The following is a 113,315-nucleotide window of genomic DNA, read 5'->3' as shown; positions in this document are numbered from 1 at the left end:
GTTCTGCCTGTTCGACGGGGGCGGAGCCCTATACGATGGCGATGGTGTTGGCCGAATTCGCCGAAAGCCGCAGCGACGTCTCCTACAACGTGCTTGCCACCGACCTTTCCACAGACGTGCTGCAGACGGCGCGCCGAGGCATTTATCCGGAGGATTTGATCGCGCCAGTGCCGCGCGACCTGCAGCGCAAATACGTGCTGACAGCTAAGCAGCCGAACCGGCGGGAGGTGCGCATCACGCCGAAACTGCGCAGCAGGGTGGGTTTTGCCCGCATGAACCTGATGGACGAGAAATACCCGATCGGCGAAGCGATGAACATTATCTTCTGCCGCAACGTGTTAATCTATTTCGACAAGCAGACTCAGGCCGGCGTGCTCAACCGGCTCTGCAACTGCTTGGCGAAGGGCGGCTACATGTTCATCGGTCATTCCGAATCGATCACCGGCTTCGACCTGCCGTTGAAGCAGGTCTCGAACACGGTATTTCAGCGTATCTAGAGGCTTCATGGCTAAGAAAATCCGCGTACTGATTATCGACGATTCCGCCAGTATCCGCCAGACGCTGGCGCATGTGCTGGAGCAGGATCCCGATATCGAGATCATGGCGGTGGCATCCGACCCGTTCATGGCGGCGCGGAAGCTGCAGGAGGAGATCCCCGATGTCATCACGCTCGATGTGGAGATGCCGCGCATGGACGGCATCACTTTCCTGCGCAAGCTGATGGCGCAGCGGCCGATCCCGGTGGTGATGTGCTCGTCGCTGACGGAAGCGGGCTCGGAAACGCTGATCCAGGCGCTGGAGGCCGGTGCCGTCGACGTCATTCTGAAATCGAAGATCGGTGCCGCCGACGGCCTCGCTGATGATGCCATGCGTATTCGCGAAGTCGTCAAGAGTGCTTCGCATGCGCGGCTTTCCAACGTGCGGAGGGCCGCCGGAACCATCCGTTCGGCTGCCGCGGAGGGGCCGGCCAAGAAGCTGACGGCTGATGTGATGCTGCCGCCGCCGACGGGGCGGGCCATGGCGAAGACGACGGAAATGGTGGTCTGCGTCGGCGCCTCCACCGGCGGCACCGAAGCGCTGCGCGAATTCCTGGAGGAACTGCCGGCCAATGCGCCCGGCATGGTAATCGTCCAGCATATGCCGGAGAAATTTACCGCGGCCTTCGCCAAACGGCTGAACGGTCTCTGCGAAGTCGAGGTCAAGGAAGCCGTCGATGGCGATCCGGTGCTGCGCGGCCATGTGCTGATTGCGCCAGGCGACAAGCACATGCTGCTCGAACGCCAGGGTGCGCGTTATTATGTGAGCGTGAAGACCGGGCCGCTGGTGTCGCGGCACCGGCCTTCCGTCGATGTGCTCTTTCGTTCGGCAGCGCGCTCGGCCGGCTCGAACGCCATGGGGATCATCATGACCGGCATGGGCGACGATGGTGCGCGCGGCATGCTGGAAATGCATCAGGCCGGCGCCTACACGGTGGCCCAGGATGAGGCGAGCTCCGTTGTTTTCGGCATGCCGAAGGAGGCGATTGCCAAGGGTGGCGTTGACCGTATCCTGCCGCTCGATCAGATCGCCCGCGAAGTGTTGATGACGCAGCAGAAGTTCTGAGATCGGTTTCGACAGAACGAGGAGAATCCGGCGATATCGCGATACCGCCGGATTTTGTGTGTTTTATCCGGGATTAGGCGAGATAGCCGCCGTCGATCGTCAGGCTCGCGCCTGTGACGAAGCCAGCTTCGGCACTCGCGAGATAGGCGGCCAGACCGGCGATCTCGCGGTCTTCGCCCAGTCGGCCGAGGGCCATCAGTGGCTTGAGGCGCTCGTGATCGTCTTTGTGAGGGTTCATATCGGTTGCGGTCGGGCCGGGCTGGATATTGTTGACAGTGATGCCGCGCGAGCCCAGATCGCGGGCAAGGCCGCGGGTCATCGAGGCGATCGCGCCCTTTGTCATGCTGTAGACCGACGATGTGGGAAAGCCGCTGCGATCGGCGGTGACGCTGCCAATGGTGATGACGCGACCGCCGTCCTTCATGTGCTTGGCCGCTGCCTGGATGCCGACGAAAGCCGCGCGGACATTAACCGCGAACATGCGATCGAAATCGTCGATCGAATATTGGTCCAACGAGTTGAGGATGAGAATGCCGGCATTGCTGACGAAAATGTCGAGCCCGCCAAAATGCTCGGCCGTCAGCGTGACTGCGTCCTGCACGGCTTTCGCATCGGCACTGTCGGCGCGGATCGAGAGCGCTCTGTGGCCGGCAGCCTCCAGTTCGGCGACGATCGCCTTCGCCTTGTGCTCGGAACTCGAATAGGTGAAGGCGACGGCAGCGCCATCAGCGGCGAGCCTTCGGACGATGGCCGCACCGATGCCGCGTGCGCCACCGGTGACGAGGGCGACCTTGGTCGAAAGAGATTGAGACATGTGGTTTCCTTTTTTTCGGATCGATCAGTCTAGAATTGCCGATGGAAAATCATCTCCATGCTTACCTTCGGTCAGCGGAGGCTTCTGATTGCCATGCGTGCGATACCGCGAAGCGTCTCCGGCGGGGCGCCGTTTCGGGCGCTGACTTTCATGCCCGACAGAGCAGCGCCGAGAAATGGAATGGCATCGGCGATATCGATATCGGTCGCGAGTTCTCCGGCCCCTCGAGCCTCGCCGAGAAGGCTCTCGATCGCCGAGTGAAGCGCGCGGCCGGCGCTGTCGGTAAGAGCCGCGACCTCGGCATCGGTGCGGCCGAATTCGCAGATGGCGCTAACCCCGAGGCACCCGCGCCGCGCCTCGGCTGCGGGACGCGAGGCGAAGGCGACAAGTGCGCCTTCCAGTGCTTCGATCGGTCGGCCGTTGCGGTGAAGATCGGCCATGATCTTGCCGATGCTTTCGGTATTGTAGCGCTTCAGTGCTTCCAGATAGAGTCCGCGTTTATCGCCGAAGGTATCGTACATGCTTTGTCGGCTGATATTCATCGCCGTCAGCAGGTCCGCGGTTGAGGTGCCTTCATAGCCGTGCTCGGAAAATACGCTGATGGCGGCTTGAAGGGCGATGTCGCGATCGAATTCCTTGTGTCGTGCCATGTCAAAGCTTCTATCGATATTGGACTTATCTGTCCAGAATAAAATTAATGGTGTTTGGCGCTGCAGGGCAGCCATGCGCGCCTCCTCTTGAAATTTCCCTGATTTTGTGGTCTTGAGGCCGCCAATCTTTGCAGCGCTGCCTGTCATGCAAGTTCAGGGACACTTCCCGCCCCTGGCAGCGCGCACCCCGTATCAGTCCCAAGGAAATGCGCCGATGGCCCGTTCAGCTCTTCTCAATGTCATGGTTCAGGCTGCCCTCAAGGCAGGAAAATCACTGGGGCGTGATTTTGGCGAAGTGCAGAACCTGCAGGTTTCGGTGAAGGGACCGGGCGACTTTGTTTCCACCGCCGACCGCAAGGCCGAAAAGATCGTCAGGGAAGAGTTGCTCAAGGCGCGTCCGACCTATGGTTTCCTCGGCGAGGAAAGCGAAGAGATCAAGGGCACGGATGGCGCGCATCGCTGGATCGTCGACCCGCTCGACGGGACGACCAACTTCCTGCACGGCATCCCGGCCTTCGCTGTTTCGATTGCGCTCGAACGCAACGGCGAGATCGTTGCCGCTGTCGTCTTCAATCCGGCAACCGACGAGCTCTACACCGCCGAGCGCGGCGGCGGCGCCTTCCTCAACGACCGGCGCCTGCGTGTCGCCGCGCGCCGCGCGCTGTCGGATTGCGTCATCGGTTGCGGCGTGCCGGCGCTGGGCAAGCGCAATCACGGCAAGTTTCTGGTCGAGCTTCGCCACGTGATGGGCGAAGTGGCGGGCATCCGCCGTTTGGGATCGCCGACGCTCGACCTTGCCTATGTCGCCGCTGGGCGTTTTGACGGTTTCTGGGAAGCGGAGCTTGCGCCCTGGGACATGGCGGCCGGCATCCTGCTCATCCGCGAAGCCGGCGGATTTGCCACCGATTGGGACGGCGGAACGGCCATGCTGGAGAGCGGCGCGATCATCGCCGGCAACGAAGCCATCCACAAGGCGTTGATCGAAGTCGTCAGGCGGCCAATTCCTGCCAAGTAAGCGAACGAAAATCCGGCTGTTGTAAAGTCAGGGTTTTCGCCTCGGCATACTTCAATTCGGCACAATGTTGCTCTAGGCTCCGCCAGCAATGACTCCGGAGGCAGCGGACCCTATGGAAAATGTGAATGTGGCGGAGATCGGCTCCACCGAAAAGACGGCAGGCGGTTATGCCTACAGGCTTTCGAGCCCGATGCCCTTCCTCTGGACGATGCTGCTTTTCCTCGTCATCGTCGGCTTTATCGCCGCCATCCTCTTCCGCCAGACGCAGACCGCCTTCATGCATAATCCGGGCCTCAACGGCCTGATCGTCGGCGTTCTCGGGGTCGGAATCATTCTTGTTTTCAACCATGTACTGGCGCTTCGCCCCGAAGTGCGCTGGTTCAACTCGTTTCGTGCAGCGGGCAGCGCCGACAAGGTCAACCGCAATCCGCGGCTGCTTGCGCCGATGCGGGCGCTGATCGGCAGCCGCAAGACCGCAGTGGCGCTGTCGACGACGGCGCTGCGCTCGATCCTCGATTCGATCGCCACCCGCCTCGACGAATCGCGCGATGTCTCGCGCTACTTGATCGGCCTGCTTGTCTTCCTCGGCCTGCTCGGCACCTTCTGGGGCCTCATCGGCACGATCGGTTCGATCAGCATCGTCATTCAGTCGCTCGACGCCGGCTCGAACGGCACGGGGGACGTGCTCTCGGCGCTGAAGGAAGGGCTTTCCACGCCGCTTTCGGGCATGGGCCAGGCCTTCTCGTCCTCACTGCTCGGCCTCTCCGGCTCGCTCATCCTCGGCTTTCTCGACCTGCAGGCCGGCCGCGCGCAGAACCGCTTCTACATGGAGCTGGAAAACTGGCTCTCCTCGGTCACCGATGTCGGTTCCGATCTGGCACCCGCCCTCGAGGCCGTTTCCGGCGCTTCCTCCGAGGACATGCGCGCTCTCTCCGATTATCTGCGTAAGGTCTCCGAAGAGGGCGGGGCCGGCAGCCAGCGTTCCGTCGCTGCCATGGCGAGCCTTGCCGAAGGCATTCAGGGTCTCGTCAAGAACATGCGTAACGAGCAGCAAATGCTGCGCGACTGGATCGAGGCACAGCAGGACGAGGCGAAGGCGATGCGCCGCACGCTCGACCGACTGGCCGAACGCATCGGCGTGCAGGAGCGCGCAGGCGACCGGGGCGAGCGGGTGCGCGACCGCGCCACCCAGGCAGAAAAGAGCGAGGGCAAATAAGCCATGGCTCTTGCCCGCAACCGGCGCCGTGAACGCACGGTGGATTACTGGCCGGGCTTCGTCGACGCGTTGTCGACGCTGCTCATCTCAATCATGTTCCTATTGACGGTGTTCGTCGTCGGACAGTTCATCCTCAGCCGCGAGATCACCGGACGTGATGAGGCGCTCAATCGCCTCAACAGTCAGATCAACGAGCTGACGCAGCTTCTCGCGCTCGAAAAGGGCAGCAACCAGGACCTCCTGGATTCGGTCGCCAATCTGCAGGCCTCGCTTGCCAGTGCCGAGGGCGATCGTTCGCGGCTACAGGCATTGCTGAGTGCCGGGTCGGGGGGGCAGGATGCGGCGCAGAAGCGGATCGGCTCGATGACCCAGGAGCTCGACGAGCAGAAGCAGGTGAGCGAGCGGGCGCTGAGCCAGGTCGAACTGCTGAACCAGCAGATCTCAGCGCTTCGCAGCCAGATCGCCGCCGTCGAAGCAGCCCTCCAGGCGTCGGAGGATAAAGACCGGGTCTCGCAGACCAAGATCGCCGATCTCGGCAGCCGCCTCAATGTTGCGCTTGCCGCGCGCGTGCAGGAACTGAACCGCTACCGTTCCGACTTCTTCGGCCGCCTGCGCGAGATCCTTTCCGACCGTGAGAATATCCGCATCGTCGGCGACCGCTTTGTCTTCCAGTCGGAAGTGCTGTTTCCCTCGGGCGGCGCCGATCTCAACCCGGAGGGGCAGACCGAGATGGCAAAGCTTGCCGCCGCCCTTCTCGATGTCGCCAAGGAAATTCCGCCGGAGATCAACTGGGTGCTGCGCGTCGACGGCCATACCGATAATGTGCCGCTTGGCGGAACAGGCCGCTATCGCGACAATTGGGAACTCTCTTCGGCCCGCGCGATTTCGGTCGTGAAGTTCCTGATCGCGCAGGGCGTGCCGGCCGACCGGCTGGTTGCTGCCGGCTTCGGCGAGTTCCAACCGATCGCGCCAGGCGAAACACCGGATGCGCGCGCCACCAACCGCCGCATCGAGCTGAAGCTGACCGAGAAATAATCAGCCTGAGATTGATTGCCGCGCCTCCTTCAGCCGGTCGGCGAGAAAATCGCGCACTGCGGGGCTGTCGCTGAGGCCGATCGCCGCCATATAGGCGTCCGCTGCGGCGGCATTGTCGCCGGTCTGTGCCAGAAGAAAGGCCCGCACGGCCCAATAGGGCTGGTATGCCGCAACGTCGCGCGGGTCGAACTTGTCGAGCTGTTCCAGGCCGGCGGCGGCGTTCGAGGCCCTGCCGATCACCGCAGCCTGGCTGACGCGTGCGCCGAGCGTCGGTTTCATCATCACCAGCGCCGCGTAGAGTGTCGTCAGCGCCTGCCAGTCGGTCGTCCCCGAAAGCCGGCGCGCCGCATGTGCGGACTGGATCGCCGCCTGGCACTGAAAGGGGCCGAACCGGTCGAAACCTCCGGCCTTGCGCAGCAGGGTATCCGCCTCGGCTATCATGATCGCGTTCCACGCAACGGTATCCTGCTCGTCGAGCGGCACATATCGGCCATTGCTGTCGCGCCGGGCGTTGTGGCGGGCCTCGCAGTGAAGCATCAGCGACAGAAGGCCGATCGCCTCCGGTTCGTCCGGCAGCATCGCCAGAAGTGCGCGGCCGAGCGAGATCGCTTCACCGGCAAGCGAATGGTGTCCTTCTATGCCGTCGAGACCGTCCCATCCGAGACCGTAGGCGGCGTAGATTGCCGACAGCACGGTGGCGAGCCGCCCTGCCAGGGCCGGGCGGGGCGGGATGGCGAAGGGAATGCCGGCATCGCGGATCTTCACCTTGGCCCGCACCAGCCGCTGGCTCATCGCCTCCGGCGAAACGACGAAGGCCCGTGCAATGGTTCTCGCCTCGATGCCGAGAACGGTCTGCAGCATCAGCGCCGTATGCACGGAACTGTCGATGGCGGGATGGGTGCAGGCAAACAGCAGCTTCAGTCGCTCATCGGGGAAGACGGCGTGGCCGGCTTCGTTCATGCGTTCCTCCGCCTCCTCGAAGGCGACCGATATCGTCGTTTGCGCATTGGTCTCGACGATGCGATGGCGGGCGGCCTGCATGAGGTTGCGGCGTGCAGCCACCAGCAGCCAGGCTTCCGGGTTGCCGGGCACGCCGCGCTCCGGCCAGACACGAAGGGCCGAAGCCAGCGCTTCCGACAGTGCGTCTTCCGCCGCCGGCACGTCGCGCGAGCGGGCGGCAAGGAAGGCGATGAGCTTGCCGTAGGACTGTCGCGCTACCTTTTCGGCAGCGCGGGCGGCATCGGGCGGCATTGCCGCCTCACATCTGCAGGCGCGGGCGCACCTCGACCGACCCCTTGTCGGAGATAGGCACGCGGGTCGCCCATTCGAGTGCGGTGTCGATGTCGGGAACATCGATCAGATAAAAGCCGCCAAGTTGTTCCTTGCCTTCTGGATAGGGGCCGTCCTGAACGTCGTGCTCATCGCCTTTGCGCCGCACGACCGTGCCGGTCTCCGGGGCCGTCAGCCCGGCGCCACCGGTCATGATCCCCGCCTGGGCGAGCGCCTTGCTGTAGGCGACCCAGCCGTCGCGATAGGCGGGATCGCTGCGGTTGGCGAAATCCTCGGCGGCTTCGCGAATGATAAGAGCATATTGCATGGAAAACTCCTGATCTTGTTGTGGCGTTGATCCGGACATCCGATATCGGGAATATCCCGACAGCCGTGACTCCCGGCGGAGCGGTTCAGCCGTTCCGAGACAATGAGGCGCGGCCGCCGGCCATTTCGACATGGCTTTCAAAAAATATGCGAAAAATAAATGTCGCCGAAAATGACAAGCAACCAGGCCGGGCGGGCTCAAGGGTACCGGCGCTGCTCAGGGCGCGCGGAAGGGCAGGGACGGCATTTAAGCCGCCGCTGCCGATCTGATCAGGATTCAGCCTTCGTCTGATCGACGACGTCGGCAGTAGGCGTGTTCTTCTTGATGGATTCGATGGCACTCATGGCGGACGCCTTCGCCTTGTAGCCCTCGGACGAGAACATGGCTTCCCCGTTCGATGCCTTGAAGCGGAAGCGGAACTCGCCTGATTTATCCTTATAAACTTCGAATTTATACATGGATGTCTCCCGAAACGCTGAATTGCAACCATCAGCGTCAATGAGGCTAGATCAAAATGGCGAGCTTTTCCACTACCTTAATTAGAATTGGCTGCTTAGAGCATGATGCCGAAAAGTGTGCGCGGTTTTCGGACGACATCATGCTCTAATCTTTGCTGTAGAACAGGATTCAGATTTTAGGCCAACGGGCCTAAAATCATCCTGTTCTAGCGTCCAATTGCCACGATTTCCATCGGACGCAAGCGAAAGCGTCTGCGCCGCCGTCACTCCATCTGGATGTTCGCGCCCTTGACTACCGGTCCCCATTTGGCAAGCTCGGCCTTCACATGGGCGGCGAGTTCCTCCGGCGTCGAGCCGACGATGGTGGCGCTGAATTCCTTCATCCGTTCGGCAACGGCGGGGTCTTTCAGCGCCTTGTTGGCCGAGGCATTGAGGCGCATCACGACCTCGTTCGGCGTCATGGCTGGGGCGAAAAGCGCATTCCAGGTATAGGTCTCGTAACCTGCTATGCCTGACTCGGCGATCGTCGGCACATCGGGGAAGGAGGGCGCGCGCTCGGCCGTGGTCACTGCCAGCGCCCGCAAAGTGCCGGCCTTGATGTGGCTCGACGAAGAGGGCAGGTTGTCGAACATGATCGGCACCTGATTGCCGATGACGTCGTTCAATGCCGGGCCGGCGCCCTTATAGGGAATGTGCTGCATGCTGACGCCAGCCATGGCTTTGAAGAGTTCGCCGGAAAGATGCAGCGGCGTGCCGTTGCCCGACGAAGCATAGCTGTATTTGTCGGGCTCGGCCTTCAGCAACGCGATCAGCTCCGGCACGGTCTTGGCCGGCAATTCCGGATTGACGACCAGCACGTTCGGCACGACGACAAGCAGTGAGACCGGCGCGAAGTCCTTCTCGGGATCATAGGGGGTCGACTTGAGGATCAGCGGATTGAGCGCGTGGGTCGCGACAGTGCCCATCAGAATGGTATAGCCGTCAGGTTCGGCGCGGGCGACGTTATCGGCGCCGAGATTGCCGCCTGCGCCGGCGACGTTTTGGACGATCACCTGCTGGCCGAGATCCTCCGACATCTTCTGCGCGACGATGCGGGCAACGACATCGGTCGAGCCGCCGGCCGCGAAGGGCACGACCATGGTGATCGCGCGATCGGGAAAATCGGCAGCAATGGCAGGCGCGCCGAAGACACAGGCCGCAAGCACGCCGAAACCGAGCGCAAGGCCCGCACGTCGCGTCATATCGAAAGGCGCCATTCCTATCTCCTCCCCAAATTTCGATAGCGATATTCCCCAACCCGGGGCATGGAGAGGGTAGGGCAGGAGACTCGAATGACAACCGCAGGAAGGTGCGGAGGAAGTCAGACTTTAGTCGCTGTCGGCGGAGATAGGGGATGACGGCCTATTTCGTGGCAGCGAGCACATCCTCGTTGGCGGCGTCGAATTGCAGCCGCGCCAGCCGCGCATAGATGCCGCCTTGGCGGATCAGGCTCTGGTGGGTGCCCTCCTCGACGATGCGGCCCTGATCCATGACGAGGATGCGGTCGGCCTTCAACACGGTTGCCAGGCGATGGGCGATGACGAGCGTCGTGCGGCCGTCCACCAGGCCATCGAGCGCCTTTTGCACCAGCGTCTCGCTTTCGGCGTCAAGTGCTGAGGTCGCCTCGTCGAGCAGCAGCACCGGCGCGTTCTTCAGGATGGCGCGAGCGATGGCGATGCGCTGGCGTTGGCCGCCGGAGAGCGTAATGCCACGTTCACCGACTTCGGTCTGGTAACCCTGATCCAGCCGCGCGATGAATTCATCGGCCTGGGCCGCAAGGGCTGCGGCGCGGATCTCGTCAGGCGAGGCTCCGGGACGGCCGAAGGCGATGTTGTCCTGGATCGAGGCGGCAAAGATGGTGACATCCTGCGGCACGATGGCAAGGCGCTGGCGCAGCTCGTCCGGCGTTGTCAGCTGAGCGTCGACACCATCGATTTTCACGCTGCCCCGCTGCGGGTCGTAGAAGCGAAGCAGCAGCGAGAAGACGGTGCTCTTGCCGGCACCGGAAGGGCCGACGATGGCGACCGTCTCGCCCGGCGCAATAGCGAAGCTCAACCCATGCAGCGCCGATTTTCCGGGGCGCGAGGGATAGGCAAAGTGTACATCGGCAAATTCGACGCGGCCACGGCCGGGCGAAGGAAGAGCCTGCGGGCTGGCGGGGGCGGCGATCGGCGAGACTTCGTCGAGAAGCTCGGTCAGCCGGTCGGCAGCACCGGCTGCCTGCGAAAGTTCGCCCCAAACCTCCGACAGCGCACCGAGCGAGCCGGCGGAGATGACGGCATAGAGCAGGAACTGGCCGAGCGTGCCGGCCGAAAGCGTGCCGGCGAGTACGCTGTGGGCGCCGACCCAGAGCACGGCGACGACGCTGCCGAAGATCAGCGTGATGGCGATCCCGGTCAGCAGGGCGCGCGAGCGGATGGCGGCGCGGGCCGCTTCATAGGCGGATTCGACGGCGGTGCCGTAGCGCGTCGCTGCGGCATCCTCGCCGTTGAAGGCCTGGACAGTGCGGGTCGCGGCGATCGTCTCGTTGGCGAAGGCGGAGGCGCCGGCGAGCGTATCCTGGGCGGCGCGTGAGCGCTTGCGCACCGAGCGGCCGAAGGCGACGAGCGGGAAGACGATCAGCGGGATCGCCCCGATGACAAGGCTGGAAAGTTTCGGCGAGGTGACGATCATCATGCCCATCGCGCCGAGACAGAGGATAAGGTTTCTGAGCGCCACCGAGGCTGTGGCGCCGACGGCGGATTTGATCTGCGTCGTATCGGCGGTCAGGCGCGAAACGATCTCGCCGGATTGGTTGACGTCGAAGAAGGAGGGCGACAGCCTCGTCACATGGGAAAAGACATCGCGGCGAAGATCGGCGACAATGCGCTCACCGATGGTGATGACGAAATAATAGCGCAACGCGCTTGCGACCGCGAGCACGACAGCCATGATCATCAGCATGGCGAAGTAGCTGTTGATGAAGCGGCCGTCGGACTGGGTGAAGCCGTGGTCGATCATGCGACGCACGGCGAGGGGCAGCGCCAGCGAGGTGATGGCGGCAAGCGCCAAGGACATCAATGCGCCCGCCACTAGGCCGCGATAGCGCATGACGTAGGGCGTCAGCCTGCCGAGCGGCCGTAGCGACCGCCTCTTGTTTTCCTCAGCCCGTGCCTGCTCTGCCAACTCGTCTCCGATCGCCCGCAGGACCCGCTCAATGCGGCCTGTTGGCTCTTGTTATCTAGACGTCCTTCATGTATAGGCACCGCATCCTAATGGGAAGCCGTAGCCATCATGACTGCGGCTTCATTTATTCAATCGGTTCGTTGGCCGCAACTGCATGCGGCAAATTGAACTCCGGTAGCGCAGGAAGATTGTTATGAAGGCAGGCATCCATCCCGAATATCACATGATCAAGGTGGTCATGACCGATGGCACCGAATACGAAACCCGCTCGACCTGGGGTTCGGAGGGTGCTGTCATGAACCTCGAAATCGATTCCAAGTCGCATCCGGCCTGGACCGGCGGCAACCAGCAGCTCATGGACCGCGGTGGCCGCGTCTCCAAGTTCAACAAGCGTTTCGGCGGCCTCGGCCTCTAAAGCGCGCTTCTCGCGCTTTAGCTCTTGTTTTTGCGCATGTCGTTGCCGCAAAACCGCTGCACATTTTTGTGCGACATGCTTTAGTCGCTTCTGCTCGACGGAATTGAAGAGAGCCCGGTTTTGCCGGGCTTTTTTGCGTTCTCGATGTTCGGAGATACGTGAGTTAGCAAACAAATAAAAACCGGCCGCGTCAGACGCGGCCGGTTTCAAATCGGATTCTCTCAGATACGGTCAGTTGTTGCCGAAGGCGGTCTGCAGCAGGGAAAGCTGGGCCTGGACGCTGTTCTGATTGTCGTGAACGATCACAGCTTCGGACGGGCGATAGATCTCGCGGTCGAGCAAAGCGATGCGGTTCTGCAGACGCAGCGAGCGCTCGACGAGGTCGCGGAAGGATTCCGGCAGGTCGCCCCAGCCCGGCGCGGCGCGGTCGACGTTGAAGCCGTCGAGACGAACCTTGTTCTTCTCGGCCAGCACCTGGTCGCGAGACATTTCGCCATTGTTGACGGCGCGCTGCAACAGCAGCCATGAGGCCATCTGCATGAGGCGGGTGGTGAGACGCATCGATTCTGCGGCGTAGAGGACCGAAGCCATCCGCGGCAGAACCTTGGAAGCGGCGCGGCCCTGGCCATCCAGATAGGCGGCAGTCTCTTCGACCAGCGACATGCCTTCCGCATAAAGTGCCTTGAACTGCGAGGATGCAGCGGCGCGACCTGCAAAACTGATCGTGTTCAATCCAACTTCCGACATCGCAATAGTCCCTGTTGCACGCAGCTACATATATTCAGGTAACGCGGGCACCGACGGAAAAGTTTCCGAGCCCGGTCTTTATGACTTTAAGATGGTATCATTAGCCCAAATGCGCAAGCCGTTTCTTAAGAAAGGGTTAATCTCCACAGTTTCGTGGAGAAGCGCTGGCCAGAGGAAAAAGAAGAGCCGCAAAAGCGGCTCTCAAGGTAAAACAGGGAGAAAAATCAGACCAATTCACCGCTTGGAAAACTGTCTGAGATCCAGAAAAAATCCGGATGAGTACAGTAATACCTTATAAAGCTTAATAATTTATTAACATTGTGCCGAAGTAAGACTTGAGGCGAACTGGTTTATCCGCCTACAGCCTTGATTTTAGGGTTTTTATCGGACTATGAGCGGAAGAAGTTTTCCGCTGCCTGCCGCCCGGAAGCCTTGCGGGCCGCTTCGGCCTCGAGACGGGCGATCTCCGCCTTCAGCAAATCCACTCGCGCGTTCAGTTCGTCCACCGAAAGCATAGAAAGATCGGCGCCGATCTCGTGGGCGGTCTTCTTCTGCGGCCGGTCGTCATCGATGAAGCTCATGGGTTCTCCTCCGTTGCTGCCTGGAGCATCCTACCGAAAGTTACGGAATCGGAATTTAGGCCGATCCGGCCTGAATTCATCCTCAACTTTGTTTTTATGCATGTCGCCATGCCGGAACCGCAGCACCCTTCCGAACGACCTGCATTAGCCGAACTTTACAGCGGGATCACCGCTTTCTGGAGACTTCCCGGTTTCAGGCGGTTTGCCAGTGCCGCGATCGGCCAGCGACATGCTTTGCGGCGTCAGCATCGGCGAGGTGCCGGTCGGGATCGTCGTATAGGCGTCACGATCGCTGGCCGGGACGGCGGCGCGGATGCGGCTCCTGATGATCGCGTAAACGGTGATCAGCACGTGGGCGATGGCGGTGACGAGGAAAAGCGCATGCGGCGTGATCACCGACATGACGGGACCGCCGATCGTCGGGCCGATCATCGTGCCGATGCCGTAGAGCAGCAACAGGCCGCCGGAGACCTTGACGAAATCCTCCGATGCCGCGAAGTCGTTCGCGTGGGCGACGGCGATCGGATAGAGCGTATTGGCCACCGCGCCGTAGAGGACCACGAGCCCAATCAGCAAGGCGGGTGACGTTGGGTGGAGCAAAAAGATCAGCAAGCCGGCGAGGGCGGCGACCCCGGACATGGCAGCGAGCACATAGCGCCGGTCGATGCGATCGGAGAGCCGGCCGGCCGGTAGCTGCATCACGGCGCCGGCGAAGATCGTGGAGCTCATCATGATGGCGATGCTGGTGTCGGAGAGCCCGGCGCCTGCGCCGAAGACGGCGCCGAGCGTACCGTAGGCGCCGTTGGCGATGCCGACGAGCAGAATGCCGAGGCAGGAGACCGGCGAATTGCGATAGAGTGCCGGCAGGTCGAGGCGCACCGCCTTCAGCGGCTGCGGCGAAGCGGCGGTCGAAAGCGTCGTCGGCAGCATGGCGATGCAATAGAAGATGCCGCAGATCATGAACAGCACCGGCGTGCGCACGTCCTCGAGCGGGATCATCATCTGGCCGCCGACAACGCCGAGCAGCGTGATGCCGATATAGAGCGAGAAGATCGCGCCGCGGCTCTCATTGCTGGCACGCTCGTTCAGCCAGCTTTCGATGATCATCGAGGTGCCGGCGGTGGAGAAGCCGGTAACGGCGCGCAGGACCACCCACCAGACCGGATGGATGATGATGCCGCTGACCAGGGCGATGATGGCGATGATCGAGATGAAGCCGGAGAAGGCGCGCACATGGCCGACGCGGCGCACCAGTTTCGGCGCCACCAGGCAGCCGATAACGAAGCCTCCGGCCCATGAGGTGCCGAGCAGGCCAAGTGTCGTGGTGGCGTAGCCTTCGAGATTGCCGCGCACGGGAAGCAGGATGCCCTGCAGGCCGTTGCCCATGAAAAGGAAGAGCGTGCCAAAAAGCAGCGCGGCGACGGACAGAAGGTTTCTCTTCATTTCCCCAGACTCGGTCTCAGTGATTTTGAAATAGACATAAGGCAGGACCTGCGTCAGCCAGCCTCAAGATGATTGATTGTGCCCCGGAATGTCTTTACGGCGTGTGGAGATCCTGTGTTCGCGCGGAAAAATGTCCGTCCTGTGACATTCCGAAAAATGGAAAAAATAAAGCATGACAAAGCTGATAGCCTTGCTGCTCATCCTTGCCATGGCGATACAGGTGATCAAGCCGCTCGGGTTTCCCGGCCTCAGGCGGCGGATGGATTTCTGGAAGATCGCGTTGATCGCTTTCGGGATCTGGGCGCTGGACCTGCTGTTGCGCGATTTCCTGATGTAGGCCTGTCGTCGGCCTGCGATCGTCAGTCCTGCAGGATGATCTCCCCGCGCATGACGGGAACACAGCTGCCCGAGATGACGACATCGGTGACGGTGCCCCCGGATTTCACGACATCGAGGGCGATGACGCTGCGCCGGCCCATTTCGACGCCCTGTTCGACGGTGATGCGGACGTTCATATCGGCCTCCGACGCAAGCGAGGCGAGATAGGCGCCGAGTGCGGCCGAAGCGCTGCCGGTTGCCGGGTCTTCGGGCACATTGTCGAGCGGTGCGAACATGCGGGCGCGGATAGTCCACGGATCGTCGGGTGCGCGAACATAAAGGAACAGCGAGAAGTCATGGCCGCTCGTCGTCTGGCGGCCGGCAGCCGCCTGGAAACCGGCAAGGTTCGGACGGGCCGCGGCCAGCGCTTCGAGCCCGCTCAGCTCTGCGACGGCGAAGTTCAGCCCGACGGACGCAAAGACCGGGGCATGGACGGTGCTGACGATCACGCCCGGCTCGAGGGTGACGCAGCGGGCGATGGTTTCTTCGGCAATGGTCTCGCCGGTCACCAACGGCTGCGGCGCGCGGATGGCGGTGGCCTCGAGCCGTCCGTTGTTGCGTTTCAGGCTGACTTCGACGATGCCGGCCTTTTCCTCGAAGCGCAGCTTCTCGCCGACCGGCTTGCCGAAGATCTCCGTCCGCTGGCCGAGCACATAAGCGGTGCCGACATTCGGATGGCCGGCGAAAGGAATTTCCATCGTCGGGGTGAAGATGCGTACACGGGCGGAATTCTCAGGGTCTTCAGGCGGCAGGACGAAGGTGACTTCGGAATAGTTGAACTCGGTGGCGATCTTCTGCATCGCCGCGTCGGTCAGGCCGCGCGCATCGGAGATCACGGCAAGCGGATTGCCCTCGAAGCGGGTAGAGGTGAAGACATCGACGGTGACGTAGGAGAGGGTGTCCATGGGGGCTCCTGTTGCAGTTGCCGCTATGGATAAGCACGATTTTCCGGCGAGGCGAGCCGGTTTCTTGTCGCCGTGACAATGCAAGAAGGGGCGGCAACATGGTGTTGCCGCCCCTTCTTTATCGGAGTTAAGGCTGCTGAAAAAATCAAGCCGCCTTTTCGAGGTCTTTCTTCCAGCTGCCCTTGGCCGCGAGGCTGTTCATCTCGGCGCGGTGAGTGAATTCGCGCTGGCCGGCGGCGACGTTCTCAGGCTTGCCGTTCCAGGCCTTGAGGGCGCTGTCCTGCAGGGCGCGGCCGTAGGAGAAGGTGACGAGCCAAGGCAGGTCGGCGCTGGAATTGATGGCGGAAAGATGCGCCGTCGCTTCTTCGGTCGTCTGGCCTCCCGACAGGAAGGCGATGCCAGGGACGGCGGGCGGAACAGTCGCCTTCAGAACCTTGACCGTGCGCTCGGCAACTTCCGCGACCGAGGCCTTGCGGGCGTTCTTGCCATCGATGACCATATTTGGCTTCAGGATCATGCCTTCGAGGTTGACGCGGGCATCGGCCAGTTCCTCAAAAACGATGCGCAGCGTCGATTCGGTGACTTCGGAGCAGCGGTCGATCGTATGGTCGCCCGGTTTGCCGTCCATCAGGCATTCCGGCTCGACGATCGGAACAATCCCGGCCTCCTGGCAGAGTGCGGCATAACGAGCAAGCGCCTGAGCGTTGGCGCGGACGGAACCGCGGGTCGGCAATGTCGACGAGATGGCGATGACACCGCGCCACTTGGCGAAGCGGGCGCCGGCTTCATAATAGCGGGCAAGGCGTTCGCCGAGGCCATCGAGGCCTTCGGTGATGGTTTCCGCAGGATATTTCGCCATCGGCTTGGCGCCGGTGTCGACCTTGATGCCGGGAATGGAACCTGCAGCGCGAATGATGTCGACGAAAGGCGTGCCGTCCGCGGCCTTCTGGGAAAGGGTCTCTTCGAAGAGAATGACGCCGGAGATATATTTCTTCATCGCATCGTCGGAGCGGAAGAGCATCTCCCGATAGTCACGACGGCTGGTTTCGGTCGATTCCAGGTTGATCGTGTCGAAACGCTTCTTGATGGTGGAGGTCGATTCATCTGCCGCAAGCAGTCCCCGGCCGCCTGCAACCATCTGCACTGCAATGTCTTCCAGTCGTTCGCTCATCTCGTTCTCTCCACAGCATTAAACATCGGCAATTTCAGAATATAGGACGGCGATAACAGAAGTTGATAGAGAGGAAAATGGAAGGCTAAGTCATTGAAACGATTGAAATCAATTCAATCGTTTGAAAATCTGGGTTTTTTTCCATCGGCTGAGCAAAAGACCGCGGAGAGCGCTCTCGCCGCCGCGGTCTATCCACATGTAAAACCAGTCGAATCGGCTTGCGGCTATCTGGCGGCGTTGAGGACGGCGACGCCTGGAAGCTCCTTGCCTTCCATCCATTCGAGGAAAGCGCCGCCGGCGGTGGAGACATAGGTGAATGCGTCGGCAACGCCGGCATGGTTCAGCGCCGAAACCGTGTCGCCGCCGCCGGCAACGGAGGTGAGCTTGCCGGCTGCCGTGCGCTCCGCGGCGTATTTCGCGGCAGCGACCGTGGCGGCATCGAAGGGCTCGATCTCGAAGGCGCCAAGCGGGCCGTTCCAGACGAGAGTCGAAGCGCGCTCGATCCAGGCATTGATGGCTTCGACGGATTTCGGCCCGACATCGAGCACCATGGCATCGGCGGGAATGGCGTTGATATCGACGGTCTCATTGGCGGCACCCGCCTTGAACTCGCGGGCAATCACGCCGTCTTCCGGCAGGATGATGGCGCAGCCTGATGTCGCGGCCTCGATCATGATCTGCTTGGCGGTTTCGGCGAGATCATGCTCGCAGAGCGACTTGCCGACATTGGTGCCGCGCGCGGCGATGAAGGTATTGGCCATGCCACCGCCGATGACGAGCGCATCGACCTTCTTCACGAGGTTCATCAAGAGATCGATCTTGGTCGAGACCTTGGCGCCGCCGACGATCGCGACGACAGGGCGGGCGGGATCACCCAGACCCTTTTCCAGCGCCACCAGTTCGGCCTGCATGGTGCGGCCGGCATAGGCCGGCAGGTGGTGCGCAAGGCCCTCGGTCGAGGCATGGGCGCGATGGGCGGCGGAGAAGGCGTCGTTGACATAGATGTCGCCGTTGGCAGCAAGCGACTTGGTGAAGTCGGGGTCGTTCTTTTCTTCGCCCTTGTGGAAGCGGGTGTTTTCCAGAAGCAGGATATCGCCGTCATTCATCGCCGCGACGGCGGAGGCGGCGGCCTCGCCGATGCAATCGGACGCCGTCAGCACGGCATGATCGAGTACTTCCTCGACCGAAGGGGCGATCAGCGACAGCGACAGATCAGGCGAAGGGCCGTCCTTCGGTCGCCCGAAATGGGCAAGCAGGATCACCTTGGCGCCCTTCTCGGACAGTTCGAGGATCGTCGGCGCCACACGCTCGATGCGCGTCGTATCGGTGACCTTGCCGTCCTTGACCGGGACATTGAGGTCGACGCGGACGAGAACGCGCTTGCCGCGGATGTCGGAAAGATCGTCGAGGGTCTTGAAAGAAGGCATGGGGAAATCCAGTCTTGGTTGGCGGAAGTTGCGGCGACCATAGCAAGGATCATTTGAGACGCAAGGCGTTCAACGGCCGTTTTCGCGTGTGCCTTCGTCACGTCCGGACGGTGCTTTCGCCGCGGTTTCGGAGGCTGCGGTTTCGCGGCTTCGGCGCCCTTTGAGCCGGTCGCGGATGCGCTGGATAATGTCCTTGAGATTAAGGAAGATCGGCAGCGTGATCGCCGGCTCGACCGCTTCCAGCGACATTCCGACGGAGCTGACGTGATCGCGCTCGTCGAGATCGCGGACGATGAGAATGATCGAGCCGAGACGAACGCGGTCGGCATAGTCGGCCTTGCCGCCGAGGCGCTGCCGCATCAATTCGGCGATCGTCAGGCCCTTTTCGGATTCGTTGAGCAAGCCGGGGCCATAGGCGGCGTCGAGATCGGCGGCCGGGCGGGCAGGTGAGAGCGCGAAGGCTCCGAAAAAATCGGCATCGTCCTCATCCACCGGCGCACGGCTGGCGAAGAGCCGGTCGAGCAGGCGGGAGTAGCTCGGGACGATGAAGAGGTAGACGAGATCGTTCTCGCGCAGCCGGCCGGCATATTGGTAGCGCATCGACTTGCCGTCGCGGATGACAAGCGAAGGCGTCGCCCAACGCGGGATGCGCTCGCCGCGCAGCACTGGACTATCCTTGATGACGCGGTAGGAGAGCAGTTCGTGGTTGGCAGCACCCGGTAGGTCGACCTCGACCTTGTCGACGGCACCGATACGCGGCGGAATGATCAGGCCGAGCTTCTTGGCGACGGGCTTGATCGTCCAGCCCTGGAGGAGCAGCGAGACCAGCACGATGATGAAGGCCGTGTTGAAATAGATCTGGCCGTTCTCAAGCCCGCCGAGGATTGGCATGATGGCAAGCAGAATGGAGACGGCGCCGCGCAGGCCGACCCAGGCAACGAAGCCGATTTCCTGCTGCGTGTAATCAAACGGGAGCAGCGACAGCCAGACCGCCAACGGCCGGGCGACAAAGATCAGGAAGAGGGCAAGCAGAATGGCGGGCACAATGATGACCGGGAATTGCGACGGCGTCGCAAGCAGGCCGAGCACCAGGAACATGATGATCTGCGCCAGCCACGTCATGCCGTCCTGGAAGCGTTTGATGGTGCCGATCGCCCGCATCTTGCGGTTTCCGGCGTAAATCCCGGCAACATAGACGGCGAGGAAGCCGCTGCCGCCGACCGCGCCGGTGAAGGAGAAGACGAGAAGGGCGAGCGCCAGCACGAAGATCGGCGTCAGGCCGCGATCGGTGTCCAGCTTACTGACGACCAGCACGATCATCATGCCGCCGAGCAGGCCGAGGATGACGCCGAGGCCCATCTGCTGGACGAACATAGCGAGCATGCCGATATTGATGCCGGCCGAACGCTCGCCGCTCGCCAGCACCTCGACGAGGGCGATGGTGAGGAAGATCGCCATCGGGTCGTTTGTGCCGGATTCGACCTCCAGCGTCGAGCGCACCTTGTCGCGGATATTGATGCCGCCGATGCGTAGCAGGAAGAAGACGGCGGCGGCATCCGTCGATGCGACGATCGAGCCGAGCAGCAGGCCTTCCAGCCAGGTGAAGTTCAAAAGCCACATGGCGGCGAAGGCAAAGAGCGAGGCGGTAATCAGCACGCCGACCGAGGCGAGTGCCAGAGAGGGAACGGCCGCCAGCCGGAAGGCATGCATCGGGGTGCCGAAGCCGGAATCAAACAGGATGACGGCCAGTGCGATGGAGCCGAGAATATAGGCGAGGTAGTTGTTACTGAACTCGATGCCGAGCCCGTCGACGCCGGCGGCAAGGCCGATCATGAGGAAAAGCAGCAGCAGGGGAGCGCCGAAGCGGAAGGCAAGCAGGCTCGAAAAAGCGGCAAGAAGCACGAGCGCCGTCGAGACCAGCACCACGATATAAAACGCTTCCATGCCCACCCCTTTCCATCGACTGCTTGACGAATACAGCCGCCCCGGCCGATCCGCCTTACTCCAACCCCTCCTGACGCGCGGCGGTCCACCAGTAAACGGCAAAACGTCAGAGAAGGGTAGGCCTTGCGGCTTAACCTCGTCGCGACGCTGCATCATGCTGCTGAACGGCTGCCGGACGGCCAACCGACACGGAATGCTACGGGAGAAATTGTCTATAAGGAATGTATAGGAAAATCAGGCGAGAGCAGGGCAAAAGAGACAGGCAGGGATTTTTCCTGCCGGTCGGCCGCTGCTCTGCGATCACAACACTGCCTGAAATATGACGATGGCGAGAAACGTGAGGCCAATGAACGCGGCAACCGAGAGGACCAGACGGTTAGCCTTTGCCAGCACGGCAGGTCTGACGTCCCTCTTGGGGTGAAACCGCTGCCGCCGCTTGAGGGTGGTGGGGGACGAGCGTTTTTGTGCCTCTGCCATTTATCGCCTCCACTTGGATCATTTCAGCCATTGTGCAGCGCCGTGCATATCCTCAATCTATCACGCTTGGTCGGCGGATTACCAATCCGTCATCGCGAGCGGCAACGCCACACCGAAGCTGTCGCTTCGGTGTAGCTGTCGAAGCCGGAGTCAGTCGTCGGTGTCCCCGCCCTCGTCGGTCAGATCCGCGACCGGCACGAGGAAAACGACGAACTCGTCCTCGATGGTTCTTTCGGGGTCGTCGTCGAATTCATAGGCGTGCTCGACTTCGCTGGCCTCCTCGGCGGTTGCCTTGCGCAGGCTGAGCACCGCTTTACGGTCCCACAGGGGTTTGCCCTCCGACTCCAGGATGGTCAGGTCGTCGCGAAAGTCTTCCGCCTCGAAGAAATGCGTCGCATCCTCGCTATTTTCGGAGCGAAAGCTGGCAACGGCGCGGCCGGCGATTTCTACGGTAAAATAATCCATCCATCTCTCTCATATTGGCGACAGCGCTGCCGCACGGTATTGGCGTTCCGCGCCTAGCCGGTGGCCGATGCGGCGCGAGGAACTGGGCATTGTGGAATGTCCAGGTGAACTATCCTAACAGATCTCATCCCGGCCATGGACGAAAAGATATTAGTGCAGGGTAGACTGGTTTCGTTTGCGACATGGCAACAAAAAACGGCCCGGTTTCCCGGGCCGCTTGTCTGTTGATGCTTTAACAGCGCTCAGATGAGCTTGGCGAAAGCGACGGCCGTGTCGGACATGCGGCTGGAGAAGCCCCACTCGTTGTCGTACCAGGACAGGACGCGCACGAAGTTGCCTTCCATGACCTTGGTCTGATCGGTTGCGAAGATCGAGGAGTGGCTGTCGTGGTTGAAGTCACGGGAGACCAGCGGTTCGTCCGTGTAGCCGAGGACGCCCTTCAGCTTGCCGTTTGCGGCAGCCATGATGGCCTCGTTGATTTCGCCAACGCTGGTGGCCTTCTTGGCGACGAACTTGAAGTCGACGACGGAAACGTTCGGGGTCGGAACGCGGATCGAGGTGCCGTCGAGCTTGCCCTTCAGATGCGGCAGAACGAGGCCGACTGCCTTGGCGGCGCCGGTCGAGGTCGGGATCATCGAAAGAGCGGCGGCGCGGGCGCGATACAGGTCCTTGTGCATCGTGTCGAGCGTCGGCTGGTCGCCGGTGTAGGAGTGGATCGTCGTCATGAAGCCGTGGTCGATGCCGACGGCGTCGTCGAGGATCTTCACAACCGGCACCAGGCAGTTTGTCGTGCAGGACGCGTTGGAGATGACCATGTGCTCCTTGGTGAGCTGGTCATGATTGACGCCGAAGACGACAGTCAAATCGGCACCGTCTGCAGGTGCCGAAACGATGACGCGCTTGGCGCCGGCCGTCAGGTGGGCGGCAGCCTTGTCACGGGAGGTGAAGATGCCGGTGCATTCCATCGCGATGTCGACGCCGAGTTCGCGGTGCGGAAGCGTCGCCGGATCCTTGATGGCGGTGACCTTGATCGGCTTGCCGTTGCCGACGATGATCGAGTCACCCTCGACTTTCACGGTGGCCGGGAAGCGGCCGTGGATCGAGTCGTAGCGCAACAGGTGGGCATTGGTTTCGACGGGGCCGAGGTCGTTGATGGCGACGACTTCGATGTCGGTACGGCCGGATTCGACGATGGCGCGAAGGACGTTGCGGCCAATGCGGCCGAAGCCGTTGATGGCAACCTTGACTGTCATGTTCATTCACTCCCGATAGAGTAGGGCCCGATACAGCCGGGCCTGGAATTGAGGAGATGGAGAGCGCCTCAAGGCGCCCTCATTAAAGCTTTGCTTCCGCGGCCGCAACGACGGCGTCGGTGGTGATGCCGAAATGCTTGTAAACGTCCTTCACCGGGCCGGAAGCGCCGAAGCCCTTCATGCCGACGAACGTGCCTTCCGGTCCGATAAAGGCGTCCCAGCCTTCGCGGACGGCGGCTTCGACGGCAATCTTGACCGGCGAGTTGCCGAGGATTTCCTTGCGATAGGCGTCCGGCTGCTCGAAGAACAGTTCCGTGCAGGGAACCGATACGACGCGCACGGTGACACCCTTGGCTTCAAGGGCTGCGCGGGCGGCGACGGCGATTTCGACTTCCGAACCGGAGGCGAAGATCGTCACCTTGGCGTCGGTATTGCCGGCCAGCGTATAAGCGCCCTGTTCGCAGAGGTTCTTTTCGCTGTATTCGGTGCGGGACGCAGTGAGGTTCTGGCGCGTCAGAGCAAGGCCCGAAGGACGGTTGTGCGTCTTGATGGCGATCTGCCAGCATTCCGCCGTTTCCGTGGCGTCGGCCGGACGGAAGATCATCAGGTTCGGGATGGCGCGCAGACCGGCGAGCTGTTCGACCGGCTGGTGCGTCGGGCCGTCTTCGCCGACACCGATCGAGTCATGCGTCAGCACATGGATGACACGGATGCCCATCAGCGAAGCAAGGCGGATCGGCGGGCGGCAATAATCCGAGAAGATCAGGAAGCCGCCGCTATACGGGATCAGTCCGCCGTGCAGTGCAATGCCGTTCATCGCAGAGGCCATGCCGTGCTCGCGGATGCCCCAATGCATGTAACGGCCGGCGAAATCCGTCGGCGTGATCGAGTGCATCTGGCTGGTTTTGGTGTTGTTCGACGGCGTCAGGTCGGCGGAACCGCCGAGCGTTTCCGGCAGGAAGCCGTTGATGACCTCGAGCGCGTCCTCCGAAGCCTTGCGGGTGGCGACCGTCGGCTTGGTCTCGGCGAGCTTCTTCTTGAAGGCGCTGATTGCGGCATCGAAGCCTTCCGGCAGCTCGCCTGCCATACGGCGGGTGAATTCGGCCTTGGCCGGAGCCTTGGCCAGACCCTGTTCCCACGCGTTGACGAGATCGACGGAGCGGGCGCCGGCTGCACGCCAGGTGTCCAAGACGTCCGACGGGATGACGAAGGGCTCAGATTCCCAGTTCAGCGCCTTGCGCGTGGCGGCGATTTCCTCGGCGCCGAGCGGGTTGCCGTGGACCTTATGGGTGCCCTGCTTGTTCGGCGCGCCGAAGCCGATGATCGTCTTGCAGGCGATGAAGGTCGGGCGGTCGGACTTGTGAGCAGCTTCGATCGCTTCGGCGATAGCGGCCTGATCGTGACCGTCGATCTCGATCGTGTTCCAATGAACGGCCTTGAAACGGGCGATCTGATCGGTGGAATCAGAGAGAGATACGGCGCCGTCGATGGTGATCGAGTTGTTGTCCCAGAACAGAACGAGCTTGTTGAGTTTCAGGTGGCCGGCGAGGGCGATTGCTTCGTGGCTGATGCCCTCCATCAGGCAGCCGTCGCCGCAGATCGCATAGGTATAGTGATCCTGAAGATCGGCGCCGAATTCCTCGCGCAGCTTGCGTTCGGCAATTGCCATGCCGACGGAATTGGCAATACCCTGACCGAGCGGACCGGTCGTCGTTTCGATGCCGGTGGCGTGACCGTATTCCGGATGACCGGCAGTCTTCGAGCCGAGCTGACGGAACTGCTTCAGATCTTCGATCGTCATGTCAGGATAGCCGGTCAGATACAGCAGCGAATAGAGCAGCATCGAGCCATGGCCGGCCGAGAGTACGAAGCGGTCGCGGTTCGGCCAGTGCGGCTTCTTCGGATCGAACTTCAGATATTTGGTGAACAGGACCGTTGCCACATCAGCCATGCCCATCGGCATGCCGGGGTGGCCGGAGTTCGCCTTTTCAACGGCGTCCATGGCGAGAAAACGGATTGCATTCGCCATCCGGTCGTGTTGTTCGGGAGAGGTCATGGCTTTTCCGCAAGTTCCGGGTGTCGGGGGATGGCCTCGAGCCTCCAAGACCATCGAGTGAAAGCGGCAGAGACATAGCAGTTGGGGCGGGCAAGTCAATAAATGGCAAGCCAAATCCGGGCAGGCGATGGCGATTTTTGACATTTGATCGCGCGATTGTACAAATGACAAATCGCCTATCGTCGGCATGTGTAAAACGCTCATCCACAGGATAGGCCGGTAGGCAAGTGACAGGATTTATTGACGGGCCGTCGGCGAGCTGCATATCCTTTTCAAATCGCAGGATCGGCGCGGCGTGCCGATTCGCGGATCCTGCGCGGGAATCGGGAAGACATGATGCCCACAGGCAAAACCATGGAAGCAGCGCTCAACGAATTGAGACAGGCAATTTCGGGCCTCGAAAATGCCGTCGACATGCGCGTCGAGCGGCAGCGCGAGCAGGGCGAGATCGAGGGCGAGGTGCGGCGCGTGCATGCCGACCGTTCGCGGCTGGCGCAGGAGCTCGACCAGGCCGAATTCCGCGCCAACCGGCTTGAGGAAGTCAATCGCGAGGTATCGCGGCGGCTGGTGACGGCCATGGAAACGATCCGCGCGGTTCTGGATCGCTAGAACAGGATGATTTTAGGCCAGGTTGGCCCAAAATCTGAATCCTGTTCTCATTTGAGCGTTAAGCATGATGTCGTCCGAAAACCGTTCACACCTTTCGGCATCATGCTCTCGTAGAAAGAGTTTGGCATGGCGCAGGTGACGGTAACGATCGACGGCAAGGCCTATCGCATGGCCTGCGAGGAAGGGCAGGAGGATCACCTGACCGATCTCGCGACCAGTTTCGACCGCTATGTTGGCCATCTCAAAGGGCAGTTCGGGGAAATCGGCGATCTCAGGATCACCGTCATGGCCGGTATCATGATCATGGACGAGATTTCCGAGTTGACGCGCCGCGTCGCCGGGCTCGAATCCGAGCTCGAGTCGCTGCGCGGTAACCGCGACACGGTGCTTGCGGCCACTGCCCGCACCGAAGAAAATCTCGCGGCGGCACTCAGTGAGGTTTCAAGCCGTATTCGCGGCATCACCGACAAGCTGAACGGCCGGTCTGCACCCGAACTCAATTGATCTCAATTAAATAGCGACGACGTGCCGCCGCCACTGGCGCGCTGGCGCAAACGACCTTATATACCGCATTGCGGTCTGCGCCTCTCGACAGGAACCACAATCCCTGGGGCCATACTCGATCCAAAGGGAGCTGTCCCTGGCCAGGCCCGTGGGCCTGGACACACGGCGCCCACCTACGTTTGTAGGCACCCAGGATCGTAAACATCCATCGGTTGTCGTGGATCGCACCTTTCCTTTCCATCCCGAGGGACGGACCGGGCGAACGCGGTTTAAGCGTCCGCCGGGTTCAGCGCGTCCGCTATTTTTTCAGGCCTGGAAGGGTGACCTGGAAGACCTGGAACAGCGTGTCGACATCCGCGCCGCCGTCCGCTTTGTAGGCCGCACCAACCTGGAAACCATCCTGTGTCAAGAAGTCGTTGTCATTGGCGAGGAACAGGAAGTAGTCGTCCGGCAGGTTCGGGTCGAGAACGCTTGCAAGACCCATGGCTTCCCATTTTTCCGACAGATCGTTCTTGTCGTTCGGCGCGCCGTTGTGCAGGCCGAAGCGAGCAAGGTCGGCCTTGTCGTTGATGTCGATGAAGGGCGTCAGCGTCGCTGGCGTCAGCGAGGGATCGACGACGCCCTTCGGCGCGATCGGCTTGTCGGCATCGAAATCGCTGCCGGCGATATCGGTCGCATCGGAGAGGTCGACGATGTTGATCTTGCGGTAGAGCGAGGTGTCGCCCTTCAAGCCCTGGCCGTTACCGCTGTCGCGGGCGAGCATCAGGAAGGTCTTGTCGGAAAGGGCGACGATTTCGCTCTCTGCAGCGATCACCGTCTTGTCCTTGGCATCCTTGAAGACCGGCAGCGGCACGACATATTCGTGGACCAGCTTCAGGTGATCGGGATCGGCGGCGTCATAGATCATGGCGCGGGTATTCTGACGGGTCGAGCTTGAATCGCCGCCGTCCTGGCGGGCCGCCGACTGCAGCACCGATATGATGAACTTGCCGTCCGGCGTCATCGCCATGCCTTCGAGACCCTGGTTGTTCTGGCGTCCGGTCTCCGGATCCTTCGGATCAGGAGCGGAGGCGCCGGGGCCGGGATTGTTGGAGGCGAAGCTCAGCGCGCCCTTGCGCATCGGCAAAAGCGCATTCGGCGGCTGGGTCGCCGAGAGCAGGTGGCCGTCGGCTGCGAAGCGGTAGATATACGGGCCGTATTCGTCGCTGACGAACATGGTGCCGTCGGCCATGCGGATGATGGCTTCATTGTCGAGCGCGATCTTGCCGTTTGCAGCCTGCGGCAGCGGCGGAAAATTGCCGGCAGCGGCGCGCACGCCGGATTCCGGGTCGAGACCGGTCATGTCAGCGCCCTTGTCATCGAAAAAGAGCGTCGAATCGACCAGCTTTGCGTCGACGCCGGACTGCTCCTTGCCGGCTTCGGGTGCCGCACCCGGAGCGGTCGGCGTCAGGCCGATTGCGATGGTGTTAAGGCGCGGGCGATAGTCGACTGTGCCGGAGACATTGTAACCCCGGTCGGGCAGCAGGTAGAGCGTGCCCTTGTAGCCGGTGCCGTCGCGGCTCCAGGCGGCGGGATCGATCGCCATGCCGGAGCCGGAACCGAAGGTCTCGCCGAATTTGTCGCGCTGATTGGCCGGGATGCGGCCGATGCCGACCAGGCCTTTGTTGATGAAGGTGATGCCGCCGGCGGTGGCGGAATTCTCGGCCATTGCGACGGCCGGAATGGCGGCGGATGCGGCAAGAACCACGGCCAAAAGCCGCAATGCACATGATCTGACGTTCTTCATGAAAATACCCCTCGGTCAAAAGCGCTCTCGAAACGGCTTTCGCCGACAGGCCGGTCTATGACGGGATCATGATATCTGGATGACGCTTTGCAGCGAAAAGGCCATGCCGAGAGAATGTCGGGCTTCTGCGTGTCCGCATTCCAGCTTGCTGCCTACCCGGCCGGATAAGGCCCTTCGGCAAAGGCTTCGTCGTGGTAGAATTTCGAGCCGACGTCCAGCGCCAAGGGGCTGCGCCATTCCCTGTTGTCGCGCAGGCAATCGAGTACTCGCTGGAAATCATATCGGGGCTGCCAGCCGAGTTCCCGCCTTGCGCGGTCGTTGACATAGACACGGTCGAGCGTCGGGGACATCGTCCACCCGCGTGATGCATAGAGGGCGCCTGCACCCGGGAACAGCCGTTCGACGACAAGAGACGCCTCGTGCCGGATCGCGGCAAGATCGGTCTCCGAAAACGGCGTCGTCGCGGAGACGATGTAGCGGCCGAAGCCGATTGCCGGCGCCTTATCGAGCGCCAGCAGATGGGCGCCGACCACATCGGCGATATCGACGCGGCGGTGAAGAAGTTCGTTGGCTTGGGCATTCTCTGCCGAATGGCCGCCGCGAATGGGAGGATCGTCGTCGATTTCGGGAAAGAAGCGCGATGTCCTGAGAATGACGACCGGCAGGCCGGAGTTGCGGGCGAAGAGTTCGCATAGGCCTTCGGCGGCTAGCTTGGTGACGCCGTAGATGTTTTTTGCGACTGCAAGCAAGTCCTCGGTCACCCATACCGCCGGTTCCCCCACAGCCGGCGTCAATGCCGCACCGAAGGTGCTGGTGGTGCTGGTGAAGACGAAGCTGGCAACACCCGCGGCGACCGACTCTTCGAGCAGGTTCAGCGTGCCGGCGACATTGGTGTCGAGGAAATCCCGATTGCCGCGGGTCGCGACATGCGGCTTATGCAGCGTCGCGGCATGGATGACTTGGCTGATGCCCGACATCGCCTGCCGGATGAAGGCCCCGTCACCGATCGAACCGACCATATCGGTGAAGGCCGAGGGTTTTATATCGATGCCGCGTGTCGACCGGTCTTGCGCTCGCAGACTGCGCATCAGCGCCTCGCCGAGGTGCCCGGCACTTCCCGTCACCAGTATCGTCATCGCATCCTCTCCTTCGGCGGCGGAGGCTATAAAGGCTGACGGTTGCGGACAACGCATAAATTGTGCATGAGCATGGAGGAAAGCTGCAGGCCCAACTGATGCTTGTGATGAGGCGGCCGGGGAGCAAGCGGTTCGACCGCCCGATCATTGGCCTTCGAGATCGTTTTTCAACTGGTCGAGGATCGATAGAGCGTGGCCGGCATAGGCGCTGATCCAGCGGTCATGAATGTGCTTGATCGGCAGGCTGTTGAGGTGGTTCCAACGTTCGCGGCCCTCCTTCCTGGCGATGACCAGATCGGCTTCCTCCAGCACTTTCAGATGCTGCATCACCGTGCAGCGGTCCATCTGCGGAAACATCTCGCAGAGCGTCCCTGTGGTGCGGGGGGCATCCTTCAGCAGGTCGAGGATTTCGCGGCGGCGATGATGCGCCAGGGCCTTGAAAACGGGGTCATCGGTCGATTCGCTTGACATGTTATGTTTTTATAACATAATGGACCCGAGTTCAATGGAATACAAAAGCAATGGAGAAGAGGAGAAGTGCCATGTCTCTCGGAATCCGTGTTTCCGGCCGCATCGGCCGTCCCGTCGCGGAGGTATTCGACGCCGTCGTCAACCCGAAAAAGCTCAGCAGCTATTTCACCACGATCGGCGGGGCGAGCGCGCCGCTCGCGAAAGGTACGATCGTGACCTGGTGGAAGGACGCCCAAGTCGAGGTCGTCGAACTCGTTCCGGAAAGCCGCATCGTGCTCCGCTGGGATGGCGGCACCGGCGACGACAAGACGACCTATAAGACGTCGGTGGAGATGAATTTCAAGCCGCTGGAGGATGGCGGCACCTTGGTGGCCATCGCCGAGACCGGCTGGCGCGAGGACGATGCCGGCCGGCGCGGCACCTATCTCAATTGCGAGGGCTGGACGCAGATGCTCTGCTGTATGAAGGCTTTCGTCGAATATGGCATCAATCTGCGCGAGGGCATGTTCCTCAGCGAAATGAAAGGAGAGCCGGCCAGCGCGCCGGATGTCTGACGAACCTCAAGGAGATCAGCGGCGCAATCGTCCCATTCGCCAATAAGAGCGAGACTTCGCTTGCCTGTCACACTGCGGGTGCTAATTTCCGGATTCGATACATCAGTTTGATTTCCAGGAGATTCATTATGCAGCTTGGCATGGTTGGTTTGGGCCGCATGGGCAATTACATGGTCCAGCGGTTGATGCGGGGCGGTCACGAATGCGTCGTCTACGACGCCAGGCCGGAAAGCGTGGCCGAACTCGCGGGCCTCGGTGCAACCGGCAGTGCTTCGCTCGAAGAGTTCGTCTCGAAGCTCACCCATCCCAGGGCGATCTGGCTGATGCTGCCGGCGGCGATCGTCGACAAGGTGCTGGCGAGCCTGGTGCCGCTGCTTGAGAACGGCGATATCGTCATCGACGGTGGCAACTCCTATTACCACGACGATATCCGCCGCGGCGCCGAACTCATCACCAAGGGCATCCATTATGTCGATGTCGGCACCAGCGGCGGCGTCTTCGGCCTGGAGCGCGGTTATTGCCTAATGATCGGCGGCGAAAAGGGCACCGTCCAGCATCTCTCCCCAATCTTCGCGACGCTGGCGCCCGGCGCCGGCACGACGGAAGCCTCGCCGAACCGCACCACCGAAGCGGCTGCGGCCAGCACCGCGGAACAGGGCTACCTGCATTGCGGCCCGCATGGCGCCGGCCATTTCGTCAAGATGGTGCATAATGGCATCGAATACGGCCTGATGGCCGCCTATGCCGAGGGAATCAACATCCTGAAACACGCCAATATCGGCGCCGCCTCGCATGAGGCCGACGCGGAAACCGCGCCGCTCGCCCATCCCGAACATTTCCAATATGACTTCAATCTGCAGGACGTCGCCGAAGTCTGGCGTCGCGGCAGCGTCATCACCTCCTGGCTGCTCGATCTGACGGCCGATGCGCTGCATGCCGATCCGGCGCTGTCGAAATATGCCGGCCGCGTCTCCGACAGCGGCGAAGGCCGCTGGACGATCATGGCGGCAATCGACGAAAGTGTGCCGACCCCGGTGCTGAGTGCCGCGCTCTACGGCCGCTTCTCCTCACGCGACAACGACGAATTCGCCAACAAGGTGCTGTCGGCAATGCGGGCGGGCTTCGGCGGCCACGTGGAAAAGCCGGCTCCGAAATCCTGAAGGCCAGAGGCTTTCGGCGCCTTCAGGACAAGGAGGCGCCCTAGCCATCGGTATGGGGTTCCTACCGCTTGCTGGCGGCGGCGGTCGCGAGTATCCATTGCCGAAAGGGAAATGTCGGGCTGCTTCGTCCAAGCGGCCGGCACTCCATTGGAGGCGGTCATGGCGCGTGGCAGGGCAGTGGGCTTGAAGGCCGCCTTATCGGGTGTGCTGGTTTTCATTGCGCTTTTGGGGGCGGTTTCACCGGGCTTTGCCCAGACACCACCCACTCAAGCGCCAGTCGCGACGACCCCGCCGGCCCAGGTGCGTGAGATGATGCAACTCATGCAGACGCCCGAGGTCAAGCAGTGGATGTCGACGCAGATGGCGGCGACGCCGGCGGGAAACGCGGCGACTGAAGACCAGATGTCAGTCCTTTCGGGCCTGCTGCAGCATGCCCGCCGGCACGTCTCTATGGTCTCCGATGCTGCGATGACGCTGCCCCTTCAGATCGGCAATGCGTCCTCGCTGTTTTTCGGTGAGATCGCCGCCAATGGCTGGCCCCGCATGGTGGCGCAGTTTCTGGCTATCTTCCTGCTCGGCGCGATTGTCGAGAGCATTGCCCGTTATGCCTTCCGCCGCCGCCGTCGTCGCCTGGCCGAGATGGCCGGCATGCATTTGGCGCCGCGGGTCATCCCGGCGCTGATCTTCGCGGCGGCAACCATGCTTGCGCTTCTCAGCCTCAGCTGGCCACCTCTCAGCCAGAGCATCGCGATCGTCTGCGTCGTCGCGCTCATCGTGCAACGCTTTACGATCTGCCTCGGCGGCGTGCTGGTCGATCTCATCGGGCTGGCGCGGGACGAAGAAGAACGGCAGGGCGTCACCGCCCCGACCATGCCGGGGCGTATCGTGGCGCTCTTCTGGTACCGCCGTTGCGCGACCTTCGTCATCTATTTTATGCTTGGCTGGGCGGCGATCCAGTCGATGGAGCCGCTCGGCTATTCTCCGAGCGCGCGGCTTCTTGTCGGCTACGTCCTCGGTATCGGCCTGCTGTTGATTGCGATCGAAGCAGTCTGGTCGCGGCCGTACAAGGACGAGAAGCGCGGTCACGGGACCTCCTGGGCGCTCACCGTCTATTTCCTGTTGCTCTGGAGCCTCTGGGTCGCAGGCTTCAACTGGCTGCTCTGGCTCGGCATCTATGTGCTGCTGCTGCCGCGCGTGCTTGCCGTCTCGACGCTTGCGGTAAAATCGCTGCAGCAGACCGAAGCAAGCTTCCTCGCCACGCGCCGCATTGCCGCCGTGCTGCTCGACCGTGGTGTGCGGGCGTTGATCATTGGCGTTGCCGCCATCTGGCTCGGGCATATGCTCGGCGTCGGTGCCGATACGATGGCCGCCGGCGACACCATGGTCGACAAGATCGCGCGCGGCGTCATCGGCGGCATCGTCATCCTGCTTGCCGCCGATCTGCTCTGGCATGTCATCAAAGCCTATATCGACGGCAAGCTGCTCGATTCATCCGTGGATGGCGGGGCCACGGACGAGGAGAAGGCCAAACGTGCACGGATACAGACGCTGCTGCCGATCTTCCGCAATATCCTTGCCGTCGTCATCGCCGTCATCGCCGCTTTGATGGTGCTCTCCGGCCTCGGCATCGAGATCGGGCCGCTGATTGCCGGCGCCGGCGTCGTCGGCGTCGCGGTCGGCTTCGGTGCGCAGACGATCGTCAAGGACGTCATCAGCGGCATGTTTTATCTCTGGGACGATGCCTTCCGTATCGGCGAATATATCGAAAGCGGCAGCCACAAGGGCGTGGTCGAGGCTTTCAGCCTGCGCTCGGTGAAGCTCAGACATCATCGCGGGCCGCTGACGACGGTGCCGTTCGGCGAACTCGGCGCGGTGAAGAACCTCAACCGCGACTGGACGATCGACAAGATCAGCCTCAACGTCAAATACGACACCGATCTCGTCAAGGCGAAGAAGGTGATCAAGCAGATCGGCCAGACGCTGCTCGAAAATCCGGAATTCGGCCCTCATATCATCGAGACGCTGAAGATGAAGGGTGTCGAGCAGTTCGGCGAATTCGCGATCGAAATCCGGCTGTCGATGATGACGAAACCCGGCGAGCAATTCGTCATCCGCCGCAATGCGCTGGCAATGATCCGCAATGCCTTCAAGGAAAACGGCATCGAATTCGCCGTGCCGACGGTGCAGGTGGCGGGTGATCGCGATGCGGAGGTCGATGCTGCCGTCGCCCGCTACGCCGCCCATGCGCGGGCGAATGGCGAGCCGGCGGCATAACCGCCTCACATCGCACCGGCCGCAGTAATCAGTAGACCGCCGATGATCGCCATGTTGGTTTTCCAGGTGTTGATCGCGCTTTCGCGGGCCGTTCCCTGCATATCCCAGAAATTCAGCAGCATGATCGTGGCGGCAAGAGTGAAGAGGATGAGACCGAATGCCGCTGCCGTGACGAAGAGGCCCAACATCAGCAGCATGCCGGCAACGATCTGGAACATGCTGCCCGAGAGCAGAACCCATTTCGCAAAAGGGACGCCGCGGGCCTCGATCGCGTCGGTCAGCGGCACGATGACGAAAAAATGATGAATGCCGCCAGCGACATAGAGTCCGCCCAGCAACAGACGGCCGAGGACGATCATCATCAGCGCCGGGCCATCCTGCATATCGAGCTTTTCTCCCGCATCTCAAATCTCCGGCAAGGGTCAAGCTCGTCCGAAACTTACGAAAATGCAATGTGCCGTTACGCTCGCCTGCGCAAATTCGCCCCAATTGAGAGTGATGGAGGCCAAGGCGGCGGGGCTGGGGTAGCGGCGGCATGGCTTCATGGAGCTTATATGCCTGTCGTGTTACGTCTTTCAAAAATGATTCCCGCCGAGCTGGCAATTGCAGCAGGATAAGAGATGTCGGGTCACGACAATTTGAAAGAGATGGAAGACGCGGACGGATTTTCTTTTCGCGGATTGTTCAGGCGTTACAGAACACCGCTGACGGCAGCGGCGACACTCGTGGTCTTCTGCCTCGTCGGTTATGCGATCATGCAGCTCACCAACGAGGTGCGCTATGACGACGTTGTCGATGCGCTGGCGGCGACCAGACCGAGCGCTATCCTGCTTGCGTTGTTCTTCACCGCTCTAAGCTTCCTCTCGCTGATCTTCTACGATCTCAACGCGATAGAATATATCGGCAAAAAGCTGCCGTTCCCGCATGTGGCGCTGACGGCGTTCAGTGCCTATGCCGTCGGCAATACCGCCGGCTTCGGCGCACTTTCCGGCGGTGCGATCCGCTATCGCGCCTATACGCGGCTCGGGCTTTCTCCCGAAGATATCGGCCGCATCATCGCCTTCGTCACGCTCTCCTTCGGTCTCGGGCTTGCCGGCGTCGGGGCGATCGCCCTCATCATCATCGCCGATGAGATCGGTCCGCTCATCGGTGTCAGCCCCTTCCTGCTGCGGTTGGCCGCCGGTTCGATCGTCGCCATTCTGGGCGCGGTGATGATCATCGGCCGTGACGGGCGCGTGCTCGACCTCGGCCCCGTGGCAATCCGCCTGCCGGATTCGCGCACCTGGTCGCGGCAGTTCCTGGTCACCGCCTTCGATATCGCCGCTTCGGCGTCGGTGCTCTACGTGCTGCTGCCGCAGACGGCAATCGGCTGGCCCGTCTTCCTTGCCGTCTATGCGATCGCCGTCGGTCTCGGGGTGCTCAGCCACGTTCCGGCCGGGCTCGGCGTGTTCGAGACCGTGATCATCGCGTCTCTCGGCAGCGCGGTGAACATCGATGCCGTGCTCGGATCGCTGGTGCTCTACCGGCTGGTGTACCATGTGCTGCCGCTGCTGATCGCCGTGCTCGCGGTCTCGGCGACGGAGCTGCGCCGTTTCGTCGACCATCCGGCCGCCTCCAGCGTGCGCCGCATCGGCGGAAGGCTGATGCCACAGCTGCTGTCGGCTCTCGCCCTGCTGCTCGGCGTCATGCTGATCTTTTCGAGCGTCACGCCGACGCCGGACCAGAACCTCGAATTCCTTTCCAACTATCTGCCGCTGCCGATGGTAGAAGGGGCGCATTTCCTTTCCAGCCTTCTGGGGCTCGCGCTCGTCGTCGCTGCTCGCGGCCTCGGCCAGCGGCTCGACGGCGCCTGGTGGGTCGCGGTGTTCTCCGCGCTTGCCGCATTGACCTTGTCGCTGCTGAAGGCGATCGCGCTGGTCGAAGCCGCGTTTCTCGCCTTTCTCATCTTCGGGCTGTTCGTCAGCCGGCGGCTTTTTACCCGCCATGCCTCGCTGCTCAACCAGGCGCTGACGGCGTCCTGGCTGATGGCGATTGCCGTCATTGTCGTCGGCGCCGTGGTCATTCTGCTCTTCGTCTATCGCGATGTCGAATACAGCAACCAGCTCTGGTGGCAGTTCGAATTCACCGCCGAAGCGCCGCGGGGCTTACGCGCCGTGCTCGGCATTACCATCATCTCGTCGGCGATCGCCGTCTTCAGCCTGCTTCGGCCGGCGACCTTCCGGCCGGAACCGGCGACGGAGGAGGCGCTGGTGCGTGCCGTCGAGATTGTCGGCAAGCAGGGCAATGCCGACGCCAATCTGGTGCGCATGGGCGATAAGAGCATCATGTTCTCGGAAAAGGGTGACGCCTTCATCATGTATGGCCGGCAGGGCCGGTCCTGGATTGCGCTGTTCGACCCGGTCGGCGAACATCGCGCCGTGCAGGAACTCGTCTGGCGTTTCGTCGAAGCGGCGCGCGCCGCTGGCTGCCGGGCCGTGTTCTATCAGATTTCGCCGTCACTGCTTTCTCATTGCGCCGATGCCGGTCTTCGTGCCTTCAAGCTCGGCGAACTGGCAGTGACCGATCTGAGGGCCTTCGAGATGAAGGGCGGCAAATGGGCGAATCTGCGCCAGACGGCAAGCCGCGCCCAGCGCGACGGGCTGGAATTTGCCGTCGTCGTCCCTGAGGATGTGCCCTCGGTCATCGATGAACTCTCCGCCGTTTCCACCGCCTGGCTCGAGCATCACAACGCCAAGGAAAAGGGTTTTTCGCTTGGCGCCTTCGATCCTGACTACGTCTCCTCCCAGCCGGTCGGCATCCTGAAAAAGGACGGCAGGATCGTCGCTTTCGCCAATATCCTCGTCACGGAATCCAGGCAGGAAGGCACGATCGATCTCATGCGCTTCTCGCCGGATGCGCCGAAGGGCTCGATGGACTTTCTCTTCGTGCAGATCATGGAATATCTGCGCGGCGAGGGTTTCACCCACTTCAATCTTGGCATGGCGCCTCTCTCCGGCATGTCGAAACGCGAGGCGGCGCCCGTCTGGGACCGCATCGGCAGCACCGTCTTCGAACACGGCGAGCGCTTCTACAACTTCAAAGGCCTTCGGGCATTCAAATCAAAGTTTCATCCGCACTGGCAACCGCGCTATCTTGCGGTATCCGGAGGGGGCAATCCGATGATCGCGTTGATGGACGCGACATTTCTGATCGGGGGCGGATTGAAAGGGGTAGTGAGAAAATGATCAGGACATTCCTTCTTGCCGCAGCATGCGCCTGCATGCTCGCGGCCGCGCCGGCTGATGCTGCCGAGGAGACCACGCAGAGCTTTGAAACCGGGCTCATCCCGTCGCCGCACATCTTCCTCCCGGAAGGGGAGGTAAAGGGCACGGTGATGCTGATTTCGGATGCCGCCGGCTGGGGCGACTATGAGAAAGCGGAGGCCGACAGGCTGGTCGCCGAAGGCGCCGTCGTCATCGGCGTCGACTTTCCCTCCTATATCCAGGCGCTCAACCAATATGACGTCAGCCTCAACGACGGCTGCGTCTACATGGTTTCGGACATCGAATCTCTGAGCCAGCAGGTCCAGCGCGCGACCGGCAACAATGCCTATCACCTGCCAATCGTCGCCGGCATCGGCGAGGGCGGGGCCTTGGCGCTGGCGATCGCCGCGCAGACGCCGGATGCGACGATCGGCCAGACACTTGCCGTCGATCCGGTCGCCGGCATTCCGCTTACCAAGGAACTTTGCACACCGGCTCCCAAGCAGGTCGTCGGCCAGCGCACCATGTATGGCCTCAGCGTCGGTGCCCTGCCGGATCCGATCGTCACCGTCTTCACGCCCAATGCCGACAAGGATGGCAAGGCGCATGCCGAAGCGTTGAAGAAGCTCCATGCCGCGATCGAGATCCGCGATTCCACCGACGATGCACAGACAGTGTTTGCCGATACGCTCGACGATCTCGTCACCGCTTCCGGTGCCTTCGGTAATCCGCTCGGCCTGCCGCTGGCGGTCCTTGAGGCGACGCCCGCCCTCGATACGATGGCAGTGATCTATTCTGGCGACGGCGGCTGGCGCGACATCGACAAGGAGGTCGGCGGCACGCTGCAGAAGGAAGGCATTCCGGTCGTCGGCATCGATTCGCTTCACTATTTCTGGTCGGAACGCAAGCCGGATGAGACCGCCGCCGATCTTTCGAAGATCATCGATTTCTACCGCAAGCAGTGGAAGGTGAAGCATGTGCTGCTCGTTGGATATTCCTTCGGCGCCGATGTCGTGCCGGCGACCTACCAGCTTCTCAAACCCGCCGAAAAATCGGCGGTGGCGCAATTATCGCTGCTGTCGCTCTCGCACCAGGTCGACTACGTCATCTCCGTTCTCGGCTGGCTCGGCCAGAAAACGGACGGTGCCGGAGGCGATCCCATCAGCGATCTGAAGAACGTCGATCCAAAGCTCGTGCAATGCATCTATGGCAAGGACGACGATGACGATGTCGCCTGTCCGGCATTGAAGGATAGCGGCGCCGAGGTCATCGAACTGCCCGGCGACCACCATTTCGACGAGAATTACGACCTTCTTACCAAGACGATCATCGACGGTCTGAAAAGACGCCTGCAGGATTAACGCATCAGCTTCGCTTCGGTCCAGCCGAGTTCGGCGAGTTCGAGCCCGCGAAACCGGGCATCGTCGGCGACGATGAATTCGTCGAGCTGTGGCGGAGCAACGCTGGTGCCGGAGAGCATCGCATGCACCTGTCCGCGATGATGCGTCTGGTGCTGGAAGAGGTGAGCGAGCACGTCTTCCATCCGCTCTTCCTGGATGCGGGCGCCGCGATGGAGGCTGATGGTCGAGGTGAGCCTCTCCGGCGTCAGAGCCTCGCAAAGTGCGGTGAGGCGCTGATCAACCTTGGCCTGCGCTTCGGTCAATGACGAAACGTCGCCGAAGGGTTCGTCGATCTCGAAGGCCTGGTAGCCGAGCGTGCCGCCTTCCAAGCCATCGACATAGAACCAGTCGACCGTGATATTGTGGTTCAAGGTTTCCCTGATCGAGGGGAAGAAGCTCGTGCGCGGCGCTTCGAATTCGCCGGGTTTCAGCGCCGCGCAGGCTTGAAGCAGACGGTGGTTGGCAAGGGCGTTGTTGTAGCCAAGTTTGCGGAATGCCCTGACGGGATCGAAGGTCGGCATCGGCAGCTTTCCTCTTCAAGCGCTTCTGGAACGGGATGATTTTAGGCCCGGTCGGCCATATGCTCTAGAACGGTTGCCTCAGTCTCAGTCATCGAGATTGCCGTCGCGCCAGACGAGATGACGGGGTGCTAGGGGCAGGTTCTCGATTTCATTGGCGATGAAATAGGGCGGAATGTCGAGCGCGGTCAGGGCCGTGCGCGTTGCCGCCACCCATTTGAATTCGAGATGATTGTCGCCGTCTTCGACGCGATGAATCACTTCGTGTGGCTGAAATGGGAATTCCGGCGGGATGTGCATCAGATAATAGAAGCCGAGTTCATGCCAGTCGCGCTGTTCGTAGTGGAAGAAGTTCTCGACGATCCAGAGCAGGCGGGAAATTGTGACTTCGACGCCCAGCTCCTCCACCATCTCCCGTTTCAGCGTTTCTTCCGAGGTCTCGCCGATTTCCGCCCTGCCGCCCGGAAAGGTCCAGAAGGGCTCATGCACGGCGCGATGGACGAGCACGTGGCCATCGCGGAAGCCGAGGCCGGCGATGCGATAATTGAATCGCTCGGCGCCCGCATTCAGGCGGATGAGAGTGCGCTTGGTCATGCTGTTCTTATCCGAGATCGATTACGACAATTTCCGGCGGGACGCCGAAGCGCACCGGTGCGATGGAGCAGCCGAGGCCACCGGACACGATGATATTACGACCCTCCTCGACCATATGGCCATAGGCGTAACGATTGCCGTAACCCGAGGGGACGATCGGCGAACGGCCGAGGAAACGGATCTGTCCGCCATGCGTGTGGCCCGATAGCGTCAGCGAGACCCGCTCGGGCACGCGCGGAAAGATATCGGGCTCATGGGCGAGCAGGATGACGGGTGCATCGTCGGTCACCTGCGCCATCGTTCCATCGAGGTCGTCGAGGCCGAGCATATGGGTGCGGCCCCATTTCCTGCCGGGCAGCAGCGCCAGTTGATCTTCGAGGCCTGCCAGCCAGAAGCCGCGGCCATCCCTTTCGAGCCGGATGGCGCGGTTGCCGTAGACCGGGATTCCGACGTCGGCAAGCGCCCGGTGCCCGAACGTTTCTATGCCGCCGTTTTTCTGGGCGGTCTTGTCTTCCCACCAATCGTGGTTGCCCATGATCGCATGGACGCCAAGAGGGGCCTGCAAAGTGGCGAGCGCCTTCGACCATTGGCTCGAATGCACATATTGGGTCACCATGTTCATGCCGGCAGCATAATCGCCGAGCAGCACGGTGACATCGCCTTCGAGTTCATTGGCTCTCTGACAGATCGCGGTGATGCGGCTTGCCGACATCCACGGTTCGCAGGCATGAAGATCGGCGAGTGCGACGATGCGGAGCTTGGGCCCCGGCGTCCGTCCGGGCGGGGTCAGCCGGTAGCGGGCGATGGCAAGCCTTGCCAGCGGTTCATAGGCAAATGCGTAACCGCCGAGGGACATGACGCCTGCGACACCGCCGCCAAGAACCTTGAAAAATCCGCGGCGGGTAATCACTCAGTTGTCCTCCTGGAACAGCCGGAACTGCGCAGCCTCCATATCCTTGGGCGGTTGCAATCCCAGATGTCTCCACGCGATTGCGGTCAGAACACGGCCGCGTGGCGTGCGCTGAATGAAACCCTGCTGGATCATGTAGGGCTCGATGATGTCTTCGATCGCGTCGCGCGGCTCGGAAAGCCCGGCGGCGATGGTCTCGATGCCGACCGGGCCGCCGCCGAAATTGACAGCGATCATGTTGAGGTAACGTTTGTCGAGCTGATCGAAGCCGACATTGTCGACCAGCAGGCGGGTCAGCGCCTCGTCGGCAATCTCGCGGGTGACGGATTCGGCCCTTGCCACCTCGGCGAAGTCGCGCACACGCCGCAGCAGCCGGCCGGCGATGCGCGGCGTGCCGCGGGCGCGTCTTGCAATCTCGCGGGCGCCTTCCTCGGTAATCGGCAGGTTCATCAGCCGCGCGCCGCGACGCACGATCAGTTCCAGCTCCTCGACGGTGTAGAAGCTCAGGCGCACTGGAATGCCGAAGCGGTCGCGGAGCGGCGTCGTCAACAGGCCGAGGCGGGTGGTGGCCGCCACCAGGGTGAATTTCGAGAGATCGATTTTCACCGAGCGAGCGGCAGGGCCTTCGCCGATGATGAGGTCGAGCTGGAAATCTTCCATGGCCGGATAGAGGATTTCCTCGACGGCGGGATTGAGGCGATGGATCTCGTCGATGAAGAGCACGTCGCGCTCTTCGAGATTGGTGAGCAGGGCGGCGAGATCGCCGGCCTTGGCGATTACTGGACCGGATGTCGAACGGAAATTGACGCCGAGTTCCTTCGCCATGATCTGCGCCAGCGTCGTCTTGCCGAGGCCGGGCGGGCCGACGAAGAGCACATGGTCCAGCGCCTCGCCGCGGTTCTTCGCCGCCTCGATGAAGACTTTCAGATTGGCGCGCGCTTCGGCCTGGCCGGTGAATTCGTCCAGCGATTGCGGGCGCAGGGTGATGTCGAGATCTTCGCCCCGCTTTTCCGGCGATATCAGGCGGGCGGGTTCGCTCATGCTCTCATTCCGTTTTGAAACTGTCACAGCAATACACCAAAAATCGGCTGCCTCGACATCCAATCATCGGTTTTCCTGGCTTCACCGCGCCAGTTCTTTCAAGCCCAACCTGATCAGCTTGGCGCTATCGGCGTCGTCGCCTGCCGTCTTCATCGCCGCCGCAATGGCATTTGCCGCCTGGTCTCTGCTGTAGCCGAGGTTCGTCAGTGCGGAAACCGCGTCGGCAACCGGTGCGGCCGCGACACCTTCGCCGAGTTCCTGTTTGAGCGCGATATTGATCGCTTCCCCGGCAAAGGCCGGCGCCCGGTTCTTGAGTTCGGTGACGAGGCGCATCGCCACTTTCGGGCCGACCCCCGGCGCGCGGGAGACGGCGGTGCGGTCCTGCAGGGCTATTGCGTTGGCCAGTTCGCCCGGCGTCAGGGTCGAAAGCACGGCAAGCGCCACCTTGGCGCCGACGCCCTGGACGCTCTGGAGCAGGTTGAACCATTCCCGCTCCAACGCGGTCATGAAGCCGAAGAGCTTCAATTGATCCTCGCGCACATAGGTCTCGATGAACAGCACACAGGCCTCGCCGGCCGAGCCGAGCTTGGACAGGGTGCGGGCCGAGCAATGGGCGACGTAGCAGACGCCGTGCACATCGACGAGCACATAGTCTTCGCCGATCTCGTCTATAGTGCCTTTCAGCTTGCCGATCATGGGGCGCGGTCTCTCAAGGGTGCGTTTCGGGCGTGATAAGTTCAACGGAGGGGAAATAAGACCGGTATCCGCCGGGATCGCGGGTCAAAATTCTATAGCCTCTGACTGCCGCATGGGCGCCGATGAGGAAGTCGGGCAATATCCGTTCGCGTCCTCCGCCGGCGCGACGGTAAAGCCGGAAGGCTTGAGCCGCGGCAAAAGCTGCCGGCCAAGGCAGGTTTTCGCGGCGAAATTCATCCTGCGGAAGCAGTTGCTCAACTTCATCCATATCGTCGTAGCGAACGGAAAATTCGGAATAGATGATCGGATTTATGAGGACCGGACCATCTCTGAAGACGTCAAGTATTTTCCGACGCGACCAACCGTGCCAATCCGAACCGGCCATAGCCAAATCGACAAGGATGTTTGTATCGACAAGCGTCGCCATCAGCGATCACGGGTCATCGACATGAGGTCTTCGGCATCGATCTCCTGATCGCCGGTTCCTTCGAGACGACGGATCGTTTGCAGGAAGCGGTCCAGCCGACCTCGATCCTCGATTTCTTGCTTGCCATTCTTCGGCGAGAGAACGAGCTTGCCGCCCTCGATCGAGAAGATGACCTCGCTGTTGGCTTCGATGCCGGCAAGCTCCCGGAGATCGCGAGGGATGGTGACCTGGCCTTTGGAGGTGACGCGCATCTTGTTGCTCCTTCAAAGTAAGAATTATCCTTACCGTCGGAACAAGTCAAGAACAGATTAGCCGGCCAATGCCTGCCGCATCCGGTTGCTGCCGCGATTATGCGCATGGCAGATGGCGATCGCCAGGGCGTCGGCGGCGTCATCGCCCTTGAATTCAACTTTCGGCATCAGGATTTTCAACATCATATGGATCTGGCGCTTTTCGCCATGACCGACGCCGATGACCGCCTTTTTCACGGCATTCGGAGCATATTCGGAGACCTGCAGTCCGGCGCGGGCCGGCACCAGCATGGCGATGCCGCGGGCCTGGCCAAGCTTCAGGGTCGCCACCGCATCCTTGTTGACGAAGGTCTGTTCGACGGCGGCTTCATCCGGCTTATATGCGTGGACGACCTCCGCCAGGCCGTCATGCAACTGGCAAAGGCGGGAGGCGAGATCCATGTCTCCATCGGAGGTCACGGTTCCGGAGGCCACAAACCGCAGGGAATTGCCCAGCGTGTCGATGATTCCCCAACCGGTGCGGCGAAGCCCGGGATCGATGCCGACGATGCGAATCGTGTTTTGCATGGTTCAACCTATAGCGACTGCGAAATAACTGCCATCGATATGTGAACAAAACAAAAACATTCTCGGATTTAAGCCGCTCCATTTACCGCGAATTAAAACAGATGCCTGAATTCTAGTCATCAAATACCAGAGGGGCATCTTTTTGCGAAGATTAAGCCCCCGATGTTCTGTTTAGAGGTCAGTCGATCAGGCATGCGCTGCCTGCTGAGGCTGGCAGGCGCGTTCAGAAGGGGTTCGTTGTACATGGCACAGAGATTTCAGTCCCTGTCCTTCAAGGTCATTGCCACATTCATTCTGCTGACCGTGCTGTCGATCGCCGTGATCGACGTGCTTGCCTATTTCGCCAGCAGCCGGATCTCCGACGAGCAAGCGCTGAAGGCCAAGGAAAGCGTGCTGATCTTTCGCGGCGACATGCTGCAGGACCAGCTGACGCAGCTTGAAAACCAGGCGAATTCCATTGCGCGCATCGAAGCGTTGCAGATGTCGATCACCAGCCTGAAGAGCGGCTGGAAGACGATCGAGAAGACTTCGGGCGATGCCCGCGCCGAATTGAAGAAGGTTTTCATTGCGGGCAATCCCAACCCGGCAGACCAGCGCGAGAAGCTGATGAAGCCAGAAGGACCGAGCGGCTTTTATTATTCGAACCACGAGAAGACGCAGGGCGAAGTTGCCCGCGATCTCGAGGATACCGACTTTAGCGATCTGCTGATTGCCGATCTCGACGGCACGGTACTCTATTCCTACAAGAAGCAAGACGATTTCGCCGAGAACCTGAAGTCGGACGCGTGGAAGACCACTGGCGCCGGTATCGCCTTCGCCAAGGCGATCGAGAATACCGCCAAGGCGACCGATGACGCCGCTCCGACAGGTTTTTCCGGTCTTCGCGTCGATACCGCCAGCGGCAAATCGGCGATCTTCTATGCCGTACCGATCATCAAACTCGGGGCAGCCAAGGGCATCATCCTCTTCAAGGTGCGCGACGACATCGTCACCGGTATCCTTGGCAAGGGCATCGTCCAGGGCAGCACGGCGCAGGCAGCTATCGTCTCCAGCGATGGCTCCGCCGTCGGTCTCGATGCGAGCGGCAAGCTTGCGACGCTCGATGCGGCTCCTTTCACCTTCATGAAGAATGCCCTTGCCAGTGCGGCGATGACGGTGGCCGACTTCAGCCGAGCGGACGGCACGGCCCGCGCCTATGTCGGCGGCATCGACTATCGCGGCGACCGCTTCCTCGTTGTCGAGAGCGTGCTTTTGAGCGAGCTTAATGCCGGCTCGATCGAAATCGCCACGCTGCTGACGATGATCGGCATCGGCGTGCTCGTCGTCATGGCGGTCGCGACCGGACTTGTCACCAATTTCCTGTTTTCGCCGCTTGCGCGGCTTGCCGGCATTACCCGAGATGTTGCCGACGGCAAGCTCGACAGCGAGATCGGCAGCCTGAACCGCAAGGACGAGATCGGCACGATGGCGAATGCGCTCGCCCGCTTCCGGCAGTCACTGATCGAAAGCCGCGAACTCGAAGCCGCCAGCGAGGAAACGCGCCTGCAGGCCGATCACGACCGCCAGAAGAACCTCGCCGAGCGCGAAGCCGAGGCGAAAAGCCTGCAGCATGTCGTCGAAGCGATCGATGACGGTCTGCATCATCTGGCGGCTGGCGATCTCGCCTACCAGATCGATACCCGTTTCCCGAACGAGCTCGAAAGCCTGCGCGTCAATTTCAACGAGGCGCTGGCGACGCTGAGTGAAACAATGACGGCCATCGGCGGTAACTCGATGGCGGTGCGCGCCGGCTCAGAGGAGATGCGCACCGGCGCCGACGAGCTTGCAGGGCGCACCGAGCGTCAGGCCGGTTCGATCACCGAGACGGCGAATGCGATCAGCGCCATCACCCAGTCCGTCCGCCGGCAGATCGAGCGAGCCGAACAGGCCGAGCGCATCGCCCGCGACGCCAAGAAGGAGACGACCGGCTCCGGCCAGATCATGCGCGAGACGATTGCAGCGATGGAGGCAATTCAGGCGTCTTCGCGTCAGATCAACACGATCATCTCGGTCATCGACGACATCGCTTTCCAGACCAACCTTTTGGCGCTCAATGCCGGTGTCGAGGCGGCGCGCGCCGGTGAATCGGGCAAGGGCTTCGCCGTCGTCGCCATGGAAGTGCGCGAGCTGGCACAGCGCTCATCGAGTGCGGCAAAGGAAATCTCCAGCCTGCTGCAGAAATCGACGCATGAAGTCGAAAGCGGCGTGGCGCTAGTGGAAAAGGCTGGCGTTGCGTTGACCGGCATCGGCGCCCATGTCGAGGCGATCAACGGACAGATCAACGAGATCATGGATGCGACCCGCGAGGAAGCCAATACGCTGCGCGAGATCAACAGTGCCGTCGCCGAACTCGACGCGATGACGCAGCAGAACGCGTCGATGGTCGAGGAGACGACGGCGGCGATCCACAGGCTGGCGACGGAAGCCCTGGAAATGGATCGCCAGCTTGGTAATTTCACGCTGCCGCACGCAAACCACCACCCAAGCGCCGAGGTGCATGTGCTGCGCCGTCACCGGTAAGCCGTGGCTTCTGAGAGCCGACACGGGGTCGCGCTCGCGCGGCCCTTTTGTTTGGGTGCATGGTTTGGAATGGCTGGGGCGGCAACCTACATAGACGGCATCGTTCAACTGCCCGGCAGGTTTCCCATGGTTCCCTTCTCCATACTCGACCTTTCCCCCGTTGCTGAAGGCAGCAGTATCCGCCAGTCTCTCGAGAGCTCGGCGCGGATGGCCGGGAAGGCCGAGCAACTCGGCTATAAGCGCTTTTGGCTCGCCGAGCATCACGGCATGCCGGGGATTGCCAGCGCCGCCACGGCCGTCGTCATCGGCCATGTCGGAGCCGCAACAACGCGCATCCGTATCGGCTCCGGCGGCATCATGCTGCCCAATCATTCGCCGCTCGTCATTGCCGAGCAGTTCGGCACGCTCGAGGCGCTCTTCCCCGGCCGCATCGATCTCGGCCTCGGGCGCGCGCCCGGAACGGACATGCGCACGGCACAGGCGCTGCGGCGCAATCTCGAGGCCGGTGCCAACAGTTTCCCGAACGACGTGGTGGAACTGCAGCAACTCCTCGATACGCCAGTCGAAAACCAGGCGATCCTTGCGGTTCCCGGCAATTCATCGCATATCCCGATCTGGCTGCTTGGCTCCAGCCTTTACAGTGCCCAGCTTGCCGCCATGCTCGGACTTCCCTATGCCTTCGCTTCGCATTTTGCGCCGGACATGCTGCTTGATGCGATTGCGATCTACCGCGACCGCTTCCAGCCGTCGGCAACGCTCGACAAACCTTATGTGATGGTCGGCGTCATGGGCGCGGTGGCTGTGACCGACGAAGAGGCGCGGTACCATTTCACCTCCGCTGAGCAGCAATTCGTCAACCTGCGCCGCAATGTCCGCGGCCCGTTCCCGCGCCCGTTGGCCGATATGGAAAATTTCTGGTCGCCGATGGAGAAGATGAACGTCGAACACACGCTGCGTTACGCCGTGGTCGGATCGCCGACGACGGCGGAGGCGAAACTGACGGAGTTTCTCAAGGAAACGCAGGCCGACGAGGTGATTATCTCGATGCCGATCCACGACATCGAAGCGCGGTTGACGTCGGTGGAACTGTTTGCGGGCTTGGGAAATTTCATGCGGGCGGCCGCGTAGGGGCAGCGAGCGCCTTAAAAGCGGAACATCCTATGCGAGGAGGAGGCTACCTGTCAGAAAAGCCGGGCGTTACAGCCAGGTTCAGACTGCTGGCAAAGGCGGCCAACACCTCTTTCGTCATGCTCGGGCTTGTCCCGAGCATCTGCCGTGGCTGCAGCAGATCCTCGGTACAAGGCCTGGGATGACGGCGAGTAAAGAGCAAGGTTTGTCAACAAACCGAACCCGGCACCGCGGCCGGGTTTTCTATCGGGATGTCTGAAACTCAGGCCGAGAGTTTCGCCAGCACTTCTTCCGAGACCTCGAAGTTTGAATAGACGTTCTGCACGTCGTCATCGTCTTCCAGGCTGTCGATGAGCTTCATCAGCGACTGGGCCTTTTCCTCGTCCACTGGCACATTGTTCTGGGCGCGCCAGACGGCTTTGACAGTTTCGGCGTCGCCGAGGCTCGTTTCCAGCGCTTTTGCCACCTCTCCGAGGGCTTCGAAGCCGCAGGTAATGTAGTGGCCGTCTTCGTCGGTCTCGACATCGTCGGCGCCGGCTTCGATCGCGGCTTCCATCACCTTGTCGGCATCGCCGACGGCAAGCTTGTAGGTGATTTCGCCGACATGGTCGAAGGAGAAGGAAACGGAACCGGTTTCGCCAAGCGCTCCGCCAGCCTTGGTGAAGATCGAGCGGACGTTGGAGGCGGTGCGGTTGCGGTTGTCGGTCAGGGCTTCGACGATGATCGCCGTGCCGCCGGGGCCATAACCCTCATAGCGGACCTCATCGTAGTTCTCGCCGTCGGCGCCGGCTGCCTTCTTGATGGCGCGGTCGATATTGTCCTTCGGCATGGACTGGGCCTTGGCGTTCTGGATCGCCAGGCGAAGGCGGGCGTTCATCGTCGGGTCGGGCAGGCCGGCCTTGGCCGCAACGGTGATTTCGCGTGCAAGCTTGGAGAACATTTTCGACCGCACGGAATCCTGACGACCCTTGCGGTGCATGATGTTTTTAAACTGTGAATGGCCAGCCATGGCACCCCTATCCACGTCATATTGTTCGGAATGGGCCGCCTTATAAGAGCGAAACGGTACCCGTTCAAGGAAAAAGCAGTTTGGAACAAAGGCGGGGGGATGACGTTTCAAGAACTCCATCCAACGGAAAGGAACGGTCATGGCAAGTCTCAGCGATGCGCAGGAACAGCCAGCACGTCAGCTCTGGGATCAGGTCAACGATGTTCATGCCGGCATGCTCGGGATTTCCGGGCTGGACATGCACATGCAGCCGATGGCGCCGCATGCCGATCCCACCACCAACACCATTTGGTTCTATACCAAGACCGATGCCGACATCGTGCGCGCCATAAAGCCCGGCAGCCGCGCGCATTTCTGCGTCATCGGCAAGGATCACGACTATCACGCCTGTCTTGCCGGTGTGATCGACGTGCGTCCTGACCCTTCCAAGATCGAGGAGTATTGGAGTTCAGTCGTCGCGGCCTGGTATGATGGCGGCAAGAAAGACCCCAAGCTCACCATGCTTTCTCTCCATGTCGACGATGCCGAGATCTGGGTTTCCACAGGCAACAAGCTGAAATTCGGCTGGGAGATCGCCAAGGCCAATCTTGACGACGACAAGATGCCGGATGTCGGCATCAAGCGCCATCTGCAGTTCGCTTGATGTTTTGAAGAGCGTCGCTTTAGGCCCGGGGAGGAAATCGCCGGGCTTTTTACTGCACACCCTTCAGGACATAGATCAACGGCTTGTTCGGCAGAGTGCGCATGGAGACGGTGATACTGTCATCGGGCGCATTGACGACGTCGAAATCCTTGCCGAACATCGAGACGAAGGCTTCGACCGGCGGGCCGCGCCGGTGCATCGGCAGAATCAACGACGAGCGCAGCCGCTTGATGACGCGGCTCATGCTGTCGGCGCCCATAGTCAGGCCACCATCGACCGGGACCATGACGATATCGAGGCGGCCGATCTCGGTGTAATGGGCATCCGTCAGCTCGTAGTGCAGGTGGCCGAGATGGCCGATGCAGAGACCGGCAATTTCGAAGATGAAGATGGAATTGCCGTTTTCCTGCGAGCCGCCAAGGCCATAGCTGAAGCGGATATCCGTCGGGACGTTGCGGATATAGGCATCGCCAATGACGAGATTGATGTTGGCCTTCTCGCCCGGAACATCGCTCCACCCATGCAGCACATGCTTGATGCCGGGATCGGGCGTCAGGGTGAAGTGGGTCGGGTGGGCCTTGTTCATGGTCACGACATCGGGTGTCGTCGCAGGCCTGTACCAGCCATTGTAGTCCGTCGCGATGACGATGCCGCCGGGCGTTTCGATCTCGAAGGTGGAATGGCCGAGGAAGGTGAATTTGACGTCTTCGCCCTCGGAGACGGCAGGTGTCGGCGGTGCGGCGCCGGAAAAACTTGCGAAGGTTGCCTGTGGGACATTCAGTGCGATCGCCTGACAGTGGCTGACGGGCGCTCGTTCATCCTGTGCCCCGGCAGGCGCTGGCGCGGCGGAGGCCGCAAGGCATGCGATAGCGAGGACAAGATATTGCGGCTTCATGCAACCCCTCCGGCGCTGTCACCGAGAGCGCCGCGCGTCCGAAGGGCGCGCCAAGGACGCTCGATCACTTTGAATAGGCGGCCCGAGGATGCGACATGAGGTCGCGGTGGTCCAGACTAAGGATGCTCACAATTGCGTGTTGATGTGCGCGATGGCTTACCGCCAGAACTCCGGCACCGTCTCGGCCAGCCGCGGCCCGAGCCGAAGCGGGGCAATCTTTTCGGCCAGGCCGGTTCTATCGGAAATCTCCACGCCGACGCCGCAGATCGTCGCCGGGCCGTTCGCGGCTTCCATGCGGCCCTTCGGCATCTTGGAGATGAAGCGGTTGAGCGGCTCTTCCTTATCCATGCCGAGGGAGGAGTCGTAGTCGCCGCACATGCCGGCATCCGACATATAGGCAGTTCCGCCGTTCAGGATCTGTGTGTCGGCGGTCGGCACATGCGTGTGGGTGCCGACGACGAAACTGGCGCGGCCGTCGACGAAATGGCCGAAGCATTGCTTCTCGCTGGTCGCCTCCGCATGGAAATCGAAGATGATCGCATCGGCCTGCTCCTTCAGCGGGCAGGCGGCGAGGATCACTTCCGCCGATTTGAACGGGTCGTCGAGTTCCGGATGCATGAAGACCCGGCCCATGACGTTGGCGACGAGCACGCGCGCGCCATTCCTGGCATAGAACAGGCCGGAGCCGCGGCCGGGCGTGCCTTGCGGATAGTTGGCCGGCCGCAGAAATTGATCGTGCCGCCCGGCAAAGGCCACAGCTTCCTTCTGGTCCCAAACGTGATTGCCCGTCGTCACCACATCGGCGCCGGCATTGATCGTCTCCAGAAAGATATCCTCGGTGATGCCGAAGCCGCCGGCGGCATTCTCGCCGTTGACGACGACGAAATCGAGCTTGAGGTCGGAGATCAGGCCGGGTAGGCGCTCCCAGACCGCCGTGCGTCCCGTCTTGCCGACCATGTCACCCAAAAAAAGCAGCCGCATTCCCTATCCAATCCAAGAGGCAAAAAAGCGAAGGCCGCTTTCTGTCAGGATGGCATCCAGGCTTATGTCGTGCGGCTCAGCGGGCACATGTGCCACTTCCTGGCAGTCGAATGCAATGCCGATCAGCTTCGGATGCAGGCCTTTTTGCCTCAGCCGGCTGATGGCGCGGTCATAGTGGCCGGCGCCATAGCCGATGCGGTGGCCGCGGGCATCGAAGGCGGAAAGCGGTACCAGCATGATTTCCGGGTCAAGAATGGCGGCATCGGCGCCAGGGCCGACCGTGCCGAAACCGGTATCGACAAGCGGCGCACCCTCCGCCAGCTCGCGAAAGACGATGGTCTGCCGATCGAGGATCGCCGGCACGCAGAGGCGCGCACCGCGCACGGCAAAGCGCGCCATCAGCGGCCTGAGATCCGCTTCCGAACGGATGGGCAGGAAGCCGGAGACAATCGTGCCCAGCGCAAAACCAACCGCTTCGCCTGCATGTTCAGCCATTGCGAGACTTTTGGAGGCGCGTTTCTCGCCGGGGATGGCGTCGCGTGCGGACAGCCGTTCGTTACGCAGCTGTGCTTTCAGTTCTTTCGCGGTCATTCGATCTACCGGTATGAGGGTTTGACCGAGCATAGACGCCTGGATGTCCGATGCAAATGCCGGATGCGACAGTGCTGCGCCCGTTTCACGCCCTGTCGGCGGGATGCGGCCGGGGGTCAGATGACGACGCTTGTCGGTATTGTCGGGGTGCCGGTGGATAAGCCTGCCATATCAGGAACGGCGTTGGCACCGTAATGCGGGTTCTGCTGCCGCAGGTCATGCATCGCCTTTTCGAGCAATTGCTTGAGTTCGCGCACGACCGCCTTGAACGCTTCCATCGTTTCTCGGTCATCGGACGAGATGCCCGAGGATTTTGGCGCGTCCTCGGCTGTGCTCTGATAGGCCTCGCGGGCCTGGGCGGCGTCGACCGGTTCCTGCGATCCGGCCGCGGTTTTTTCTGAGGCATCCGTCAGTGCAACCTCAGTCCCGCTCGTCGCGGCGGCCGTTGCATCCGTGGTTGCGTCCACCGGAGCGACTGCTGCCGGGCTGCCGGTCGCGGCTGATGATGCGAATTCAGAAGCGGCGGTGCCGACCTTGCGCGCCAGTTCGGCGGCCAGCCGGGCGACTACCTCGGGCGGCATGTTGGAGTTCTTCAGCATTTCCAGCTGCTGCTTCGCCTCGTCGAGCTTGCGTTGCGCCTTCGTCTTGGCTTCTTCTTCGGAATTCGCCAAGGTCTGCCGCATCTGCTGCAGCGTCTGGGTGCTGCGCTGCAGCTTCAGCACTCCCTGATCGGTCTCGTTTCCGGCGGCAGACATTGCTGCAGCAGAAGGTTTGCCGCGCAAGATGATGGAGGCAGACGTAGTTGCGACCTGCATGAACAATCCCCCGACAGCCCGATAGCAATTCGGCGCATCCTGCAACGTCAGACTTGCGTGGACCTGTGTTCTGGGGCTGCCGTCAGAGCCGCGGCGAGCCGTTGCATCGTTTCTTCAAACAGCGTCGCTCCGCCCGGCAACCAGCCGAGCGCGCGGATTTTCTCCGTGCTCATGGGATTGAGCGCCACCCTGTCGGCGGGGGCCGGCAGCGCGTGCCGACAGCCGGTCACGCGCCGGATAGGCGAAAGAATATCGCGCGTCTCTACTGATATGTCCGAGACGTTGAAGACCTCGCCGGAGATGCGGGTGCTTTCCGTCTCCAGCATCAGCCGCACCGCACGCCCGAGGTCGCGGCCGTGAACTTCCGTTCCTGCGCGCGAAACAACCGGCCGGCCGGCGAGGTAATCGGCGATGAGGCCGTCCCATTTGTTCGGCGAGAGATCGCCGTAGATGCCTGTCGCCCTCAGGCTCACGCCGGCAAAACCCGGCGTGGAGAGGTGGGCAAGCGCGCGTTCGGCATCAAGCTTGACCTGGCCGTAGAGTGTTTCGGGCTTGGCCAGCATCGTTTCCGTAAGCTCGGTTCCTTCGGGATGGTCGCCATAGGCGGCGCGGCTGGACAGGAAGATGCAGCGGCGTGTACCGGCGCGTTTGGCAGCTTCGAAAAGCCGGACGGTGCCATCAAGGTTCAGCCTGTGGAAACTCTTCGGATCGTCGCCCTCGCCGCCGCGATATTTGCCCGTGATATGGCTGAAGGCGGCGTGGACGAAGAAATAGGCATCGTCGAAGACGTCGATTTGATCCTTGTTGGGATCGAGCGAAAGCGCCGCGAACTCGACCGGGCGGGAGAAGAGGCGGGGCAGCGGCGCACGGCGCCCGCCGACGATCACCTGATATCCGGCAGCCAGCAGTTCCTCGACAACATACCGGCCGACGAGACCCGTTCCGCCAGATACCAGTACCTTCATGCTGCCCCTTCCGGATTATCCAGCGCCGTGATCTCCGGCACATCGCCGTCATCGTGGAAACGGTGCCACAAATCGATCAAGGGTTGTAGTCGCGCTGCCTTGGGATGATCCTTTTCCCACGGTTTTTCATATTGGTAATGCATGATCGAAATGCTCTTCCAGTCCCAAAGCTCGGGCATGGTGAACCATACATATTGCAGCATGTTGAAATAAACCGGCAGGCCGTGCCAATCCGGGAAGAAAGTCTCGAGAAACGTCTGATCGGTGCGCTGCCAGAAAACGTCTGCCGTGTCGAGCTTTTCGAGCATGTGCCGGAATGTGTCATGCGACGGCGTGGCGACGAAGACGCCGGAATTCATGCGGCGAAAGTCGGCGAGGTTTTCATAGACATTCGGGGCGGCGGAGAATTCCGGATAGAGGAAGAGCCTGTCGACGTTCTTCAGCACGAGGGCATCGGCGTCGATGAAGACGCAGCGCTCATATTCGACAAGCTGCCACAGCCTGAGCTTGCAGAAATTGTCGAGCGGCGAATGAAAATCCGGCTTGCGGCCCTTGGTGAAGGGAGCTGCCGAATGGAGTTGGCCGCGGGCGTGGCGCTCGTTGAAGGCAGCTGACAGCGGCAAATGCTCGACCTGGATCAGGCGGCAGCCGAGGGTCGTGAGCGGGGCGAGCGCGGCTGTATCGATACCGCCGGTGTGGAGGATGACGATGTCGGCGGTGGTGCCGGTGCGCCTCAGGGAGTGGACGAGGGCGGTCGCACCCATGGCGTAGTCGGCATTGGTGACGAGTGTGACGTATGCGAGGTTCGGGGTAGAGATCATCCGCGCCGGTCGCTTCCACACCTACCCTCATTCCTGTGCTTGTCACAGGAATCCAGCCACGGCGCGTCCGCGCCGTGAATGACCCTCCTGCGCCCAAAGACTTGGGCGCGCTGGATTCCTGTGACAAGAACAGGAATGAGGGGGAGATCGTTGGGCTGGCGGCGATTCAACAACAAACCCTCGCTCATGACACCGACTTCAGCCGCTTGCCTTCCGGATCGTGGTTGATCGTTGCGGCGATGTCCTTAGTCCAGGCGGAGACGGCCGGCACGCGCGAGCGGTCGACGCGATAAGCGAATTTCTTCGCGACATCGACGATCTCGCCGAGCAGGCCCGCTTCCAGCGTGATTGGTTCGAGGCCGAGATCACGGAATTTTTCGTTCCGGACGATCAGCTCGTTCTCGGCGGCTTCCTTGCGCGGGTTCGGCAGCCAGGCGATGTCGGCGCCGCTTATCCCCGCGATCATCTCTGCGAGGTCGCGCACCCGGTGGGTTTCCGTCATCTGGTTGAAGATGTCGACGCGCGCGCCGCGGGCGGGCGGATTCTTGAGCGCCAGCTCGATGCAGCGCACCGAATCCTGGATGTGGATGAAGGCGCGGGTCTGGCCGCCGGTGCCGTGTACCGTCAAGGGATAGCCGATCGCCGCCTGGATCAGGAAGCGGTTCAGCACCGTGCCATAATCGCCGTCGTAATCGAAACGGTTGATCAGCTGCGCATGGCGGCGCGTCTGTTCGGTATGCGTGCCCCAGACGATGCCCTGGTGCAGGTCGGTGATCCTCAAACCGTCGTTCTTGGCGTAGAACTGGAAGAGAAGCTGATCCAGGCACTTGGTCATGTGGTAGATCGAGCCGGGATTGGAGGGATAGAGGATCTCCTGGCTCACCGTCTCGCCGCCTGGAGTTTCGATGCCGACCGGCAGGTAGCCCTCTGGGATGGCAGCGCCGACCGTCGAATAGCCGTAGACGCCCATGGTGCCGAGATGGATGAGATGGGTATCGAGATTGAGTTCGGTCAGCGCGTTCAGCAGGTTGTGCGTGGCGCTGACGTTGTTATTAACCGTGTAGTTCTTATGGCGGTCGCTCTTCATCGAATAGGGTGCGGCCCGCTGCTCGGCGAAATGGATGACGGCATCCGGGCGGTGTTCGGAAAGCCAGTTCTTCAGCAGTTCGTAGTCCTTGGCGAGATCGATCAGATTGAAGTGGATGCGGCGTCCGGTTTCGGCATGCCAAATGCGGGTGCGCTCCTGGATCGAGTCCATCGGTGTCAGTGACTGAACGCCAAGCTCCGTGTCGATCCAGCGGCGTGAGAGATTGTCGAGGATATGAATGTCATGCCCGGCATCGGAGAGATGCAGCGACGTTGGCCAACCAATGAAACCGTCTCCGCCCATAACCGCAATCTTCATCACATCGTCTCCTGATCAGTCGCTCAATATCGGGAATAGTTAGGAATTATGACAATCATTCAATGCCTACCAGCTGGGCATTCAATGCCTACCTGCCGGTCATTCAATGCTTGCCTGTGGGCAAGCGTTGCGCCAAAGAGGGCACCGCAGTTTGGAGAAAATTATGACGGAGCGCCCTTTTTCCATTTCGGGAGAGCTGACGGAGGCCGGGCACCGCCTCGTCCAACGGGTCTACTATGAGGATACCGACTTCTCCGGTCTGGTCTACCACGCCCGCTACCTGCATTTCCTCGAGCGCGGCCGCACCGATTATCTGCGTTGCCTCGGCGTCGAGCAGCGCGAGCTCGTCAGCGCTGACGAGGAGGGCCTCGTCTTCGTCGTCCACCGCATGGAGATCGACTTCAAAAGCCCGGCGCGCATGGACGATGTGCTGACGATCCTGACGCACACGGAAAAGGCCGGCGGGGCCAAGATGGTGCTCAATCAGCAGATCCAATCGGGCGAGACGCTGCTGATATCAGCCAAGGTGATCATCGCCGTCATCAGCGCCAAGGGGCGGCCGCGGCGGCTGCCGGAAACGTTGGCGGCGAAATTCCTGGAAGGCAGTACGCCGCTATAGGCGCGAATCGCACGGAATTCAGGCTTGTCAAAACCTGAGCTTTATGTGAAGGAATTCCGGCGCCGCAGGATGAGCGTTCTTTCGGCAGCCGGATCTTGCTCCGGTCAAGTAATCCATCGAACGAAATCTTCCAAACACAGGCTTACCGTCACAGTCCGGCACTAACGATCTATTAACCATAATAGTGTCTTACTGGGAAAGTCGGAGTTTGTGCGGTGCACGCCTTCCTTTGACCAAATTTGACGGCAAGAAGGCGGAAGATGAGCTTGGAAGTTTGACCAGGGCTTTGGGCGGCGGCCGCCGGACACTTCTTGCGAGATCACTTTGTGCCGCCCGGTCCAGCACCGGGCGTTTGGATTCGGGGATTTTGGATCAATGGAACAAGTAGGATTGGCAGCAGCAACGACGGACGTCAGCCTCTGGTCGCTTTTCATGCAGGCCGGCATCGTCGTCAAGCTGGTTATGCTCGGACTTATCGCGGCTTCGGTGTGGACCTGGGCGATCGTCATCGACAAATACCTGGCCTATGGCCGCGCACGGCGCCAGTTCGACAAGTTCGAGCAGGTGTTCTGGTCGGGCCAGTCGCTGGAAGAGCTCTACCGCTCGCTGTCGGAACGCAACAATACCGGGCTGGCGGCGATCTTCGTGGCCGCCATGCGCGAATGGAAAAAATCCTTCGAGCGCGGCGCCCGTTCGCCGATCGGCCTGCAGATGCGTATCGACCGGGCAATGGACGTGACGCTGTCACGCGAATCGGAATTTCTCGGCGCCCGTCTCGGGTCGCTGGCAACAATCGGTTCGGCCGGTCCGTTCATCGGTCTCTTCGGCACGGTCGTCGGTATCATGACCTCGTTCCAGGCGATTGCCGGTTCGAAGTCGACCAACCTCGCGGTCGTCGCGCCCGGTATCGCCGAAGCGCTGCTTGCGACCGCCATCGGTCTCGTCGCGGCTATTCCGGCGGTTATCGCCTACAACAAGTTCTCTGCCGATGCCGGCAAGCTCTCGGGCCGCATGGAAGGTTTCGCGGATGAATTCTCCGCCATACTTTCGCGCCAGATCGACGAGAAGCTGCAGCCGCGCGCTGCAGCTCAGTAACCAACGGAGTATACTGACATGGGTATGGCTGTTGGAGGCAATGACGGCGGGGGCGGCAGACGTCGCCGTCGCGGCGGTCGGAACAGGGCCGTGATTTCCGAAATCAACGTGACGCCGCTCGTCGACGTCATGCTCGTGCTTTTGATCATCTTCATGGTCGCGGCACCGATGATGACTGTCGGCGTGCCGATCGACCTGCCGGAAACGCAGGCCAAGGCGCTGAATTCCGAGACGCAGCCGATTACCATCTCCGTCAAGAACGACGGTGAAGTGTTCCTGCAGGAAACGCCGATCCCGGCCGCCGAGATTGCCGCCAAGCTCGAGGCGATTGCCACCACCGGCTATAACGAACGTATCTTCGTGCGCGGCGACGCGACGGCGCCCTACGGCGTCATCGCCGACGTCATGGCCCGTATTCAGGGCGCAGGCTTCAAGAATATCGGCCTCGTGACGCAGCAGAAGAAGGACCAATAGCGTTCAAGATGAAGACCAGCGTCGTCACATCTGCTGTTCTGCACTGCCTGGTACTCACCTGGGCGATGGTGTCGCTCAGCGCGCCGGAATCCTTCAAGGTGGAGGATTTCGAGGCGATGCCGGTCGATCTGGTGCCGGTGGAGTCCATTACCCAGATGCAGCAGGGCGACAAGAAGGCTCCGAAGAAGGAGACTTCCGCACCCGTGCCGACGACGCGGCCGCCGATCGCGCAGCCGGCCGAGAACGCCGGCGACAACAATGTCGATCTGAAGACGCCGCCCGTTCCGAACGCCAAGCCCAGCAATAGCGAGGCCGCCGCGGCAAATTCCAGCGACAAGCCGCTGCCGAAGATCGATCCTAAGCCGAATGACGTCAAGGACATCGTCAAGGAGGAAACTGAGGTCGAGCAGCCGAAGGAGGTCGCTTCCATTCCGCCGCCGAAGCCTGTCGAAGTGACACCGCCGAAGCCCGAGGAAAAACCGCCGGAAGAACAGGCCAAGCCGGAGGAGCCGCCGAAGCCCGATGCCGAGGCGCTGCCGGACAATGTGCCGACGCCTGTCGCCAAGCCGCAGGTGAAGCCGCCGGAACCGCAGAAGCCTGCCGAAAAGCCGCCGGAAAAGACCCCGGATCAGCCGAAGACCGCGGACACGCCGACCGACAAAAAGAAGGCGGACAAAAAGCAAGAAACGGCGAAGTCCGCTTCATCGATGAAAAGCGATTTCAATGCCGACCAGATTTCGATCTTGCTGAACAAGACCGATCCTTCTGCCGGGGGCGCCAAGCGCTCGACGCAGGAAGCATCGCTAGGCGCGAAAAAGAGCAACGGCGGCTCGAAACTCAGCCAGAGCGAAGAAGATGCAATGCGCAGCTTGATCGAGGGCAATTGGCTTGTCACGCCCGGAATGGAAGGCCTTTCCGGCTTGGTCGTCACGGTGCATTTCAAGCTGGGCAGAGACGGCAACATCATCGGTGAGCCGGAGATAGAATCGTCTGGTGGGAGCAGCAGCGATTCGACGCGTCGTGCGCTGGAAAGCGCTGCTTACCGTGCCGTGATGAAATCGGCTCCCTCGTTTTCTTCGACTCTTCCGATGGACAAATATGAAGCTTGGAATGAGGTCGTTCTTAACTTCGATGCGAGCAGCCTGGGAATCTAGATGCCTAGGAGCCGAGCTTCCAAAGATAAATACAATGCTCGGAAGGAAGTCATCTTGAACTGTCCTACTAGCAAACTGAATTCATGAAGTGCTGAAAGGCTTATTTGATATGGTCAAGTGTTCCCTCATCCGCGCTCTGATGGTCATTGCAGGCCTGTTTGGGGTCGCAGCCTTTACGACTCCGGCGAACGCGGTGCTTACCCTCGATCTTCGAAAGGGTAACGTTCAGCCGTTGCCGATTGCGGTGACTGACTTCCAGGGCGACATGGGCGCGCAAGTCTCGCAGGTCATCGCCGCAGACTTGCAGCGGTCCGGTCTCTTCGCACCCATCAACAAAACCGCTTTCATCGAGAAGATTTCTAATCCCGACGCTTCGCCGCGTTTCGAGGACTGGAAGGTCATCAATGCCCAGGCGCTGGTCACCGGCCGGGTTACCAAGGAAGCGGATGGCCGTCTTCGCGCCGAATTCCGGCTCTGGGACCCGTTCGCCGGACAGCAGATGACCGGCCAGCAGTTCTATACGCAGCCGGAAAACTGGCGCCGTGTGGCGCACATCATCGCCGATGCGATCTACAAGCAGATCACCGGCGAGGAAGGTTATTTCGACACCCGTGTCGTCTTCGTCTCCGAATCCGGCACCAAGCAGCAGCGCAAGCGCCAGCTGGCAATCATGGATCAGGATGGCTTCAACGTGCGGATGCTGACGGATGGCAGCGATCTCGTGCTGACGCCGCGCTTCTCGCCGAGCCGGCAGGAAGTCACCTACATGTCCTTTGCCAACCAGCAGCCCCGCGTCTATCTGCTGCAGCTGGAAACCGGGCAGCGTGAGGTCGTCGGCAATTTTCCCGGCATGACCTTCTCGCCGCGCTTTTCGCCTGACGGTCAGAAGGTGATCATGAGCCTGCAGCAGGACGCCAATTCCAACATCTATACGATGGACCTGCGCTCACGCACGACGACGCGCCTGACCTTGACGGCGGCGATCGACACTTCGCCATCCTATTCGCCCGACGGCGCGCGCGTCAGCTTCGAAAGCGACCGCGGTGGAAAGCCGCAGATCTATGTGATGAACGCCGATGGTTCCGGCCAGACCCGTATTTCCTTCGGTGACGGCTCCTATTCGACACCGGTCTGGTCGCCGCGCGGCGATCTCATCGCCTTCACCAAGCAGGCCGGCGGCAAGTTCTCGATCGGTGTGATGAAACCGGATGGTTCGGGCGAGCGCATTCTGACGACCGGCTTCCACAATGAGGGCCCGACCTGGGCGCCGAACGGCCGCGTGCTGATGTTCTTCCGCCAGGCGGCAGGCTCAGGCGGTCCGCAGCTCTATTCGATCGATCTGACCGGCTACAACGAGCAGCTTGTGAAGACGCCGAGCTATGGTTCCGACCCGGCCTGGTCGCCGCTTATGGAGTAGGCGATGCGCTGCTGCCTTCATCTCGTCCCAAAGTCATGGAATCGAGCGACCAAGGGACAAATCAGTAATTCGTTAACCATAATTTTTGAGGGGCGGTTAACCGAGTGCGGTTACTGTCCAGAAACCCTGATGAACCCGCAAGGAGACCGGCCATGAGCCGAATTCATACCCCGGCAATGAGCCGCATGCAGAATTTTGCCCGCAACCCCGTCATGATCGCGCTTGTCGCCGGTCTCGCGCTTGCGAGCTGCGCCAAGAAGCCGCCGAACAGCGCGGGCGATCTCGGCCTTGGTGGCGGCGCGGGTGGTTCCGCAACGCCGGGCTCGGCCCAGGACTTTACGGTCAATGTCGGCGACCGTATCTTCTTCGATACCGACTCCTCGTCGATCCGCGCCGATGCCTCGCAGACGCTCGACCGGCAGGCCCAGTGGCTCGGCCGCTACCCGAACTATCAGATCACCGTCGAAGGCCATGCCGACGAACGCGGTACACGCGAATATAACCTCGCGCTCGGTGCCCGCCGTGCGGCTGCCGCCAAGGATTATCTCGCTTCGCGGGGCGTTCCGGCGCAGCGCCTGAAGACGATTTCCTACGGTAAGGAACGTCCGGTTGCCGTCTGCGACGATATTTCCTGCTGGTCGCAGAACCGCCGCGCGGTCACGGTTCTCGGCGGCGCCGGCATGTAATTGCCGACTTGGTTGGCTTTCGGAAGGCGGTCCCATCAGGGGCCGCCTTTTCTTTTTGACCACACTTTGGCCAGACTCCGTTGCTTTTTGACAGCAATTGGAAAAATCTCCTGTTCGTGTCATCGAGGCGCGAAGAATCACTGGGACAGGACGATACATATGAAGAAACTTGTCGTGGCAGGCATGCTGTGCCTCGCGGCCGTGATCGGGAGCGAGCGGACGGCCTATTCGGCCTCGTTCTTTGGGCTGCATCTTGGCGGCCGATCCGCGGAAAACCCGTCGGCGCCGCCTGTTGTCAAGGTGCAGAGCGGCGATGCCGAGATGCGCGTGCAGCAGCTCGAAGAGCAACTGCGGCAGCTGAACGGCCGGATCGAGGAGATGAGCTTCCAGCTGCTGCAGATGCAGGAGACGATCCGCAAGCAGCAGGAAGACAATGAATTCCGCTTCCAGCAGTTGGAAAAGACGGGTGCCAGCGGCGGCGGTGCCAAGGCTCCTGTCAAGAAGAGCGAGACCGATGTCGCTCCGGCAGCCTCCGGCGGCGATGACATCGCCAAGGTGATCCAGGCACCGCAGGGAGCCGAAACGGCTCCCTCCACCGACGTGCCTAGCAATAGCGGCCTCGGCCAACCGCCGAAGGAGCTCGGCTCGATCGATTTCGATCAGAAGGGCAATGCGATCGGCGGAACTGTCGATGAAAATGCGGGAATCGGCTCCGGCCCGGTTCCCAATGCCGCTAATCCGCAGCAGACCGCATCGCTCGGTGGTGAAGCGGACCAGTACAAGTCGGCCTATGGTCACGTCTTATCAGGCGATTACAGCACGGCCGAACAGGAATTCACCCAGTACATCACCCGCTACCCGAGCAGCGCGCGGGCGGCGGACGCCAATTTCTGGCTTGGCGAAGCGCTCTATTCACAGGGCAAGTACAATGAGGCGGCCAAAACCTTCCTCAATGCGCACCAGAAATATGGCACGTCAGAAAAGGCGCCTGAAATGCTGTTGAAGCTTGGCATGTCGCTAGCTGCGCTCGACAATACCGAGACGGCCTGTGCGACGCTGCGCGAAGTCTCGAAGCGTTATCCCAAGGCCTCGCGTGCCGTCATAAGCAAGGTTGCGAGCGAACAGAAGCGCCTCGCCTGCTAAGGTCTTCCGGCATGTCTCCGGAAGCCCGATCGCCGCAAGAGGCGATCCTCCAGTTTCTCACCTCGCTTCATAGCCCCGCACGCATTCTCGTCGCGATATCGGGCGGCAGCGATTCGACCGGCCTGCTTCTCCTCCTTGACGAAGCCGTGAAGGCCGCAGCTCATCTCAAAATTTCCCTATGCGCTGCAACCGTCGACCATGCATTGCGCGCCGGCTCCGCAGACGAGGCGCACGCAGTCGCAGCCCTCTGCACATCACTCGGCATTCCCCACACCATCATGATCTGGCGGGGCGACAAGCCCAAAACCGGCATCATGGCTGCGGCCCGCGAGGCGCGTTATGGTCTGCTCGCCGAAGCGGCTGCCGCACTTGGCGCCAATCTCATCGTCACCGGCCATACGCTCGACGATCAGCGCGAAACGCTTCAGATGCGCGGCATGCGGACGGAGCAGGCCTCGACCGGCATTGCCGATGCGGTGCTCTTCAACCGGCGCTTCTGGATATTGCGGCCGCTTCTCTTTTCCAGCCGGGCGGATATCCGTTCTTTGCTGACAGAGCGGAGCGTGCCGTGGATCGATGATCCGAGCAATGAGGATGTGAAGTATGAGCGCGTGCGGATCCGGCGGCAGCTTCCGGCTGATGCAGGTCCCGAGAAAAATATCTGCAGGGCCTGGGAAGAGCGACTGGCGCTTTCGGCCAAGGCCGCAGATTGGCTGGATCGTCACTTCAGGCTTCACGGCGGACTGCTCGGGCAGGTGATGCCTGACGGGTTGGGGCAGGATCGTGCAGTCCTCGACTATGCGCTCGGCCGTCTGACAGCCGTTTTCGGCGGGCAGCCGTTTGCGCCGGGGAGGGCGCCTATGGAGCGTATCCTTCAATTTGCCGGTGGCGGGGAGCCGGGGCGGATGACTGTCGGCCGGGTGGTTTTCGATTTGCGACGGGACGGGCTTTATCTCACGCGCGAGAGCCGGGGGATCGTGTCACTGGTATTGATGCCGGGAGAGGCGGGGGTTTGGGATGGAAGGTTTCGTATGTGCAATGGAGTGGCCACATCAATCGTAGTTGGTGCCGCTGCATCAGACTCTCCCTCATTCCTGTCCTCGGACCTGACCCGAGGGATGTCACAGGAATCCAGTGCGCCCAAGTCCTTGGGCGCAAAAGACAGTTCGGGCTTTATCGAGTCAATCACGGCGCAGACGCGCCGTGGCTGGATTCCTGTAACGAGCACAGGAATGAGGGGCAATATGTGGCACCTGCCCAAGGCTGCGTGGAAGCGCGCCATCGCCTCGGCGCCGGTGTTATCCGCCGACGGAACCCTTCTATCGCAGGAATCCTCGCCGACGATCGACCTCACGCCCTATTTCGCGCCCTTCGACCGCTTTTTGACACGATTTGATTTCATCTTTGCGAACAGGCTTTCGGCGGTTTTCGCAACGGCGCCCTATCCGAGGCCGCCTTTAAGAAGTATTGACGGAAAAACCATCTGACCTGGGGGGCCGCCTTGGCAATCGCACGGCGCAACCCTATGTTAGAGACGAATAAGACGGTCGCCATGAGGCGGCTGTTCCAGTGCTGGGGAGTTCAATGAACCCTAACTTACGTAATTTCGCCTTGTGGGCGATCATAGCGCTTCTGCTGATCGCCCTTTTCAGTATGTTCCAGACGGCGCCGGCGCAGACGGGCTCCCGCGAAATCCCTTATTCGCAGTTTCTGCGTGAGGTCGATGCGGGCCGCGTGAAGGAAGTCGTGGTCACGGGCAACCGTCTCTCCGGAAGCTATGTTGAAAATGGCACCACCTTCCAGACCTATTCGCCTGTAATCGACGACAGCCTGCTTGATCGCCTGCAGTCTAAGAACGTCCTGGTTTCGGCCCGTCCTGAAACGGATGGTTCATCGGGTTTCCTCAGCTATCTCGGCACGCTTTTGCCGATGCTTCTGATTCTCGGCGTCTGGCTGTTCTTCATGCGGCAGATGCAGGGCGGCTCGCGCGGCGCGATGGGCTTCGGCAAGTCGAAGGCCAAGCTGCTCACCGAAGCGCATGGCCGTGTGACCTTCGAAGACGTCGCCGGCGTCGACGAGGCCAAGCAGGATCTCGAGGAAATCGTCGAATTTCTGCGCGATCCGCAGAAGTTCCAGCGTCTTGGCGGCAAGATCCCGCGCGGCGTGCTGCTCGTCGGTCCTCCGGGCACCGGTAAGACGCTGCTCGCCCGCTCGGTTGCCGGCGAAGCCAACGTACCCTTCTTCACCATTTCAGGTTCCGACTTCGTCGAAATGTTCGTAGGCGTTGGCGCCAGCCGTGTGCGAGACATGTTCGAGCAGGCGAAAAAGAATGCGCCCTGCATCATCTTCATCGACGAAATCGATGCCGTCGGCCGTCATCGCGGCGCCGGTCTCGGCGGCGGCAATGACGAACGCGAGCAGACGCTCAACCAGTTGCTGGTCGAGATGGACGGCTTCGAGGCGAATGAAGGCGTGATCCTGATTGCCGCCACCAACCGCCCTGACGTCCTCGACCCGGCACTGCTGCGTCCGGGCCGTTTCGACCGTCAGGTCGTCGTGCCGAACCCCGACATCGTCGGCCGCGAGCGTATCCTCAAGGTCCATGCCCGCAACGTTCCCCTGGCACCGAATGTCGATCTCAAGATTCTTGCCCGCGGCACGCCCGGTTTCTCCGGCGCCGACCTGATGAACCTCGTCAACGAAGCCGCCCTCATGGCCGCCCGCCGCAACAAGCGCGTCGTCACCATGCAGGAATTCGAAGACGCCAAGGACAAGATCATGATGGGCGCCGAGCGCCGTTCCTCGGCCATGACCGAGGCGGAGAAGAAGCTCACCGCTTATCATGAGGCCGGACACGCCATCACCGCGCTCAACGTCGCCGTCGCCGATCCGCTGCACAAGGCGACGATCATTCCGCGCGGCCGTGCACTCGGCATGGTCATGCAGCTTCCCGAGGGCGACCGCTACTCGATGAGCTACAAGTGGATGGTTTCGCGTCTTTGCATCATGATGGGTGGCCGCGTCGCCGAAGAGCTCACTTTCGGCAAGGAGAACATCACTTCGGGTGCCTCTTCCGACATCGAGCAGGCCACCAAGCTTGCCCGCGCCATGGTGACGCAATGGGGCTTCTCCGACCAACTCGGTCAGGTCGCCTATGGCGAGAACCAGCAGGAAGTGTTCCTCGGCCACTCGGTTTCGCAGTCGAAGAATGTTTCGGAAGCAACCGCCCAGAAGATCGACAATGAAGTGCGCCGCCTGATCGACGAAGCCTATACCCAGGCCCGTACGATCCTCACGGAGAAGCACGACGAATTCGTCGCTCTTGCCGAAGGTCTGCTCGAATACGAGACGCTGACCGGTGAAGAGATCAAGGCGCTGATCCGCGGCGAGAAGCCGTCGCGCGATCTTGGCGATGATTCACCGCCAAGCCGCACGGCTGTTCCGAAGGCCGGCGCGCGGCCTGCCACCAAGGGTGATGAGCCCGAGGGCGGTCTCGAACCGCAGCCGCATTGAGCGGCTAGCACCACCTCGAACACGGCCGGATTTCCCAAGCGGGAGATCCGGCCTTTTCTATTGGTAACGGGATATAATCATTTTTCTTGCTAATTTACGTGCTGATAGCCTCATTTTGTGGCATTCCGCTGAATTGAGGCAAGCAGGAATCACGCTCCTGAATGAACGACATTCCATGGAAGCCGGATTCGCTTGGAACGGTGCGCTGCCTTGACTGGCGCGCGAAAAGCGCAGGAGTGCAGATGAAAAGACGCTATTTCGGTACGGACGGCATTCGCGGCCAATCCAACGTCTTCCCGATGACGCCGGATCTCGCTATGCGGGTCGGCATTGCCGCCGGCACGATCTTCCGCCGCGGCAACCATCGCCACCGTGTCGTCATCGGCAAGGATACGCGTCTTTCCGGTTATATGCTTGAGAACGCCATGGTCGCGGGCTTCACGGCTGCGGGCCTCGATGCCTTTATTCTCGGCCCGATTCCGACGCCGGCCGTCGCCATGCTGACGCGCTCGCTGCGCTGCGATATCGGCGTGATGATCTCGGCTTCGCACAATCCTTACGAGGACAACGGCATCAAGCTCTTCGGCCCCGACGGCTACAAGCTTTCCGACGAGCTCGAAGCCGAGATCGAGGATCTGCTCGAAAAAGATCTGAACGCCCAGCTCGCCAAATCCGATGACATCGGCCGCGCCAAGCGCGTCGACGGCGTGCATGACCGCTATATCGAACATGCCAAGCGCACGCTGCCGCGCGACGTGACGCTGCAGGGTCTGAGGATCGCGATCGACTGCGCCAATGGTGCTGCCTACAAGGTGGCACCCGCCGTGCTCTGGGAGCTCGGTGCCGAGGTCGTCACCATCGGCAACGAGCCGAACGGCACCAACATCAATCTCAATTGCGGCTCCACCAGCCCCGTCGCACTGCAGAAGAAGGTCGACGAGGTGCGCGCCGATATCGGCATCGCGCTCGACGGTGATGCCGACCGCGTTATCATCGTTGACGAAAACGGTTCGATCGTCGACGGCGACCAACTGATGGCCGTCATCGCCGAGAGCTGGGCCGAGAGCCAGCAGCTGCGCGGCAATGGCATCGTCGCCACCGTGATGTCCAATCTCGGTCTGGAGCGCTTCCTCGACGAGCGCGGCATGGCGCTTGCCCGCACGCGGGTCGGCGACCGCTATGTCGTCGAGCATATGCGCCAGCATAATTACAATGTCGGCGGCGAGCAGTCGGGCCACATCGTGCTTTCGGACTACGGCACGACAGGCGATGGTCTGGTCGCAGCGCTGCAGATCCTGGCCGCGGTCAAGCGCACCGGTCGGACCGTCAGCGAGGTCTGCCGCCGCTTCGAGCCGGTGCCGCAGCTCCTGCGCAATGTCCGCATCAGCGGCGGCAAGCCGCTGGAGGATATCCAGGTGCAGAAGGCGATCGCCGATGCCGAAGCCGAACTGGCCAAGAACGGCCGCCTCGTCATCCGCCCCTCGGGCACCGAGCCGCTGATCCGCGTTATGGCCGAGGGCGACGACCGCGCCCAGATCGAGCGCATCGTCAACGAGCTGATCGGCACGATATCGAACGTGCGGACTGCCGCCTGATCTTGTGACAATGGATTACTGAAGGAGCCGGTGCGCAAGCGCCGGCTTTTTCGTTATGCGCAATGGTTCAGCCAGATTCTATGCTTGCTGCAGGCCGAATTCTTATCGCTGCGACTTGTGTTTTTCTTTCAGGGGTATCTGCAGAATACGGTAAATAATCGTGGTTAAGCAGCTTTTAACGTTTCCCGTTCATTATCCATCCGAAGCGTACCAGTTTGGCAGTGACTTGAGCCTGCCGCCTCAACGAATTTTGGAGTGGGATCCATGAAAAGAACCTTGTCCGGCATCTTCGCCGCATTGTTGATCGCGACAAACGCCTATTCCGCGGACCTCGCCCCTGCCGAGCCGATCCCGGAGCAGCCACCCGAAGTGACGGTCAGCGAAGCAACCGGCTGGTACCTGCGTGGCGATGTCGGTTATGCCTTCACCGATCTGCGCGGCGCACGCTATTTCCAAGGCAGCAATGCCAGCGAGGTCGATTTCGACCATGCCGATCTGGACGACGCATGGACGGTCGGCGGCGGTGTCGGTTATCAGATCAACAGCTATCTGCGCACCGATCTGACCTTCGACTATCTGACGCAGGCTGATTTCAAGGGCTCGACGGTTGGGCAGTGCGGCTTCCCCTTGGTGGATTGCACATCGAGCGACCGCTCTTCGCTGACCGCCTACACGCTGCTCGCCAATGCTTACGTCGATCTCGGCACCTATGGTTACGTCACGCCTTACGTCGGTGCCGGTATCGGCGGCTCTTATGTGAAGTGGAAGAACCTGCGCAACGTCGCCTGCGCCGATGACGGCAGCTTCTGCGACGACCAGGTCACCCATGGCGGCAAGGGCGACTGGCGTTTCACCTACGCTCTCATGGCCGGCGCCTCGATCGACGTCACCTGCAACGTCAAGGCCGATGTCGGCTACCGCTACCTGCATATCGACGGCGGCAACATGTTCGGTTATGCCGAAAACGGCGGCCCCGGCCGCGACAAGGGTCTCAGCGTCCACGAAGCCCGCGTCGGCGCCCGCTATCTGTTCGGCGGCTGCGCCCAGGCGAGCTATGAACCGCCGCCGGAAATTCCGCTGCAGCCGGCGGTCTACAAGTAAGCTTAATTCGCCTCCATCAGAAAGCCGCCCGCCTGGGCGGCTTTTTGCTGCGTCAAGCTTGCCTGCGTCAAAATATCCTCTCTCTGCGACACTTCGATCTTGACTATGACGCCTCCGATCCATACACACGGCGGCGGGACACCCTTCCCCAACGAAGGGCTTTCTATCTGAGAGGATAGCATCATGGCGAAGACCGCAAAGCCGGACATCCGTCCGCACAATACTCATTTTTCTTCTGGCCCTTGCTCGAAGCGCCCCGGTTGGTCGCTCGACGCCCTTTCCGACGCGGCCCTTGGCCGTTCGCACCGCGCGAAGGTCGGCAAGACCAAGCTCAAGCAGGCCATCGACCTCACCCGTGAAATTCTCGACGTGCCGGCGGATTACCGCATCGGCATCGTTCCGGCGTCCGATACCGGCGCCGTCGAAATGGCGCTCTGGTCGCTGCTCGGCGAACGCGGCGTCGACATGCTCGCCTGGGAAAGCTTCGGCGCCGGCTGGGTCACCGATGTCGTCAAGCAGCTGAAGCTCAAGGATGTGCGCAAGCTCGAGGCCGGTTACGGCGAGCTTCCCGATCTCTCCGCCGTCGATTTCGATCGCGATGTGGTCTTCACCTGGAACGGCACTACCTCGGGCGTGCGCGTGCCGAACGCCGATTTCATCCCTGCCGACCGCAAGGGCCTGACGATCTGCGACGCCACTTCGGCCGCTTTCGCGCAGGAACTCGATTTCGCCAAGCTCGATGTCGTCACCTTCTCCTGGCAGAAGGTTCTGGGCGGCGAGGGCGCCCACGGCGTCATCATCCTTTCGCCGCGCGCCGTCGAGCGTCTGGTCACCTACACGCCGGCATGGCCGTTGCCGAAGATCTTCCGCATGACCTCTGGCGGCAAGCTGACGGAAGGCATCTTCCAGGGCGAGACGATCAACACGCCGTCGATGCTGTGCGTCGAGGACTATATCGATGCGCTTGTCTGGGCCAAGGGCCTCGGCGGCCTCAAGGGGCTGATTGCGCGTGCCGACGCCAATGCCAAGGTCATCCATGATTTCGTCGCGGCAAACGACTGGATCGCCAATCTCGCCGTCAAGGCGGAAACGGCCTCCAACACCTCGGTCTGCCTGAAGATCGTCGACAAGGATATCGCGGCGCTCGACGACGACGGTCAGGCGAATTTCGCCAAGGGGCTGGTCGGCCTGCTCGAAAAGGAAGGTGTCGCCTATGATGTCGGCCACTACCGCGATGCGCCGTCCGGCCTGCGCATCTGGGCCGGTGCCACCATCGAGGCATCCGACATGCAGAAGCTGATGCCCTGGCTTTCCTGGGCTTTCGAAACGCAGAAGTCGCAGCTCGGCCAGGCGGCAGCCTGACGTGATCGCATCCGGCTCCGCCCTAGGGCGGAGCCCAGCATTCTCATTTCATCCATCGCTGAACACTTTTCAAGGAGGCCACAATGGCACCTCGCGTTCTCGTATCCGACGAATTGTCGGAAACCGCCGTCCAGATTTTCCGTGACCGCGGCGTCGAAGTCGATTTCGAACCGCAACTCGGCAAGGACAAGGACCGTCTGCTCGACGTCATCGGCAAGTATGATGGCCTGGCCATCCGCTCCGCCACCAAGGTGACGGAAAAGATCATCCAGGGGGCGACGAACCTCAAGGTCGTCGGCCGCGCCGGCATCGGCGTCGACAATGTCGATATTCCGGCTGCCTCGCGCCGCGGCATCATCGTCATGAACACGCCCTTCGGCAACTCGATCACTACGGCCGAACATGCGATTGCGCTGATGTTTGCCGTCGCCCGCCAGCTTCCGGCAGCCGATACCTCGACGCAGGCCGGCAAATGGGAGAAGTCGAAATTCATGGGCGTCGAGATTACCGGCAAGACGCTTGGCGTCATCGGCGCCGGCAATATCGGCTCGATCGTCTGCGCCCGTGCCATCGGCCTGAAGATGCACGTCGTCGCCTACGACCCGTTCCTCTCCAAGGAGCGCGCCGAGGAGATGGGCGTGACCAAGGTCGAGCTGGAAGAGCTTTTCGCCCGGGCCGACTTCATCACGCTGCATGTGCCGATGACCGACAAGACGCGCGGCATCCTCAACAAGGAAGCGCTGGCAAAGACCAAGCCCGGCGTGCGCATCATCAACTGCGCGCGTGGCGGCCTGGTCGACGAAGCAGCCCTTGCCGAAGCCATCAAGTCCGGCCATGTCGCCGGTGCCGCCTTCGACGTCTTCGAGGTCGAGCCGGCCAAGGAAAGCCCGCTCTTCGGCCTGCCGAATGTCGTCTGCACGCCGCATCTCGGCGCCTCGACGACCGAGGCGCAGGAAAACGTCGCCCTGCAGGTGGCCGAACAAATGGCGGATTACCTCGTCAAGGGTGCGGTCTCCAACGCCATCAACATGCCGTCGATCACCGCTGAGGAGGCGCCGATCCTGAAGCCCTTCATCCGGCTTGCCGATGTTCTCGGCGCCTTCGTCGGCCAGGTCACCGAGGAGCCGATCAAGGAAATCGAGATCCTCTATGACGGCATCACCGCCAACATGAACACGCGGGCGCTGACGAGCGCGGTGCTTGCCGGCCTCATCCGCCCGCAGGTCGCCGACGTCAACATGGTTTCGGCGCCGATCATGGTCAAGGAAAAGGGCGTCGTGCTTTCCGAAGTCAAGCGCGACAAGACAGGTGTCTTCGACGGCTATATCAAGCTGACGGTGACGACCGAGAGCATGACGCGTTCGGTCGCCGGCACGGTGTTTTCGGATGGCAAGCCGCGCTTCATCCAGATCAAGGGCATCAACCTCGATGCCGATGTCGGCTCGCATATGATCTACATCACCAATACCGACGTTCCCGGCATGATCGGCTTCATCGGCATGACGCTTGGCACTGCCGGCGTCAACATCGCCAACTTCCAGCTCGGCCGCGACAAGCAGGGCGGTGACGCCATCGCGCTGCTCTATGTCGACGGCGACGTGGACGACACCGTGCTTGCTCAGCTGACGGCGAACCAGGCGATCCGCCAGGCAAAACTGTTGACCTTCAACATCGACTGAGTTTGTTCCTCCCAAGGAAAGCGTGAAAACCCGGCGCGGGAAGCTGCGCCGGGTTTTGCTGTGGCTGGAACAGATGAGGTTAGTGGTGCCGGCGTTTCCGGCGGACAAGCTTGCCAAGACGGGCAACATCGTCTTCAGCCTTCGTGCGGTGAAGGAAGGCGAGCCTGCTGTCGTCGAGGCCCCGGTAGAATTCGTCCCAGGAGATCTCCTCCTGCGGTTCCGCGGAAGAATCGACCCGGACGGTTTCGCTATCCCGCGCGTTATCGATACGGGCGGGATGGCCACCGCGTTCCTCGATCCAATGTCTGATACTGCTGTAATCGGTCGTCGTGCCGAACCTGCCCATGAAACCCTCCTCAGCCATTCGATTGCAACATCGATTACCTGCAACGCACGATCGGCGGAATTGTTCCGTATCATTCAAATAGTTTTAAAGGCTTATCCCGTTCGCACAGGGGTACGCCCTATTGTGCATGACACAATTCAAAATCGAGCTATTCGTGAGCTTTCCAAGCAGGCTTCGATGACGCTGCGACATTGCGACTCGCGACGCGCCCGACAGGGCCGGGTTCAGCGTCTGCATCAATAGTTAAGCGATGACTTGACAATTAGGTATCGCGCCGCAATACTCAAGTCCATGCTTAACTATTACGATATAGACGATATTCTGAAGGCGCTGGTCGAGCCGACGCGGCGGCAGATCGTCGAGCGGCTGAGCCGCGGCCCGGCCAGCGTCAGCGAGCTGGCGCGCCCCTTCGACATGTCGCTTGCGGCGATCGTCCAGCATTTACAGGTACTGGAGGAAAGCGGCCTCATCCGCAGCGAAAAGATCGGACGAGTGCGCACCTGCCGCATCGAACCATCAGGTCTCGACCGCATCGCCGGTTGGGTGGCCGAACGCAGAAGCCTGATGGAGCGGCGGTTTGATCGCCTGGGCGAGATGCTTTCACAGCCGGCCGTCGATAACCAGGTCAACAACCAGCAAGAGGAGAAAGAGTGATGAACGAGCAGTCCACGAAGCCAGCGGCCACCCAGCCGGCCGTTTCCCACGCCACCTTCGCCGTCGAACGCGCCTATCCCGTTCCGCCCGAGCGCGTCTTCTTCGCCTTTTCCGATCTTGACAGCAAGCGGCGCTGGTTTGCCGAGGGCGAAGGCTGGGAAGTGATCGAATTCACCTCCGATTTCAGCGTCGGCGGTTCGGAGTTTTCGCGCTTCCGCTTCGGTGACGGGCCCGAGATCATCAACGACACGCAGTATCAGAATATCGTGCAGAACGAGCGCATCGTGATCTCCTACCGGATGGCGGTGGGCGGAGCTCCGATCTCGGTCTCTCTAGCAACCATCGAATTCAGTCCCTCCGGCAAGGGCACCGTCATGACCTATACTGAACAGGGCGTCTATTTCGATGATGCCTCGGCGGGTGCCAACCGCGAAATCGGCTGCCGCGAGCTGATGGAGGCCTTGGCAAGGGAGCTTGATGTGGCCGCGTGACAGCATCAAGCATTCGTTATTTTGAAAAAGGCGGCCGAACCGGCATAATTATGGTGGGCTGGAAGGAGGATGCATATGAAACGCTATTCATTCCCGATGATCGGACTGGCGCTCTTGACCGCCATCATCGCTAATCCGGGCATCGCATTCGCCTGTAACAAGCTGATCGGCACCTGAGCCGCACCCCCCGCTTTTCAAGGCGCGGCTTCCGCTGCGCCTTCCTTCACTCCGGTTGCGAATATCGGCCGTCCAAAGCCGCCCCTTGCGTCTGAGGACAATCCTTTCTATATCGATCCCTCATCGAGAGACGGCGGCCGATCCCGCCGAAGATCGGCAAATCGGCCGCAATTGCAGCGCAAGGGCGGATCGTGACCCAAGCAGAATTTGGCATCACCGTTGAACACACTGGATTTTGACAAGCAGCCGGAAGAGACCCGTGTCGTCGTAGCCATGTCGGGCGGCGTCGATTCATCCGTCGTCGCCGGCCTTCTCAAACAGCAGGGTTACGATGTGCTCGGCATCACGCTGCAGCTTTACGATCATGGCGCGGCCGTTCACCGTGCCGGCTCCTGCTGCGCCGGCCAGGATATCGACGATGCGCGCCGCGTCTGCGAAACGCTGGGCATCCCGCATTACGTGCTCGATTATGAAAAGCGCTTTCGCGAGACGGTGATCAATCCCTTCGCCGAAAGCTATGTCGCCGGCGAAACGCCGATCCCTTGCGTCTCCTGCAACCAGACCGTCAAGTTTGCCGATCTTCTGGCAACCGCCAAGGAACTGGGCGCCGATGCGCTGGCGACCGGCCACTATATCCGCTCGCGGCCGAACCCTTCACCCGAAAATCCCGGCCGACGCGCGCTTTACCGCCCGGCCGATGCCGACCGTGACCAGAGCTATTTTCTGTTCGCCACGACGCAGGAGCAGATCGATTACCTGCGCTTTCCCCTGGGCGGCCTGCCGAAGGCAGAGACCCGCAGGCTTGCCGGAGAGATGGGCCTCGTCGTCGCCAAGAAGGCCGACAGCCAGGACATCTGCTTCGTACCGCAGGGCAAATATTCCGATATCATCACCAAGCTGAAGCCGAATGCGGCACTCGCCGGTGAAATCGTCCATCTCGATGGCCGGGTGCTGGGAAGCCATGAAGGCATCCTGCACTTTACCATTGGCCAGCGCCGCGGCATCGGCATCGCCACCGGCGAGCCGCTCTATGTCGTCTTTCTCGACGCCCGTTCGCGCCGGGTCATCGTTGGACCGAAGGAGGCGCTGGAAACGCACCGCGTCTATCTGCGCGACGTCAATTGGCTGGGCGACGAGACGCTTGCGCAAGCTGCGTCCGGCGAGGGCTTCGCCTGTTACGCCAAGGTTCGCTCGACACGGGCGCCGGCGCCCGCCGTCCTGCATATCAATGCGACCGGCACCTATGTCGATCTGACGGTCGGTGAGGCGGGCATCGCTCCCGGCCAAGCTTGCGCGCTTTATTCCGCACCCGGCGACAACGCCCGCGTCTTCGGCGGCGGTTTCATCGAGCGCTCCGAGCGCGAACCTTCGGCGGAAGCTTCGCTGAAGGCTCTTTTGACCAGCCCAGTCGCCGCCTGAAACCGATAGGAAAGGGCGGGCGACATAGCCCACCGTTTTTCTCGATCATGCGCTTGACACAAAGCCGAAGCGCACCTTATAAGCCGCTCATCCCACGAGCCCGCTCCGCTTCACGAGCAGGTATCGTTTGACCAGTGGCGGAGTAGCTCAGTAGGTCAGAGCAGAGGAATCATAATCCTTGTGTCGGGGGTTCAAATCCCTCCTCCGCTACCAGTCAAATCTCCAACAATATCAATAGTCGACGAGATCTTGCTTCGGTTTTCAGCGTTTTCCTGCCTTGCCCCATAGGCGGGACAAGGGCATGGTCGGGTTCGACTGCCAAATGGTTTCACCGTATGCGAGGACAGCGCGGGAAAGCCCGCGCTATCCAGCCGCCGGTCAAACGATGAAATGAAAATTGTCGTATCGCGCACCATAATAATCCGGACCGCTCGTCTCTGTAATGACCGGCTCGGTGTCGAGCAGGAGATAGTCGATTTTTCCCCAGGCGCTGAGATCGATCACTTGGGGTGCGTCCATGCTGTCGGCGGTCACGTTAACCGTGGTCGAAAACACGATATTGCCGTTGAGGTGGCCTTCGATCGTCAGAACGTTGTCATAGTTCGACGTGCCGTTTGCGACGCTGAATTGCTCGATCTGGAAGGTTCCGCCATCGGCGGATAGAATGGGTGTCCAGAACACGCCGCCCGACAGAACATGGTTGCCGTCGGCTTCTTTGTGAACCGTGGCATCGTCACCATCTCGCCAGGCGCCCCAATCGAAGCCTTTATAGCCTGTGGGGAAGTCGTGTTTGCCGACATCCTCGAAATTGACGAATACGTCGCCACGTTCCGGCAAGTCGACAGCGATATTGAGCAAGCCGAAGTCGGTGGCGCCCTTGCCGTCGGAAATCTTGAAATTGAACTGGTCGACGAGTTGATCCCCTGGGCCGAGCGCTGCCACCACCGGGTTGGAATGATCGAGCGCATAAGTGTAACCACCGTCGGAATAGACAGTCAGCGTGCCATATTTCCCCTCGATCGTCGTGCTCGTGGCGGGCCCGTTCGGATCGGCGGGTTGGGGAATTCGCTGTCCATTGACGAAGTTCAGGCGCACCTGATCTCCATCGACATCGGTGGAACTGGTATTTTCGAGGATGTCGCCACTGATCGGATCGTTGATATCGAAAACAGGCAAGTATACGTCACCTGCGACCGGCTTGTGGTTTGCCATTTCTACCTCCCGTGTGATTTAATTCCGAATGTGCAACCTAATCGGGTGGATTGGCAATGTAAATTGCCGGAGCATGAGATTAATTCGCCTACTCAAGCCGGCGAATTCGACTGGCTGCAGCTCCCGGCACCAGGCAAAGAAGGCGACAATGACGTCGGTCCTGCTCGTCATCGAGCGTTGGTGCTGCTGCTGTCTCCTCGGCCGCGGCAGAAGCATTCCTGGCAGGTAATAATGACTTGCCAACGATGACGCCGTCATGACGATATGCCGAATGAGTTGCTGCGCGTACGAAGCGCAACCTCGTAACGGAACGAAGGAATAACCGGGAGGACCGACAGTACAGCGATCGTCTTCATTGGTGCAGCCAGCCGACCAAAAGCAATGCTTCGGCAGCCACATGATGGCCGGAGACACTGTCCGATGTTCCCGTCCAGGCCATCTTCTCTCGTCGAGAATAACGACCTGATCGGCGAAATCGCGCTCTGGATGCGTTCAAAATGCGGACCTCAATGGTCGAGCAGTCTCAAATCTTCATATCAGAATGGCAAGCCCACATAGTTCTCCGCAAGCGCCGTCGAGGCGGCGCGGGAATGGGTGAGATAATCGAGTTCCGCCTCCTGGATCTTCTGATCGAAATCACCGGTATCGGGAAAACGATGCATCATCGTCGTCATCCACCAGGAAAACCGCACGGCTTTCCACACACGGGCAAGTGCCCTCTGCGAATAGGCGTCGACGCCGTGATCCGAGCCTTCGCGGTAATGCTCGATCAGTCCGGAGAAAAGATAATGGACGTCGCTGGCTGCAAGGTTCAATCCCTTGGCGCCGGTCGGCGGCACAATATGGGCGGCGTCGCCGACCAGGAAAAGCCGACCGAAGCGCATCGGCTCGGCAACGAAAGAGCGTAAAGGAGCGATGGACTTCTCGAAGGACGGCGCAGTCGTCAACGCCTCGGCGTGATGCGCCGGCAGGCGTCGTCTCAGCTCGTCCCAGAAGCGGTCGTCGCTCCAGTCTTCCGCCTTCTCGTCATGCGCGCATTGGATATAATAGCGGCTGCGCGTGGCCGAGCGCATCGAACAGAGCGCAAAGCCCCTTGGATGGTTGGCGTAGATCAGCTCGTGGCTGACCGGCGCCACGTCGGCAAGAACGCCCAGCCAGCCGAAGGGATAGACCTTCTCGAAACGCTGGATCGCCCGTTCGGGGACGGCCTTGCGGCTGGCGCCGTGAAACCCATCGCAGCCGGCGATGAAGTCGCAATCGATGCGCCGCGTAGTGCCGTCCTTTGTGTAGGTGAGGAAGGGAGCGCGGCCATCGAAATCATGCGGCACGACATCGGCGGCATCGTAGATCGACGGGGCGCCGCTTGCTTCGCGCCGCTCCATCAGGTCGCGCGTCACCTCGGTCTGTCCGTAGACGGTGACCCGTCTGCCACCGGTCAATTCATGCAGGTCGATGCGATGGTCGCGTCCGTCGAAGGCTAGGGAGAAGCCGTCATGCGGCAGGCCTTCGGCATGCAGCTTCGCTGCCGCCTTGGCCTGATCCAGCAGCCCGACCGTGCCTTCCTCGAGAACGCCGGCGCGCACCCGGCCGAGGATGTAATCCTTATTGACCCGATCGAGAATGACATTGTCGATGCCGGCCTCGGTCAGAAGCTGACCGAGCAGCAGGCCGGATGGCCCTGAACCGATGATGGCGACCTTGGTTCGCAAATGCGTCCTCCCTGCATTTTTGCGTTTTGTCAGATTCTGCCGCGCCGGCCGGATCGCCACAATGGACATTCCAGCCTAAAAATTGCACTAATCGAACATTGGCGCGGGAGGAAGCCGATGAGCAGACACATACCGACCTACGAGCTCTACGGCGAAAACATCGGACGATCGCCGGAGTTTTGGCTGCATTGCGAAACAATTCGCTCCCGCAGCAGTCTGCATCAATGGGAAATCCGCCTCCACCGTCACGAGAGCTTCTTTCAGATATTATACATCGAAGCTGGTTCAAGCGATGCAATTTTCGGCGAGAGGAGCCATACCATCCGCCCGCCGGCAATCATCACCGTGCCGCCCGGGCTCAACCACGGCTTTCGCTTTTCGCGCGACATCGACGGCCTCGTCATCACACTGTTGAGATCTCATCTCAGCCACCCGCTCGGCGACCGGAGCCAGCTCGGCGAATGGCTGGCGATGCCGCACCTGACGCCGCTCGATCCCGATAATGCCGAGGCTGCCTATGTCATGCAGACGTTGCGGCGGCTGGGCGACGAGTTCGAAAATCGCCGCAGCGGCCGCAACGAAACGCTGGGGGCTTATATTGCTCTGGCGCTGCGGCTGACGGCGAGGATTTCGCATGAGGGAGATAATTACGAGCTTGCGTCGAATGAGAATGAGCGGCGCATGGAGATGCTGAACGAGCTTCTTCAACAGCATTTTCGATCGCACAAGCCCGCTTCCTTCTACGCCAGCGAGCTTGGGATTTCGCCGACGCATCTCACCCGCATCGTCCGGTCGATGACCGGCAATACGCCGCACGAGCTGATCGCCGGCAAACTCATCGAGGAGGCGAAACGCCAGCTCGTTTTTACGCTCGGCAGCGTTCAGGAGATCTCCTTCCGGCTCGGCTTTGCCGACCCCGCCTATTTCTCGCGCTTCTTTCTCAAATATACGGGAGAAACGCCGCGGGTCTGGCGCGTGAAGGAGAAGGTTCGGCTCGAGCGCGCATAGGTTTCGGGCATTCACACGACGCCTTCTCCTTCAGACCCCACGCGTTCGATCGAAGCCGTTATGGTCCTGGCGCCAGACATGCCCGCTTTCGCCAGACGAGTTCGCGCGTCACATATTTTGTCGCTGTGCATCCCATCATCTTGGTCGGCTGCGATTGTGACGCGGCGTCTCTGCCGGGCGGCAAGCCGATGACGGCCAATATCGCCTGATGTCAGTGCCTTAGACGGCGAACCAGACAGGCGTCATGAGAGCTTCACGCTGTGGAATTATTAACAAAAGGCAAATTTGCAAAACGGAATAAGGAACTATGCCATGGCCGATATTGCCCCCAGCCAGGTTCATAGCGACGCTTCCCACCCGCTCCACAGCTCGAATTCGGCCGGCAAATGGTTCTTGCCGCTCTTCGCGCTCGTTCTGGTCTGCGGTCTTGGATATGTCGCCTATGCGCTCGGACGCGACCTGACAACCGCAGTTGCCGTTCCTTGGATTCTCCTGGGCCTTGCGCTGCTGATCGCGCTCGGCTTCGAATTCGTCAACGGTTTCCACGATACGGCCAATGCCGTCGCCACCGTCATCTACACCCGTTCGATGCCGGCGGAATTCGCCGTCATCTGGTCCGGCTTCTTCAACTTCCTCGGCGTGCTGACCTCGAGCGGCGCCGTCGCCTTCGGCATTCTGGCGCTGCTGCCGGTGGAACTGATCCTGCAGGTGGGCTCCGGCTCCGGCCTTGCCATGGTGTTTGCGCTGCTGATCGCCGCGATCGTCTGGAATCTTGGCACCTGGTATCTCGGCCTGCCGTCGTCGAGTTCGCATACGCTGGTGGGCTCGATCATCGGCGTCGGCCTCGCCAATCAGTTCCTGGCGCCGGCCGGCACCGCGACCAGCGGCGTCGACTGGTCGCAGGCGACCAATATCGGCCTGTCGCTGCTGATCTCGCCGCTGATCGGCTTCGGTCTTTCCGCCGTGCTTCTGCTGGTCATGAAGCTTCTGGTGCGCAACAAGGCGCTCTATGCCGAACCGAAGGGCAACCAGCCGCCGCCGCTCTGGATTCGCGCAATCCTGATCTTCACCTGCACCGGCGTCAGCTTCGCCCACGGCTCCAACGACGGCCAGAAAGGCATGGGCCTCATCATGCTCATCCTGATCGGCCTCGTGCCGACCGCTTTCGCACTGAACCGCACGCCCGATGTCAACTATCTCGAAGCCTACAAGTCGGCATCGGTCCAGGTGGAAGCCGCGCTCGGCAAATATGTGAAGCCAGGCGTGACTGTGACCGACTACAAGGCGGAGGTCAGTAACGCCGTCAAGAACAAGACCTGGACGGATGCGACGACGCCGGCCCTGCAGCAATATATTCATCAGACGAGCGCCGAAGTCGCTGGCTTCCCGACGCTCGAAGCGGTGCCGACCAATCTGGTTGGCAACGTCCGCAATGACATCTACCTGATTGGCGAGGCGCTGAAGCTGATCGACAAGCAGAAGCTGCTGCCGATGGACGCCGGCGACCTCAGCGCGGTGACGAACTATCACAAGGCGGTCGACAACGCGACGAAGTTCATCCCGCTCTGGGTGAAGGTGGCGGTCGCGATCGCGCTTGGCCTCGGCACGATGGTGGGCTGGAAGCGTATCGTCGTCACCGTCGGCGAGAAGATCGGCAAGACGCATCTGACCTACGGGCAGGGCGCGGCAGCCGAAGCCGTCGCGATGATCACCATCGCCTCGGCCGATCAACTCGGCCTGCCGGTCTCGACCACGCATGTGCTGTCGTCAGGCGTCGCCGGCACCATGGCGGCGAACGGTTCCGGTCTGCAATGGTCGACCGTTCGCAATATGCTGATGGCCTGGGTGCTGACGCTGCCGGCCTCGATCGCAATTGCCTTCGTGCTGTTCGTGATCCTGCGCCAGGTTTTTTAGCGCGAATTCCAGGCAAAGCGCGAAGCGGTTTTGCCGGGAATTGCGTCAAAAAAGTTAGGGCATAACGTCAGGCCGTCGAGGCCAGACTGGCATTGCGATCGCTGATGAAGATGCCCGCCTCGGCGGCGGGCATCGCCTTACCGAAAAGATAGCCCTGGCCGATGTCGCAGCCGAGCTGCAGCAGGAAGGCGAGCTGACCATGCTCCTCGACGCCCTCAGCTGTCGTCTTGATGTTCAGGCTCCTGCCCAGTCCGAGCATGGCGCGGACGATTTTTTCCTGACGTTCGTCGTCGCGATAGGTGGCGATGAAGCTTTTGTCGATCTTGATCTTGTCGAAACGATAGCGGGCGAGTTGGGCGAGGCTCGAATAGCCCGTGCCGAAATCGTCGAGTGCGATCTGGATGCCGGCGGCGTGCAGTTCGTCGAGAATGACGGCGGCGATCGCCGGATCCTGGATCAGCGCGTTCTCGGTGATTTCGACTTCCAGGCGCTGCGGCGGCAACCGGCTTGCCGAAAGCACTTTGAGAATGCGCGAGGTCAAGAGCCTGTCTTCCATCTGGACCGGCGAGACGTTGAAAGACAATGTCACATGCTCGGGCCAGGTGAGTGCATCGCTGCAGGCCTGGGCAAGGAGATCCTCGAACAGCGCAGTGATCATGCCGGTTTCCTCGGCGATATCGATGAAGACCGGCGGCGGAATGTTGACGCCATCGTCGCCGATCCAACGCGCTAAGGCCTCGAAGCCACAGAGCTGACCGGTCTTCAGGTCGATCAGCGGCTGATAGAAGGGTTTGATCGCCTTATTGGCGATTGCGGCGCGCAGACGGGTTTCCAGTGCAGCGCGTTCCGTTACCTTATCCTGCATGGCCGGTTCGAAAACGAAATAGTGGTTGGGTCCTCGAGATTTCGCCTCGTACATGGCGAGGTCGGCACGATGAGCGGCATCTTCCAGCTGTTCGGCCCCCTCGGCCCAGCGGTCGTAGCCGACGCTGGCGCCGACTTCGACGGCAAAACCATCAATATGGATGGGCCGGGTGATGGCCTGGATCAGCAGCCTGGCAAAACGCTCCTCGCGTTGAGCCGTCAGGGCAAAGGCGACGATGATGAACTCGTCGCCGCCGAAGCGATAGACGCAATCGGCATTGCCGAGCGTGCAGATGCGTCTGGCCACCTCGATCAGCAGAATGTCGCCGCCCTTGTGACCGACGAGATCGTTGACCTTCTTGAAACCGTCGAGATCGACAGAGAAGATGGTGACGTTGTGGTCCCACGCCTCGATCTCGGCTTCCTCGCTTCTGAGCGGCCGTGAGAGTATTCTGCGCTCGAAGGCGTAGCGGTTTGGCAGCTTGGTCAGATGGTCGTGGGTTGCGGTCCAATCGGCTTTTGCCTGGGCGGTCGCGCGCAGTTCGGTTTCCTTGCGCAGGTCGGCGATGCGCAACACCGAATAGATGAAGCTCATGGCGCCGGCGATGCCGAGCGCCAGAACGAGCTTGTCGGCGCCGTATTCGCCGAAGCCAGTCATGAAGAAGGCAAGGCTGTCGTCAAGCTGCAATAGCGCGCCGAGGAGCCAGAGAGTTATCCCAAGCCCGACGATCGACACGCATTGCCTTCCGGCCCTGCTCTGGAAAAACACCGGCATATGGCCTTCTCCATCTCCACCCTGTGCCGAACTATCATGAAAGTCTGAAATGTTCGTTGAAACCAGAAGGCGAATTTTTGGAGGAGGCAGCTTGTTGCTGCACCGTTGAGGGACTGACTGTGCTATCCGCGGAGCGGGTGGCGGGAGAGAACGAAGGCGAGCGTGCTGATGGCATCGCTCGCCCTTTCTCGTATTTAGCCGGTGACGATCAGCAGCGGGACGCTGACGATGAGACCAACTAAAACCGCGATTGTGGCGACACGCATCAAACGCAGACGACGCGTGCGCTCCCCACTCCAGTCATATGTCATGTCTTCCATCTCCTTGGGACAAGGAAGTAGTCCCGGCAAAGCCGGGTTCAATAGAGATGACGCGATTTGCTTGTGTAAGGCTGGATAAGATGAGCGATCGCTAATTCTGGAATCGCAGAGACCAGCGCCGTCCATCGCTGGTCATGCGAACAATGCCAAGCGGCTCGACGTCGACGAGCCAGAAGGAGGAGAGCGGAGCCTGAAGTACGTACGCGACCGCCACCCGGATGACCGCCGCGTGGCTGACGGCGATCACATGGCCGCCGAGAGCGCATTCGTTGTCCATCCAACCGCCGATACGTGTTCTGAGATCAGCAAGGCTCTCGCCCCCGTGCGGAGCCGCTTCCGGATCGCTCATCCAGGCCATGAGGCTCTCCGGCTCCTCGCCCGCGATCGCTGCGATCGACCTGCCGGCCCAGCGGCCGTGGTCGCAATCGCGAAGCGCCGGGTCGGTCCTGGCTCTAAGGCGGAGTGCCTCGGCAGTCTGGCGGGCGCGCAAAGCCTGGCTGGTGACAATACGATCGGCGTGGGGCAGAACGGCCATTCTGGCCGCTTCTTCCGCGGCCTTGTCTTCCAGCGGTTCGTCGAGCGGGAAGAGGGTCTTGCGGCTCGCTGCCGTCGCGCCGTGGCAGATCCAGGTAAGACGCGTATTCACGGTCGTTGCGACCTCCGGATAGCGGTGGGGACAGCCCTTCGCCGCTTTGAAGTTTCGTTGACAGGCTCTTCGGCGTGCAGATATAACCATGCTGTTGCGGGTTTGGAAGCCGGTGTAAGTCCGGCACGGTCGCGCCGCTGTGACCAGCGTGTCGAAGGTTCTTCGCGCTGGAAGTCAGACCCTACCGCACAAGCACTCTTTCGACTGAACGCGTCATTCCCGGAGGAATACATGTCTGACACCACTTTCGCGCCCGTCGCGGCACCGGCACCGATCCCCGTAGGAGAAATCCTGCCCTGGGCGATCTTCGGCGGCCTGCTGATGCTCATCGCCATCTATTTCGTCGGCACCGAGGAAGGCGCAATGGCGCTGTTCAACGGCATGTATGTGCACGAATTCGTGCATGACGGCCGCCATCTCCTCGGCTTTCCCTGCCACTAGAGCGGTTCTGCTGAACCGCTCTAAGCTTTTGTTTTAACGCAATTCCGAACGGAAAACCGCTTCGCACTTTTCCTGGAATTGATCTAGGGGAGCTCCTGACATGGTTGGAAACCTTCTGCTTCGCGGCATGCTCGCGGGCTTGATCGCTGGCATCCTCGTTTTCGCTTTCGCCCATATATTCGGTGAACCGCTGGTCGATGCGGCGATCGCCTTCGAGGAGGCGAGCGCCCAGGCGGCCGGCGAAGCTGCCGAACCTGAGATCGTCAGCCGCGCCACGCAGGCCGGCCTTGGTCTTTTCACCGGCGTCATGGCCTACAGCATTGCCGTCGGCGGGCTTTTCGCGCTCGCCTTCGCTTTCGTGCACGGCCGCGTCAGCAGCCTTTCGGCGCGCGGCACCTCGGCCGTCATCGCCATTGCCGCCTTTGTGGCGATCGTGCTTGTTCCCGGCATCAAGTATCCGGCCAATCCGCCGGCGGTCGGCAATCCCGACACGATCGGTGTCAGGACCGAGCTGTTCTTCCTGATGATCGTCGTCTCGCTCGCAGCCCTGATTGCCGCGGTGGCGCTGTCGCGCCGTCTTTCCGGGCGTTTCGGTCTTTGGAACGGCGCGATCATCGCCGGTATCGCTTACCTCGTCTTCATCGGCGTGGTGCTCTATCTGCTGCCGCCGATCAACGAGGTGCCGGAGAACTTCTCGGCGATGGTGCTCTGGCGTTTCCGCACGACCTCGCTCGGCATGCATGTAATCCTCTGGGCAACGCTCGGTCTTGCTTTCGGAGCGTTGGCGGAAAAGCGGCTTGCCGTGAAGGGTGGGCAACGGGGCCGGCCGGCAACGGCATTTCACTGAACGCATCGTGGGCGCCGTTTTGCCTGCGCCCCTACGTTTTCGGGCGACTATGAAAAGCTGCAGAACCATATTAGTCCTGTCGGCGGCGTTTGCCGCTGGCGCTTTCTTTTGTGCAGTTGGCGAAAACGCACTTGCTCATAGCCGCAGCGCCGGCGGCAGCCATGCCGGCCTCGATATCCCGGAAATCTCACATGGCGAGATGGCGGTGATTTCGGACTATCGCGGTCGAATTGTCGACCTGGCATCACGTGCGGTCGACACGAACGAGCCGTTCCGGCGCGCTCTGAACTATGCCGAAATCCAATATTCCTATTGTCTTTGGGGGCAGATGCCGGGCAGCGTGACCGACGAGGAGAGTCCGTTCAACGAATGCGCTCACGCCTATCTCGCGGCGGCCAAGGTGGTCTTGCTTTCGATGCGCGAGATGCCGCGAGAGGCGGCTGCGGCTGATGAAATCATTTCCGCGGTCGACGCCGACATGGTGCGGCGCAGCCTTGCGCTCATCACCTGCCGGTTCAGCGGCGAGGCTTTCAATACCGCCGACGTCGTCAAGCCACGCTGGAGCAAAGTGCCGTTTCATACCGCCAGCATGGTGTCGCTGACGGGGCTCGCCGCTTTGCTCGCCCTTGTGTTGTTTGCGCTTGGCCGCTTCCTGCGGCCGAAGGCTCAATCGTCGGAATAGCGCTGCTCGCGCCACGGATCGCCATACATATGGTAACCGTTCTTTTCCCAGAAGCCGGCTTCGTCATCCGGCATCAGTTCGATGCGGCGCAGCCACTTGGCGCTTTTCCAGAAATAAAGGTGCGGTACGACGAGGCGCATCGGGCCGCCGTGATCCGGTGTCAGCTGCAGGCCTTCCCATGATGTTGCAAGAATCGCATCCTCGGCGGCGAAATCGGCAAGCGGCAGGTTGGTGGTATAGCCGTCATAACTCGTCAGCATGACGTAACCGGCTTGCGGCTTCGGCATGGCGAGATCGAGAAGATCGCGGGTCGAAACACCTTTCCATTTGTTGTCGTAGCGCGACCAGGTGGTCACGCAGTGGATATCGCTGACCTTGGTGCTCTGCTCGATCGCTTGGAAGTCGGTCCAGGTGAGGGTGAGCGGCGTTTCAACGAGGCCGCGCAGCTCGAGGCGCCAGCTATTCGTGGAGATGACGGGCTGCTGGCCAAGATCGAGCACCGGCCAGTTCTTGACGAGATGCTGGCCGGGCGGCAGGCGCTCAGCTTCAGGACGGCTGATGCGGCCGGTGAGGAATTTACCTTCAGCCGCCCAGCGACGTTTGGAGCTGGTGAGTTTGCTGTCGGCGGGCGTCGGGTCGTCGCTCATGATCGGGTCCCCTGCGATGCCGCAATAGGACATCCGCCTTGCCGAGTGTCAAGTTTCGACAGGCTCTTGGAAATCACTGTCGGTGTTGTTAGAGCGCCCTGTGTGCGTCCGTTCGGACGTACACAGGGCGCTCTAACATCTTGAATCTACGCATCGTGCTTTCCGAAAATCGATTCCGATTTTCGGGCCGATGCGCTAGACTTGGCCCGTCGGGTATGCCTCGCTGGGGAGTGGAGGCAGAAAGGGGAGGAGCCGGATCTGTCTTCGAGATATCGTGCGATAGCGGCGTTGCTGGTGGCGCCGATCGTCATTTTCGCCTTCTTCACATATGGAAGCGCGATTGCAACGCGCTCCTATATGGGCGAAGCTTCGGCGCAGGCAGGAACGGCGCTGCGTCTTGCCGTCTCGGCGCTCAGCGGTCATCTCAACCGCTACGAGGCGCTGCCGGCGCTGATCGCCGATCACGACGACATCAAGGAATTGGTGAGCGCGCCTGAAGATGCAGCCCTGCGCGACGCGGCCAATCTGTATCTCAAGGAGATCAACGGGCTGCTGAAATCCTCCGACATTTATGTGGTCAAGCCTGACGGAGAGACGATCGCGGCGAGCAACTATGACGGGCCGGGAAGCTTCGTCGGACAGAATTTCAGCTACCGGCCCTACTTCCAGGAGGCGATCGAAGGCCGGCAGGCACGGTTCTATGCGCTCGGCACCACTTCGCTGAAGCGCGGTTATTATTTCGCTGCGCCGATCCGGACCGGCGCGGATATTCGCGGCGTCATCGTCTTCAAGGTCGATATCGATATGATCGAATCCTCCTGGGGCGGCGGCGAATACAAGATCTTCGTCTCCGATCCGGAGGGCATCATCTTCATGTCCGGCAGCCCGGAATGGCTCTACGGCGCAATCCTGCCGCTGACGGCCGACCGCATCGCACGAACGGAGGCGTCGCGGCGTTATGCCAATGCCAGGCTGATGGCGCTGCCGGTGACCCGCCAGCGCTTTGGACCATACGAGCTGATGACGCTCACCGGCGAGCGCGGCTCGAGCGAATATCTGGTGCTCTCGCACTACATGCCAGCGGAGGACTGGACGGTGAACGTGCTGATGGAGACGAGTTCCATCCGCACCCAGGCGCGCACCGCGCTTGCGGCGGTCTTTCTCGTCCTCTGCATTGCCGGGCTCGCGGTCGCGGTTCTGCGGCAGCGGCGGGCGCGGCTTGCTGAGCGCATGCAGCTGCAGGCGGAGGCTCGCAACGAGCTGGAGCGGCGCGTCGAAGAGCGCACGGCCGATCTTGCCCGCGTAAACAGCCGCATAAAGGAAGAGATATCAGAACGGCGACTGACCGAGCAGCAGCTCCGTCAGACACAGGCCGACCTTATCCAGGCGGGCAAGCTCGCCGGCCTCGGGCAGATGTCAGCTGCGCTTTCGCACGAGTTCAACCAGCCGCTCGCCGCCGCCAAGACCTACACGGACAGCGCCTCCGTTCTCATCGATCGCGGCCGGACGGAGGAGGCGCGGGACAATATCCGGCGGATCGGCGGGCTGATCGATCGCATGGCCGCAATCAGCCGGCACCTGCGCAATTTTGCACGCAAACCGAACGAGAAGCTTGGGTCCGTTTCTCTGGACGAGGCGATGCATGACACGCTCGAGATCATTGCCTGGCGGCTGAAGGCGGCCGATGCCGAGCTGAGGCTTGATCTGGGGAGCCGGCCGCTGATCGTGCGCGCCGGTTCGGTGCGGCTGCAGCAGGTGCTGGTGAATGTGATTTCCAATGCGGCCGATGCGGTGGAAGGGCTTGATGACAGACGCATCGAGGTTTCGGCCTTCGAGGCCGCCGGTAAAGTGGTGCTGACAGTGCGGGATCATGGGCCGGGTGTGCCTGCGGCCATCGCCGAGCGCATCTTCGATCCGTTCTTCACGACGAAGGGCGTTGGCAAGGGGCTCGGTCTCGGGCTTTCGATCTCCTACAACATCATCAAGGATTTCGGCGGCAGCCTTGCTGCTGCCAATCATCCCGAAGGCGGCGCGGTGTTCCGCATCGAGCTGCAATCGGCGGCGGGGCTGATGCCGGAGGCGGCGGAATGAATGATGCGAAGATCCTGCTGGTCGACGACGAGGAGGAACTGCGCCGCTCAACGGCGCAGGCGCTGGAGCTTTCGGGCTTTCGTGTCGAGACCTTTTCGAACGGCGATCATGTGCTGGAATTGATCGGCTACAGCTTTCCCGGCGTTGTCGTCAGCGACATCCGCATGCCCGGTATGGACGGCATGACGCTGATGCAGAAGATTCGCGAGCTCGACCCGGAGGTGCCGGTCATTCTCGTCACCGGCCACGGCGACGTTCAGCTTGCGGTGAAGGCGATGCGTGAAGGCGCCTATGATTTCATCGAGAAGCCGTTCACGCCGGAGATGCTGGCCGGCGTCATCCGCCGGGCGATGGAGCGGCGCGGCCTCGTGCTCGAAAACCGGCTGCTGAAAGCGGTCGCCGGCAAGCGCGACGATCTCGAAGCGCGGCTGCCCGGGCGCACGCAGGTGATGGTGGATCTGCGCTACCGCATCCGGGCGATCGGGGCGAGCGATGCCGATACGCTCGTTGTCGGCGAGACCGGGGCCGGCAAGGAAGTGGTGGCCCGAGCGCTTCACGATATCAGCGCCCGGGCGAGCCGGCCGTTCATCGCGATCAATTGCGTCGCGCTGCCGGCAAATCTGATCGAAAGCGAGCTCTTCGGCCACGAGGTAGGCGCCTTTCCGGGGGCGGTGAGGCCGCGTTACGGAAAGTTCGAGCATGGGCGCGGCGGCACCATCCTGCTCGACGAAATTGGCTCGATGCCCTTCGACCTGCAGGCGAAGTTCCTGCGGGTGCTGCAGGAGCGGGTGATTTCCCGGTTGGGATCGAATGAGACGGTGGCGCTCGACGTGCGCTTCATCGCCACGAGCAAGGTGGATCTGGAGGCGGAGGTGGCGGCGGGGCGCTTCCGCGCCGACCTCTTCTATCGGCTGAACGTTGCAACGCTGCATGTGCCGTCGCTGTCGCAGCGCCGGGCGGATGTTCCGCTGCTCTTTCTGCAGCTGGTGCGGGAAGCGGCGGCTCGCTACGGCCGCGACGAGATGGCGGTGCCGCCTGAGGTGATCGCCGATATCGCCCAGCGCGACTGGCCGGGCAATGTGCGCGAACTCAGGAACGCCGCCGACCGTCTGGTCCTCGGTCTGGACAATGGTGGAAGGCAGGCCGAGGAGGCGACCGGGCTTGCGGAGCGGGTCGCCGAATTCGAACGGAGTGTCATTGCCGGTGCGCTGGTGGCGCATGGCGGCAGCCTCAGACCGGTTTATGAGACGCTCGGAATTTCCCGGAAGACTCTCTACGAAAAGATGCAGAAATACGGCCTCGACAAGCGGATGCTGACCATCGAAGGTTAACCTCTTTGGAAAGTGTACGCTTACCGAGGTGACATTTCCAGCGGCTGGCCGGTCGTTGACCGAGGCGGGTGCTGCCAGCAGAAATGTGGTCGTCGGCATGCGATGGGTGAAAATCCACCCATCGCACAAGCCGTTTGTTTCCAAATCGACCCATGCTGCATCGCACTGTCGCAAAATCGTCCCTCGAAAGTGGCTGAAATGATTGCGGGCCGGTTTTTCCCGGCGACAAATAGGTCATGCCCGGCGCGGAGGATGTGTCGGCGGGCTTGCTTGTTTCATCAGGGAGGAAACGATGAAAATTCTGAAGGCTATGCTCGGCCTGACCGCGGCTGCCGCGGTCTCTCTTCTCGCCGGCGCCGCTTCGGCGCAGTCCTATCCCGAACGCACCATCACCATGGTCGTGCCCTTTGCGGCCGGCGGCCCGACCGACACCGTCGCGCGCCTCGTCGCCGAATCCATGTCGAAGGATCTCGGCCAGCAGATCGTCGTCGAAAACGTCGGCGGCGCCGGCGGCACGCTCGGCGCCGGCCGGGTGGCGAGTGCCGATCCCGACGGCTACACCATCCTGCTGCACCATATCGGCATGGCAACCAGCGCCACGCTCTACCGCAAGCTCGCCTATGACACGCTCGGCGCCTTCGATTATGTCGGCCTCGTCACCGAGGTGCCGATGACAATCGTTGCACGCAAGGATATGGAGCCCACCGACCTCAAGGGACTGATCGATTATATCAAGGCCAACAAAGACAAGGTGACGGTCGCCAATGCCGGCATCGGTGCGGCTTCGCATCTCTGCGGCATGATGTTCATGAGTGCCATCCAGACGCCGCTGACCACCGTTCCCTACAAGGGCACCGGCCCTGCCATGACCGATCTGCTCGGCGGTCAGGTCGACGTCATGTGTGACCAGACGACCAACACGACCAAGCAGATCCAGGGCGGCACGATCAAGGCCTATGCCGTGACCTCGCCCAAGCGCCTCGACGTGATGAAGGACATTCCGACGGCAGTCGAAGCCGGCCTTCCGGGTTTTGAAGTCGGCATCTGGCACGGTATCTACACGCCGAAAGGCACGCCGGCTGCGATCAACGAACGGCTGTCGAAGTCGCTGCAGGTCGCTCTGAAAGACCCGAATGTCGGCGCTCGCTTCGCCGAGCTCGGCACGGCGCCATCCTCCGACGCCGATGCGACTCCGGCTGCGCTGAAGGCCAAGCTCGAAAGCGAGATCGCCCGCTGGAAGCAGGTGATCGAGGCTGCCGGCGAATATGCGGACTGAGACTTGTCCTCGTCCAGGACATGCCGGATGAGCCCCTCACCCTAACCCGACCGGGGTCGAGCCACTGGTCTCGACCCGTCCTTCGGATCCCCGCTTGCGGGGAGAAGGTGCGGGCAGGCGGATGAGGGGCAATCGCCGCAGCAACGGCATCACGTGAACCATCTCCAACTCCATGAGACACCATGAAATCCATCAGTTTCGATACCACCAATGCGATCTGCGGCGGGCTTTTCGTCGCGACCGGCGCCTTCTTCGCCCTCCAGTCCTTGGGGCTCGATCTCGGCACGGCGGTGCGCATGGGGCCAGGTTATTTTCCGCTGGTGCTGGCCTGTGTGCTCGTGCTCCTCGGTGCGATCATCTTCATTCAGGCACTTCGCATCGAGGGGGAGCCGATCGGTGCCTTCGCCTGGCGCGGCATGCTCTTCATCCTGCCGGCGCCTGTCTTCTTCGGACTGACGGTGCGCGGGCTTGGATTTGCGCCGGCGCTGTTCTTTACCGCATTCATCGCCTGTTTCGCATCGCAAAAAATGAATGTGTTCTTCGCGCTTATTCTTTCGCTGCTGCTGACGTTTTTTTCGGTGGCGGTCTTTAGCTATGGGCTCGGGCTGCCGTTCGAGCGCTTCGGCCCCTGGGTCCGGTTCTAGGAGGCGATGATGGATCTTTTCAGCAATCTCGCGCTCGGTTTTGCGACGGCCGGCACTCCGGAAAACCTGCTCTTCTGCCTAATCGGCGTGCTGCTCGGCACGCTGATCGGCGTGCTGCCGGGTATCGGCGCCACGGCGACGATCGCCATGCTCTTGCCGATCACCTTCCAGCTCGAACCGGTCTCCTCGCTGATCATGCTCGCCGGCATCTATTACGGCGCGCAGTATGGCGGTTCGACGACGGCGATCCTCATCAACATGCCGGGCGAATCCTCCTCTGCCGTCACCGCGATCGACGGTTACCAGATGGCGCGCAAGGGCAGGGCGGGGGCCGCACTTGCGATCGCGGCGTTCGGTTCGTTCTTTGCCGGAACGGTCTCGACCTTCCTCGTTGCGATCTTCGCGCCGCCGCTCACCGCCATTGCGCTGCAATTCGGGTCAGCGGAATATTTCTCGCTGATGGTCGTCGGCCTCGTTTCGTCGATTGCTCTTGCGCACGGCTCCGTGGTCAAGGCGTTGGCGATGGTGGCGCTCGGGCTTCTGCTCGGCCTCGTCGGCACCGATATCTATACCGGCACGCCGCGTTTCACGCTCGGCATCCGTGAATATGCGGATGGGCTGAACTTCGTGGCGCTCGCTGTCGGGGTCTTCGGCGTGGCAGAAATCCTGCGCAACCTCGAGGGCGAGTCGACACGCACGGTGCTGATGGCCAAGGTGTCGGGCCTTTTGCCGTCGCGCCAGGAATTCAAGGAGATGATCGCGCCGATTATTCGCGGCACGGCGATCGGCTCGGCGCTCGGTATCCTGCCGGGCGGCGGCGCGATCTTGGCCTCCTTCGCTTCCTATACGGTGGAAAAGCGGATGTCGAAGACGCCGGAGGAGTTCGGCAAGGGCGCGGTTGCCGGTGTCGCCGGACCGGAATCGGCCAACAATGCCGGCGCGCAGACCTCATTCATTCCGCTGCTGACGCTCGGCATTCCCGCCAATCCCGTCATGGCGCTGATGATCGGCGCGATGATCATCCAGGGCATCGTGCCGGGACCGAACGTCGCCACCGAGCAACCGGCGCTGTTTTGGGGCATCATCGCCTCGATGTGGATCGGCAACCTGATGCTGGTCATCCTCAACCTGCCGCTGATCGGGCTCTGGGTTAAGCTCCTGACGGTGCCCTATTACGTGCTCTTCCCCATCATCATGGCCTTCTGCTCGATCGGGGTCTACAGCGTCAACGCCAACGTCTACGACCTCTATGCCGTCGCCTTCTTCGGCCTCATCGGCTACGTGCTGGCAAAGCTTCGCTGCGAGCCGGCGCCGCTCCTGCTCGGCTTCGTGCTCGGACCGTTGCTCGAGGAGAATTTGCGACGTGCGATGATCCTGTCGCGCGGCGATCCAACCACTTTCGTCACACGGCCGATCAGCGCCACTCTTCTGGCCATCGCACTTGCCGTGCTCATCATCGTCTTCCTGCCAAGCGTCAAGAAGAAGCGCGAAGAGGTGTTCGTCGAAGAGACTTGATGATTGAATTTGCGAACCATTTGATAAACAAGGGATGATCTGACGCGGGCGCCGGTTGGGCGCCCGTTTCGCATGAAGGGATTTCCAGGCCATGAGCATTCCCGCCCGGATCACAAACGATCTGCCATTCCTCACCGCTCTGCGCCGCGATCTGCATGCCCATCCCGAACTCGGTTTCGAGGAGGAGCGCACCGCCGCCATCGCCGCAAGGCTTCTCGAAGAGGCTGGCATCGCCGTGCATCGCGGGCTGGCGGGTACCGGGGTGGTCGGCACGTTGCAGGTCGGCAACGGCACGCGCCGGATCGGGCTCAGGGCCGATATGGATGCGCTCGCCATGCCTGAGATGGCGGAGCGGGCTTATAAATCGACCATAGCGGGAAAGATGCATGCCTGCGGCCATGACGGCCATACGGCGATGCTGCTCGGTGCCGCGCGGCATCTTGCGGCGACGCGAAGTTTCTCCGGCACGGTGCACTTCATCTTCCAGCCGGCCGAAGAAGGGCGAGGCGGGGCAAGGCGGATGGTCGAGGAGGGGCTGTTCGAACTTTTCCCCTGCGACGCCGTCTTCGGGCTGCACAATATGCCTGGGCTTGCGGTCGACGAGATCGCCGTAGTCGAGGGGCCGCAGCTTGCCTCTTCCGACAGCTGGCGCACTACTTTTCGGGGGATCGGCACGCACGGCGCCAAGCCGCATCTCGGCCGCGATCCGATCACGGCCGCCGGCACTTTCCTGTCGTCGCTGCAGACCATCGTCGGACGGGTGGTCGATCCGCTGCAGCCGGCCGTCGTCAGCGCGTGTTTCCTGCAGGCCGGTGACCCGAAGGCGCTGAACGTCATTCCCGATATCGTGGAGATCGGCGGGACAGCGCGGGCCTATTCGCCCAAAGTGCGGGACCAGCTGGAGAACGAGATCGGTCGGTTGGCGAATGGCACTGCGGCTATGTACGCGGTTGGCGTCGACTACGCATTCGAGCGGCGGATTCCGCCTGTTATCAACGATGCGAATGCAACCGCGCGGGCGCTCGCCGCCGCCGGCTCGGTCTTCGGCGGAAAAGTGCGAACGAGCTTTCCGCCGTCGACTGCAGGCGACGACTTTGCCTTCTTCGCGCAGAATGCGCCGGGGTGTTATGTCTGGCTCGGCAACGGGCCGGCGGTGGACGGGGCGCTGCATCACAACACCGCCTATGATTTCAACGATGAGGCGCTTGGATATGGGGCGGCTTATTGGGTGGCGTTGGTGGAGCGGGAGTTGAAGGGTTAGCACCACGTTTGTAGCCCCCTCATCCGCCTGCCGGCACCTTCTCCCCGCCGGGGAGAAGAGATACGCTGCCGCCTCTCGATTCCCTCTTCTCCCCAGCGGGGAGAAGGTGCCCGTAGGGCGGATGAGGGGGCCACACGGCACGTCCGTCGTGACAAGTCCCCACGCATTGCCGACCCTATAAAACCTCCAGCACCGGGCTTTCCAGCACCTTGCCCGTCACCACATCGGCAATTCCCCGGTCCGTCTGGTGCGGGCCGGCATTGCAGGCAAGCGTTGCGCCGAAGCAGGCCTTGAAGACCCGGTAGGGCGGTTTCCAGTCGACGATTTTTTCCATGGCCTTGCGGATGCCGGCGAAGGCCGAAGCGGTGTCTTTCAGCAATGCGCCAGTCACCAGGCCGGAGAGCGGCAGCGGCAGGATCGCCTCGACCTTTCCGTTTTTGGCGACCGCCATGCCGCCGCCGGCTGCTATGACGGCGTTGGCGGCGAGCGCCATGTCGCGCGCATTGCCGCCGAAGACGGTGAGGTTGTGGCTGTCATGCGAGACGGTGGTGCAAAAGGCGCCGCGCCATTCACCCCAGCCGGTGAGGAAGCCGATGCGCGGGGTGCCGTCGGCCTTGCCGTGGCGATGAGCGACGGCGATCATGGCGCTGTCGGCCGGCGGTACGACGAACCCGTCTATGACCTCTGTCTCCGCCTCGCCCCATTGCGTGAAGCGCGGGCGGTCAATGGTGGCGACACGGACGCGCTCGCCTCTTGATGGAATGCGGAAATCACGTTCGGCCAGTTGCGGGAGCTTCACCGAATTGACGAGCGGTGCCGGATCGAGTTGCTGCACGGCAATCTGCATGCTGCCGTTGCGGGCGACGATGCGGCCACTTGATATGACCAATTGCGCCCGGAAGTCCGCGAGGTTCTCGAAGAGCACGATATCGGCGCGGCGGCCAGCGGCGATGAGGCCGAGATCGGATCGCTTCAGCCGCTGTGCGGCGTTGAAGGTTGCGGCACGGATTGTCCACTCCGGCTTCATTCCGTAGCGCACCAGCCGGCGGGCGACGTCGTCGAGACCGCCGCTTTCGTAGAGTTCATCGGGAAAGACGTCGTCGGTGCAGAGTGTCACGGTCGGGGGCAGGTGGCCGAGACCATTCAGCACCTCGACGAATTCCTGCAGCAAATGGTCGTGCGATCCGCGCAGCTCGATCGTCAGGCCGGCTGCAAGCTTGGCCGCGAGGTCGGCGCCGGAGGTGAGTTCGTGGTCGGACGTGATGCCCGATGCCATGAAGGCGTTGAGGTCTGCACCCTCAAGGCCGCGGGCATGGCCGCAAACGAGCTTGCCGGAGGCAAGACCGGCATTGACGATGGCGCTCATGCGCGGATCGCCGTCGATGACGCCGCGCATGTTCATGACCTCGGCAACGCCGCCGACGGCTGAGGAGCGCAGCATCTCGGCGATGACGGAGGCATCGAAATCGGCGCCCGCAAGTTCCAGGCCGGGCGCCGACGGCACGCAGGAGGGAGCGAGCAGGATCATGCGCAGCGGCAGTGAGCGCACCGCCTCGATCGCCCAGCGCACACCGTCAAGCCCATGGACGTTGGCGAATTCGTGCGGATCCCAAACGACCGTGGTGACGCCGCGCGCCAGCACGGCGCTCGCATATTCCGCAGGTGTCACCATCGAACTTTCGACATGCATGTGCGTGTCGATCAGACCGGGTGTTGCGATGCCGCCAGCCGCATTGATGATCTCGACCGCATCCGTGCGGCTTGCCGGGGTGTGGACGCTCGCAATCACCGCGCCGACGAGGCCGATATCGGCGTCCCTGATCAGGCCGGTCACCGCGTCGAGCAGCCGGCCGCCGGTGATCAGCATATCGAAGGGAGCATCACCGCGTGCGGCCGCGACGGCGCGGGCGCGTAAGGCGGGATCGTTGAGATCGCCGGGTTCCTGGCGAGGGATGGCGTTCATTTGCGGGCCTCGTTGACCAGGGCTTCAAGAATGATGACACGCGCCCTGTCGACATCGATGTCGGCGGCAAATTGGGCATTGAAGGTTGCATGCGTAGCGCGGGTCTCGACGACGGTGCGGCCACGGGTCAAGGCGCCCTGCAGCTCGATGTCGATACGCGCGGGTCGGAAGCTGACGACATCGGGAGCGACGAAGGCGATCGCGGCTGTGGGATCGTAGATTGCCATGCCCGGGCGGCCGCGGCTGGTGCCGATACTTATATAACCCGCAAACATATCGGCGATCAGTTCGGCATTGGCGCCGCCGGCGCTGCGCACCGGTTCGGCATCCTCGGGCCTTGCCAGCACCTTGCGGCAAAGATCGAGATCGACCATGCGCAGCGGCAGCCCATGGGCGATGACGATTGACAGTGCCTCGGGATCGGCGAGCGCGTTGAACTCGGCGGACGCCGTATGATTGCCTGAGGTGACGCCGCCGCCCATCCAGACGAGGTCGCTGATGCGGGCGGCAAGATCGGGGCGGGCGAGCGCCACGGCGGCCATATTGGTGAGCGGCCCGAGCGCCAGGATGCGGCGCTGGCCCTCGCCTTCCAGCCAGCGGCACAGGGCTGCGAAGGCATCGCTCTCGGCAAGGGCTGATGCCTCCGGCAGGCTCTTGCCGATGGTCGGGATGCCGGTTGCGCCGAGGATCGCCTGCGCGGTTTCGAGCTTGCCGAGAACCGGCATGGCGCGCCCGGTGTGGATGGGAAAATTCCAGCCGAAGGCAGCGGCGGCGCCGGCGGCATTCCTTCTTACCTGCGGCAGCGGCGCATTGCCGAAGACCAGCGATATGCCGTCGATTTCGTATTCCGACTGTGCCACCACCAGAATGGCGGCGATGTCGTCGAAGCCCATGTCAGTGTCGATCCAGACGCCCATGATTTCACCCGAACCGTTTGAGGCTGGCTGCGCCGGCAACCGGCAGGTCGAAGGAGAGCCTACTTCCAATCTCATACGGCGGCAGACCGGCATCAATCTCGGCCTTGATCGGGCCGAGCGCGGTATCGAGGAGATATTCGCGGGTGTTGCCTGCGAAAGACGTGCCGCGCACGGTGCCTTGAAAAGTGCCCGAGCCAAGGATCACTTTGCGCGGCCGCCAGGCAAGGCCCGCCGCAGCTTGCGGTGCGGGGCCGGAAAGGGCGATCGGGCCGTTCGGCGTCATGAGCTTTCCGTCTTTCAGCGCGAAGACATTCTCGAAGCCGACGAAATCGGCGACGAAGGCGGAGGCCGGATCGTTGTAGATCTCTTCCGGCGTGCCGATCTGTTCGATGCCGCCGTTCAGCATGACGACGATGCGATCGGCAAGCGCCAAGGCCTCCACCTGGTCGTGCGTAACGAAGATCATGGTGACGCCGGTCTCCTTCTGCACCCGCTGCAATTCGGCGCGCATTTCGAGACGAAGCCGGGCGTCGAGATTGGAGAGCGGCTCGTCGAGCAGCAGCACTTTCGGCTCCATCACCATCGAGCGGGCCAGCGCCACGCGCTGCTGCTGGCCGCCGGAGAGCTCGGCGGGTTTGCGGCCGGCGAAGGCTGATAGGCCGACCGATTTCAGGCCGCCGCCGACCCGGGTATCGAGATCGGCGCCCGACATGCCTTTTAGGCGCAGGCCAAAGGCGACGTTCTCATAGACCGTCAGATGCGGGAAAAGCGCATAGGATTGGAAGACCAGGCCGACGGCGCGTTTGTTGGCCGAGACGCGGGTGATATCGGCGCCGTCGAGGCGGATACGGCCGGAGGCAGGCGTCAGCAGGCCGGCGATGGCCCGCATGGTCGTCGTCTTGCCGCAGCCTGAGGGGCCGAGAAGGGCGACGAGCTCACCTTTGCCGATCGTAAGGTCGAGATCCCCGACCGCGACCGTATCGCCATAGGCAAGCGTCAGCTTGTCGAGTTGAAGATAGGCATCAGACATAACGCGAGAATCCCAGGAAACGTTCGGCGAGGAAGACGATGCCCATCGAGAGAAAGGCGAGGAGGGCGGAAAGCGCCGCGATGGACGGGTCGTAGGTGGTTTCCATGTAGCCCAGCATGTCGATCGGCAACGTGCGGACGCCGGGACCGGAGAGGAAGAGTGAGACGGGCACCTGATTGAAGCTGGTGACGAAGCCGAGAATGAAGGCGGCAAGGATGCCGCCGCGGATATTCGGCATTACCACGCGGAAGAAAGCGCCGAACCTGGAGGAGCCGAGTAGCACGGCGGCCTCTTCGATGTCCGAGCGCAGATTGTCGAGGCTTGCCGAGACGACGCGCACGGCATAGGGCAGGACCAGGGCGGTATGGGCAAAGAAGAGCGCGAGCGTGATGTTGAAGCCGAAGGGCACGACGAGATAACGCAGCAGCGCCAGGCCGACGATGATGCCGGGCACGATGATCGGCAGGGAGACGATGGTGCGGACGGTCTCGGCCGCGGGCAGCCGGTAGCGGGAGAGGGCGTAGGCGGCCGGAATACCGAGGACGAGGGCTGCGAGCGTTCCGAAGACGGCGAGGAACATCGACATGGCGAAGCTGTCGCGGAAACTCTCGATGGTGAACACCTTCATGACCCAACGCACCGACAATCCTTGCGGCGGGAAGGCCAGCGTATCTCCGGCCGATAGTGAGGCGGCGATGATGATCAGGAACGGACCGATCAGGAAGACCAGCAGCAGGAAAAGCACGATGGGCGAAAACAGGCGCAGGGTCATCGGCGGTTCCTCGCCGTCGCAAGACGTTTCAGCAAGACGTTGGCAGCAAAGCTCATGATGATCAGAATGAAGGCGATGACGCTTGCCGAGACGAAATCATTGGCGACGGAAACTTGCTGGTACAGCAGCGTTTCCAGCATCAGCACCTTGGAGCCGCCAAGTACGGCGGGAGTGATATAGGCGGTCAGCGATCCGGTGAAGACGAGTGTGCCGCCGACGACGAGGCCTTCCCTGGTCAGCGGCAGGACGACTTTCCAGAAGACCTGGAACCAGTTGGCGCCAAGCACGCGGGCAGCGGGAATCGCATCCTTCGGCATGTTTTCGAGCGCACTGATTAAGGAAAGGATCATCAAAGGCAGAAAGAGTTGCAAGAGCCCGATGAAGACGGCGGTTTCGGTAAACAGCAGCCGCAGCGGCTCGGCGCTGAGACCCAGGCCCGTTATCGCCTGATTGACGATGCCGGTGCGGCCGAGAATGACGATCCAGGCATAGGTGCGCGCCACCGGGGAAATCATCAGCGGCAGGGTGACGAGGCCGATCATGCGGCCCTTGCCATTCGGCGGCAGGTTGACGATGGCGAAGGCTGCGGCATAACCGATAATTGCCGAGACGGCGGTGACTTCGAGGCCGAGCCGAAAGCTGCGCAGGAAAACGGTGCGGTTCAGCGTCTCGGAGAAGAAACCGGCATAGGCCGACAGCGTCCAGCCGGCGCCGGCATGGAAGCCCTCCGACAGCAGAATCGCGACGGGCAGCAGGAAGACCAGGGTCGCAAAGACGGCTGCCGGCAGGGCAAGCGCCAGGGCTTCTGCGCGGTTCTGAAACATGAGGCGCCTTTCGAGTGGACGGAGGATGGTCCCGGCAGAGGCGCCGGGACCGGTTCTCGGGCAAGCCTTACTGGCCGACCTTTTCGTTCCATGTCTTCAGCCAGCCGGCACGGTTGTCGAGAGCGACGGCGGAGGGGATCAGCTTAAGGCTCCTGGCTGTTTCCTCGCCGTAGGTGAGGTTGTTGGCCGCTGCCTCGGAAAGCTTGACCTCGCGATTGGCGGGGCTGTCGATTAGCTTTTCGGCGAGCTTGGTCTGGATGTCGGTCGAGAGCCAAAAATCCATGAACTCCAAAGCGAGATCCTGGTTCTTCGAACCCTTAGTCAGCACCAGCACATTCATGCCGCCGGTCTGGCCCTCCTTTGGCGTTGCCCAGGCCACCGGCACGTCGAGCTTGGTGAAGCCGGCCCAGGAGAAACGGCCGATCGGCGCTGCCCAGATCTCCTCCTGTTGCATCAGCTGCACCAGTTGCGAGGATTTTTCATAGAAGGTGACGATCTCGTCCTTCTTTTCGCCCAGCGCCTCGATCGGTCCCTTCAGATCGGGCGTATCCTTTCCAAGCGCCAAGCCCAGCATGTAGAGCGCCGGGGGGCCCTGATTGGTGGTCACGTTCGGAAAGGCGACGTGCCCGACATATTCCGGCTTCAAGAGGTCGGTCCAGGAATCGATCTTCATCTTATCGGACCGATAGGCGATCGAGGTGGCATAGAAGGTATAACCGACGCTCATGCCGTCGCCATTCGGGTCCTTGGCGACGTCGTAAAGTTTGCCGAAGCTGGGGAGCTTGGCGGTGTCGATCTTGTCGATCAGGCCGGCGCGCGAGGCGGCCAGCGCATCGGCCATGGAAACGGCGGCGAGATCTATGACGGAATTGGCCTTGTTGGCTTCCAGCTTGGCCAGACGCTCGACGCTGTTGCCGGTCTCGACCACCAGCTTGCAGCCGCATTGTGCCTCGAAGGGATCGTAGACCAGCGTCCTGAAATCGTCCTGTGCAAAGGCATAGACGGAAATGGTCAGCGTGCGATCGGCTGCGGCCGCTCCAAGCGGAGACAGGGCGGCGAGCGCTGCCGAGGCAATGAGAGCTTTTTTCATCTTACGTGTTCTCCATCTCTGAGGTTTTTGGTGCTGGGTGCGCAGGCCCGGATGATTGGCGGACGATCAGCTGCATGGCGACGCGATCGATCTCGGCGGTGACCAGCATGCCCTGCCGGATGCCGCTCGCTCTTATGGTATCCACCAGTGCCGACACGGCAATGCCGGCAATAGCGTCCATGTCCATACGAACCGTCGTCAGCGACGGCGTGACGACCGGCGACCAGATGAGGTCGTCGAAGCCGGTGACGCTGACATCGGCCGGAATGTTGACGCCGGCCTGCTGCAGCTCCGTCAGTGCGCGAAGCGCCTGCAGGTCGGAGAGGGCTGCGAAGGCGGTGAACCCCTGCCTGACTTTTTCGGCGAGACCGAGCGGGCAGCCACTGCCGCTTTCCTGCTCCAGTCTCTCGATCCACAGTGTTTCCGAATGCATGCCCGCGCGCATGCCGGAGCGGATGCCGCCGGCGCGGTCATTCTGCACGTTGGATTCCTGATTGTTGCCGATGATCAAGATGCGGCGATGGCCGAGGCTGGCGAGATGATTGGCGATTTCGCACCCGCCCTGCCAGTGGTCGGCGGCAACCGTATTGCCTGGCGTCGAGGCGGTGTCGATAACGGCGATCGGACAGGCGACGGCGGAAATGCGAGTGGCGCGGCGGGGGATGATGACCATGCCGTCGACGCCGCGCTCGACCAGCCGATTGATCGCCTCGGTCTGGGTGGCGACATCGCCGCGGGAATCGGCGATCAGCACGCCGTAACCGGCGGCGGAAGCGGCGAATTCGATCGCTTGGGCAATCTTTGGGAACAGCGGATTGGCGATATCGGGCAGCACCAGGCCGAGAACGCCGCTGCGGCCGGTCCGTAACGCCCGCCCGGCCTGGCTCGGGACATAACCGAGTTCGGCCGCATGCTCGCGGATCCTTTCAACCAGTTGACCGGATACCCGACCCTTGCCTGATAACGCATTGGAGACCGTAGCGACGGAGACGCCGAGCGACGTCGCTATCCTGCTGAGGTTCGGTCCCGAACGCGATGAAGCCATGATCGACGATGCTCTTGATTAATCGTTTAATCAAGCTTTACCTCAGCTCTTTTCGCTTGTCGATTCCCAATTCATCTTATGTGAGTTATCCGGATACAAAATTCGGTCGACATGAAAAAAGCCCCGCGAGACGATCGCGGGGCTCTGTATGTCGGACAGCACAAGGCGGCCGATCAGGTCTTGGAGGGCTTCATCACGACGGTGGTGTTGGCTACGGTCGTCTTGCCGCCGGGGGCAAAGCCGCCGCCGACCGCGACGTTCAGCGAGACATAGTCCTTGGCCATCTGTTGGACGGCTGCGGCAAGGCTTGCTTGGGCAAGTGAAACCTGGCGCTGGGCGTCGAGAACGTCGAGCAGCGACGAAGCGCCGTCCTTGTAGGATGCTGTCGACAGTTCGAGTGTCTCCTGCGTGGTCTTTACCTGAGCCTGGAGTGCCGAGACCGTGCGGGCGTCACGCCGGACGGCCGCAAGCGCATTCTCGACCTGTTCGATCGCAGTCAGCACGGTCGATTTCCAGTTGAGGTAGGCCGTAGCAGCATCCGACTGTGCCGATTTGACGTTGGCGCGCAGGCGGCCACCATCGAGGATCGGCAGATTGAGGGTCGGGCCGAAGGACCAAGGCGTCAGGCCGCCATGGATGCCGCGCTGATTGATATAGGCCGGCGAAATCGAGCCGCTGAGCGAGATGCTCGGATAAAGCTGCGCCTGGGCAACACCGATATTGGCGGTTGCAGCAGCGAGGTCACGTTCTGCAACGCGGATATCAGGCCGGTTGCGGATCAGGTCCGCCGGGATGCCGGAGGTGATGCTGCCGCGGAACACCGGCTGACCGGCCCCCTTTAGCAGCTCGTCGACGAGAGCCGAAGCAGGCAGGCCGAGCAACGTTGCGATGTGGTGGGCGGAAATGCGGATATTGGTTTCGAGCCCGGGAATTTCGGCGAGCGTCGACTGTACCAAGCCTTCAGCCTGGACGACGTCGAGACGCGAGGCGGCACCAGCTTCAAGCTGGAATTTGGTGAGCTCGTAGGTCTCCTGGCGAGACTTGAGGTTGGCCTTGGAAAGCGCCAGACGCTGCTGGTAATAGCGGACGTCGATATAACTCGAGACCATGTCCTGCACGAGAGTGAGCTTGGCAACATCCGCGGATGCGTAAGCGGCATCGAGCGAAGCAAGAGCGCCTTCCGTGCTGCGCTTGTAGAGGCCGAAGATATCGAGCAGCCAGGTCAGCTGTGCTTCGCCGCCGCTGGTGTTGCGTGTGTCGAACTGCGTGCGCAGCTCGCCCCTCTGGCCGCTGACCGTGTGCGAGGCGCCGACCGTCAGGTTCGGCAGGCCGCCGGCTCCTGCTACGGTGACGTTGGCGGAAGCCGCATTGATGCGTTCGATCGCCTGCTGGATTGACAGGTTCTGGTCGAGGCCGCTCTGGACATAGCCGTTCAGCTTGCGGTCGTTGAAGGCATTCCACCAAGCTACGGTGGTGACATCGCCGTCGCTCTTGGTGCTGCCCTCTCCGAATTTGGCGGGCAGTGGCATCTCAGGAGGAACATGATCCGGGCCAACAACGCAGCCCGACAACAATAACAATAATGCCGGTGTGGCAAAACGAAGAGATACCATTCATTTCATCCTGTACTCGAGCAAGTCAATTCTTGTCGGAAGCTTCATGCTTCACTAACGCCCGCTGCGCCTCGCCCTGTCAAAAACACCATGCCGAAGCAGTCGGCCGCAATGTAGCAACGAGAACAGCATTATCACAGTGCATTTATATCACAGTCCTGCCGCATTTTTGCCGCGTGTGGCAAAGATGCGTCGAATGACGACGAAGAAGGACGGTACGAAGAAGATTCCGAGCATCGTCGCCGCCAGCATGCCGCCGAGAACGCCGATGCCGATGGCGTTTTGTGCCGCCGAACCCGCGCCTGTCGCAATCGCCAGCGGCACGACGCCGAGAATGAAGGCAAGCGAGGTCATGATGATCGGCCGCAGGCGCAATCTCGCCGCTTCCAGCGTCGCTTCGTAGAGACCCATGCCACTTTCCATGCGATCCTTGGCGAACTCGACGATCAGGATCGCGTTTTTTGCCGCCAGCCCGATGGTTGTAAGCAGGCCGACCTTGAAATAGACGTCGTTGGCCTGACCGAACAAGGTTGCTGCCGTCAGCGCCCCGAGAATACCGACAGGCACCGCCATGATCACCGAGAAGGGGATTGACCAGCTTTCGTAGAGCGCTGCAAGGCAGAGGAAGACGACGAGAACGGAGATTGCATAGAGCATCGGCGCCTGCGAACCGGAAAGCCGCTCCTGATAGGAGATGCCCTGCCAGGCGACCGTATAACCGCCGCCAAGCTGTTGGGTCAGCGCTTCCATTTCGTTCATCGCATCGCCGGAGGAAATCCCAGGTGCGGAAGCTCCGTCGAGCGGAATGGCGCTGACGGCGTTGAAGCGGGCAAGCGAGGGCGCACCTTTCACCCACTCCGTCCGGGTAAAGGCGGAGAACGGCACCATTTCGCCGCCATTGTTGCGGGCGTACCAATGGTCGAGATCATCCGGCTGCATGCGGAAGGGCGCATCGCCCTCAACGTAGACGGGCTTGATCTCGCCGTTCAGGGTGAAATCGTTGACGTCGCGGCCGGTGAAGATGATCGACAGCATCGAATTGACCGAGGCGATATCGACGCCCATGGCGCCGATCTTTTCCTGATCGAGCACGATTCGCATCTGCGGCTCGACTTCCTTGTTGCTGCTGCGAAGCGCGACGATCTTGCCCGACGTGTTGCCCATCTGGATCAGCCGCTTGGAGGCGGCTGTCAGGGCATCATTGCCGTGGCCGCCGGTATCGACGAGATACATGGAGAAGCCGCTCGACACGCCGAGGCCCTGGATCGCCGGCGGCAGAAGCGCGAAAACCTGCGCCTCGCGGATCTTGAAGAAACTGCCAAGCGCACGGTTGACGACCGACTGGGCGCTCAGCCCCGGATCGGTACGCTGCGAGAAATCCTTGAGCTTGGTGAAGACGATGGCGCTGTTCTGGCCGGAGCCGTTAAAGCCGAAGCCGAGCGCGCCGAACACCGATTCGACCGCATCCTTCTCATTTTCCCGATAGTACTTCTCGACCTTCTCGACAACCGCCTGGGTCTGCTGGGTGGTCGAGCCCGGCGGCGTGGTGACGATGGTCAGCAAAACGCCCTGGTCTTCCTGCGGCAAGAACGAGCTCGGCAGGCGGGTGAAGAGATAGGCGCAGCCGGCGCCGACGAGCAGGAAGACCAGCATGACGCGGATCGGCCGTTTCAGGAGATAGCCGATGGTGCTGACATAGCCGTTGGTCGAGCGCGTGAAGTTGCGGTTGAACCAATCGCCGACACGGTGTTTCCTGTGTTCGCCGACCGGCTTCAGCATCGTGGCGCAAAGGGCGGGCGTCAGCACGAGGGCGACGAGCGCCGACAGCAGCATGGCCGAGACGATGGTGATCGAGAACTGACGATAGATGATGCCGGTCGAGCCGCCGAAGAAGGCCATGGGAATGAAGACGGCGGTGAGGACGAGGGCGATGCCGACGATGGCGCCGGTGATCTCGCCCATCGACTTTTCCGTCGCCTCGAGCGGCGAAAGCTTCTCTTCGGACATGATGCGTTCGACGTTTTCGACGACGACGATGGCGTCGTCGACGAGAAGGCCGATCGCCAGCACCATGGCAAACATCGTCAACGTATTGATCGAATAGCCGGTGACCGCCAGCACCCCGAAGGTGCCGAGCAGGACGACGGGAACGGCAATCGTTGGGATCAGCGTCGCCCGCAGGTTCTGCAGGAAGATGAGAAGGACCACGAAAACGAGCACGATCGCCTCGATCAGCGTGTGCACCACCTTTTCGATCGACAGCTCGACAAAGGGCGTCGTGTCGTAGGGATAGGTGATTTCCACCCCGGCGGGCAGGCCGCGGCCGATGACAGCGAGCGCAGAGCGCACGCGGGCGGCGGTATCGATGGCGTTGGCGCCGATCGCCAGGTTGACGGCAAAACCGGTCGAGGGCTGGCCGTTGTAACGCGAATTGCCGCCGTAGCTTTCCTGGCCGATTTCGATGCGCGAGACATCGCTCAGGCGCACCGTCGCGCCATCCTTTTCGACCTTCAGAATAATGTGCTCAAAATCGGCGACGGTGGTCAGCTGACTTTGCGCAGTGATGGTAACGTTGATCTGCTGGCCGGGGATTGCCGGCTGGGCACCGAGCGAACCGACCGACACCTGGGTGTTCTGCGCCTGGATGGCGGCGGTGACGTCGCTCGGCGTCAACTGGTATTTCAGCAGCTTGAAGGGGTCGAGCCAGACGCGCATGGCGTATCCCGAGCCGAAGACATTGATGCTGCCGACGCCTTCCAAACGCTGGATCTGGTCCTCGATCGAGGTCGACACGATGTTGCCGAGGTCGACCGAATTGCGCTTGCCGTCGGTGGAAACGAGCGAGCCGACGAGAAGAATGCTGGAGGTCGAGCGGGTGACGCTGATGCCGGCATCGATGACGTCGCTCGGAAGCTTCGACTGAACCAGCTGCAGCTTGTTCTGCACCTGTACCTGGGCGATATCAGGGTCGGCGCTTGTCCCGAAGGTCAACTGGATGCTGGCCGAACCCGTCGACGAGGTGGATGTCATATAGGTGAGATCGTCGAGGCCGGTCATCCCGTCCTCGATGATCGTTGTCACCGATTTCTCGACCGTCTCAGCACTCGCACCCCGATAGGTGGCATTGATACGGACCGTCGTCGGCGCGATGTCGGGATATTGCGAGATCGACAGGGTGGAGATCGCCAGCAGGCCGGCGAGCATGATGGTGATCGCAATGACCCAGGCGAAAATCGGACGTCGGATGAAAAACTTGGCCATCGGTTGTTCCTGTGCGGCTGAGACGGTGACGTAGGGGCTCGAAGCGATTACTTCGCTGCGGGCTTCTGTGCGTCACCGGCCGCGGGCTGCTCGGCAGCCACGACCACGCCGTTGTCGGTGATCTTCATCGGAACCGGCTTCACCGGCATGCCTGAGGTGATCGATTGCAGGCCGCTGACGATCAGCTGATCGCCGTCCTTGATGCCTTCGGTCACGAGCCAGGAATTGTTGGAGGGTGAGCTGTTCTCGAAAGCGCGGGTTTCGACCTTGCCATCGGCGGAAACGAACTGTGCCGTCAAACGGCCGTTGGCATCACGGCTCGTTGCCAGTTGCGGCAAGGCATACCCCGCCTCGGCGCCGAGTTCGACGGTTGCCCGGACATACATGCCGGGCAGCACGATACGGTCGGGATTGGGAAAGAGCACGCGGATAATGAAGGTGCCGGTGGTCTCACTGACGACCTGCTTCGACATGTCGAGCTTGCCCTGCTGATTGTATTCCTTGCCGTCTTCGAGGATCAGGTGGAAGACGACATTGGCTGCGCCCTTGATGTCGCCGGCGGCCATCGCATCGCGCAGCTTCAGCAGGTTGGTGCTCGATTCCGTCAGCGAGATATAGATCGGATCAAGTTGGCGGATCGTCGTCAGCGCCGTCGTCTGATTGGCTGAAACGACGTTGCCGACATTATAGGCCGTCTGGTCGCTGACGCCGTCGAAGGGCGCGATGATCCTGGTGTGATCGAGATCGATCTGTGCGGCGGACAGAGCTGCCTTTGCCGACTCGACTTCGGCCTTGGCCTGAAGCAGCGTCGTCTTGGCCGTTTCGAATTCGATCTGGGTGGCGCCACTGCCGACGAGGCGCTGGTAGCGGTCGAGATTGCTTTCAGCGCTCGGCACACTCGCTTCGGCTTTGGAGATTGCTGCCTTGGCTTGCTCGACGGCGGCGATATAGGGCGCATCCTCGATCTGGTAGAGAAGGTCGCCCTTCTTGATCTCGCCGCCTTCCTTGAAGGCGATCTCGCGGATGAGCCCGCTTACCTGCGGCCGGATATCGGCCGTCTGGAAGGTTTCGGCGCGGCCGGGAAGGATCGTGGTGATCGGGAAACTCGCCTTTTTCAGCGTGATCACCCCGACGGGCGCGGCCTGCTGGGCCGCGCCGGCGGATGCATTGCCGGCGGACTTGCTGGCGTTATCGCTGCAGGCTGCGAGCAATGCGCCGAACGCCAGCGCCGAGGAGATGAGGAGGGCACGCCGTATCATTCTGAATTCCCTGTGCGGTGGCAGTTGCCGTTCAATCCATGGCCGCGGCTCGGCCGAGCGCAGGCTTGTATAAGCGTCAGGATTGGTTCGGCATTCAAATGCCATTAACCGAATTTAACAAAGGCTTTACGAAGTGACGTAAGTCAGCGATCGTCACTTAGCAAGCGTTATTTTGCAGTGCGGCATCGACGAAGCTTACGATGTGCTCGGCACGGCGCACGAGTGTTTCCTTGTCGTCGCGGGCGATCAGGAAAGGGTGCAGCACGCAGGCCAGCACGTCTGCGACGGTGCGTGCCGCGCTCTCGGGATCGCGGCAATGATAACGTCCCTCCGCCATTCCCTCGCCGATGATCTCACCGAGCTTTTCTTCGATACGGGCGCGATAACGGTTGCCGGCCTCGAGTTTGGCCTCGATTGTCGAAAGCACCATTTCGAAGATGTAAGGGTTCTTCTGGATGTCCTGCAGATGGCCTTCGAGGAGGCGAAGGACGAAGCGAAGCAGTTGCTCCTTCGGCGGCAGGTCCTGGTCGAAGGCTGCAAAACGCTCGGTCGCATTGTCGAGATGGCGCCCGGCGATCGCATCGATCAGCGCGACCTTGGACCGGAAATGCTTGAAGACATTGGCCGGCGACATGTGGAGCGCGCCGGCGATGTCGGCAATCGACACCGCGACATAGCCACGCTCGCGAAACAGCATCTCCGCCATGGAGAGAATGTCTTTCCGCGTTTCCTCGGCCTTGCGTCTCGGCCTTCTTGCCATCCGTCCCCCGCCGGGCGAGCCCGATCCTTCTTTCGGCTGATGTTAGCGCGATTGCACGAAATGCAGCAAGTCGATGATTGACCGGCGGCTTTCGCGCCGCCCTCTCAGAGGAAGTAGGGGGCGAGGTTCTTTCGGACACGGGCCAGCGGCGTCTCGCCATTATCATCGGGCACAAAGCGCTGGCCGGTGATCGCCTCATACGCCTTGATATAGACGGCCGAGGTCTGCTCGATCAGTTCGTTGGGGATTTCCGGAATGTCGTCCTTATAAGGGTCGCAGCGCTCTGCCACCCAGGCGCGGACGAAATCCTTGTCGAAACTTTCCGGACGTTTTCCGGCGGCGAAGCTTGCCGGATAGCTTTCGGCAAGCCAGTAGCGGCTGCTGTCGGGTGTGTGGATCTCGTCGGCGAGGATGATATTGCCGTCGTCATCGGTGCCGAATTCATATTTGGTGTCGACCAGAATCAGGCCGCGTTTCGCGGCCATCTCCTGGCCGCGGGCAAAAAGCGCGAGCGCGTATCGCGACAGGATCTGCCACTGCTCCTTGGTCAGAAGGCCACGCGTGACGATTTCGTCAGGGGTCAGCGGTTCGTCATGGCCGCCATCGAATTCCTTGCTGGTCGGGGTGATGACGGGTTCGGGCAGGATCTGGTTGTCGCGCATGCCGTCTGGCAGGCGCATGCCGTACATCTCGCGCTCACCCTTCTTATAGAGTGTCAGGATCGAGGTGCCGGTGGTGCCGGCGAGATAACCGCGCACGACGATCTCGACCGGCAGGATGTCGAGCCGCGTGCCGATGACGACATTCGCATCGGGATAGTCGAGAACGTGGTTCCGGCAGATATCCCTTGTCGCCTCGAACCAGTAGCGCGCCGTCTGCGTCAGCACCTGGCCCTTATAGGGAATGCAGGTGAGAATGCGGTCGAAGGCGCTCAACCGGTCGGTGCTGATGATAATCCTACGTCCGTCGGGAAGATCGTAATTCTCTCGCACCTTGCCGCGATAATAGTTCGGCAGTTCCGGGAAATGGGCTTCGGAGAGGATTCGCACGGCGCTCGACTGTCCTTGTGATTGGGTGAAGGCTTCCTGCTCTACTGCATAATTCCTTAAATCGGAATCGATTTAAGGAATTATGCAGCACTCAAAGTGCTACAGCGTCCTTTGCGCGTCTGAAAGACGCGCGGTGCTGTAGGCATTGCCGGGAAGTCAAGGTGGCGCCAATTATCGCATCACAGCCAGAACAGAGCCAGGAGAATCAAGGCGAGGCCGTAACTTGTAACGGCAACTGGCCAGCCGGCGCGCAGGAAGTCACTGAAACGGTAGCCGCCAATGCCCATTGCCAACGTATTGTTATGATGGCCGAAGGGCGTCAGGAAATCGAGCGAGGCGCCGGCGGCGACAGCGATCAGATAGGCGTGCGGCGCATGGTTGCCGGCTTTTGCGAATTCCAATGCGATCGGGGCCAGGACGATTGCGACCGTCGCGTTGTTGACGAAGGGCGTCAGCGCCATGGCGAGGAAGAGGATGAGAGCAATGCCGAAGAGCGGATGGGTGATCGGCACGGCGAGGCTCAGCCAGCCGGCAATGGTTTCGGCCGCCCCGGTGGTTGCCACCGCCTGACCGATCGGGATCATCGCCGCCAGCATGATAATGATCGGCCAGTTGAGATCGGCCATCCCCTGGCGGATATTCAGATGATTGAGCAAAGCGAGCACGAGCACGACGCCGGCAAAGGAAACATCGGGACGCAAGCCGGCCGCGGAGGCGGCGATGCCGCAGGCAAAGAGCACGAAGGGCCGCCAGGAAAGCGAGGCCGGTTCGCTCGAAGCGGCCGAAGCGAGCGGCAGGCACTCGCTTTCTTCAAGCGCTTCGGCGATCGCCATGCGCAGGCCCTCTAACGTCAGTATATCGCCAATCGACAGCTGGAGGTCGAGGAAGCGGCCCTCAATGCGCGGCGCGCGCAAGGAAAGAGCGGTGATCGCAACGCCGCGACTGTGAAAGATTTCGAGCGAGCGGATCCGCGATCCGACCAGCGTGCTTTCCGGCATGACGACGGCTTCGACACGGGTAAAATCCGGCTGCAGGCTATGCGGATGGGCATCGGCCATCAGCGCCTGCGCGGCGGCAAGGCCGACAAAGACCGTATCGCCACCTTCGGCAAGCAGCACGTCGCCGGCTTCGATCACCGACTGGTCGAGCGGTCCGAAGACGAAATTGTCGCCACGGATCAGCGCATGCGGCTTGATGCCGAAACGCGGAGGGCAATCGGAAAGCCGCACGCCGATCAGCGGCGAACCGTCGGGGATGCGACGCTCGACGACGATACGCCGCCGGGCCGGAGAGGCCGTCGCCGGCGCTTCGTCGAGATCTGGAAACAGCCGCTGCACGCGAAAAGCGAGGAGAAATATGCCGGCGATTGCAACCGGCAGGCCGACATAGGCGAAATCGAAAAAGCGAAAGCTCGCGCCGGTCGCGTTAGTGAGCGCATCGCTGACGAGCAGGTTGGCCGGTGTGCCGATCAGCGAAACGAGACCGCCGAGCAGTGCTGCGAATGAGACCGGCATGACGAGTTGGCGACGGGGGATCGCCAGAGCCGTGCCGAGCCGCAGCGCCACCGGCAGGGTGATCGCAAAGGCACCGATATTGTTCATAAAGATGGAGATGAAGCCGGTAAGAGAAGAAATGCCTGATATAACCTGGAAGCCCGAGGGGCCTGCGGCCGCGAAACGGGCAGCAAGACCGTCGAAGAGCCTGGCGCGTGCCAGCACCTGGACGATCAGCAGGATCTCGACGACTGTGACGACGACGGGGCTGGCGAAGCCCGTGAAGATCTGATCCGCGGGATAAAGGCCGAGTGCATGGCCGGCAAGCAGACCGGCGATCGAGACCACCTCGATGCGGAAGCGATCGAGTGAGAAGAGAACGAGCATCGCCAGCAGAAGGATCAGCAGGGATGCTTGCTCGAACGTCATGCGTGGATCCGGTGTTTCATCGACCGAGCAGACTGTAATCGTTCCTCATGCGCTGTACAGAGATGCCTTCAGGCAAATATTGAACAATTCTGATATCTCGCATCACACTGGCGGAGCCTGCCACCGGCCCGCTGCGTTCCGCTCCAGAATGGGCGTTGCGAAAACGCCGACTGTGCGCTCGATCCATTGCGGCGCGAGGGCCGCAAGGCTTTCGCGCCAGCGCTCCGATTGCAGCATCGCGGCACCGATGGCGGCGGGTTCGATGCCGCAGGCCGTCAGCAGGTGAAGACCAGCGGCGATCGAGGCGCCGCTGGAAATGACGTCATCAATCAGAGCGACGCGCCGTCCGGTCAGCAGCGGCAGCATGCGCGGGTCGATATAGAGCCGTTTCTGTTGCGTCGGCGTTGTGATCGAGGACAAGGCAACGGAGAGCTCGTCGCGGTACCAGAATTTGCGCGAGGTGCCGAGTGGAACATACCTGTTGTGGCCGAGCTTCTGCGCCACGGCGGCGGCAAGTGTCAGGCCGAGCGTCGGCAGGCCGGCGACGACATCGATGGACATCGGCCTGATCTTTTTGGCGAGGCTTTCGGCGAGCGCATCGAGGACGGCAAAGCTCGCTTGGTTGACAATCAGCGAGGCGAGGGCGTGATCGCCATCCGCCAGCACGCGGATCGGCAGGCGAAGCTGGCGGCCATCCTCCAGCGCAGCGACATAAAAGGAGGTGAACTCGCCGGTGGCGGCGAAGGTGCCGGGCGGATGAAACTCCTGCCAGAAATCATGCGGCGCCATGCCAGCCCCATCCGTCAATTGCGTCTTGTCCTTTCAACGCCGGTTTTCCGCCGCAGCGACTGCAATTCCGCTTCGGTCAGCGCACGCACGGCGCCTTTCGGCAGCTGGCCGAGTTCAAGCCCGCCGATCGCAACGCGCACGAGGCGCAGACATTCGGTTCCAAGCGCCTCCAGCATGCGGCGAATCTGGCGGTTGCGGCCCTCGTCAAGCTCGACCTCGATCCATGAATTCCGGTCGCCTTGGCGCAAGCGCCGCGCGGCGGTCGCCGTCAGCAATTCGCCGTCGTCGCAGATGCCCGATGTCATGGCGGCGATACCCTCATCGTCGATGACGCCGTCGATCTGGACATGGTAGGTCTTCGTGACATGGGTGATCGGATCGAGCAGGATCTGGGCGAATTCGGTGTCGTTGGTGAACAGCAGCAGCCCCTCGCTTGCCTTGTCGAGCCGGCCGACGGGGGAGAGATGCGGTATGTCGAAATCCCGGAGACAATCATAGACCGTCGGCCTGCCTTCAGGATCATGGCGGGTCGTGACGAGACCACGGGGCTTGTTGAGCATCAGATAGATTTTCGCCTCCGCAGCGATCACGAGGCCGTCGACGCTGATCCGGGCGTTTGCAAGATCAACCCATGCAGCGATATCGGTGATGGTGCGGCCGTCGACGGCGACGCGGTTTTCGGCAATCAGCCGTTCGGCCTGCGTTCGGGAGCAATAACCGAGCTTGGAGAGGGCGCGGGGAAGGGTGACTCGTCTACCTGCAGCGCTATCGGCGGGCTTTGTCCGCTCACGAGTCTTATGCGGTGGGCGCCGCTCCCTCATCTGACGTCCTTGTCTTGCCTCGTGCCCTCTCTTGGCATGAACGGCGCATGGATGCCAGCGACGCAAAGAAAAACGGAGGGAATGAATAAATGCCGCAAAAAGGCTTCAGCGCTTAATGGCAAAGCGCCGTGGAGGCTTGCTGGGGATCGGACTGCCTCAGCGGCAGACCATGAAGCCGGCCAGTTCCTTGCGGCTGACGACGATACCGGCGGCGGCCTTGACCGGGTCCGGATGTGTGTAGGATAGGCTTGGCATTTCCGGCAAGTCGAGTGCCTGGCGCATATTCATGATGCCGACGGCGTGACGACCATTGGCGCCGTCGACGCTGACTTCGATGATGCAGTTGGCCCTCTTGTTTTCCATGGTAGTCCTCCCTTCGTTTTTTATGTTCCCATAGCTGGCATTAAAAATTGGTTTTTGTAAGACATAAGCGTTTACGCACCCGACCGAAAGACAGATCGGCGGGTGCGTAAAAGAACCGGTTGATGCGTGGATGTGGCGGGCTCAGCGCCACCATTGCCGAGGTTGCGGCTGTTGACTGCCGGACAGCAGATATCCGGCAAGAAATCCGATGGCGCCTGCAAGTGCCAGCGCGGTGGTCGTTGCGGCCGGATGCTCGCGGGCGGCGTCGGCGGCAGCGACGCCTTCAGCCTTGATTTGGGCGACCGCGTTCTTTGCCCGGGGCAGGGCTTCTTCATAAGCCTTGCCGGCGCGGCCGCGCACTTCGTAATAGGCTTCGGCGCCTTGAGCGGAAATCATCTTCTGCAGGCGCGAGACTTCCTGTTGGAGTGCGGCGATGTCCTTGCTGACAGATGCTCTAATATCATCGGTGTTGGCAGCCATGTCGGTCTCCTTCCTTCAATGGGAGAGAAAACACCTCAGACAGAGATAGGTTCCGAAACGCCCGCCGTTGATTTGCGACGGAAATTTAAAGCTCACCAATTGAGGCGGCTTAATCCTTCATTAACCATAAATTCGCGCAAGCCACTGTTTTTCGCTATCTTTCCGCGGTTGAAAGCGACTTTCCGACGGATTTTTGACCAGACGATAAACAAATTTTCAGGAATCCGCCCCGAGGCAGCCTCTTGTGGATAACGTTCACCGACAAAAACGCCAGCCGAATCAGCCTGTTACAAAAATGTCAAAAAACTTTCGGGCTGGCTGTTGACTGTTTGGGAGGGTTAGTTCTATAAGCCCACTCACTGAACGAGGGCGGCGGCGCTGCTGGCGACGAAGTCTTTCGTTCTAAAGAAACTCAAGCGGATTAGCGATTGCTGGTTTGTGTTC

105 protein-coding genes, 1 tRNA gene and 1 other RNA gene (1 of these 107 running past the window's edge) are annotated in these 113,315 nt (G+C 61.5%); 46 read left to right on the top strand and 61 right to left on the bottom strand.

Annotated elements, in window-relative coordinates:
• Together GR197_RS07665 and GR197_RS07660 are read left to right on the top strand one after the other, a co-directional pair.
• Positions 1-497, top strand: partial view of a CheR family methyltransferase gene (locus GR197_RS07665; RefSeq protein WP_164008164.1) — the 3' portion only. Its footprint begins 361 nt before the window's first position; 497 of the gene's 858 nt are visible here — the last part of the coding sequence; the start codon falls outside the window, past its left edge; the stop codon is at positions 495-497.
• 7 nt (positions 498-504) lie between these two features.
• The gene (locus GR197_RS07660) at positions 505-1,602 is read left to right on the top strand and encodes a protein-glutamate methylesterase/protein-glutamine glutaminase (protein WP_164008162.1); all 1,098 of its coding nucleotides are present in this window, start codon (positions 505-507) and stop codon (positions 1,600-1,602) included.
• A 73-nt stretch (positions 1,603-1,675) separates the two neighbouring features.
• Here the strand turns inward: GR197_RS07660 and GR197_RS07655 are convergent, their stop codons facing one another.
• The gene (locus tag GR197_RS07655; protein WP_164008161.1) at positions 1,676-2,416 is read right to left on the bottom strand and encodes a 3-oxoacyl-ACP reductase family protein; all 741 of its coding nucleotides are present in this window, start codon (positions 2,414-2,416) and stop codon (positions 1,676-1,678) included.
• 71 nt (positions 2,417-2,487) lie between these two features.
• Positions 2,488-3,066, bottom strand: a complete 579-nt coding sequence (locus GR197_RS07650; RefSeq protein WP_164008159.1) for a TetR/AcrR family transcriptional regulator — start codon at positions 3,064-3,066, stop codon at positions 2,488-2,490.
• A 214-nt stretch (positions 3,067-3,280) separates the two neighbouring features.
• Between GR197_RS07650 and GR197_RS07645 the strand changes: the two genes are divergently transcribed.
• From GR197_RS07645 to GR197_RS07635, 3 genes are all read left to right on the top strand, one after another.
• Positions 3,281-4,081, top strand: a complete 801-nt coding sequence (locus GR197_RS07645; protein WP_164008157.1) for an inositol monophosphatase family protein — start codon at positions 3,281-3,283, stop codon at positions 4,079-4,081.
• A gap of 112 nt (positions 4,082-4,193) precedes the next feature.
• Positions 4,194-5,297, top strand: coding sequence for a flagellar motor protein MotA (locus tag GR197_RS07640; RefSeq protein WP_164008155.1), 1,104 nt, complete (start codon positions 4,194-4,196; stop codon positions 5,295-5,297).
• A gap of 3 nt (positions 5,298-5,300) precedes the next feature.
• On the top strand, positions 5,301-6,332 hold the full coding sequence (locus GR197_RS07635; protein WP_164008153.1) for a peptidoglycan -binding protein: 1,032 nt from the start codon (positions 5,301-5,303) through the stop codon (positions 6,330-6,332).
• Here GR197_RS07635 and GR197_RS07630 read toward each other — a convergent pair whose 3' ends face one another.
• The 5 genes from GR197_RS07630 to GR197_RS07610 all read right to left on the bottom strand — a co-directional run bounded on the left by GR197_RS07630 (position 6,333) and on the right by GR197_RS07610 (position 11,591).
• Entirely contained in the window at positions 6,333-7,583 is a 1,251-nt protein-coding gene (locus GR197_RS07630; protein WP_164008151.1) for an RNA polymerase sigma factor, read from the bottom strand. It lies immediately after the preceding gene.
• A gap of 7 nt (positions 7,584-7,590) precedes the next feature.
• A complete protein-coding gene (locus tag GR197_RS07625) occupies positions 7,591-7,929 on the bottom strand; it encodes a YciI family protein (RefSeq protein ID WP_164008149.1) in 339 nt (112 codons plus the stop codon).
• Positions 7,930-8,198: 269 nt separating this feature from the next.
• Positions 8,199-8,387 (bottom strand): YegP family protein, encoded by a 189-nt coding sequence (locus GR197_RS07620; protein WP_164008147.1) that lies wholly within the window; start codon positions 8,385-8,387, stop codon positions 8,199-8,201.
• A gap of 263 nt (positions 8,388-8,650) precedes the next feature.
• The gene (locus GR197_RS07615; RefSeq protein ID WP_164008145.1) at positions 8,651-9,643 is read right to left on the bottom strand and encodes a Bug family tripartite tricarboxylate transporter substrate binding protein; all 993 of its coding nucleotides are present in this window, start codon (positions 9,641-9,643) and stop codon (positions 8,651-8,653) included.
• 145 nt (positions 9,644-9,788) lie between these two features.
• A complete protein-coding gene (locus GR197_RS07610; protein WP_164008143.1) occupies positions 9,789-11,591 on the bottom strand; it encodes an ABC transporter transmembrane domain-containing protein in 1,803 nt (600 codons plus the stop codon).
• A gap of 193 nt (positions 11,592-11,784) precedes the next feature.
• Here GR197_RS07610 and rpmE point away from each other — a divergent pair, with 193 nt between their 5' ends.
• Positions 11,785-12,006, top strand: a complete 222-nt coding sequence (gene rpmE / locus GR197_RS07605; RefSeq protein WP_003542805.1) for a 50S ribosomal protein L31 — start codon at positions 11,785-11,787, stop codon at positions 12,004-12,006.
• Positions 12,007-12,237: 231 nt separating this feature from the next.
• Here the strand turns inward: rpmE and GR197_RS07600 are convergent, their stop codons facing one another.
• The 3 genes from GR197_RS07600 to GR197_RS07590 all read right to left on the bottom strand — a co-directional run bounded on the left by GR197_RS07600 (position 12,238) and on the right by GR197_RS07590 (position 14,777).
• Positions 12,238-12,753, bottom strand: a complete 516-nt coding sequence (locus GR197_RS07600) for a DUF1465 family protein (RefSeq protein ID WP_003542804.1) — start codon at positions 12,751-12,753, stop codon at positions 12,238-12,240.
• A gap of 389 nt (positions 12,754-13,142) precedes the next feature.
• Positions 13,143-13,334 (bottom strand): DUF1192 domain-containing protein, encoded by a 192-nt coding sequence (locus GR197_RS07595; protein WP_164008141.1) that lies wholly within the window; start codon positions 13,332-13,334, stop codon positions 13,143-13,145.
• Between the two features lie 144 nt (positions 13,335-13,478).
• Positions 13,479-14,777: an MFS transporter gene (locus tag GR197_RS07590; RefSeq protein ID WP_164008139.1), complete on the bottom strand. Its 1,299-nt coding sequence runs from the start codon at positions 14,775-14,777 to the stop codon at positions 13,479-13,481.
• 172 nt (positions 14,778-14,949) lie between these two features.
• Between GR197_RS07590 and GR197_RS31920 the strand changes: the two genes are divergently transcribed.
• Positions 14,950-15,114: a hypothetical protein gene (locus GR197_RS31920; protein ID WP_007631475.1), complete on the top strand. Its 165-nt coding sequence runs from the start codon at positions 14,950-14,952 to the stop codon at positions 15,112-15,114.
• Between the two features lie 22 nt (positions 15,115-15,136).
• Here GR197_RS31920 and GR197_RS07585 read toward each other — a convergent pair whose 3' ends face one another.
• The 8 genes from GR197_RS07585 to tkt form a co-directional block, all read right to left on the bottom strand.
• Positions 15,137-16,060, bottom strand: a complete 924-nt coding sequence (locus tag GR197_RS07585; protein WP_164008137.1) for a PhzF family phenazine biosynthesis protein — start codon at positions 16,058-16,060, stop codon at positions 15,137-15,139.
• Positions 16,061-16,205: 145 nt separating this feature from the next.
• Positions 16,206-17,231: a class I fructose-bisphosphate aldolase gene (locus tag GR197_RS07580; RefSeq protein ID WP_164008135.1), complete on the bottom strand. Its 1,026-nt coding sequence runs from the start codon at positions 17,229-17,231 to the stop codon at positions 16,206-16,208.
• Between the two features lie 224 nt (positions 17,232-17,455).
• A complete protein-coding gene (locus GR197_RS07575; RefSeq protein WP_164008133.1) occupies positions 17,456-18,658 on the bottom strand; it encodes a phosphoglycerate kinase in 1,203 nt (400 codons plus the stop codon).
• 69 nt (positions 18,659-18,727) lie between these two features.
• Positions 18,728-20,602, bottom strand: coding sequence for a potassium/proton antiporter (locus GR197_RS07570; protein WP_164008131.1), 1,875 nt, complete (start codon positions 20,600-20,602; stop codon positions 18,728-18,730).
• Between the two features lie 300 nt (positions 20,603-20,902).
• Positions 20,903-21,079, bottom strand: coding sequence for a hypothetical protein (locus GR197_RS31915; RefSeq protein ID WP_204330106.1), 177 nt, complete (start codon positions 21,077-21,079; stop codon positions 20,903-20,905).
• 150 nt (positions 21,080-21,229) lie between these two features.
• On the bottom strand, positions 21,230-21,544 hold the full coding sequence (locus GR197_RS07565; RefSeq protein WP_164008129.1) for a hypothetical protein: 315 nt from the start codon (positions 21,542-21,544) through the stop codon (positions 21,230-21,232).
• 242 nt (positions 21,545-21,786) lie between these two features.
• Positions 21,787-22,797 (bottom strand): type I glyceraldehyde-3-phosphate dehydrogenase, encoded by a 1,011-nt coding sequence (gene gap, locus GR197_RS07560; protein WP_164008127.1) that lies wholly within the window; start codon positions 22,795-22,797, stop codon positions 21,787-21,789.
• 82 nt (positions 22,798-22,879) lie between these two features.
• Entirely contained in the window at positions 22,880-24,853 is a 1,974-nt protein-coding gene (tkt, locus tag GR197_RS07555) for a transketolase (protein WP_164008125.1), read from the bottom strand.
• Positions 24,854-25,186: 333 nt separating this feature from the next.
• Between tkt and GR197_RS07550 the strand changes: the two genes are divergently transcribed.
• The 3 genes from GR197_RS07550 to ssrS all read left to right on the top strand — a co-directional run bounded on the left by GR197_RS07550 (position 25,187) and on the right by ssrS (position 26,194).
• Complete coding sequence (locus tag GR197_RS07550; RefSeq protein ID WP_037078920.1) at positions 25,187-25,462, top strand: DUF4164 domain-containing protein; 276 nt, start codon at positions 25,187-25,189, stop codon at positions 25,460-25,462.
• 126 nt (positions 25,463-25,588) lie between these two features.
• Positions 25,589-25,966: a cell division protein ZapA gene (locus GR197_RS07545; protein WP_164008123.1), complete on the top strand. Its 378-nt coding sequence runs from the start codon at positions 25,589-25,591 to the stop codon at positions 25,964-25,966.
• Between the two features lie 69 nt (positions 25,967-26,035).
• A non-coding RNA gene (gene ssrS, locus GR197_RS07540) (6S RNA) lies at positions 26,036-26,194 on the top strand.
• 70 nt (positions 26,195-26,264) lie between these two features.
• Here ssrS and GR197_RS07535 read toward each other — a convergent pair.
• The 3 genes from GR197_RS07535 to GR197_RS07525 all read right to left on the bottom strand — a co-directional run bounded on the left by GR197_RS07535 (position 26,265) and on the right by GR197_RS07525 (position 29,359).
• The gene (locus GR197_RS07535; RefSeq protein WP_164008122.1) at positions 26,265-27,752 is read right to left on the bottom strand and encodes an esterase-like activity of phytase family protein; all 1,488 of its coding nucleotides are present in this window, start codon (positions 27,750-27,752) and stop codon (positions 26,265-26,267) included.
• A gap of 152 nt (positions 27,753-27,904) precedes the next feature.
• Positions 27,905-28,888, bottom strand: coding sequence for an NAD-dependent epimerase/dehydratase family protein (locus GR197_RS07530; RefSeq protein WP_164008120.1), 984 nt, complete (start codon positions 28,886-28,888; stop codon positions 27,905-27,907).
• 144 nt (positions 28,889-29,032) lie between these two features.
• Positions 29,033-29,359, bottom strand: a complete 327-nt coding sequence (locus GR197_RS07525) for an ArsR/SmtB family transcription factor (protein WP_164008118.1) — start codon at positions 29,357-29,359, stop codon at positions 29,033-29,035.
• Positions 29,360-29,430: 71 nt separating this feature from the next.
• On the opposite strand from GR197_RS07525, the gene GR197_RS07520 reads away from it, so the two are divergent.
• From GR197_RS07520 to GR197_RS07510, 3 genes are all read left to right on the top strand, one after another.
• Positions 29,431-29,913 (top strand): SRPBCC domain-containing protein, encoded by a 483-nt coding sequence (locus GR197_RS07520; RefSeq protein WP_164008116.1) that lies wholly within the window; start codon positions 29,431-29,433, stop codon positions 29,911-29,913.
• A 128-nt stretch (positions 29,914-30,041) separates the two neighbouring features.
• The gene (gene gnd / locus GR197_RS07515; protein WP_164008114.1) at positions 30,042-31,073 is read left to right on the top strand and encodes a phosphogluconate dehydrogenase (NAD(+)-dependent, decarboxylating); all 1,032 of its coding nucleotides are present in this window, start codon (positions 30,042-30,044) and stop codon (positions 31,071-31,073) included.
• 159 nt (positions 31,074-31,232) lie between these two features.
• On the top strand, positions 31,233-33,347 hold the full coding sequence (locus GR197_RS07510; protein WP_164008112.1) for a mechanosensitive ion channel family protein: 2,115 nt from the start codon (positions 31,233-31,235) through the stop codon (positions 33,345-33,347).
• Positions 33,348-33,352: 5 nt separating this feature from the next.
• Here GR197_RS07510 and GR197_RS07505 read toward each other — a convergent pair whose 3' ends face one another.
• Positions 33,353-33,730: a DoxX family protein gene (locus GR197_RS07505; protein ID WP_164008110.1), complete on the bottom strand. Its 378-nt coding sequence runs from the start codon at positions 33,728-33,730 to the stop codon at positions 33,353-33,355.
• A gap of 237 nt (positions 33,731-33,967) precedes the next feature.
• Between GR197_RS07505 and mprF the strand changes: the two genes are divergently transcribed.
• Positions 33,968-36,571: a bifunctional lysylphosphatidylglycerol flippase/synthetase MprF gene (gene mprF, locus GR197_RS07500; protein ID WP_164008108.1), complete on the top strand. Its 2,604-nt coding sequence runs from the start codon at positions 33,968-33,970 to the stop codon at positions 36,569-36,571.
• The gene (locus GR197_RS07495) at positions 36,568-37,950 is read left to right on the top strand and encodes a virulence factor family protein (RefSeq protein WP_164008106.1); all 1,383 of its coding nucleotides are present in this window, start codon (positions 36,568-36,570) and stop codon (positions 37,948-37,950) included. Before mprF ends, GR197_RS07495 begins: the two co-directional genes overlap by 4 nt.
• Here GR197_RS07495 and GR197_RS07490 read toward each other — a convergent pair.
• From GR197_RS07490 to ruvC, 8 genes are all read right to left on the bottom strand, one after another.
• Positions 37,947-38,510 carry a DinB family protein gene (locus tag GR197_RS07490; RefSeq protein ID WP_164008104.1) on the bottom strand — a complete coding sequence of 188 codons (564 nt, stop codon included), beginning with the start codon at positions 38,508-38,510 and terminating at the stop codon, positions 37,947-37,949. The two genes, GR197_RS07495 and GR197_RS07490, sit on opposite strands and share 4 nt — an antisense overlap.
• A gap of 84 nt (positions 38,511-38,594) precedes the next feature.
• Complete coding sequence (locus GR197_RS07485; protein WP_164008102.1) at positions 38,595-39,101, bottom strand: NUDIX hydrolase; 507 nt, start codon at positions 39,099-39,101, stop codon at positions 38,595-38,597.
• A gap of 7 nt (positions 39,102-39,108) precedes the next feature.
• Positions 39,109-40,011: a metallophosphoesterase gene (locus tag GR197_RS07480; RefSeq protein WP_164008100.1), complete on the bottom strand. Its 903-nt coding sequence runs from the start codon at positions 40,009-40,011 to the stop codon at positions 39,109-39,111.
• Entirely contained in the window at positions 40,012-41,052 is a 1,041-nt protein-coding gene (gene ruvB / locus GR197_RS07475; protein ID WP_164008098.1) for a Holliday junction branch migration DNA helicase RuvB, read from the bottom strand. It lies immediately after the preceding gene.
• 81 nt (positions 41,053-41,133) lie between these two features.
• Positions 41,134-41,748 (bottom strand): Holliday junction branch migration protein RuvA, encoded by a 615-nt coding sequence (gene ruvA, locus GR197_RS07470; protein WP_164008096.1) that lies wholly within the window; start codon positions 41,746-41,748, stop codon positions 41,134-41,136.
• 13 nt (positions 41,749-41,761) lie between these two features.
• Positions 41,762-42,175 (bottom strand): type II toxin-antitoxin system VapC family toxin, encoded by a 414-nt coding sequence (locus GR197_RS07465; RefSeq protein ID WP_164008094.1) that lies wholly within the window; start codon positions 42,173-42,175, stop codon positions 41,762-41,764.
• The gene (locus GR197_RS07460) at positions 42,175-42,426 is read right to left on the bottom strand and encodes an AbrB/MazE/SpoVT family DNA-binding domain-containing protein (protein WP_164008092.1); all 252 of its coding nucleotides are present in this window, start codon (positions 42,424-42,426) and stop codon (positions 42,175-42,177) included. The genes GR197_RS07465 and GR197_RS07460 overlap by 1 nt, the downstream gene beginning before the upstream one ends.
• Positions 42,427-42,483: 57 nt before the next feature.
• Positions 42,484-42,993, bottom strand: coding sequence for a crossover junction endodeoxyribonuclease RuvC (gene ruvC / locus GR197_RS07455; RefSeq protein WP_064683343.1), 510 nt, complete (start codon positions 42,991-42,993; stop codon positions 42,484-42,486).
• 243 nt (positions 42,994-43,236) lie between these two features.
• Here ruvC and GR197_RS07450 point away from each other — a divergent pair, with 243 nt between their 5' ends.
• On the top strand, positions 43,237-45,552 hold the full coding sequence (locus GR197_RS07450; RefSeq protein WP_164008090.1) for a methyl-accepting chemotaxis protein: 2,316 nt from the start codon (positions 43,237-43,239) through the stop codon (positions 45,550-45,552).
• A 126-nt stretch (positions 45,553-45,678) separates the two neighbouring features.
• On the top strand, positions 45,679-46,680 hold the full coding sequence (locus tag GR197_RS07445) for an LLM class flavin-dependent oxidoreductase (protein WP_164008563.1): 1,002 nt from the start codon (positions 45,679-45,681) through the stop codon (positions 46,678-46,680).
• A gap of 262 nt (positions 46,681-46,942) precedes the next feature.
• Here GR197_RS07445 and GR197_RS07440 read toward each other — a convergent pair whose 3' ends face one another.
• Positions 46,943-47,689, bottom strand: coding sequence for a YebC/PmpR family DNA-binding transcriptional regulator (locus tag GR197_RS07440; RefSeq protein ID WP_164008088.1), 747 nt, complete (start codon positions 47,687-47,689; stop codon positions 46,943-46,945).
• A 139-nt stretch (positions 47,690-47,828) separates the two neighbouring features.
• Between GR197_RS07440 and GR197_RS07435 the strand changes: the two genes are divergently transcribed.
• Positions 47,829-48,332, top strand: coding sequence for a pyridoxamine 5'-phosphate oxidase family protein (locus tag GR197_RS07435; RefSeq protein WP_164008086.1), 504 nt, complete (start codon positions 47,829-47,831; stop codon positions 48,330-48,332).
• Between the two features lie 49 nt (positions 48,333-48,381).
• On the opposite strand, the gene GR197_RS07430 is transcribed toward GR197_RS07435, so the two are convergent.
• The 7 genes from GR197_RS07430 to GR197_RS07400 all read right to left on the bottom strand — a co-directional run bounded on the left by GR197_RS07430 (position 48,382) and on the right by GR197_RS07400 (position 54,805).
• The gene (locus tag GR197_RS07430) at positions 48,382-49,227 is read right to left on the bottom strand and encodes an MBL fold metallo-hydrolase (RefSeq protein WP_164008084.1); all 846 of its coding nucleotides are present in this window, start codon (positions 49,225-49,227) and stop codon (positions 48,382-48,384) included.
• Between the two features lie 156 nt (positions 49,228-49,383).
• On the bottom strand, positions 49,384-50,208 hold the full coding sequence (locus tag GR197_RS07425) for a TIGR00282 family metallophosphoesterase (RefSeq protein WP_164008083.1): 825 nt from the start codon (positions 50,206-50,208) through the stop codon (positions 49,384-49,386).
• 3 nt (positions 50,209-50,211) lie between these two features.
• Positions 50,212-50,799 carry a 5-formyltetrahydrofolate cyclo-ligase gene (locus tag GR197_RS07420; protein WP_164008081.1) on the bottom strand — a complete coding sequence of 196 codons (588 nt, stop codon included), beginning with the start codon at positions 50,797-50,799 and terminating at the stop codon, positions 50,212-50,214.
• Between the two features lie 116 nt (positions 50,800-50,915).
• Positions 50,916-51,614: a hypothetical protein gene (locus GR197_RS07415; RefSeq protein ID WP_164008079.1), complete on the bottom strand. Its 699-nt coding sequence runs from the start codon at positions 51,612-51,614 to the stop codon at positions 50,916-50,918.
• Positions 51,615-51,661: 47 nt separating this feature from the next.
• Complete coding sequence (locus tag GR197_RS07410; protein ID WP_164008077.1) at positions 51,662-52,579, bottom strand: NAD-dependent epimerase/dehydratase family protein; 918 nt, start codon at positions 52,577-52,579, stop codon at positions 51,662-51,664.
• Entirely contained in the window at positions 52,576-53,400 is an 825-nt protein-coding gene (locus tag GR197_RS07405; protein WP_164008561.1) for a glycosyltransferase, read from the bottom strand. Before GR197_RS07405 ends, GR197_RS07410 begins: the two co-directional genes overlap by 4 nt.
• 184 nt (positions 53,401-53,584) lie before the next feature.
• A complete protein-coding gene (locus tag GR197_RS07400; protein ID WP_164008075.1) occupies positions 53,585-54,805 on the bottom strand; it encodes an NAD-dependent epimerase/dehydratase family protein in 1,221 nt (406 codons plus the stop codon).
• Between the two features lie 163 nt (positions 54,806-54,968).
• On the opposite strand from GR197_RS07400, the gene ybgC reads away from it, so the two are divergent.
• The 13 genes from ybgC to serA all read left to right on the top strand — a co-directional run bounded on the left by ybgC (position 54,969) and on the right by serA (position 70,643).
• Positions 54,969-55,424, top strand: coding sequence for a tol-pal system-associated acyl-CoA thioesterase (gene ybgC, locus GR197_RS07395; protein WP_164008073.1), 456 nt, complete (start codon positions 54,969-54,971; stop codon positions 55,422-55,424).
• Positions 55,425-55,799: 375 nt separating this feature from the next.
• A complete protein-coding gene (tolQ, locus tag GR197_RS07390; protein ID WP_003582115.1) occupies positions 55,800-56,519 on the top strand; it encodes a protein TolQ in 720 nt (239 codons plus the stop codon).
• An 18-nt stretch (positions 56,520-56,537) separates the two neighbouring features.
• The gene (tolR, locus tag GR197_RS07385; RefSeq protein ID WP_164008071.1) at positions 56,538-56,993 is read left to right on the top strand and encodes a protein TolR; all 456 of its coding nucleotides are present in this window, start codon (positions 56,538-56,540) and stop codon (positions 56,991-56,993) included.
• Between the two features lie 8 nt (positions 56,994-57,001).
• Entirely contained in the window at positions 57,002-58,147 is a 1,146-nt protein-coding gene (locus GR197_RS07380; RefSeq protein WP_164008069.1) for a hypothetical protein, read from the top strand.
• 109 nt (positions 58,148-58,256) lie between these two features.
• Positions 58,257-59,564, top strand: coding sequence for a Tol-Pal system beta propeller repeat protein TolB (gene tolB / locus GR197_RS07375; RefSeq protein WP_164008067.1), 1,308 nt, complete (start codon positions 58,257-58,259; stop codon positions 59,562-59,564).
• Between the two features lie 152 nt (positions 59,565-59,716).
• Entirely contained in the window at positions 59,717-60,250 is a 534-nt protein-coding gene (pal, locus tag GR197_RS07370; RefSeq protein ID WP_003566326.1) for a peptidoglycan-associated lipoprotein Pal, read from the top strand.
• A gap of 159 nt (positions 60,251-60,409) precedes the next feature.
• Entirely contained in the window at positions 60,410-61,393 is a 984-nt protein-coding gene (gene ybgF, locus GR197_RS07365) for a tol-pal system protein YbgF (protein WP_164008065.1), read from the top strand.
• An 11-nt stretch (positions 61,394-61,404) separates the two neighbouring features.
• Positions 61,405-62,880 carry a tRNA lysidine(34) synthetase TilS gene (gene tilS / locus GR197_RS07360; protein ID WP_164008063.1) on the top strand — a complete coding sequence of 492 codons (1,476 nt, stop codon included), beginning with the start codon at positions 61,405-61,407 and terminating at the stop codon, positions 62,878-62,880.
• A 97-nt stretch (positions 62,881-62,977) separates the two neighbouring features.
• Complete coding sequence (gene ftsH, locus GR197_RS07355) at positions 62,978-64,906, top strand: ATP-dependent zinc metalloprotease FtsH (protein WP_164008061.1); 1,929 nt, start codon at positions 62,978-62,980, stop codon at positions 64,904-64,906.
• A 242-nt stretch (positions 64,907-65,148) separates the two neighbouring features.
• On the top strand, positions 65,149-66,501 hold the full coding sequence (glmM, locus tag GR197_RS07350) for a phosphoglucosamine mutase (protein WP_007631381.1): 1,353 nt from the start codon (positions 65,149-65,151) through the stop codon (positions 66,499-66,501).
• Positions 66,502-66,765: 264 nt separating this feature from the next.
• Complete coding sequence (locus tag GR197_RS07345) at positions 66,766-67,602, top strand: outer membrane protein (RefSeq protein ID WP_164008059.1); 837 nt, start codon at positions 66,766-66,768, stop codon at positions 67,600-67,602.
• Between the two features lie 183 nt (positions 67,603-67,785).
• Positions 67,786-68,964 carry a phosphoserine transaminase gene (locus GR197_RS07340; RefSeq protein WP_164008058.1) on the top strand — a complete coding sequence of 393 codons (1,179 nt, stop codon included), beginning with the start codon at positions 67,786-67,788 and terminating at the stop codon, positions 68,962-68,964.
• Between the two features lie 83 nt (positions 68,965-69,047).
• A complete protein-coding gene (gene serA / locus GR197_RS07335) occupies positions 69,048-70,643 on the top strand; it encodes a phosphoglycerate dehydrogenase (RefSeq protein WP_164008056.1) in 1,596 nt (531 codons plus the stop codon).
• A 79-nt stretch (positions 70,644-70,722) separates the two neighbouring features.
• On the opposite strand, the gene GR197_RS07330 is transcribed toward serA, so the two are convergent.
• On the bottom strand, positions 70,723-70,989 hold the full coding sequence (locus GR197_RS07330; protein ID WP_164008054.1) for a hypothetical protein: 267 nt from the start codon (positions 70,987-70,989) through the stop codon (positions 70,723-70,725).
• A 291-nt stretch (positions 70,990-71,280) separates the two neighbouring features.
• On the opposite strand from GR197_RS07330, the gene GR197_RS07325 reads away from it, so the two are divergent.
• The 4 genes from GR197_RS07325 (at position 71,281) to GR197_RS07310 (ending at position 73,943) form a co-directional block, all read left to right on the top strand.
• Entirely contained in the window at positions 71,281-71,643 is a 363-nt protein-coding gene (locus GR197_RS07325) for an ArsR/SmtB family transcription factor (protein ID WP_164008052.1), read from the top strand.
• A complete protein-coding gene (locus tag GR197_RS07320) occupies positions 71,643-72,134 on the top strand; it encodes an SRPBCC family protein (RefSeq protein WP_164008050.1) in 492 nt (163 codons plus the stop codon). The genes GR197_RS07325 and GR197_RS07320 overlap by 1 nt, the downstream gene beginning before the upstream one ends.
• Positions 72,135-72,530: 396 nt before the next feature.
• Complete coding sequence (gene mnmA / locus GR197_RS07315; protein ID WP_164008048.1) at positions 72,531-73,730, top strand: tRNA 2-thiouridine(34) synthase MnmA; 1,200 nt, start codon at positions 72,531-72,533, stop codon at positions 73,728-73,730.
• A gap of 136 nt (positions 73,731-73,866) precedes the next feature.
• Positions 73,867-73,943 (top strand) — tRNA-Met (locus tag GR197_RS07310).
• A 165-nt stretch (positions 73,944-74,108) separates the two neighbouring features.
• Here the strand turns inward: GR197_RS07310 and GR197_RS07305 are convergent.
• The gene (locus GR197_RS07305; RefSeq protein WP_164008046.1) at positions 74,109-74,942 is read right to left on the bottom strand and encodes a VCBS domain-containing protein; all 834 of its coding nucleotides are present in this window, start codon (positions 74,940-74,942) and stop codon (positions 74,109-74,111) included.
• A 536-nt stretch (positions 74,943-75,478) separates the two neighbouring features.
• Positions 75,479-76,651, bottom strand: coding sequence for a 4-hydroxybenzoate 3-monooxygenase (gene pobA / locus GR197_RS07300; protein WP_164008044.1), 1,173 nt, complete (start codon positions 76,649-76,651; stop codon positions 75,479-75,481).
• 117 nt (positions 76,652-76,768) lie between these two features.
• Between pobA and GR197_RS07295 the strand changes: the two genes are divergently transcribed.
• Complete coding sequence (locus tag GR197_RS07295) at positions 76,769-77,659, top strand: helix-turn-helix domain-containing protein (protein WP_164008042.1); 891 nt, start codon at positions 76,769-76,771, stop codon at positions 77,657-77,659.
• A 312-nt stretch (positions 77,660-77,971) separates the two neighbouring features.
• Entirely contained in the window at positions 77,972-79,573 is a 1,602-nt protein-coding gene (locus GR197_RS07290) for an inorganic phosphate transporter (RefSeq protein WP_164008040.1), read from the top strand.
• Positions 79,574-79,640: 67 nt separating this feature from the next.
• Here GR197_RS07290 and GR197_RS07285 read toward each other — a convergent pair whose 3' ends face one another.
• Both GR197_RS07285 and GR197_RS07280 read right to left on the bottom strand, forming a co-directional pair.
• On the bottom strand, positions 79,641-81,212 hold the full coding sequence (locus GR197_RS07285) for a putative bifunctional diguanylate cyclase/phosphodiesterase (RefSeq protein WP_164008038.1): 1,572 nt from the start codon (positions 81,210-81,212) through the stop codon (positions 79,641-79,643).
• A 411-nt stretch (positions 81,213-81,623) separates the two neighbouring features.
• Positions 81,624-82,178 (bottom strand): histidine phosphatase family protein, encoded by a 555-nt coding sequence (locus GR197_RS07280; RefSeq protein ID WP_164008036.1) that lies wholly within the window; start codon positions 82,176-82,178, stop codon positions 81,624-81,626.
• A gap of 231 nt (positions 82,179-82,409) precedes the next feature.
• Here GR197_RS07280 and GR197_RS07275 point away from each other — a divergent pair, with 231 nt between their 5' ends.
• The 3 genes from GR197_RS07275 to GR197_RS07265 all read left to right on the top strand — a co-directional run bounded on the left by GR197_RS07275 (position 82,410) and on the right by GR197_RS07265 (position 84,148).
• Positions 82,410-82,619 (top strand): CbtB domain-containing protein, encoded by a 210-nt coding sequence (locus GR197_RS07275; protein WP_065692515.1) that lies wholly within the window; start codon positions 82,410-82,412, stop codon positions 82,617-82,619.
• 100 nt (positions 82,620-82,719) lie between these two features.
• Positions 82,720-83,466, top strand: coding sequence for a CbtA family protein (locus GR197_RS07270; protein WP_164008034.1), 747 nt, complete (start codon positions 82,720-82,722; stop codon positions 83,464-83,466).
• Positions 83,467-83,515: 49 nt separating this feature from the next.
• Positions 83,516-84,148, top strand: a complete 633-nt coding sequence (locus GR197_RS07265; RefSeq protein WP_164008032.1) for a hypothetical protein — start codon at positions 83,516-83,518, stop codon at positions 84,146-84,148.
• Here GR197_RS07265 and GR197_RS07260 read toward each other — a convergent pair.
• Entirely contained in the window at positions 84,133-84,795 is a 663-nt protein-coding gene (locus GR197_RS07260) for a sulfite oxidase-like oxidoreductase (RefSeq protein ID WP_164008031.1), read from the bottom strand. The two genes, GR197_RS07265 and GR197_RS07260, sit on opposite strands and share 16 nt — an antisense overlap.
• A gap of 294 nt (positions 84,796-85,089) precedes the next feature.
• Between GR197_RS07260 and GR197_RS07255 the strand changes: the two genes are divergently transcribed.
• The 6 genes from GR197_RS07255 (at position 85,090) to GR197_RS07230 (ending at position 92,913) form a co-directional block, all read left to right on the top strand.
• Complete coding sequence (locus tag GR197_RS07255; protein ID WP_348643253.1) at positions 85,090-86,886, top strand: sensor histidine kinase; 1,797 nt, start codon at positions 85,090-85,092, stop codon at positions 86,884-86,886.
• A complete protein-coding gene (locus GR197_RS07250) occupies positions 86,883-88,217 on the top strand; it encodes a sigma-54-dependent transcriptional regulator (RefSeq protein ID WP_164008027.1) in 1,335 nt (444 codons plus the stop codon). Before GR197_RS07255 ends, GR197_RS07250 begins: the two co-directional genes overlap by 4 nt.
• 292 nt (positions 88,218-88,509) lie before the next feature.
• On the top strand, positions 88,510-89,493 hold the full coding sequence (locus tag GR197_RS07245) for a tripartite tricarboxylate transporter substrate-binding protein (RefSeq protein ID WP_164008025.1): 984 nt from the start codon (positions 88,510-88,512) through the stop codon (positions 89,491-89,493).
• A gap of 182 nt (positions 89,494-89,675) precedes the next feature.
• Complete coding sequence (locus tag GR197_RS07240) at positions 89,676-90,137, top strand: tripartite tricarboxylate transporter TctB family protein (RefSeq protein ID WP_164008023.1); 462 nt, start codon at positions 89,676-89,678, stop codon at positions 90,135-90,137.
• 9 nt (positions 90,138-90,146) lie between these two features.
• Entirely contained in the window at positions 90,147-91,652 is a 1,506-nt protein-coding gene (locus tag GR197_RS07235; RefSeq protein WP_164008021.1) for a tripartite tricarboxylate transporter permease, read from the top strand.
• Between the two features lie 91 nt (positions 91,653-91,743).
• A complete protein-coding gene (locus GR197_RS07230) occupies positions 91,744-92,913 on the top strand; it encodes a M20 aminoacylase family protein (RefSeq protein ID WP_164008019.1) in 1,170 nt (389 codons plus the stop codon).
• Between the two features lie 175 nt (positions 92,914-93,088).
• Here GR197_RS07230 and GR197_RS07225 read toward each other — a convergent pair whose 3' ends face one another.
• The 17 genes from GR197_RS07225 to GR197_RS07145 form a co-directional block, all read right to left on the bottom strand.
• Entirely contained in the window at positions 93,089-94,876 is a 1,788-nt protein-coding gene (locus tag GR197_RS07225) for an adenine deaminase (protein ID WP_164008017.1), read from the bottom strand.
• On the bottom strand, positions 94,873-95,793 hold the full coding sequence (locus tag GR197_RS07220) for a nucleoside hydrolase (protein ID WP_164008015.1): 921 nt from the start codon (positions 95,791-95,793) through the stop codon (positions 94,873-94,875). Before GR197_RS07220 ends, GR197_RS07225 begins: the two co-directional genes overlap by 4 nt.
• Before the next feature lie 4 nt (positions 95,794-95,797).
• Positions 95,798-96,823 carry an ABC transporter ATP-binding protein gene (locus GR197_RS07215; protein ID WP_164008013.1) on the bottom strand — a complete coding sequence of 342 codons (1,026 nt, stop codon included), beginning with the start codon at positions 96,821-96,823 and terminating at the stop codon, positions 95,798-95,800.
• A complete protein-coding gene (locus GR197_RS07210; RefSeq protein WP_164008011.1) occupies positions 96,816-97,595 on the bottom strand; it encodes an ABC transporter permease in 780 nt (259 codons plus the stop codon). Before GR197_RS07210 ends, GR197_RS07215 begins: the two co-directional genes overlap by 8 nt.
• Complete coding sequence (locus tag GR197_RS07205) at positions 97,592-98,419, bottom strand: ABC transporter permease (RefSeq protein ID WP_164008009.1); 828 nt, start codon at positions 98,417-98,419, stop codon at positions 97,592-97,594. Before GR197_RS07205 ends, GR197_RS07210 begins: the two co-directional genes overlap by 4 nt.
• A 67-nt stretch (positions 98,420-98,486) precedes the next feature.
• Positions 98,487-99,509: an ABC transporter substrate-binding protein gene (locus GR197_RS07200; RefSeq protein ID WP_164008007.1), complete on the bottom strand. Its 1,023-nt coding sequence runs from the start codon at positions 99,507-99,509 to the stop codon at positions 98,487-98,489.
• Position 99,510: 1 nt separating this feature from the next.
• Positions 99,511-100,554, bottom strand: a complete 1,044-nt coding sequence (locus GR197_RS07195) for a LacI family DNA-binding transcriptional regulator (protein ID WP_164008006.1) — start codon at positions 100,552-100,554, stop codon at positions 99,511-99,513.
• 173 nt (positions 100,555-100,727) lie between these two features.
• Positions 100,728-102,167, bottom strand: a complete 1,440-nt coding sequence (locus GR197_RS07190; protein ID WP_164008005.1) for an efflux transporter outer membrane subunit — start codon at positions 102,165-102,167, stop codon at positions 100,728-100,730.
• A gap of 150 nt (positions 102,168-102,317) precedes the next feature.
• On the bottom strand, positions 102,318-105,428 hold the full coding sequence (locus tag GR197_RS07185; protein ID WP_164008004.1) for an efflux RND transporter permease subunit: 3,111 nt from the start codon (positions 105,426-105,428) through the stop codon (positions 102,318-102,320).
• Between the two features lie 47 nt (positions 105,429-105,475).
• Positions 105,476-106,687, bottom strand: a complete 1,212-nt coding sequence (locus tag GR197_RS07180; RefSeq protein WP_164008003.1) for an efflux RND transporter periplasmic adaptor subunit — start codon at positions 106,685-106,687, stop codon at positions 105,476-105,478.
• A gap of 157 nt (positions 106,688-106,844) precedes the next feature.
• Entirely contained in the window at positions 106,845-107,447 is a 603-nt protein-coding gene (locus GR197_RS07175; RefSeq protein ID WP_164008001.1) for a TetR family transcriptional regulator, read from the bottom strand.
• Between the two features lie 104 nt (positions 107,448-107,551).
• Entirely contained in the window at positions 107,552-108,496 is a 945-nt protein-coding gene (locus GR197_RS07170; protein WP_164007999.1) for a phosphoribosylaminoimidazolesuccinocarboxamide synthase, read from the bottom strand.
• A 179-nt stretch (positions 108,497-108,675) separates the two neighbouring features.
• Positions 108,676-110,418, bottom strand: coding sequence for an SLC13 family permease (locus tag GR197_RS07165; RefSeq protein ID WP_164007997.1), 1,743 nt, complete (start codon positions 110,416-110,418; stop codon positions 108,676-108,678).
• A gap of 102 nt (positions 110,419-110,520) precedes the next feature.
• Positions 110,521-111,207, bottom strand: coding sequence for a phosphoribosyltransferase (locus tag GR197_RS07160; protein ID WP_164008559.1), 687 nt, complete (start codon positions 111,205-111,207; stop codon positions 110,521-110,523).
• 14 nt (positions 111,208-111,221) lie between these two features.
• A complete protein-coding gene (locus GR197_RS07155) occupies positions 111,222-112,028 on the bottom strand; it encodes a pseudouridine synthase (RefSeq protein ID WP_164007996.1) in 807 nt (268 codons plus the stop codon).
• Positions 112,029-112,184: 156 nt separating this feature from the next.
• Positions 112,185-112,391, bottom strand: coding sequence for a hypothetical protein (locus GR197_RS07150; RefSeq protein ID WP_007631295.1), 207 nt, complete (start codon positions 112,389-112,391; stop codon positions 112,185-112,187).
• A gap of 141 nt (positions 112,392-112,532) precedes the next feature.
• The gene (locus tag GR197_RS07145) at positions 112,533-112,871 is read right to left on the bottom strand and encodes a hypothetical protein (protein ID WP_164007994.1); all 339 of its coding nucleotides are present in this window, start codon (positions 112,869-112,871) and stop codon (positions 112,533-112,535) included.
• Between the last annotated feature and the right edge of the window lie 444 nt (positions 112,872-113,315).

It is taken from the genome of Rhizobium phaseoli, from assembly GCF_010668805.1.
GTDB classification, from domain to species: domain Bacteria; phylum Pseudomonadota; class Alphaproteobacteria; order Rhizobiales; family Rhizobiaceae; genus Rhizobium; species Rhizobium phaseoli_A.
This window is presented reverse-complemented; position numbering and strand designations above follow the sequence as displayed.

Excerpts from the sequence above, each read along its gene's own strand:
- GR197_RS07660 (WP_164008162.1), top strand. The coding sequence starts at position 505 with ATGGCTAAGAAAATCCGCGTACTGATTATCGACGATTCCGCCAGTATC.
- GR197_RS07655 (WP_164008161.1), bottom strand. The coding sequence starts at position 2,416 with ATGTCTCAATCTCTTTCGACCAAGGTCGCCCTCGTCACCGGTGGCGCA.
- GR197_RS07650 (WP_164008159.1), bottom strand. The coding sequence starts at position 3,066 with ATGGCACGACACAAGGAATTCGATCGCGACATCGCCCTTCAAGCCGCC.
- GR197_RS07645 (WP_164008157.1), top strand. The coding sequence starts at position 3,281 with ATGGCCCGTTCAGCTCTTCTCAATGTCATGGTTCAGGCTGCCCTCAAG.
- GR197_RS07640 (WP_164008155.1), top strand. The coding sequence starts at position 4,194 with ATGGAAAATGTGAATGTGGCGGAGATCGGCTCCACCGAAAAGACGGCA.
- GR197_RS07635 (WP_164008153.1), top strand. The coding sequence starts at position 5,301 with ATGGCTCTTGCCCGCAACCGGCGCCGTGAACGCACGGTGGATTACTGG.
- GR197_RS07630 (WP_164008151.1), bottom strand. The coding sequence starts at position 7,583 with ATGCCGCCCGATGCCGCCCGCGCTGCCGAAAAGGTAGCGCGACAGTCC.
- GR197_RS07625 (WP_164008149.1), bottom strand. The coding sequence starts at position 7,929 with ATGCAATATGCTCTTATCATTCGCGAAGCCGCCGAGGATTTCGCCAAC.
- GR197_RS07620 (WP_164008147.1), bottom strand. The coding sequence starts at position 8,387 with ATGTATAAATTCGAAGTTTATAAGGATAAATCAGGCGAGTTCCGCTTC.
- GR197_RS07615 (WP_164008145.1), bottom strand. The coding sequence starts at position 9,643 with ATGGCGCCTTTCGATATGACGCGACGTGCGGGCCTTGCGCTCGGTTTC.
- rpmE (WP_003542805.1), top strand. The coding sequence starts at position 11,785 with ATGAAGGCAGGCATCCATCCCGAATATCACATGATCAAGGTGGTCATG.
- GR197_RS07600 (WP_003542804.1), bottom strand. The coding sequence starts at position 12,753 with ATGTCGGAAGTTGGATTGAACACGATCAGTTTTGCAGGTCGCGCCGCT.
- GR197_RS07595 (WP_164008141.1), bottom strand. The coding sequence starts at position 13,334 with ATGAGCTTCATCGATGACGACCGGCCGCAGAAGAAGACCGCCCACGAG.
- GR197_RS07590 (WP_164008139.1), bottom strand. The coding sequence starts at position 14,777 with ATGAAGAGAAACCTTCTGTCCGTCGCCGCGCTGCTTTTTGGCACGCTC.
- GR197_RS31920 (WP_007631475.1), top strand. The coding sequence starts at position 14,950 with ATGACAAAGCTGATAGCCTTGCTGCTCATCCTTGCCATGGCGATACAG.
- GR197_RS07585 (WP_164008137.1), bottom strand. The coding sequence starts at position 16,060 with ATGGACACCCTCTCCTACGTCACCGTCGATGTCTTCACCTCTACCCGC.
- GR197_RS07580 (WP_164008135.1), bottom strand. The coding sequence starts at position 17,231 with ATGAGCGAACGACTGGAAGACATTGCAGTGCAGATGGTTGCAGGCGGC.
- GR197_RS07575 (WP_164008133.1), bottom strand. The coding sequence starts at position 18,658 with ATGCCTTCTTTCAAGACCCTCGACGATCTTTCCGACATCCGCGGCAAG.
- GR197_RS07570 (WP_164008131.1), bottom strand. The coding sequence starts at position 20,602 with ATGGAAGCGTTTTATATCGTGGTGCTGGTCTCGACGGCGCTCGTGCTT.
- GR197_RS31915 (WP_204330106.1), bottom strand. The coding sequence starts at position 21,079 with ATGGCAGAGGCACAAAAACGCTCGTCCCCCACCACCCTCAAGCGGCGG.
- GR197_RS07565 (WP_164008129.1), bottom strand. The coding sequence starts at position 21,544 with ATGGATTATTTTACCGTAGAAATCGCCGGCCGCGCCGTTGCCAGCTTT.
- gap (WP_164008127.1), bottom strand. The coding sequence starts at position 22,797 with ATGACAGTCAAGGTTGCCATCAACGGCTTCGGCCGCATTGGCCGCAAC.
- tkt (WP_164008125.1), bottom strand. The coding sequence starts at position 24,853 with ATGACCTCTCCCGAACAACACGACCGGATGGCGAATGCAATCCGTTTT.
- GR197_RS07550 (WP_037078920.1), top strand. The coding sequence starts at position 25,187 with ATGATGCCCACAGGCAAAACCATGGAAGCAGCGCTCAACGAATTGAGA.
- GR197_RS07545 (WP_164008123.1), top strand. The coding sequence starts at position 25,589 with ATGGCGCAGGTGACGGTAACGATCGACGGCAAGGCCTATCGCATGGCC.
- GR197_RS07535 (WP_164008122.1), bottom strand. The coding sequence starts at position 27,752 with ATGAAGAACGTCAGATCATGTGCATTGCGGCTTTTGGCCGTGGTTCTT.
- GR197_RS07530 (WP_164008120.1), bottom strand. The coding sequence starts at position 28,888 with ATGACGATACTGGTGACGGGAAGTGCCGGGCACCTCGGCGAGGCGCTG.
- GR197_RS07525 (WP_164008118.1), bottom strand. The coding sequence starts at position 29,359 with ATGTCAAGCGAATCGACCGATGACCCCGTTTTCAAGGCCCTGGCGCAT.
- GR197_RS07520 (WP_164008116.1), top strand. The coding sequence starts at position 29,431 with ATGTCTCTCGGAATCCGTGTTTCCGGCCGCATCGGCCGTCCCGTCGCG.
- gnd (WP_164008114.1), top strand. The coding sequence starts at position 30,042 with ATGCAGCTTGGCATGGTTGGTTTGGGCCGCATGGGCAATTACATGGTC.
- GR197_RS07510 (WP_164008112.1), top strand. The coding sequence starts at position 31,233 with ATGGCGCGTGGCAGGGCAGTGGGCTTGAAGGCCGCCTTATCGGGTGTG.
- GR197_RS07505 (WP_164008110.1), bottom strand. The coding sequence starts at position 33,730 with ATGCAGGATGGCCCGGCGCTGATGATGATCGTCCTCGGCCGTCTGTTG.
- mprF (WP_164008108.1), top strand. The coding sequence starts at position 33,968 with ATGTCGGGTCACGACAATTTGAAAGAGATGGAAGACGCGGACGGATTT.
- GR197_RS07495 (WP_164008106.1), top strand. The coding sequence starts at position 36,568 with ATGATCAGGACATTCCTTCTTGCCGCAGCATGCGCCTGCATGCTCGCG.
- GR197_RS07490 (WP_164008104.1), bottom strand. The coding sequence starts at position 38,510 with ATGCCGACCTTCGATCCCGTCAGGGCATTCCGCAAACTTGGCTACAAC.
- GR197_RS07485 (WP_164008102.1), bottom strand. The coding sequence starts at position 39,101 with ATGACCAAGCGCACTCTCATCCGCCTGAATGCGGGCGCCGAGCGATTC.
- ruvB (WP_164008098.1), bottom strand. The coding sequence starts at position 41,052 with ATGAGCGAACCCGCCCGCCTGATATCGCCGGAAAAGCGGGGCGAAGAT.
- ruvA (WP_164008096.1), bottom strand. The coding sequence starts at position 41,748 with ATGATCGGCAAGCTGAAAGGCACTATAGACGAGATCGGCGAAGACTAT.
- GR197_RS07465 (WP_164008094.1), bottom strand. The coding sequence starts at position 42,175 with ATGGCGACGCTTGTCGATACAAACATCCTTGTCGATTTGGCTATGGCC.
- GR197_RS07460 (WP_164008092.1), bottom strand. The coding sequence starts at position 42,426 with ATGCGCGTCACCTCCAAAGGCCAGGTCACCATCCCTCGCGATCTCCGG.
- ruvC (WP_064683343.1), bottom strand. The coding sequence starts at position 42,993 with ATGCAAAACACGATTCGCATCGTCGGCATCGATCCCGGGCTTCGCCGC.
- GR197_RS07450 (WP_164008090.1), top strand. The coding sequence starts at position 43,237 with ATGGCACAGAGATTTCAGTCCCTGTCCTTCAAGGTCATTGCCACATTC.
- GR197_RS07445 (WP_164008563.1), top strand. The coding sequence starts at position 45,679 with ATGGTTCCCTTCTCCATACTCGACCTTTCCCCCGTTGCTGAAGGCAGC.
- GR197_RS07440 (WP_164008088.1), bottom strand. The coding sequence starts at position 47,689 with ATGGCTGGCCATTCACAGTTTAAAAACATCATGCACCGCAAGGGTCGT.
- GR197_RS07435 (WP_164008086.1), top strand. The coding sequence starts at position 47,829 with ATGGCAAGTCTCAGCGATGCGCAGGAACAGCCAGCACGTCAGCTCTGG.
- GR197_RS07430 (WP_164008084.1), bottom strand. The coding sequence starts at position 49,227 with ATGAAGCCGCAATATCTTGTCCTCGCTATCGCATGCCTTGCGGCCTCC.
- GR197_RS07425 (WP_164008083.1), bottom strand. The coding sequence starts at position 50,208 with ATGCGGCTGCTTTTTTTGGGTGACATGGTCGGCAAGACGGGACGCACG.
- GR197_RS07420 (WP_164008081.1), bottom strand. The coding sequence starts at position 50,799 with ATGACCGCGAAAGAACTGAAAGCACAGCTGCGTAACGAACGGCTGTCC.
- GR197_RS07415 (WP_164008079.1), bottom strand. The coding sequence starts at position 51,614 with ATGCAGGTCGCAACTACGTCTGCCTCCATCATCTTGCGCGGCAAACCT.
- GR197_RS07410 (WP_164008077.1), bottom strand. The coding sequence starts at position 52,579 with ATGAAGGTACTGGTATCTGGCGGAACGGGTCTCGTCGGCCGGTATGTT.
- GR197_RS07405 (WP_164008561.1), bottom strand. The coding sequence starts at position 53,400 with ATGATCTCTACCCCGAACCTCGCATACGTCACACTCGTCACCAATGCC.
- GR197_RS07400 (WP_164008075.1), bottom strand. The coding sequence starts at position 54,805 with ATGAAGATTGCGGTTATGGGCGGAGACGGTTTCATTGGTTGGCCAACG.
- ybgC (WP_164008073.1), top strand. The coding sequence starts at position 54,969 with ATGACGGAGCGCCCTTTTTCCATTTCGGGAGAGCTGACGGAGGCCGGG.
- tolQ (WP_003582115.1), top strand. The coding sequence starts at position 55,800 with ATGGAACAAGTAGGATTGGCAGCAGCAACGACGGACGTCAGCCTCTGG.
- tolR (WP_164008071.1), top strand. The coding sequence starts at position 56,538 with ATGGGTATGGCTGTTGGAGGCAATGACGGCGGGGGCGGCAGACGTCGC.
- GR197_RS07380 (WP_164008069.1), top strand. The coding sequence starts at position 57,002 with ATGAAGACCAGCGTCGTCACATCTGCTGTTCTGCACTGCCTGGTACTC.
- tolB (WP_164008067.1), top strand. The coding sequence starts at position 58,257 with ATGGTCAAGTGTTCCCTCATCCGCGCTCTGATGGTCATTGCAGGCCTG.
- pal (WP_003566326.1), top strand. The coding sequence starts at position 59,717 with ATGAGCCGAATTCATACCCCGGCAATGAGCCGCATGCAGAATTTTGCC.
- ybgF (WP_164008065.1), top strand. The coding sequence starts at position 60,410 with ATGAAGAAACTTGTCGTGGCAGGCATGCTGTGCCTCGCGGCCGTGATC.
- tilS (WP_164008063.1), top strand. The coding sequence starts at position 61,405 with ATGTCTCCGGAAGCCCGATCGCCGCAAGAGGCGATCCTCCAGTTTCTC.
- ftsH (WP_164008061.1), top strand. The coding sequence starts at position 62,978 with ATGAACCCTAACTTACGTAATTTCGCCTTGTGGGCGATCATAGCGCTT.
- glmM (WP_007631381.1), top strand. The coding sequence starts at position 65,149 with ATGAAAAGACGCTATTTCGGTACGGACGGCATTCGCGGCCAATCCAAC.
- GR197_RS07345 (WP_164008059.1), top strand. The coding sequence starts at position 66,766 with ATGAAAAGAACCTTGTCCGGCATCTTCGCCGCATTGTTGATCGCGACA.
- GR197_RS07340 (WP_164008058.1), top strand. The coding sequence starts at position 67,786 with ATGGCGAAGACCGCAAAGCCGGACATCCGTCCGCACAATACTCATTTT.
- serA (WP_164008056.1), top strand. The coding sequence starts at position 69,048 with ATGGCACCTCGCGTTCTCGTATCCGACGAATTGTCGGAAACCGCCGTC.
- GR197_RS07330 (WP_164008054.1), bottom strand. The coding sequence starts at position 70,989 with ATGGGCAGGTTCGGCACGACGACCGATTACAGCAGTATCAGACATTGG.
- GR197_RS07325 (WP_164008052.1), top strand. The coding sequence starts at position 71,281 with ATGCTTAACTATTACGATATAGACGATATTCTGAAGGCGCTGGTCGAG.
- GR197_RS07320 (WP_164008050.1), top strand. The coding sequence starts at position 71,643 with ATGAACGAGCAGTCCACGAAGCCAGCGGCCACCCAGCCGGCCGTTTCC.
- GR197_RS07305 (WP_164008046.1), bottom strand. The coding sequence starts at position 74,942 with ATGGCAAACCACAAGCCGGTCGCAGGTGACGTATACTTGCCTGTTTTC.
- GR197_RS07295 (WP_164008042.1), top strand. The coding sequence starts at position 76,769 with ATGAGCAGACACATACCGACCTACGAGCTCTACGGCGAAAACATCGGA.
- GR197_RS07290 (WP_164008040.1), top strand. The coding sequence starts at position 77,972 with ATGGCCGATATTGCCCCCAGCCAGGTTCATAGCGACGCTTCCCACCCG.
- GR197_RS07285 (WP_164008038.1), bottom strand. The coding sequence starts at position 81,212 with ATGCCGGTGTTTTTCCAGAGCAGGGCCGGAAGGCAATGCGTGTCGATC.
- GR197_RS07275 (WP_065692515.1), top strand. The coding sequence starts at position 82,410 with ATGTCTGACACCACTTTCGCGCCCGTCGCGGCACCGGCACCGATCCCC.
- GR197_RS07270 (WP_164008034.1), top strand. The coding sequence starts at position 82,720 with ATGGTTGGAAACCTTCTGCTTCGCGGCATGCTCGCGGGCTTGATCGCT.
- GR197_RS07265 (WP_164008032.1), top strand. The coding sequence starts at position 83,516 with ATGAAAAGCTGCAGAACCATATTAGTCCTGTCGGCGGCGTTTGCCGCT.
- GR197_RS07260 (WP_164008031.1), bottom strand. The coding sequence starts at position 84,795 with ATGAGCGACGACCCGACGCCCGCCGACAGCAAACTCACCAGCTCCAAA.
- GR197_RS07250 (WP_164008027.1), top strand. The coding sequence starts at position 86,883 with ATGAATGATGCGAAGATCCTGCTGGTCGACGACGAGGAGGAACTGCGC.
- GR197_RS07245 (WP_164008025.1), top strand. The coding sequence starts at position 88,510 with ATGAAAATTCTGAAGGCTATGCTCGGCCTGACCGCGGCTGCCGCGGTC.
- GR197_RS07240 (WP_164008023.1), top strand. The coding sequence starts at position 89,676 with ATGAAATCCATCAGTTTCGATACCACCAATGCGATCTGCGGCGGGCTT.
- GR197_RS07235 (WP_164008021.1), top strand. The coding sequence starts at position 90,147 with ATGGATCTTTTCAGCAATCTCGCGCTCGGTTTTGCGACGGCCGGCACT.
- GR197_RS07230 (WP_164008019.1), top strand. The coding sequence starts at position 91,744 with ATGAGCATTCCCGCCCGGATCACAAACGATCTGCCATTCCTCACCGCT.
- GR197_RS07225 (WP_164008017.1), bottom strand. The coding sequence starts at position 94,876 with ATGAACGCCATCCCTCGCCAGGAACCCGGCGATCTCAACGATCCCGCC.
- GR197_RS07220 (WP_164008015.1), bottom strand. The coding sequence starts at position 95,793 with ATGGGCGTCTGGATCGACACTGACATGGGCTTCGACGACATCGCCGCC.
- GR197_RS07215 (WP_164008013.1), bottom strand. The coding sequence starts at position 96,823 with ATGTCTGATGCCTATCTTCAACTCGACAAGCTGACGCTTGCCTATGGC.
- GR197_RS07210 (WP_164008011.1), bottom strand. The coding sequence starts at position 97,595 with ATGACCCTGCGCCTGTTTTCGCCCATCGTGCTTTTCCTGCTGCTGGTC.
- GR197_RS07205 (WP_164008009.1), bottom strand. The coding sequence starts at position 98,419 with ATGTTTCAGAACCGCGCAGAAGCCCTGGCGCTTGCCCTGCCGGCAGCC.
- GR197_RS07200 (WP_164008007.1), bottom strand. The coding sequence starts at position 99,509 with ATGAAAAAAGCTCTCATTGCCTCGGCAGCGCTCGCCGCCCTGTCTCCG.
- GR197_RS07195 (WP_164008006.1), bottom strand. The coding sequence starts at position 100,554 with ATGGCTTCATCGCGTTCGGGACCGAACCTCAGCAGGATAGCGACGTCG.
- GR197_RS07190 (WP_164008005.1), bottom strand. The coding sequence starts at position 102,167 with ATGGTATCTCTTCGTTTTGCCACACCGGCATTATTGTTATTGTTGTCG.
- GR197_RS07185 (WP_164008004.1), bottom strand. The coding sequence starts at position 105,428 with ATGGCCAAGTTTTTCATCCGACGTCCGATTTTCGCCTGGGTCATTGCG.
- GR197_RS07180 (WP_164008003.1), bottom strand. The coding sequence starts at position 106,687 with ATGATACGGCGTGCCCTCCTCATCTCCTCGGCGCTGGCGTTCGGCGCA.
- GR197_RS07175 (WP_164008001.1), bottom strand. The coding sequence starts at position 107,447 with ATGGCAAGAAGGCCGAGACGCAAGGCCGAGGAAACGCGGAAAGACATT.
- GR197_RS07165 (WP_164007997.1), bottom strand. The coding sequence starts at position 110,418 with ATGACGTTCGAGCAAGCATCCCTGCTGATCCTTCTGCTGGCGATGCTC.
- GR197_RS07160 (WP_164008559.1), bottom strand. The coding sequence starts at position 111,207 with ATGGCGCCGCATGATTTCTGGCAGGAGTTTCATCCGCCCGGCACCTTC.
- GR197_RS07155 (WP_164007996.1), bottom strand. The coding sequence starts at position 112,028 with ATGAGGGAGCGGCGCCCACCGCATAAGACTCGTGAGCGGACAAAGCCC.
- GR197_RS07150 (WP_007631295.1), bottom strand. The coding sequence starts at position 112,391 with ATGGAAAACAAGAGGGCCAACTGCATCATCGAAGTCAGCGTCGACGGC.
- GR197_RS07145 (WP_164007994.1), bottom strand. The coding sequence starts at position 112,871 with ATGGCTGCCAACACCGATGATATTAGAGCATCTGTCAGCAAGGACATC.